We start from the raw sequence: 115,343 nt of genomic DNA on the forward strand, positions 1-115,343 counted from the left end.
ATCATGAGATGGGCTTTATTTTTTAGAAAAAAATTGGATTACTGCTCAGCCACATCGGCTTTTTCATTCCAAAAATCTGCTTTTTCTTCATCAGCGTCGATGCCTAAGCCATTGGCATAAATAAAGGCTAAGTCACGCATGGCCTGAACTTCACCTAATTTTGCAGATTGTTCAACCAGTTCAATGGATTTAGCGACATCTTTTTCCACCACATCGCCGCGACGGTAAAAATTGGCGAGTTCTAAAATTGCAGCAGGATGGTCATGTTTTGATGCTTGTTCTAACCAGCGGTGCGCATGTTCAAAATAGGTTTTAGATTCTTCAGGATCTTCTTCGAGCATATCTTTGGCATAGACTGCATATCCTTCACCCAGCCAATACATCGCTTCTACATGACCTAACTGAGCTGCTTTGAGTGCCCATTCTTCAGCAAGTTCAACATGCTCATCATTTTCACTTTGCATATAAATTTCAGCCAGTTCAAACTGAGCATCTTTATTGCCTGCCATAGCGCGGTTATATAAAGCAGGAGAGATTGAAAGTTCAGACATGTGTAATCCAAAAAAGCAGAATAGGCATAGCCTAATCGGTTGGCATGAAAAAAGCCAATCCGAAGATTGGCTTTCAATGTTTAGAGATCGTTGTCTAAAGAATTAAAATTTCAATAACACAGCTGACAATACAAATATGACAACTAATGCACCAATAATTTTCCAAAAATATTCAGCGATATAACTAATACATAGCCCGACAAATAAAGCCGCAATAGTCAGCGCGCCAAACCAATAACTGATGTTATTGCTCGGCGTTCCAAGAGAGAGGCAAATTATCAAGGCAATAATCAATAGCGCCCAGCCGACTAACGTGGCTAAGCGTGTTTGGCCCACACTTAACTCTTTGCTGTAAAACTGCTTTTGATGCTTAGACATGCTGCTTGCCAAGGCAAAAAAACCTAAGCTACTCAGTGCCCAAATCAGGAGAAAGAACATCATGCTTCTACCTCCTTTGTGCCACGTGCTTTTTTAACAGGCAGCCCTTTATGCTTTTTCACTTTGTAAAATGAATAGGCAAACAAGATAGCCAAAAGCCACATTGCAAGATCAAAGGATGCAATCATCCATTGGCCATTTGCCATGGTATTCCAAAGCGCTTGACCACCAGTCATGAAGTTTACAATCGGCAGTAAGGCAAAAATTGCTGTGGCAAAAGCTAAAAGTTCTAGCCACGCTTGGCGGTGCGTACGGAAAATCGCATAAACGAGCGTCAGTAGCCAAACAATAAAGAAACTACGAATTTCTAATTCTGAACGGTTTTCAAGCTGTGCTGGAATAAAACGGTTGGCATAGAAAAATGCTGCACAGGCAATCGGTAAACCAATAATCGCTGCAATATTGGTCACTTCAACCGTACGATAACCAAATGATTTAAAACCTTGCTTCTGCTGTTGCGGCGCACGTTTTACACACCACAGAATGAGACCTGTAGCGACCATCAAGGTGCCTACAATCCCTGAAATAAACAGCAGCCAACGTAGAGCTAAGTCTACCCCACGTGCTTCATGTAGCGTGGTCACTACATTGTAAATACCCATCGGTACAGAAGGGTGCTTTAACTTGGCACTTTCGTCAGTTAAGTCTTTGCCTGTTACGCCATCAAATTGTTTACTTGCATAGACATTTCGATATGCAACACTTTCACCATGTAAGGCGCGTAGCTCAATTTTAGCTTGGTCTGTATTCGGTGCAATGATGCTAACGGTACTAATAGGATTAGTTTTCCATTCAGCCTGAACCGCAGTCACGATTGGTGCTAAGTTGGTCAGCGGCGCAGCAACAACAGGTTGCTCTTCACGTTTAGAGCGACGATCTCCTCGACCTTCACCACGGCCCTCAGCACGATTTTCACCTGGGTTTTGCGCAGAATTGGCGCGGGCTTGCTGTGGGCGTTCGCCACGTTCTTCGCGTCCTTGAGCAGATTCACGTCCTTCAGGTTTATTTTCTTGAACCAAAGCACGATTTTGTTCTTGTAAAAATTGTCCCCGGTTTTCATAAATACGCTCAATCCCCCAAGGCATGATCGTAAATAACAGCAGCAACAGGCCACTAAAGGTAATCATGATGTGGAAGGGAAGCGCAAATACTGCGGTTGCATTATGTGCATCGAGCCAAGAACGTTGTCCTTTGCCTGAACGGAAGGTAAAGAAATCTTTAAAGATTTTTTTATGAGTAATTACACCACTAATGATGGCAACTAACATAAACAGTGTCGCTATCCCGACAAACCATCGCGTCCACATACGTGGCATACCATATAGTTCGAAATGGAAACGATAGAGAAAATTACCACCACGCGTATCGCGCGGCTCAAGCACTTCACCTGTAGCACTATCAATGTAGATTTGTTTACCGCCACGGCGTGCGCGAGGGTCTTCACCTTGTTCACGCACGGTAATTAAGGTAGCATTTTGACGCGTATTCGGCAGCAAAATATTCCAAGCACCTGCATTTGGATGATTTTGCTGTAAATAATTCAGTGCGACTTGAGTTTGTTGGACTTGTGAACTGGCTGGAACAGATTGATGCAGCTCAGGTGTCATCCAAACATTGATTTCATTTTTAAAGAAGCTTAGGGTCCCGGTCAGGAAAATTGCATACAGCAACCAACCTAAAATTAGGCTAGCCCATGTATGCAGCCAAGACATGGACTGGCGCGGTCCCTCTACTTTTGCATCAACACGCATTTTAGCTTCCCATCATCATGTAAATGGCATACAAACACAACGCAGGGATCACAATGCCTAAAGTTGCTTTGAGGGTTTTATTCACCATAAAGACCCAAATAAATGCACAGCTCCACAGGATAAATGCAATTAAAGTTGCACTCATGGCTGCACTTCCACGGTCTTCGCTAAATACATCTGCGATCACGATGGCCGATAGCATCGCGACAACATATCCGCCCACTAAAGCGAGGGCAAAGCGATAGAAAATCATCAAGCGATAGGTAAATAGAGAAGGAGTGTCTTTACGCGTTTTAGGCAGCGCAGATGTGAGGGGTGTCACAAGTGCCTCAGGTGGTGAGCTATTCATAAAATACTTAAGCGCTTGGAAATTGTATTAAAGTTAATCTAAATGATAACAATTATTATTAATAATTAGAATAATGTATTCACAAAATTATTGATTTTTCAGCATGCTGAGTGGAAATTGATTTAAAAAGAGGGGAATTAAAGGCGAAAAAATAGCGACCGAAGTCGCTATTTTAGAATGCAAGAATGCTTAATTGTCTACATTATTGCTCTTGTTGAATGCCTGCAACTAACCAGTCTTGATCAGAACCCGCAGGTTTAACAAAATGCCATACTTCAGCAAATGGCTGTGGCAGGCTATTTAAGTCTTCACTTACCGTACCTGTAAAACGCACACTTACAACGTATTGACCATTTTCGTTAGCAGAATCGACCACCATAGCATTTAAGTTAGAAAACTCAGCAACGTCTTCATCTTTATTCGCCATAATGTCGTTATACATAGACTGGTAAAGGTCAGGCGTTAAGTAACGCTGAATTTCAGAAATGTTGCTTGCAGTATTCATCGATTGAATGTGGTTAAAACGCTGACGTGCAACACGTAAGAATGTTGCTGGCTCTGTACCATCCGGCAATTGATTGCCGCTGTTGGTATAGGCAGCACCAAAAGGCGCGTTCGTTGCAGCAGCTGCACCAAATGGAGCATTTGAAGCTGCTGAATTACCGCCTACAGAATTACCAAAAATATTCGTATTGTCATTACCTGCACGAGGTGCGGCATTTTGCTGGCCAAACGGTGCATTGTTTGCACCGCTGTTTGGCGCATACGGATTGTTAGCGGCTAGTTTTTTTTTTGCGCCCATCTTACGGAAAATGAAGAAGGCAACAGCAGCGGCAAGTAAAATCCAGATCCAGCCTGGAATACCACCTTTCTCTTCCTGTTGTTGTGCTTGCGCTTCAGAAGCTGCTTGACCGTTATTGTCATCGGCCATCGCATTTGCAGCGACTGCACCAATAGCAGCACCAGCCACACCAGCAGCAACCATTCCGCCCACATTCGAGCCAGATTTTGCTGGAGCGCCAGCAGTTGCAGGCTGTTGAACAGGAGCAGATTGACGAGGTTGCTGATAAGACTGAGTTGGAGCAGCTTGACGGCTCATACCATGGCTTTTACCACCACCGGCACGTTTCGCTTCTGCAATCGGCGCTACCAAAAGGGCTGCTGTTAAAAGAGCAGTCATCAAACCACGCTGTCGAACTTCCATCAAATTTTCCTATATCTATATAAATTTAAAATAGCCATCTAGTTATGCCGCCATTTGTACTGAATTTCAATAGAACATCGGTAAAAAATTGAAAATTCATTCAAAATAAACCATTCAACGTGACTAAGACTCATCGGTAAGTGTAATTGCCTGACTCAACGCCTCATGTAAACGTGCGACAGAAATAATTTCTACACCTGAAATCGGTTTTTGCGGTGCATTCCCACGCGGTAAAATAATGGTTTTAAAACCATGCTTAATGGCTTCTTTGAGTCGTTCTTGTCCATTGGGTACAGGGCGGATTTCGCCTGAAAGGCCGACTTCACCAAATACTGCCAAATGCTGTGGCAGGGCTTTAGCTCTTAAGCTAGAGGCGCAGGCTAAAAGTACCGCAAGGTCAGAACCGGTTTCTGTGATTTTTAAACCACCCACGACATTGACATAGACATCTTGTCCTGCAGTTTGTACGCCACCATGACGGTGCATAACGGCTAAAAGCATGTTTAAACGGTTTTGTTCTAAACCTAAGGCCACGCGTCGAGGTTGTCCGTGCGCATCATCTACCAAAGCCTGAACTTCAACTAAAAGTGGACGTGTACCTTCACGGTTAATCATGACAATGGAACCCGGAATGGCTTCATCATAACGACTCAGGAAAATAGCGGATGGGTTTGATACCTCGCGCAGACCTTTATCGGTCATGCCAAATACACCAAGCTCGTTGACCGCACCAAAACGGTTTTTCACCGCACGAATCATACGGAAGCGCGAGTCAGACTGACCTTCAAAATACAAAACACAATCGACCATGTGCTCAAGCACGCGAGGGCCTGCCAAAGAACCTTCTTTCGTTACGTGACCGACAATAAACAGTGCAGTACCACTATTTTTGGCAAAGCGGGTCAGGAGTGCAGCCGATTCACGAATTTGGGAAACACCGCCCGGCGCAGACTGGAGTGTCTCGGTGTATAGGGTTTGGATCGAATCTAAAATGGCAACGGCAGGGCGTTCATGTGCCAAAACTTCACAAATACGCTCGACACAGGTTTCGGCCATGACTTTGAGTTGATCGGTCGGCAAATCTAGGCGCTGGGCACGTAGAGCCACTTGAGACAAAGATTCCTCACCAGTGACATATAAGGCAGAACTTTTACTCGCCGCCATATAGGTTGCGGTTTGTAGCAAAATAGTGGATTTACCAATGCCGGGGTCACCACCAATCAGCACAACTGAACCTGTGACCAGTCCACCACCCAGCACACGGTCAAATTCACCAATACCTGTTGCCATTCGAGTTTCATGCGAAACTGAAACTTGATTTAAGGTGGTCACAGCAGCAGCTTGACCTGCATAGCCACCGCCCATTTTCGGCTGTGCACGGTGTGTAACGGCGGGAGCAATACTTACTTCGACTAATGAATTCCATTCACCACATTCGGTACATTGACCGGCCCATTTGGGATGATCAGCACCACATTGTTCACATCGATAGACACTTTTTGCTTTCGCCATAATATTTACTGTGCACAAACTCAAATTGAGTCACAGCATAGCGGTGAATACATCGAAAAACCAAGTTTTTATCGCATGAAATGACTGATGAAGGTCAATTGATGTCGTTTTATTTTCAATAGCTGCACTTTTACATAGTAAGCACTTTATAATAGCGCATTATATTTTTTGAAATGGGTCACCACATGACTGAACTATTACGACATATCGATGCCATCGCACGTGAAAAAAATCGTGATGTGTTATTTGTGCATTTTGAAGAATATGATCATCAACATCCTGAAAAAAATACGGTGCGTAATGATGTTATGCACTGGTTTGACCTGCAAAATATCGACTATTTCCCTTGTATGGGGCTAGAAGGTGAGTCTTTGATCGATAGCTATACAGGTGATTTATACCTTGACGTGCCTTTTGATGAAAGCAGCCCTGCATATAAAACCCTCAGTGAATACCTTGAAGATGAACAAGGGAACATGAAAATTCAGGGGGTATTGTTCTTTTCTTTATCTTTGGAAATTGCCCTAGAAATCGAAGCTGATCTGATGGAAGCCAGTGCTGTAGATTCTGAATATGCTGAAAATGAGTTTGGTGACCAATTTGGTGAAGGCTTTATTGAAGATACTGAATCAGATCCAAAAGATGAAGTGGCCAATGAAAGCAAGACGAAAAACGACAAATTTGATGATGGTCAAATTGGCACGATTCAATAAGTAAATATCAATTTTCAGTCCGAATAAAAAAGCCACGTGAATTCACGTGGCTTTTTGTTTAGCAGGGGATTAGTACAACTCACCTGATTTACGACGTTCAATAAAATCTTTCGATTCTTTCACAATGATGCCTGAGAGCAATAACAGTGCAATACAGTTTGGTGCAGCCATCAAACCGTTAAAGGTATCGGCAAATAACCAAACGAGATCGAGTGTTACGACACAGCCGACAAAGACTGATGCGATGTAAATAATTCGATAAATCAGTACTGACTTTTCACCTAACAGGTAAGTACAGCATTTTTCACCATAATAGCTCCAACCCAGAATGGTTGAATAAGCGAAGAAAATAATACCGAAAGTCACGACCCAACCACCGAAGCCCGGAAGTAGTTTGTCAAAAACACTGATCGTTAATACGGCACCCGTTTGATCACCAAAGTTTTGTCCTGCCATGATGAAGCCCATCACCAGTACGATACCTGTAATTGAGCAAACAATGATGGTGTCTAAGAACGTACCTGTCATAGAGACAAGACCTTGACGTGCTGGGTGGTCAGTTTTTGCAGCCGCAGCGGCAATGGGTGCTGAGCCCATACCTGCTTCATTAGAGAATACACCACGTGCCACACCATAACGAATCGCAGCACCAATCGCACCACCCGCAGCAGCTTCGCCCGTAAATGCATAGCTAAAGATCATTTTTAGTGCAGGGATCACCAATTCAAGGTTGGTGAAAATAATGATTAAGCCACCCAATACATAACCTACCGCCATAATTGGAACAATAAATGAAGAGGCTTTAGAAATGGATTTGATGCCGCCTAAAATAACGAGTGCAGAGAATATGGTGATAACGATTGCAGTGGTGAGTGTGCTGATCCCTAAGCTGTTTTGCACAGCAAGCGCGACAGTATTGGACTGTACTGAGCTACCAATACCAAAGGATGCCAAAGTACCAAATAGGGCAAATAACACTGCCAACCATTTCCACTTAGGCCCAAGTCCACGTTCGATGTAATACATCGGACCACCGTTCATTTCGCCATTTTCATTTTTATGACGAAACTTTACAGCGAGTACACCTTCACCATATTTGGTTGCCATACCAAAGAGCGCGGTTATCCACATCCAAAACACTGCGCCCGGACCACCGAGCACACAAGCGGTGGCTACACCGGCAATATTACCTGTACCAATGGTGGCTGAAAGTGCGGTCATAAGTGAGGCGAAATGAGAAATATCGCCATCATGTTGATTTGCTTTAGGATGCTTGCCAAAGACTTGTTTGAATGCGAAAGGCAACATGCGAAATTGCCAGAAAAGTAGTCGGAAGGTGAGGAATACACCTGTTCCAACAATGAGGACCAACATGTATGGACCCCAGACCCATCCACTGAGTGTTTCCATGATATTTTGAATTTCTTGCATAGTATCTTCTTCTTATCGGCCCTGAGTGAGTGAATGCTACATTTTTGATATCTGTAGCAATTGATATGCCATTGTTAGAAACTTCCATGATTTTTGGCATAAATTTTTATCGTTGGTAAAATATTTTTTGCATAAAATTTAAGTTATTACAAGTAAATTGTTGTTTTATTGGTCGCTTTAAAATGTGAACTGGCGCTAAGATTTTTATATATAAGAAAAATAAATTAACTTTGTCACTTAATCCGAAAATATAGATGATGAAAAATAATTTTGTATTTTCTGAAATTTTTACGTTAATTTGTCGCAATTGGAACGCGAAGTTGAATTAAATAATGTCAAATGAAATTCATGGATCGCACGCTGATAGCGGCGATTTGAAACGAAGCTTGTCCAACCGACACCTGCAATTGATTGCGATTGGTGGTGCGATTGGTACAGGTTTATTTATGGGGTCAGGAAAGACCATCAGTTTAGCTGGTCCGTCCATCCTTATTATCTATATGATTATTGGTTTTATGGTTTTCCTCGTCATGCGTGCATTAGGCGAGTTATTACTATCAAATCTTGAATATAAATCTTTTATCGATTTTGCAACCGACTTAATCGGCCCGTGGGCAGGTTATTTTGTGGGTTGGACCTATTGGCTGTGCTGGATCACTATAGGGATTGCTGATTTATCGGCCATCATTTATTACCTGCAATTCTTTAATGGAGGTAACCCGTTCTCGCCCGAAGAAGGGGTGATGATCAGTGTTGCCGCCATTGTTTTTATCATGGGTTTAAACCTTGTTACGGTTAAACTTTTTGGTGAATTAGAGTTTTGGTTTGCACTGATTAAGATTATTGCAATCGTAGTGCTCATTGGTGTCGGTCTTTGGATGATCTTTACAGGTTTTACCTCATCGACAGGTGAAATCGCATCATTCACACATTTATGGTCACATGGTGGTCTATTCCCAACAGGAGTAACTGGCTTCTTGGCAGGTTTCCAGATCGCCATTTTTGCCTTTGTCGGCGTAGAACTCGTTGGTACTACGGCAGCAGAAACCAAAGATCCAGAACACAACTTGCCTAAAGCTGTGAACTCGATTCCGATTCGTATCATTATTTTCTATGTGCTTGCACTTGTGATTGTGATGTCCGTTACGCCATGGAATGCCATTGACCCAAGCATTTCACCATTCGTGAACTTGTTTAGCCAAGCTGGTATTGCTGCTGCTGCGATTATTATGAACTTGGTTGTGTTGTCATCAGTTATGTCATCGATGAATAGTGGTGTGTTCTCGACTTCACGTATGTTGTTTGGTTTATCTCGTGAAGAGCAAGGCCCAAAAGCGTTTGGCCGTCTAAACTCACGTGCAGTTCCGGCAAATGCGTTGTATTTCTCGGCAGTTTGTTTACTGTTGGGTGCGGCATTACAGTATTTCGTACCGAACACTGTTGAAGCCTTTACATTAGCAACTACACTTTCTACGATTTTATTTATCTGCGTATGGCTCATGATTATCTGGAGCTATATTGTTTACTATAAAACTCGTCCTGAGTTACATGCGAAGTCAACCTTTAAATTACCAGGTGGCTTATATACTTGCTGGCTTGTGATTATCTTCTTCATCGGCATGATTTATGTTTTGTCATTAGAAGCAGATACCATGAAAGCGCTCATGGTGAGCCCAATTTGGTTCATCATTTTGATTATTGGTTATTTCGGTTTTTATAAGAAAAAGCACCATTAATTTACATTTTTGAACGGATGTAAAAACATAAAAAGTTGCTCCTGAGGGGGCAGCTTTTTTATTTGAATATGGATTTAATTTACACTAATACACAGTATTCATTAGTGCTAATAGAAGTATAAAACAGCATTCAAATTGATAAGCTATTTCAGTGAAATCAATAGCCTGATCGGTATAGAAAAATACACAAATGTGGTTTGAAAACAGCACCATTAAATTTTGCTTAAATTTAGTGCAGAATGGCAAAAAGCTCACTTGGAATTACAGGGCTTTTCTTTTATCCGCGGGTTGATCACGTTATACTCGGAAAAATCTTTTCATTAGGTACGTTTATGTATCGTTTTATGAATTATAAAATTATTGTATTAGCAAGTGCTGTGCTGCTGACCGCTTGTGGTCAGTCTGGTGCATTGCATTTACCTTCAGATGCAAATGCAGATAAGCGCGCAAAATATCTGATTTATCCAGATACGCCGGCACAGCAAAAGCAGGAAAAACAAGCGGCTCCTGTTGCAACTGAATCGGAATTATCAAATTCTAACCCTACACCTTAATGCTTTTATAGAAAGGATACTTTCATGAGTTTCACCCGTACGAATGGGGTATTGCATGCAGAGCAATGTTCTTTACAACAGCTTGCACAGCAATATGGCACACCGCTTTATGTTTATTCAAAAGCTACTTTTGAAAAGCATTATTCAGATATGGATCGTGCATTTAGCTTTATCGACCATCAAATTTGTTTTGCGGTAAAGTCAAACTCTAATCTTGCGGTGTTAAACGTACTTGCCAAGCAGGGCGCTGGTTTTGATATCGTGACGGGTGGTGAACTCGCACGTGTATTAAAAGCCGGTGGTGAAGCTTCTAAAATTGTATTCTCAGGTTTGGGTAAAACAGAAGCCGATATCCAAAAAGCATTGGACGTGGGTATTGCATGTTTTAACGTTGAATCACATGCAGAGTTGGATCGAATCCAAAAAGTTGCTGCGGCAATGGGTAAGAAAGCACCGATTTCATTGCGTGTAAATCCAGATGTGGATGCCAAAACCCATCCTTATATCTCTACGGGTTTAAAAGAAAATAAATTCGGCATTCCTTCTGACAGCGTTTTTGACACCTATGCATATGCAGCGTCGTTGCCAAATCTTGAGATTATCGGGATTGATTGTCATATCGGTTCACAGTTGACTGAAACTCAGCCTTTTGTTGATGCACTTGATCGTGTCATTGTGATGATCAATCAACTGAAAGAGATGGGTATTCAGCTAAAACACATTGATATTGGTGGTGGTTTAGGTGTGACTTACAAAGACGAAGTTCCGCCTACCGTTGAAGAATATGCTCAGGCAATGCGTCCGGCTTTAGAAAAATTAGGCCTTAAGGTGTATATGGAACCGGGTCGTAGTATTTCTGCAAATGCAGGTGTGTTGTTAACTAAAGTTGATTTACTCAAACCGACCAATCATCGTAATTTTGCCATTATTGATGCTGCTATGAACGACTTAATCCGTCCTGCTTTATATGAAGCATGGATGGATATTCAGGAAGTAACACCTCGTACAGATACAGAAAAGAAAGACTGGGATGTTGTTGGTGCGATTTGCGAAACCGGCGATTTCCTAGGAAAGCAACGTCAGTTGGCGATTCAAGAAAATGACGTGCTTGCAGTATTGGGTGCGGGTGCTTATGGTTTTGTCATGAGCTCAAACTACAACAGCCGCGGACGTGCTGCTGAAGTGATGGTTGATGGTGATCAGTCTCATTTGATTCGGGAGCGTGAAACCATTGAATCATTATGGGAACGTGAACGTATATTGCCTTAAGGAGAAATTCGAGATGTTATTAGAATTTACCAAAATGCATGGCCTTGGCAATGACTTTATGGTGGTCGATCTAATTAGCCAACGGGCTTATTTAGATACAGTGACGATTCAGCGTTTGGCCGACCGTCATTTTGGTATTGGTTTTGATCAGCTTTTGATTGTAGAGCCACCTGATTTGCCTAATGTCGATTTTAAATATCGTATTTTTAATGCAGATGGTTCGGAAGTTGAACAATGTGGTAATGGCGTACGTTGTTTTGCACGCTTTGTGCATGAACGTAAGTTGACCAGCAAAACCAAAATCAAAGTACAAACCAAGTCAGGTATCGTAGAGCCTGAATTAGGTGCGAATGGTTGGGTGCGCGTTAATATGGGTTATCCACGCTTTTTGCCGCATGAAATTCCATTTATTGCGGAAGAGCCTGAAAACTTATACGACATTGCATTGGCGAATAATGAACAGCTCACCATTGATGTGGTGAGTATGGGTAATCCGCATGCAGTGACGATCGTTCCTGATGTCATTACCGCAGACGTTGCTAAAATTGGTCCACAAGTCGAATCGCATGAGCGTTTCCCACAGCGTGTAAATGCTGGTTTTATGCAAATTGTGGATGAGAAACATGCACGCTTACGTGTATTTGAACGTGGTGTCGGTGAAACGATGGCCTGTGGTACAGGTGCTTGTGCAGCGGCAGTATCAGGTATGCGTCGTGGCTTATTAGCCAATTCGGTCGAAATAGAGTTGGCAGGTGGTAAGCTGCAAATTGAGTGGCAAGAAGGTGGTGTGGTTTGGATGACCGGACCAACCGCAACAGTTTACGAAGGACGCTTAGATTTAAGTTACTTCCAAGGTTAAACTCCAAGCCCTGATTAATTCAGGGCTTTTTTTCATAAAATAAAAAGTGAATAAAAAATTATAATTCAATGGGATTGTAGTCAACATGGAACAAATAAACGAAGAAATAAAAGAAGAAATAAAAGAAGAAATCTTAGAGCAACTTTTTCATAAAGCTTTACATGAACCTGCGTATCGACCCGAATTTTTAGCTCAATTATTAGCGGCCAATGTGTATTGTGTGGGTACAACAGGGGGACGTGATTCACGTATTGCCGAAGCTTTGATCTTGGATGAAGGCGACAGCGTTCAATTGAAATCATGGGAAGATGAGACTTATGATTGCGCCATCCCGTTTTTTACGTCCTTGGAAAAAATGCGGTTGGCAATATCTGAAGAGGAGTCGTATATCCGGCTACCAACCAAGGCATTATTTGAAATGACCATTGGGGCAAGGCTTGTATTGAATCCACAATCACCTGATGCGACGAAGGACTTTGTACCAGAAGAAATTCAACATTTGCTGAACGGGCAGTATATTCAGCCCTCAGAAAACTATGAAGTTACGGAAGATACGGAAGTTTTAATTGGTCAGCCGGTGGAATATCCGCAGTTTATGATTGATCAATTAAGCATTTTTTTTGGTACAGAGCGTGTGGTAAAAGCTGCTTATTTGGCGCAAATACTGAATCAAGCTCGAGATGATTCACCAACTTTGCTGATCGGACTAGATTTAGAAGCAGGATTATCTGAACAACAAATTCAAGATTTGCACAGTAAAATTGGTCGTATCACACAGGACAGTTTAAAAGAGCAATGCCCAGTGGATTTAATCCATGTCAATACGCACAGTGTGGATGGTGTAGAAGGGTATTTGCTTAATGAAACGCAAGCTTTTTACCAACGTGTTGATGGTAAGCCTAAGGGGTTCTTTGCTAGACTCTTTTCATAAAACAGATATGTAAGATCGCTTTAGAGAGCGTACCACAACGCTAAAGCACATGTTGAAATGGGAGAAGACAGATGACGATGGATCAGAGTCAACTACTGGCTATGTGGTTGAAGGAACGTGAAATTCAAAATCAGTCTAAACATACCTTGCAAGCGTATGAGCGTGATGTCAGTGATTTTCTCCAATTTTGTATAATACGCAACTTGCCACTGCATGATGTTGAAAAGTCAGATCTGCGTGAATTTGTTGCTCATAAAGTGGAACAGTTTCAGCTCAGTCCAAGTAGTTTGCAGCGCATGTTATCTTCGATACGCCAATTTATGAAATGGGCAGAACAAGGAAATTATCTCAATTTTAATCCTGCAGATGATTTTCAGCTCAAACGCCAATCACGACCTTTACCTGGATTGGTCGATATTGAAACCATTAAACAAATCATGGAACAGCCTGAGCCGGAAAGTGAAACTCAACGGCAACTTTGGATACGTGATAAAGCGATTTTGGAGTTGCTCTATTCAAGTGGTTTACGTTTGGCAGAAGTGCAGGGCTTAACCATTCGAGATATTGATTTTAATCGCCAACTGTTACGTATTACGGGTAAAGGGAATAAAACGCGCATTGTACCTTTTGGTTCTAAAGCCAAAGAGGCTGTGATGCATTGGTTGCAATTATATCCTGCATGGCATGGTGATTTTGTCCCAGAAGCCCAAGTTTTTATCACTCAAAAAGGTAATCCACTGGGGGTAAGACAAATAGAAAATCGAGTTAAATTTCAAGCTCGACGTGCAGGTGTAAATGTCGATTTACATCCGCATTTATTACGACATTGCTTCGCTAGCCATATGTTGTCCAATAGCGGTGACTTGCGTGCTGTACAAGAAATGTTGGGTCATAGTAATTTAACCACTACACAAATTTATACCCATGTGGATTTTGATCGATTGGCACAAGTGTATGATCAGGCCCATCCAAGGGCACAGCATAAAGATTCGTAACAATTGCAAAAACGACTTTGGTACTCAGTGGTCTAAATTTTGCTTAAATTCACAGGCTGGATTTCACATTTTGCATCTTAAGGTGGTCTACTTCATGAAAATTAAATAAGGATGTGAAAAAATATTGGTAAAATTGACCGACATTTTGAACTATTGTCGCATTATAAAAATTCAAATTATCGGGTATAAAAATTGTCCATTATTGAATTGACGTAAGTGCTGAAGTGAAATTCGCCATTTACTAAATTGCTGTACCGTTAAAAATATATAGGCCATACCATGATTTCAGATATTCAAGAAAAATATGACCAGTTAAATGGTCAGCAAAAAGAAATTTTTGCAGGATACGGCTTACGCCAGATCAAACACTTTGTTGAAATCAGTTTGCCTGAAGTAGAAGCTGTATTGCCTGAAGGTGCGCAGCTACAAGGGATTAATGCCGATGGTAAAGTTCAGGCGTTTAATGCGGCGACGGGCCAATACTTTATTTGGATTTCGGATAAACAATGGCAGCTTACCAATAAAGCAACTGCTAAATTTGACAGTAAAGAAGATGCCCTCACCATTTGGCGTATTTTTGATTTGGCAAAGTATGAACTTATTGACCTAAGCCACATCCATCGTGACTTTTTGGAAAATCAGCCAGCCTAAACCATTGGTCAAATAAACAACTCATGGGCTATCTTCATTGGTTTTGGATGTTTAGCCCTTATGTCACCCGCACCATGACATGTTGTGATGCTTATGAGAAGAGCGTTAAAGTGTCTACCTCGTTTAGTTTTAAGCTTTCAAATGAACATTTGAGATAAGCTAGTGGACGTCTTTGCAAAACTTATGATGCTAAACAAAATCTCTAAATGCAAACCCATTTTGCTGTTCAGTAATTCAATTCGCTCAGTTTTGATAGCGAGAGCCTGTAAATCCAATCAGTTGTATTCTTGTTTAAGAAATTAAGCTCAAAGGCTCCTTAGATTGTGTTCGTTCATTTGCCGCAAATCATTATTTTTCTTTGCTTAAAATATAATGAAATACCGCATAGCTAGGTATTTGCATTCGAGGCTGTGAATAACTGCGTTACTACATTGTCATTATTGTAGTATCAGCCTCGTCGTTTTTAATGCTTGAGTTGCTCGTTGGCAGATCAATTGTTTGGTTACAAATCTTCTAACGGTAACTGGAAGCTTTGTTTGATGATTTGGCTAGGTAAATCAGTCTTTACACTAGTGATGCCATTTTTCTTGGTTAAGTGAGTAGACTGAAATTTGCGGTAACTTTCTAGGTCAGGCACCACTACTTTGAGCATTGCATCGCACTCACCCAAAATAATGTAGCACTCCATGACTTGAGGAAGTTCTTTCATCGCTTCGATAAAAGTATCGATGGTTTCAGCATCTTGCCCAGTCAACCAAATACGAGAGAATAAAATCAATTGAAAGCCAATCTTTTGTGGATCGACCACGGTGGTGTAATTCTGAATCACACCTGCTTCTTCGAGTAATTTGACCCGACGTAAACAAGAAGAAGGCGAGAGTCCAATTTCCTTGGCTAAGTCATTATTTTGCATGCGGCCATTATTTTGAAGTGCGCGAATGATATTTTTATCAATACGATCTAGTTTAACTAGAATTGACTTAGAAGATATCTTCATAAAATAGAATATAATTCTAAAAATAATATCTATTATAGAATATTTGATATCCTATTTTAAAGCGATTCAAACATACTAATTTCACTTTCAGGACATAGAAAGGGAAAATTGAAATGTCTGTATTTGCTTTGTTTGCCTTAACGGTAATTCCCCTTATTTTCACACCAGGACCCGATATGCTTTTTATCCTGTCACAAGTGATGGGTAAGGATGCAAAAGCAGGCATGATGGCAACAGTAGGTGTGTGTTCAGGTTACTTGGTTCACTCGATTTTGGTGGCATTGGGTATTGCTGCGATTATCGTGTCATTTCCACTACTCTTTGAAACAATCCGCTGGTTGGGGATTGCTTATCTTTTATATTTGGCAACGCATTTGCTGCGTTCAGTATTTAGCAGTAAAAAATTAAGTATTGAGAAAAAGTCAGCGTCCAACCCGATTAAAAAAGGCTTTTTTACGGCTTTACTGAACCCGAAAGGAATGTTGATATATTTTGCAATTTTGCCGCAATTTATCGATAAATCAGCGAATACCGTGAGTCAAGGTTTGATTTTGTCCTTCATTTTTATTGGGCTGATTTTTGTGGTGTATTGTAGTTTAAGTGTGGTCTTTGCACGTATTACACAAAAAACTGAAATCGATGAACGCAAACAAAAGTGGATCGATGGTACATCAAGCGGTTTATTGGCTCTTGCTGCGACATGGTTAATTGCCAATTAAAAACAGCAAATGTAAATAGAAATAATTGCCTTAACTAAAACCTTCGTGAAGGCGGAGGTTTTTTTATATGTGGTGAATATCGACACATATTAAGAATAAGAAAGAGAGAAAAACCCACCAATTAGCTTTGGAAAAGTGAAATTAGCGCTAAATTCATTATGCTTCTATCTTAAATGACAAGTTTAGATATGTTGCCGAATGTGTAGAGGGAAAGCTCTATTTCAGAAAGATTGATCGAAAATTGATATTAAATCAGATCTTTTGATGAGCTAAATCAAGTAAAAAAATAATAAAAATCAATGCTTAAAAAATAACTGAATAATGCGTTTTTTTAGATAACTGAACCATTCTTTAAAAAATGTGAACGATAAGTTCAAGGAAATTACGCTTTTTTACAGGTCTTTCGATAATTGTGACTTGACCGAAATGCCGTACACATTGCAAGATAGGGCACCTAAAAAATTTAAAGTGAAGAGTTAATATAACTTTTCTCAACATTTACATTTGCTAAAACAGCCGAGGATTACATGAAGGCTCTTGTTGCTGTAAAACGTGTGGTTGATGCCAACGTTAAAGTTCGCGTTAAGCCGGACAACAGTGGTGTTGACTTAACGAACGTTAAAATGTCAATTAACCCATTCTGTGAAATCGCAGTGGAAGAAGCGGTTCGTTTAAAAGAAAAAGGAACTGTTTCAGAAATCGTTGTTGTTTCTATTGGTCCTAAAGAAGCTCAAGAACAAATCCGTTCTTCTATGGCGCTTGGTGCAGACCGCGGTATCCTTGTTGAAGCTGACGACAGCCAGTTAGGTGCACTTGAAGTTGCAAAAATCCTAAAAGGTGTTGTAGACGCTGAACAACCTCAATTGATCCTTCTTGGTAAACAAGCAATTGATGACGACTCTAACCAAGTTGGTCAGATGCTTGGCGCGCTTTTAGGTGCTGGCCAAGGTACTTTCGCTTCAGAAGTTAAAGTTGAAGGCGACAAAGTACAAGTGACTCGTGAAATTGACGGTGGTTTACAAACTGTTGAACTTGCACTTCCTGCAATTATCACCACTGACTTGCGTTTGAATGAGCCACGTTATGCTGCTCTTCCAAACATCATGAAAGCGCGTAAAAAACCGCTTGATACTAAGTCACCTGCTGATTATGGCGTTTCACCTGCGACTAAGCTTAAAACTGTTAAAGTTGAAGCTCCTGCAGAACGTAAAGCGGGCGTACAAGTGAAGTCTGTAGACGAGCTTGTAGATAAATTGAAAAACGAAGCGAAAGTGATCTAATACAGAAGGATAAAAATCATGAGTATTTTAGTTATCGCTGAGCACGACAACAAAGCACTAAATGGTGCAACTCTTAACGTTGTTGCTGCAGCGCAAAAAATCGGTGGTGATATCACTGTATTAGTAGCTGGTTCAGGCGCTCAAGCAGTTGCAGACCAAGCAGCTAAAGTTGCGGGTGTAAGCAAAGTATTACTTGCTGACGACGCTGCTTATGCTAATCAATTGGCTGAAAACGTTGCTAAATTAGTTGCTTCTATCGGTGCGGGTTACACTCACATCCTTGCTGCTTCTACGACAACGGGCAAAAACGTACTTCCACGTGCTGCTGCGCTACTTGACGTAAGCATGATCACTGACATCATTGCTGTTGAAGGTCCTAAAACTTTCAAACGTCCAATCTATGCAGGCAACGCGATTGCAACTGTAGAGTCTGGCGAGTCTGTTGTAGTTGCGACTGTTCGTGGTACTGCATTTGATGCTGTTGCAAGCGAAGGCGGCTCTGCTGCAGTTGAAGCTGTTGCATCTACTGGTGATGCTGGTATTTCTAAGTTCGTTTCTGAAGAAATCGTGAAATCTGAACGTCCAGAATTAACAGCTGCGCGTATTGTTGTTTCAGGCGGTCGTGGTGTTGGTTCAGGTGAAAACTATCACACTGTTCTTGATCCATTAGCGGACAAGCTTGGTGCTGCGCAAGGCGCATCTCGTGCAGCAGTTGATGCTGGTTTCGTACCAAACGATATGCAAGTGGGTCAAACAGGTAAAATCGTTGCTCCTGACTTGTACATCGCTGTAGGTATCTCTGGTGCGATTCAGCACTTGGCAGGTATGAAAGAATCTAAAGTGATCGTTGCGATCAACAAGGATGAAGAAGCACCAATTAACTCAGTAGCTGATTACTGGTTAGTGGGTGATTTGAACACTGTAGTTCCAGAATTAGTATCTAAAATCTAATTTCTGAACGCAGTTCAAAACGCTCCTAAGCTTATGGTTTAGGGGCGTTTTTATTGTTTGAAGAATTAGTAGGTCTTCTTGGTTATGTTTAATCGATTAATTATACGTAAATGTAAATATATAAATTGCACTTAGATGTTTCATGCTTATGAGGGTAGTGGATTCTTAGTTTAGTAGTTCAAAATTCATATAGTGTTTCTTATTATTGGTATTAGACACTACTGTAGCGTAAGCTAAACGTATGTTGAAACTTAAATGGTAAGTAAGCAGGCGCAATCGCTTGGTAATAGGATGGAAATTAATAAATTATAAAAATACAAAGATTTAAAATAAAATAATAAAAATTTATCCTTCAAGTTTGAATCTTAAACTTAAAGCAAGCTTAAAGGATTGTGTATTTTGTGTTAACATTGCTTTTTTATTGAACTTGCCCTCTAGGCGGAGTCTCCCTTTGAAATTTGATTTTCAGTTACCAGTCAGTGTATTGGTGCTGATGATCTGCTGTTTACTTTTTCCTGTTTTACAAAGTATCTCTTTTCCTTTATTTGATGGAATGACTGTTACAGCAGTTGAATCGATCCAAGCATTGTTATTGCTGTTTTTTGCGATTTTTACTTTTTTCTATATTCGACCACTTGAAATGCAAGATGGAAAGAAACAATTTTGGTTGTGGGCTGTCGCATGGTGGTTGTTGCTATTTGGTCGTAGCATTAGCTGGGGGCGTGACTATTTCCCTGATGTGCCTAAACCGTATTTTCGTTTAATTTCGGTATTCATGATTGCACCAGTCGTCTTTATGCTGTTTTCGCCTTATTTGCGTCAAGAAATTGTACATAAACTAAAAACCTTGGCTTTGCCAATTTGGCCATTCGGCTTGGTGATATTGGGCTTATTTATTTCTGATGCAGTTGAGCATAGTCGAAGTCTCAGTTTTTTATTTTTGTACGATTTGGCTTATAAAGATTTCATCGAAGAAGTTTATGAATTTCCGCTTATTTTTGGTTTGTTTCTAACAGCATACCCATGGTTGCAGCATGATCATGTGCCTCAAGAATTAGAGGTCATGCAATATCATAAAGAGTGATTTTTATCACATTTATGCGCCTAAATTTGAAGCTTCGAAAAGATTTTTTTTGAACATTAAATAACCTCTATTCGTAGAGGTTTTTTTCACAGCAAATAAAATCAAAATGCTTAAAATAAATACAAAAAATCATGGTTCTAGTGCAAGATGATTGGCACAAAAATCAGGGTTTTTATGCTATACTGTCCGACTTGATTTTTGATATTGGTTCAGTATTTTTTGAACTAATTTTTACAGATTTACGATATATAAATGCGGGCAGAATTCTGCTTGTATAACAAGGAGTATGCATGAGCGTATCGGAAATTAGACCGATTGCCATTGAGGATGAACTGAAGAGCTCATATCTCGATTATGCAATGAGCGTGATTGTGTCACGTGCGTTGCCAGATGTCCGAGATGGTCTCAAACCTGTTCACCGTCGTGTGCTTTTTGCAATGCACGAATTGGGCAATGACTACAACAAAGCTTACAAAAAGTCTGCCCGTGTAGTCGGTGACGTCATCGGTAAATATCACCCACATGGTGACTCAGCTGTATACGAAACCATTGTTCGTATGGCTCAAGATTTCAGCTTACGCTATCAATTGGTTGATGGTCAGGGTAACTTCGGTTCTGTCGATGGTGACAGTGCAGCAGCAATGCGTTATACCGAAGTTCGTATGCGTAAATTGACCCACGAACTTTTAGCGGATCTTGAGAAAGATACCGTAGAGTGGGAAGACAACTACGACGGTTCTGAACGTATTCCACAAGTCATGCCAACACGTGTGCCTAACTTGTTGATTAACGGTGTAGCTGGTATTGCTGTAGGTATGGCAACCAATATGGCTCCGCATAACATGACAGAAGTCATTAATGCATGTCTTGCTTATGCCAACGATCCGCACATCAGCATTGAAGGGTTAATGGAACATATTTCTGGTCCAGACTTCCCTACAGGCGGTATCATTTACGGTAAATCAGGCATTGTCGATGCGTACCGTACTGGTAAAGGCCGTTTGCACATCCGTGGTAAATATCACATTGAAGAAGACCAAAAATCGGGCCGTAGCACGATTGTCTTCACTGAAATTCCTTATCAAGTTAACAAAGCAAAAACCATTGAACGTATTGCTGAGTTGGTCAAAGAGAAAAAACTTGAAGGTATTTCTGAACTTCGTGATGAATCAGATAAAGAAGGGATGCGTATTGCAATTGACTTGAAGCGTGGTGAAAACGCTGAAGTGATTGTAAATAACTTATTCCAAAATACCCAATTAGAAAATTCATTCAGCATTAACATGGTCTGCCTCGATAATGGTCAGCCGAAGTTAATGAACTTGAAAGATATTATCGCTGCGTTTATCCGTCACCGTCAGGAAGTGGTTACACGCCGTACCATGTTCGAATTGCGTAAAGCACGTGAACGTGGACATATCTTAGAAGGTTTGACGGTTGCTCTGGCAAATATCGATGCGATCATTGAAACCATCAAAACATCTGCAAATCCAAGCGAAGCGCGCGAACGTTTACAAGCGGGCGAGTGGGCAGGCGGAGGTGTTGTTGCCTTACTTGAAAAAGCGGGTGCGGTATCTGTCCGTCCAGATGAAATTGAAGGCGAAGATCCAGCACGTCCATTTGGTTTAACAGGTGATATTTATCGTCTGTCTCCAACCCAAGTGGGTGCGATCTTAGAACTTCGTTTACATCGTTTAACTGGTCTAGAACAAGACAAGTTACAAGCTGAATATACAGAAATTCTTGGTCAAATTGCTGAATACACGGCAATTTTGAACGATTTCAACTTATTGATGAACGTGATTAAAGAAGAATTGGCTTTAATCCTTCAACAATATGGCGATGCACGTCGTACCGATATCGTGGAATCACGTATCGACTTCTCTCGTGAAGATTTAATCCCTGAAGAGCAAATGGTACTAACTGTTTCTAAATCAGGCTATGCAAAAACTCAACCATTGTCAGACTACGCTGCACAGCGTCGTGGTGGACGTGGTAAGTCTGCAACTTCAATGAAAGAAGACGATTACATCCAACATTTGATCGTGACTTCAAACCACGCAACAGTGCTTTGCTTTACCAATGTGGGTAAAGTTTATCGTTTGAAAGTGTATGAAGTACCTCAAGCATCTCGTGGTGCGAAAGGTCGTCCGATGGTGAACTTATTGCCATTAGATGAAAACGAAACCATCACCGCTATTTTACCTGTGATTGATGCGCCGAAGAAATTTAAAGAACGCTTGGCTGACTTTAAAGCATTTGTAAAAGCCAATAGTGCACAGCTACAAACCAATGAAGTGATTAATAGTCATTTTGCTGGTTTAGAAGCTGCACTTGCTGAGACTGAAGACGGTGCAGATGACTTGTCTGATGCATTACGTGTTCAATTGAAACAGTTGGGCTTAGAGCTTTCTACCACTGATCTTGATGATGAAATCATCAATGACTTTGCACAGCAAGCAGAAGCCGTTCGTAAAAACTTCTACGTATTTATGGCAACAGAATACGGTACGATTAAACGTGTTGAGTTAGAACAATTCTCGAATGTTCGTTCTAACGGTCTACGTGCGATTGAACTCAATGGTGATGACACCTTAATTGGTGTTGCTATTACTGATGGCGAACAACAAATCATGTTGTTCTCAAACGAAGGTAAAGCCATTCGTTTTGCAGAAACTGACGTGCGTTCAATGGGCCGTTCTGCCAAAGGTGTCCGTGGTATGCGCGTGACCATTGGTGCGGCAGCTCAAGCTGAAGACGCTGAGGATGCGGATGTAGAATCTGATGATGAAGATACCTCTGATTCAGCTCTCATTAGCCGTATAGTGTCATTGGTGGTTGTTCCGGAAACTGGTGAGGTACTTTGTGCTTCAGCTAATGGTTATGGTAAACGTACACCAGTAGATGACTTCCCAACCAAGAAACGTGGCGGTAAAGGTGTTATTGCAATTAAAACATCTGAACGTAACGGTGAACTTGTTGGTGCGGTAGCGATTGATGCGTCTAAAGAGCTAATGTTAATTTCAGATGGCGGTACGTTGGTTCGTACACGTGCGTCTGAAGTGGCACAAACAGGTCGTAATGCTCAAGGTGTTCGTTTGATCCGTTTAGGTGAAAGCGAAATCTTAGTCGGTGTTGTGGCGATCGAAGCAGTTGAAGAAGACGAAACTTTTGAAGAAGTGGAAGCAATCGAAACTGAGCAACTTGTAGATGACTCAACGATTATTGATCAAAATGACAATGAATCAGATCTCAACGAGCCTGAAGAAGACTAATTGAAGATTGAGAAAAGAGGGCGCTACGGCGTCCTTTTTGATAGATGAATAGTATTAACAAAAATTTATATAAACAAGAATAGTGACTTAAATGTATTTCAAAAAATTAATTAGAACCAAAGGAATAGTCATTTGTTTTGCATTAATGGGATGTAGTGAGCCGACGTCTGTAGAGTTTAATGAAGGTATAAAAAAAGAATCATCTATTCCTTATAAGCTGACACCTTTGCAACTTAAACACATTGAGCAATTGTATGTTGCTATACGTGATAAAGATTTAGATCAAATCCAGAAAATAACAGATGAGAAGTTTTATCAAGCTTTGTTAGAAGATCCAACATTATTACCAGAAATATCTTCATATATTCCATATTTTGAAAAAGTTTTAGATTATAAAATGTTGGAATATAAAAGTATTAAAAATAGTGTGCATGGTGAACTAATTGAAGCAAACCTTAAGTATGAATACGAGCAGCAAACTGTATTTTACACCGTATTATTTAAACAAGATGATCCTTTGGCTAAAATTATCGGTAGTCATCTAAAGTTGGTACTTAAATAAACCCTTAGAATTTTCAGTGGTACTTTATTTAAATACATTAAAAGTGAAGCTCATTTACCTTGCGTAAGTGAACAGAGTTTAATTTAATGTACTGTCAACAAGTTGGAAAGAGAAAAGTTAAAGAGATATCTTAATTTTAATATCAACTTTGAAGTTTTATATATACTCAAAAGCTTAAATTAGGAATAAGTGTGGTTATGAAGGCAAATTTTTTGTTACTAGGTTGTGTCATAGCGTTGTCAGGTTGTGACCAAATTGGCCAAAAAGCATTAAATGCAATACCAGACCCAAGTGTTGAACAGACTGAAGTAGCCCAAGCTGCCTATGATCAATTACGTGAAGGCAATTTTGATAAGCTGTACACTTACTTTGAACCAGAACTCAAAGCGAAGTTTGAACAGAATGAAAAAGAGCTGCGTAAATTTGCACGAGGTATTCCGAAACAAGATTACTCACGTAAAAATATAGTGGCTAAGCACATTGAAAAATCGACTGAAAAGCCGTCTTTATATACAGTTACTTATGAGTACGGTTATACCAATAAAAACCTTGTACAGTATGATGTAAGTTTTGATAAACCCGCAGGAAGTAACAAAATTCGAGATTTTAATATTTCAGTTTTTGGCGAAAAAAATAAATAAAATTAGGTAAAAATAAAACAAAGCTGTAAAAAAGGACGCCTAAGCGTCTTTTTTATGTCATCAAATTAAGCGGCATCTTTTAGATGAGAGGCATAATTTTTTTGTTTTTCAGTATCAAATTGGCCTTCCCATTTACTGATCACCAGTACCGCAAGCGCGTTACCAATCACATTCAGTACAGTACGTGCCATATCTAAAATACGGTCAATACCTGCAATGAATGCCAGACCTTCAAGTGGAATACCGACACTACCGAGAGTCGCCAGCAAGACCACGAAAGAAACGCCAGGTACACCTGCAATCCCTTTAGAGGTAATCATCAAGGTCAGGACCAGAATCACTTGTTGGGTGATTGTCAGATCAATCCCGTAAAGCTGAGCAATAAAGATAGCCGCAATACTTTGATATAGGGTCGAACCATCGAGGTTAAATGAATAGCCAATTGGAATCACGAAACTGGTAATCGGTTTCGGAGCACCATAAGCTTCCATTTTTTCCATAATACGGGGGAGGACGGTTTCAGAACTTGCAGTTGAATACGCGAGAATCAATTCATCTTTTAAGATCTTGATAATGGCCCAAACACTGAAGCCACAAAATTTAGCAACTGCACCTAATACAATGAAAATAAAGAAGAAGATTGCACCATAAACTAAAACTGCGAGTTTAAGCAGTGGCACAAGAGAGCTGAAGCCGAAATTCGCAACAGTCGCTGCAATCAAGCCGAATACACCAATAGGGGCAAACATCATGATCATGTGCGTAACTTTAAACATCGTTTCAGAAACAGCGGTCAACACTTTAATTAAAGGTTGTTTTACTTCCTGATCAAGCGCACCTAAACCTACACCAAACATCACAGAGAAAAAGATGATTGGGAGCATTTGACCACTCGTCAAAGCTGCAAAAAAGTTAGATGGAATAAGTGAAAGTATTGTTTGAATCAAACCATGAGAATGTTCACTGACTTCATGTGTTGTTTCTTGATACTTTGAAATATCGACTTGCGTCAATGCAGACATATCAATGCCGGCACCAGGTTGGAATACGTTGGCTGCAACTAAACCGACTAAAATAGCAACGGTAGTAATGATTTCAAAATAAATAATTGTTTTGAAACCAAGTTTACCTAAGTTACTACCGTGACTTGTATTGGCAATACCTAAAATAAGCATCGACACAACAAGCGGAATAACGATCATCTTAATAAGGTTAATAAAAATTGAACCTAAAGGCGTCAAAAAGTTATTAACTAAAGCATCACGATATTCAGGAGAATAGTGTAGGAAAGCACCAACAAGTATACCTAGAATGAGAGCAATCACGATTTGCCAGGCAAGGCTCACCTTAATCTTTTTCATACATCAGCTCTTATGTCAGATTTGGGAGAAAAAAGCCCACAGTCATCCACGAACAAATGTTGCAGACAGACTGAGTCCGCCATGACAAAAAGTTCTGAATAATTTGGGAGATAAATACGACAATATTTTGCAGTTTTTATGAGAATACAGCTAACCATTTTGATCAAAACCAAACTGTTTGATCGATAAATTATCATTTTTAGTTGTATAAACGATTCGATTGTTAAATTTAATTTATAAAACGAATAAAATTGAGTTATTAATAAACACTTCACAAAATCTCTGATTTACCTAGAAAGATCGAAAAACTAAATGTGAGCCTGTATTTTTCATTTTTATATAGAAGTTTGCTTTATACTTGTGAGGCAGATAAATCAGTGAAAATTCTATAAATCACACAGATTATCCGAACTAAATTTTAACTTTATATATTTTAATAATAACCAGAGGGCTTGTACGGTGTTGAAAAAATTAGTCGTCATCATCACTTTAATCTTACCTATAACGGCTTGTGAAAAAATCGGCGATTTCTTGATTGCAAAATTCGAATCAAGCCTACCAAGTGAGACAAGCTCACAGCGTATCAAGTCAGAAAAATTATTCGCAGCACTACACCAACCCCATCAAGATAGCTTTTTGGCATTGGTTGAAGAAAATGTTCGTGATGCGATGCTGGCAGATCCGGAGCTGTTCTCGCGTATGAAAAAGCTGATTCCAGCAGGTCAACCTAGCGCTGAGGCGGAAGTGATTCAGCGAATGGCAAATACTCGGCTGGGAGAAGGGGAGACCACAACGATTGTGTATAAATATGATTATCCGCAAAAAGAACTGTATATGAGTGTGGTCTTTGCAGGTCATGATGGGACGATAAAGTGAAAGGATTCTGGCTTGAAAATGCTGCAGAAAAAGAATCAGATGATTTGGTTACTGAGATCACTTCAGATGCAGATGATTTTGATATTCAAGTGGATGAGGCATCGACTGTGACGCCAAATGTATACAGTTAATTGGCGACAGAAAGCATTAAAATTTGAGACATGCTAAGAAGCAAAGCGTTCGAGTCCATGATGAATAGGTTTGAACGCATTTTGCTTGAGACCAGACAAGTCTTACAGCACAAAAAGCTTTATCTTTTGGCAAACTTTAAACGCCAAACAGCAAGACATAAAAAAATCAGTCCAATACTTGTGAGGTAAAGCAGTTTTGGGATGACGATTACTGTAGGCACACCCATCTGATTGAGTTGAAGGAACAGTTGTATGCCTTGGGTTGATGGCAACACCTGAGCAAGTATTTGCATCCATTCAGGCATAGCTGCATGCGGCCATGCCGTTCCCGAAAGTAGAAATAGCGGAATAGAACTAAAAACGATGACATGTCCTGCACGTTCTGGCAGGTCAAGAAAGGTGGCTAAATAGAGCGTCATCGCAATAATACAACTGAGGAAGATGGGTACAGCAATGAACATGCTCCAAAAATTTCCACCTCGTGGATAATCATTCAGCCAAAAAGTAAAACCAAATAAATAGAAGCACCCTAAAGTCCCGATAGTCAAAATACACAAGAAGATGCCAGCCAATTGTGTATAGCTCGGACGCCAAGTGGTGTTTTGTCGATAGGTCGCAATCAGCATGCACAGACCCAATAAAATCGTCTGATGAATAATTAAGGGTGCAACCGCTGGGAAAATATAGCTACCATAGCCTGAAAGTGGATTAAATAATGGAATCTTATGGATAGATAAAGCCGGGCTAAAATCGGATATGCTCTGGAATTTTTCTGCATATTCGACGAGGGTATTTTCCATCGAACTGGCTAAACCTAAGCCAATTTTTTGTGTCTTCAGAAAATTTGCAGCACTGAGATATAAACCAATTCCACCGGTTTCACCACGGCGAATGCTATTTGAAAGATTACTTGGCAGCAGTAAAATTCCGTCAGCTTGCTGACTTCGAAGCATATTTTCAGCTTCAGCAAAATTACCAGTCACAGCTCGAATTTCTACATTGGGACTATTGGCTACGGCACCAATAATCGTATTGGTGAGTATGCTTTGTTCCTCATCCACCACAATGATAGGGAGCGATTCTGCATGTTCCGCTTGATAGGCAATAGGATAAAAAAAACTGTAAAGAAAAACAGAAAGCACTAAGGTGGTAAAAATCGAACTGTGCTTCACAATATCTTTAAAGCTTTGAATATAGTGTCTGAGCAAAGTTGATAGAAATGACACGATTACATTCATATGATTTGCTCCTTCAGTACTTTCCGTAAAAAGAAGCTGGCAAGAACCAAATAGAACAGACAGTAAATGATCAGGGTGACAAGCGGTGTGATTGAAATAGAGATTGGGCTACCAATGACCCATTGTTCTGTTTGTAATTTGGCATAAGGCGTATAGGGAATAATATTGGCCCAGAATTTTGTAAACATCGGCGCGTTATTCAGCGGCAATGTCACCCCTGCAAAACTCAGTGATGAGCCACCATACACAGCGATAAAACCAAAAGATTTGGTGAGATCACGTGTCGCCAAAACTACAGTAGAGCTGATAAAGGCATAGGCTGTATAAAAAAACAATTGCCCGAGCAAAATGAGCAATAATGAACCCTGAACAAACCAACCTCGAAACGCGATTAGCCACAACATCCACGCCCATGTCCAAGCGGTAAAAATGAAAACATAACTGAGATTTTTAGCGATTAAAGCTTGAAAGACAGAAGTCGGTTTCACCCATTGATTTACAGTGCCATATTTGATTTCTTGACCAACCGAAAATGCGACACAGCAACACAGTAGTAAATGTAGAATCGCAGGAATCATGTAGGGCTCTAAATAGAACTCGTAATTTAAACCCGGATTGTATAAGGGTGAAATTTTGACATTGGGCGTCGGTGCATCAAGGTAGGGAATGGTATTTTCTAAATACTGATGACCACTAAAATCGGCCATGGCTTGCAGTGTACTCAGTAACATGGCTGATGAAATACTATTGCCGACACTAAAATAGCTTTGGTTATAGGCAATGCTGATTTCTGCATCTTTTGCTTGAACCAGTCGTTGCTCTGCGCCAGCAGGAATATGAATATAGCCCCAAATTTGAGTCTGATTTAAAAGCTTTTCAGCATCGTCCATGCTCGGTGTAATGGTGGCTACTTTTAAAGTATGGTTGAGCTGCGCAAAATGAGTAATGTTACGGCTTAAACTGCTTTGATCTTGGTCTATGATCGCGATGGGTAAATGATCTGGTTTGCCTTGAGCAAACATATTAGTAAAGAGCAAAATCACAAGGGCAGGGGCAAGTGTGACCATAGACAAGTCCCATTTATGCTGCATCAAATAGCGAAACTCACGCAGAATGCCCCTAAACATTATTTACGCTCTTCAATTTTAAACAACACGCTCATACCCACTTTTAAGTCAGCAATCGGCTGAGCGGGTTTCAGTTGGACTTTAAAACTACGAATGTCATAGCCGCCCGTTTGCCGCGTGGTTTTAATCGTTGCAAATTCACCTTCGGCTTCTATGTGATCAATTTTAAACTCGGCAGATTTGTTTAGCGCCGGTATAAATCCTTGCATGGTCTTGAGTTGATACACTTGAGCATACTGGTCTTCACGTACATTTAAGCTAATCCATAAGCTATCATCTTGAATCAGGCTTACAACGGGCACACCCATTGCAACTAATTCTGAAACTTTGCCATAGGTTTTTGAAATAGTGCCATTGGACGGTGCAAATAACTTGGTTTCAGCCTCAAGTGCATTGGCTTCAGCCAACGCGGCTTGCGCAATCTTGACTTGGGCATCTGCCGAGCTTTGTTGTTGTGGTGTACTGCCACGTTTTGCACGCGCATATTGTTGATAAGACGCTTCTGTCATTTGTGCAGCAGACACTGCGGCAGCTTGCATTTCATCACGGCGTTGTCGTGAAATGACACCTTCTTTATAGAGGTTTTGACCACGTTGGTAGGTGGTTTGCGCCAATTGTTGCTGTGCTTTTAGACTTTGCCAATTGGCATATAAACTATCAATATTTTCTTGTTGAGAGCCACGTTCAGCTGTGGATTGCAGTGCTTGCGCAGATTGGAGTGCAGCTAAAGCCTGTTGTTTCTTTGCATCGACTTCGGGGCTGGTTAAACGAACCAGTGCTTGACCTGCTTGTACTTTTTCACCGTCATGCACATATATTTCTTCAATACGACTAGGTACTTTAGTACTAATGTGGATGGTTTCAGCCTCAACTCGACCTTGTAATTCAACCTGCTTGGGCTGATAACTTTTCCATAAGCCAAATGCAATCAATGCCAAAAGCAGAACTAAGACAATGCCAATCACGAGCTTGATCAAAGCAGATTTATTGCGACTTTGCACTGAGCTTTTTTTCGTCTCTGCATCAGTATTGGTATTCACTTTCTTTGGAGTATCCTCAGCAGTATTTGCTGTAGACGAAACGTTTGAACTCGAGACATTGGATTGGGATGTTTCAGCATTCGCAGAGGCATCTTCTTGGTGATCAGTTGGTTCCTGATTCATATTGTTTCCCCTCGGCTAAACTTAGCGAATATAGTCGGTGTGTGATTGATTGATATAGCTTTGGAACTGGTCAATGCTCCCGTGACTTTGTAGCAGTGTTGCGAGTGACATCACGTATTTATAAGCATTGAGCGCCATTTCACTTTGTAGCCCACTCAGTGCATTTTGTGCATCAATGACTTGTGTGGCTGTTCCCATATCTTCCTTAAATGAAAGTTGTTGGATTCTTAAATTTTCTTGTGCGGCTTTTAGATTTTGCTGTAACAACAGGTGACTTTGCTGAGCGCTGGTGACTTCATTAAACGAGCTATAAATCAGACTTTCAATTTCTTGTTTGGTACGTTCAGTCATTAACTCAGAAGCATAGCGTTGAAGTTCGGCAGCTTGTACGGATTTGTTTTTATCAATACCTGAAAATAAGTTGTAGCGAGCGGCAACACCAACGATCCAGTTTTGTTTATCGTCGAGACTATATTCGCCAAATGCAAAGACGTTGGGTTTTTTTGCTGCGCTTTGGGCTTTCACATTAGCACCAGCCAATTGACTGTCCAATTGCATTTTACGCACCAAACTAGACTTATCCTGATAACTTTTTAGTAAGGCGGTTATATTTTGATTGTGTTGCTGATTGATAAATAATGGCGTTGAAAGATCAGTAATTTGGCTGCTTTGCATTAAGTTGTTTAACTTAAATAAGCTAGAGCGGAGATTCGCTTCAGTATTTTGAAAAGTTCTGAGCGCATTATTCTTCGCCACTTCAAATTGCATACGCTGGCCTTTGCTAATGAAACCCTGTTGTTCCATTTTGAGTGCATTGGCATAGTGTTGTTGCATCGCATTTAAATTGAAGCGGCTGCTTTCGACTAATTTTTTTTGTAATTGAGCATTGAAGTAGGCTTGGATTAATTCAAAACGTTGCACATCTTGTTGTTGTTCACTGCTTATCGCGCTGCGTTTGGCTTGGATATTGGCAATTTCCTTGGCGCTAGACGTTAACCCACCGGTATACAGCGGCATCATTACGGAAACGGTAGGGCGGATCACTTGATCATCTAAGACCACTTGGGAAGAATCTGGAATTAATCCGACACCATCACGGATTGGCTGTTGCAGACTGTCTTTTAATGGGTCTGCCAAATCACTCGGTAAGCTTTCATCAATTTTATTATTAATGCCATTACTCAGCGTTTGTTCTAAGTTGTTTTTTAAGGCGCCGAGAGGAATATCGAGTTCATTATGAAAGGCATAGGCACGGACGTTTAAATCCACACGAGGTAAACCAAGGCCTTTAATGGCCTGAGCTTGAAGTTCGGCAGATTGTTGTAGCGCTTGGTTGGCCTGAGTACTATACGAACTAGTGAGTAGACTTTGTTCTGCTTGGCTATAACTGATACTTTGCGCAAGTACCGTGGGGCTAAAAAAGCCACTGAAACAACCAAGGCCAAGCAGTAAACCTGAACGAAATGTATGTTTAATTTTTATAGAATAATCTGTTCGAGGTAAAGGCATAAAAATACACTCACAGCTAGGATGGGTTCATTATAGTCATTGTGATGAAGTTGGGTAAATTCACTAAGTTGTTGTATTGTTTCATATACATATGTAAATAAATTTTATCTTTGTAGCGCACATCATTTTTCTCACATCAAGACCTTAAATTAGCATCAATTCAAGGGATAAAAAATATCAGTAAATCTAATAATTTGAATTAATAAGAATTAATTTTGATCTTTATTGAAATTTTGACTTTAAATGTCAGACAGCATTGGAATATTTTCAGCTTTAACTACTGCAAGCACGCGTCAGATATGGTTAAATGCCATCATTTTATTGTGTTTCACTTTGAAAGGAAAACTCATGCGCGCGTACAACTTCTGTGCTGGTCCTGCTGCATTACCCACTGCCGTTTTAGAAAAAGCTCAAGCTGAAATGCTTGACTGGCAAGGCAAAGGCCTTTCGATCATGGAAATGAGCCACCGTAGTAAAGACTATGTCGCTGTGGCAGAGAAAGCAGAAGCTGATCTTCGTAAGCTGATGAATATTCCAGACAACTATAAAGTGTTATTCCTTCAAGGTGGCGCATCACTTCAATTCTCTGCGATCCCATTAAACCTATTGGGTAAAAACAGCAAAGCAGACTATATCCACACTGGTATTTGGTCTGAAAAAGCGTTGAAAGAAGCACAGCGTTATGGCGACATTAATGTCGTTGAAGCGGGTACCACTATTGACGGTAAACTTGCGATTACTGATCAAAGCACTTGGAACTTATCTGATGATGCGGCTTATGTGCATTATGCAGATAATGAAACTATTGGCGGTCTTCAGTTTGCCAATATTCCTGAAACAGACAAACCATTGGTTGCCGATTTTTCATCGAGCATTTTATCTGCACCGTTAGATGTATCTAAGTTCGGTTTAATCTATGCAGGCGCTCAGAAAAATATAGGTCCTGCTGGTTTAACTTTGGTGATTATTCGTGATGATTTATTGGATCAAGCGAAAGCAGATATTCCAAGTATCTTGAAATATTCAGCTCAAGCGAAAAATGGTTCAATGGTGAATACACCATCAACTTATGCATGGTACTTATCTGGCCTCGTTTTTGAATGGTTACTTGAGCAGGGCGGTGTAGACGCAATTTATAAAGCGAATATGGCAAAAGCTGAATTGCTTTATGGTTATATCGATTCAAGCGATTTTTATGCAAATCCAATTGCAAAAGAATTCCGTTCAATCATGAACGTACCATTTACTTTGGCGAATCCAGATTTGGAAAAACAATTCTTGAAAGAAGCTGAAGAAAACCACTTGCTTAATTTAGCCGGTCACCGTTCAGTGGGTGGTATGCGTGCAAGTATTTATAATGCTGTTCCGCTAGAAGGTGTTCAAGCACTGGTTAACTTTATGGATGACTTTGCAAAACGCAACGCATAATTGTAAAGGCATAAAAAAACCGGCAAATGCCGGTTTTTTTATTGAATAGATTAAAAAATAAAAGTATGTAAAACGTATGCACAAATCAGCATACCTAACATAAAAAATAAGCAGGACATTGGCTCGATTTGATATCGAGATTCCATGTGATGGTCAACTTGCGATAAGTTTTCTTCTTGCACGACTTTCATAGATATTCTTTCCGATCTATTTATCGTTAATTACTATTTCTTAAACGCATTTTTAACATAATTATTTGATTAAATAAAGTACTATCTGCCGTAAACTTACTAAACTATTTAGTTTATTTAAAAATAAGCAACTGAATTGATAAATTTAGTTTCATAAATTTCCTATCTTATTCATTTATATTAGATTTTTATATTTTATCCTTTGTAGATGGATTTATTTAGCAGCATTATTTTGAATTTAATATTGTGGATAAGTTATTTTAATTTGAATTTAAAAATAGAATATATTGACTGGTTTATGGATAAGAAATATTCAATCATTTAAATATTCAGCGAATACACATGATTAGCGAGAAATAAAAAAACCGCACTGAGGCGGCTTTTTTTATGTGAAATTGGTTTTTTCAGTTTAAATTAGGCTGATTTTGCGTAAATATTGGCTTGTATCCACAGGTTGCCACGAATATATTGCCCAACATTGAAATCTTTATGCGCCGGATTTCTTGTTGCAACACGAACAATCACCGCTTCTTGGTTTTCTTCGTGGATTAAGGTCACATCATACAGCGTATAGTCTTGCTCTTTAAATTGCATGGCAGTTTTGCCAACAATATGCCCTTGGAACCATGCTTCGTCTTCTTGTCCGAGGTTTTCACCATATAGGTATGCAACCATTTTAGAAAAATCGACGGTGACTGGTGCTTTGTCATCTTCAGACTTTGGTTGCCACGCTTTAATTTGTTCGTGTAAGTCTGCAGGGGCAACACCGTTGTTTGCTGCCAATATATCGTTTAAAGCACGATGATGTTTAATCGATGCAGGATCATCAACAACAAGCTGTTCATGTTCTGCGACAGCTTCGAGTTCATAGGCCCAAGCATTGAGTTGCACACTGTAGGTTACATCTTTTTCATATTGGTCGTGATTGACGCTATATAAACTATCAAAAGCATACACACTGGTATTTGCGCCTAAGTCGAGGCAAAGCACAGCTTGCGTATTGGATTTACAGGTAATAATACGTTCAATGGTGGCTTTGGTTTTATATGGGCTATCAAAACTTGGAAATGCAGTTTTAACGGCTTTAGGTTTATTATTTTCTACAGCAATCACTTGGCAAAGTTGAATAGACGCTTGAGATGGACCTTGAATCAGCCATGTACTTTGATCCATATCAGATTCTTGTGCACATAAGCCCATCGGCATAATGGGTGCATCCAATGCCTGACCCAGCCAAACTGGTACATCCGTTGTCGGGTTGCCGGTGAGCAAATTCCAATGTTCAACATGACTACCAAAAGTTTGATCTTCAATAGTGATAATTTCAGGGCTATTTTGTTTTTTCATATGCACAATTGATATTGGGTTGGTTTCATAATTAATAAATCGAGGGTTATTTGAAATTTTCAAGTCACCGACGTCATATTTATCATGAAATCATGCATAAAAAATGTTTTCAGTAGGATTTAAATGTTAAAGCATTGGAAAATAGGCTCAACTTTGGCTCATTTTGCAGCTTTTCGATTCTCATGATTAGAGAAATGTAGATCCATTCAGCGGATGCAGATCCCCAAATTGTCATGTAGATTTGTTACTATGGGCCATGTTTAAAAGTGAATGGAAAATCAGTGCTGCCATTTAAATTATGGGTGGATGCAGATGCGTTACCACGCATTTTACGTGATGTAATTATTCGTGCTTCTGATCGTTACCAGTTAGAAGTCACTTTTGTCGCCAATCAAAATGTTGGGATAACGCCTTCGGTCCGAATTAACTCGATTCAAGTCATGAGTGGGGCAGATGCAGCGGATAAAGAAATTATTCAGCGCATGAAAGAGCACGACATCGTGATGACACAGGATATTCCACTTGCTGCTGAAGTGATTGAGCGGGGCGGTATAGCGATACATCCTCGGGGTGAGATTTATACCACAGCAAATGTCAAAGCACGTCTACACTTACGCGACTTTATGGATACTTTACGAGGCGCAGGTGTGCAAACCGGTGGTCCAGCCCCGATTTCAGAACGTGATAAGCGCGAATTTTCTAGTAGCTTAGATCAAACCATTCAAAAGCAAAAACGTAAAACGGCGCAGAAGTAAAAACCATGCCATCTAAAACAAATCTAGCGACGACCTATGCGTTGTTGGTGTTCATTTGGTCGACTACGCCACTTGCCATCGTTTGGAGTGTCAGTGATATCAATGCGTTTTGGGCACTGACATTACGCTTTTTTATCGCATTACCCTTGGCTGTCGCATTATTGTTTATTTTTAAACATAAACTTCCGATGGATAAAACCTCGCTGCACAGTTATTTGGCGGGGGCATTTAGTTTTATTGGTTCTCAGATTTTTACCTATATGGCAACGGCCTATCTCAGCTCAGGCATTATTGCCCTGATGTTTGGTTTGGCACCAATTATGACGGGTCTGATCGGTCGTTTCTTCTTTCATACCTATCTGCATCGCTTGCAATGGATGGGGATGTTGATTGCCGTCTGTGGTTTAGCCATTATTTGCTTAGGCGGCAGTGATCAGCACGTACAGCCTGTTGGCATCGTCTTAATGTTAATGAGCGTATTCGTCTACTGTATGTCGATTTTTTGGGTGAAAAAAGTCAATGCGCCATTGCAGCCCATGTCTCAAGCCACGGGTTCGATTCTTATCTCAGCACTATTTTCTGCTGCAATGCTACCGTTTATTTGGCAATATGCACCGACACAGATGCCTTCGACCAAAGCACTCATTGGCTTATTTTATGCAGTGATTATGGCTTCATTGATTGCAATGTTTTGTTATTTCAAACTGGTACAAAACATCAAGGCGACAACTTTGTCTTTAACAACGGTACTCACACCCATGCTTGCTATGCTCTTTGGTGCTTTACTGAATGATGAAAAATTATCATTGATGGTTTTACTTGGTGCTGTGATTCTATTATCAGGCTTGTTTGTTTATTTTTATAAAGATTTTCGGGCGAACAGAGAGCTCGCCCACAAATTAAAACATTGATTAAAAATCACTCTTTGTTTTGGGTCAGTGCGATACACTCTGCAAGTTTGACGCGGTCTTGAGGGAGCAGTGTGATAAAATAGGCACCCGTACGGTATAAGTTGCTTTCTTCTTCACGGCTATAAACCACTTGCGCAGTTGCCGCAATATGGAAGAAATTTTCAGGGTGGCTTAAGGTCACATGGATATAAGTACCTTCTTTAATCGCGCGTTCACTAAAAAAGCTCAAACCAGTCTCTGAAAAATTCACATGCTCAGGCACTGGTAACATGCTTTGTACAATTGCGTCGTATAAAGAACCCGTAATAAGGTTTAACTTTTGGTTAAATAAGGATAAGATTCGAGCAATTTGTTGATCTTTCTCAGCTAATTGTTCTAATTCGTAGTTGAGTGCATGATCAAATTGATCTAATTCAGCAAGTAGTAGAAAATAGCGCGGCAATACAAAATTAGGATCGTAAGGATCATTCAGTGCAACATCATCAGAGATAATCTGATAGTTGATGCGCAAAGCAGCATCGATACGCGACATTACACGGCGTTCAGTTTGAACGCTTTGATGCTGTAAATTTTCCATAATATATATTACCTCGGACTAGATGGTTATGTTTAAACCAATCTCGCTGTATATAGGGTTGAGATACACTCGCGCTCGGCGCAGTAACCACTTTATTTCTTTTATTGCTCTGGTATCCATGATCGGCCTCACGCTTGGTGTGGCAGTCCTTATTACAGTTTTATCTGTGATGAATGGTTTCGATCGTGAGCTGAAAACTCGTGTCTTAGGAATGATACCTCAAGCCACTGTTTCTTCAACACAAATTTTAACAAATTGGCCTGAACTTGCAAAAAAAATTGAGCAGCATGAGCATGTTCAAGGGGTCGCACCATTCACCCAATTACAGGGAATGTTGACGGCACAAGGTCAAGTGTCTGGCATTATGGTCAGTGGGATTGAACCGCAGTATGAAAAAAAGGTATCAATTATCCAAGACCATATGGTGGAAGGCAGTATCGATAACCTGAAAAAAGGTGAGTTTGGTATTGTCCTTGGCAAGCAAATGACAGATGCCTTGGGTTTAGGCTTGAATGACAGTGTGACCTTGGTGCTTCCTGAAGCAACACCTTCTCCGGCTGGGGTAGTTCCGCGTTTTAAACGATTTAAAATTGTGGGTATTTTCAGTATTGGTGCAGAAGTTGATTCGATGATGGGCTATGTAGCCCTGAACGATGCGTCGACTTTATTAAGACTGCCAGACGGTGCACAAGGCATCCGTATGAAGTTGGATGATATTTTTGCAGCACCACAAGTCTCTCAAGAAATTGTGCGTGATCTACCTGCAAACTTCTATGCTTCAGATTGGACTTATACACACGGCAACCTGTTCAGTGCGATTCAAATGGAAAAGGCAATGGTAAGTTTATTGCTGTTCCTGATTGTATTGGTTGCAGCATTTAATATCGTGTCTTCATTGGTGATGGTGGTCACTGATAAAAAATCCGATATTGCCATTTTGCGTACTCTAGGCGCTTCACCGGCTACAATCACGCGGATCTTCATGGTGCAAGGTACAGTGATTGGGGTGATTGGTACGGTGTCTGGGGCAATTTTAGGGATTATCGCTGCATCTAGTATTAGTAATTTTGTTGGTTGGTTGAATACAACACTGGGCTTAAATATGTTTGATGCTTACTTCATCAACTATTTACCGTCTTATTTAAGATGGCAAGATGTTGTGGTGATTGTGTCCTTATCATTGGGTCTTAGCTTTATCGCGACTATTTATCCGGCTTTACGTGCAGCTAAAGTTCAACCTGCAGAGGCTCTACGCTATGAGTAATTTAGTTTTAGATGCCCAAAACATTACCAAATCTTTTACTGATGGTAAGTCTACAGTCGATGTAATTCGCGGACTTTCATTACAAGTCAAAGCAGGTGAGTTTGTTTCAATTGTTGGTTCAAGTGGCTCTGGTAAAAGTACGTTGTTGCATGTATTGGGTGGCTTGGATCGTCCAACATCGGGTCAAGTGTTGATTAATGGTCAACGCTTTGACACTTTAGGTGAAGCAGAGCGTGGATATATCCGTAATGAGCATTTGGGTTTTGTGTACCAATTCCATCACTTGTTGCCTGAATTTACCGCGTTTGAAAATGTGGCGATGCCATTAATGTTACGTAAGTCGAGTAATTTCAAAGAAGTCAAGCAGCAAGCTGAATACCTGTTGGAACGCGTTGGACTTTCCCACCGCATGACGCACAAACCCGGTGAGCTTTCAGGCGGTGAACGTCAACGTGTGGCTTTGGCTCGTGCATTGGTAGCAAAACCTAAGTTGATGATGGCTGATGAGCCAACAGGGAACTTAGACCGCAAAACCGCGGTGAAGATTTTTGAGTTGCTATCTGAGTTGCGTAAAGAATTTAATATGGCCATGTTAATCGTGACCCATGATGAATATTTAGCTCAATCTGCTGATGCGATTTTGCATATGCAAGATGGTTTATGGGTAGATGACTAAGCGCTAAATTGATTTCGCAAAAATTAGTGGATTAAGATTGTTTGATTGAAGCTCACCGCGGTGGGCTTTATTATTGCCAGCACATAATAAAAATAATGATGACTTATGTTGCAAAGCTTTTGTATTGGCTGGATTTTAGGCATTTCTTTTATGGGGTTCAGGTTTTGGAATCCACATATTTCGACAGCTCAGTTGCTTTTTATTGTTCTGATTTGGCTAGGTTTACAGCTTTGTATTTCACCAAAACTAAAAAGTATTTTTTTGAAAATCTTACAGCTCAGTACAAATCTTTGCATGGGCGCAATTCTCGGCTTTAGTTTTGCCAATACTCAACTCGATCAGCGTTTGGCATTGGTTGAACATCAGAGCAGACAAGGCGAATTTATTGCGTATATTCCACAGATCAGCCAACTCAAAGACCAAGCAATTCAGCAAAAAATTGAAGTGCTCAATATGAATCAGCAGATTCAATATTTTATGGCATATTTACCCAATTCAATTTTGCAAAATAATGAACAGACGATTCAGTTGGTCCCTGGACAATACTATCGTATGTATGGTGAGTTACGACCTACCCAAAGCTATGTGACCGAAGGTGCATTTGACCAAGAAAGGTGGAGCATACAGCAAAATATACATGCCAGTTTAAAGGTGAAGTCGGTTGAATTGATACCACCTCAACATATGACTGCGATGGGTTATGGCCAGCAATATCAACGACATCAAGGTGTGTTACATCAGTTCAAAATAAAAGTCGAAAAGCAGCGTTTATATTTAAGAGCGTTTATATACCAACAACCGCTGCAGAATCATGGCTTGCTGTTAGCGCTGCTTACAGGTGATAAAAGTTTACTCACTGAAGGCACCAGTGAATTATTTCAACGCTTTGGGATGAGTCATTTATTGGCGATATCTGGTCCACATGTACTTGTTTTTGCCAGCATGCTTTGTTGGGCGATGCAGTTAGGTATTCGCAAATATTGTCCCAAAATTTATCTCAAGTGGCCTAAACAATATGTATTGGTCGTGCCCTTTATCTTCTGTGTCCTTCTATATTGTGCATTTACCGGTTTTGAAATACCGGCGCTGAGAACGCTGACGATCTGCCTTGTCGCCAGTAGCATGCTGTTGTTACGGCAAACCATTCAGCCTTTTCAACTGCTGGTTTTTAGTGCCGCTATTTTATTGCTAGTGGACCCCTTTAGTATTTTATCCGCAGCATTTTGGTTGTCTTATGGCGCATGCTTTATTTTACTGCGGATTTATCAAACCTTAAGGAAGCATTTACTGGCTCAAACGGACGCCAGTTTTTGGCAAAAGTTAAAGCATTCAATGTGGTTGATGGTGGAATCACAATGGAAAATCTTTGTCGCTTTATTTCCATTGATGGTGATTTTTTTCAAGCAAGTGACTTGGATTAGCCCACTAAGTAATTTATTTGCCATCCCGTGGTTAGGGACTGTGGTGGTTCCTTTAGATATCATCGGAGGGGCACTTTCTTATATTTCTACACCTTTGGCGCATTTGGTTTTTTTATTCAATGATCTGTGTTTGGAAATATTGCATGTGTTTCTCTATGGCTTAGATCGACTCTTTGCACCAAAAATGCACGATGTCGCATTGACGTCAACTCAAATCATACTGTTGATACTCGTTGTAGTAATCTTATTTTTACCTGAAGGTATCTTGCCAAAATATTGGGCGGTCATTGCCTTTTTTGCTCTGTTTATCCCATGGAGAAATTCAGCAAACTTTCAACTTTCAATTCTAGATGTGGGGCAAGGGCAGGCGATCTATATCCGTTCTGTAGATCATCATATGATGGTAGACTTCGCTGGAAACTATGATGAAAGTCAATTTAGTGTCGGGCAAAATATCATCCGGCCATTTTTGAGTGTGAATGGTGTCCATCGACTAGATCGGGTGTTATTGACTCATTTAGATCAAGACCATAGTGGTGGCTTTTTCTCATTGGAGCAACAGCTTGATATCGGGCAGCTTTCAAGCAATGAGCGAGTACAAACCACGAACCAAGCTCCACAGCGTTTATGTCAACGTGGTCAGCAGTGGAATTGGGATCAGCAAGTATATTTTGAAATACTCTCGCCAAAGCCTGAAGATCTGACAGATGCCAAATGGAATGCCAATGAACGTTCTTGTGTTCTATATGTCACGGTCAAAGGCGTCAATGGCCCACGACATTTTCTATTGATGGGGGATGCCGGTTGGGAGACGGAATATCAAATATTAAGTGATTATCCAGATCTAAAAGTCGATGTCTTGGTGCTTGGGCACCATGGTAGTCGGCACAGTTCATCCTATGCATTTTTAAACCATTTTAAGCCCAAGTTGGCGATTGCTTCCGCAGGGCGCTTTAATCGTTATGGACATCCTGCAAACATGACACAAACACGTCTCAAACAATTAGACATTACACTCTTGCAAACTGCACAAAGTGGAAGTATCCATTTCAAGCAAAATAAACAGCAAATTGAACTAATTGAAGAGCGGACAAAGTATAAATGGCTCGATCTATATCGCAGGCTATCTAAAGAATCCGAATAGAAAAACTACTTCAAGTATATTGCTTGAAATGTCATTCTGCCACATTTTTTATTGTTTGAAGTCTTTGATATTCCTCACGAATATCACGAATGCGTTGAGCGGCTTCTTCATCACTAATATTGTATAGATTTCTCAATTTTGGGTTGGCTTTAAAGCGTTTATAGCTCCAGTGATAATGCTCTGGATAACGATGAATTAAATCTTCCACTGCTTTAAAGATAACTATAGAGCCATCATCTGCATTGCCTTGATAGATATTCTCATCCATAGGTTCGATATGCATATCAAAACCATGATTATCGTTACGAATGGCATACAGTAAGAGCGCACGAGCTTTGGTTTTTTGAATTAATTTTGCACTTAAATTGCTGGTTTTTAGTGGAATACCAAAGTATGGAATCATTTCGCCGCCGGCATTGGGGGTATGGTCTGGCAAAATCACAGTCGTCCCACCTTGTTTTAAGGCTTTGAAAATCTGACGTACACCTGATTCATCCGTAGGAACCAATATTGCTTGCTCACGGCTTCGAGCAGCACGGACAAAATTGTTGGCAGATTCGCTTTTTACCGGCTTGTACATGATGGTCATTTGAGTGTACTGCGCAACCCATGCATTCATTATTTCCCAAGTACCAAAATGTGGTACTACGAGTACAACGCCTTTTTTTAGGGCGAGCGCTTCATGTAAATATTCAGCGCCATGTACGTGATGAATCCGTTGAATATTTTTTTCTGTACTTGCACCCCAAATATTAAAAAATTCAAAATAAGAACAAAGTTCGTTTCGAATCGCTTGTTTAGTGAGTTGAATGCGAGCTGACTCTGATAATTCAGGCAATGCAATTTTGAGATTGCGTTGAATCGTAGAGTAGGTTTTAGAGATTTTTAAAACATTGACTAACCCAGCCAAACCTTTTGCAATTAATCTTGAAATTTGAATAGGTTGACGGCTGATAAATTTTAACAGGTGATATGTGGTGTCCTGTGAATTTTGGTCGGTCATCTTATTTAAGTCTGAAAGAAATGAAAGAAAATTTAAAATAATTATAGGGGAAAATGAATTGATTAGACAGTTATAGCGATTAGCGTGTATATAATGACTACAAATTAACGATCAAATGGGTTTTTTTATGTCCGAATGGCCACCAAAACCTGAAGAAAAACAGCAAAGTTCTTCAAACAATATTCAGCAGCCAACTGGAAATGAATGGAAAATATTAGAAAAAGCCGTGCTTTCTTCCGTTGAAGAACAACGTAGAGCACGTAGATGGGGTATATTTTTTAAATTTTTAACCTTTGCTTATTTGCTATTTATTATCATTGCGATGGCAAAAAGTTGCAGCATGTCATCATCTGATCAAGCAGCGACAGCGGGTTCACATATTGCCGTGGTTGATATCATTGGGACCATTGCAGCGGACAAGCAAAGTGTAAACAGCGCAAATACCATCAAAGCTTTGAAAAAAGCTTATGAAAATAAACAAAGCAAAGCGGTTGTTCTAAATATTAATTCACCGGGTGGTTCACCTGTTCAGTCTGATGAAATTTGGCAAGAAATTCAGTACTTGAAAAAAGCCCATACCGATAAAAAACTGTATGCCATTATTGGTGATACAGGCGCTTCAGGTGCGTATTATATTGCGTCTGCGGCAGATGAAATTATTGTCAATCCTTCAAGTTTAGTGGGTTCGATTGGCGTGATCATGCGAATTATGGTGTTAGTGGTTTGATGCAAAAATTCGGTGTAGAAGATCGCACCATGACTTCGGGTGAGAACAAAGCCATTTTATCCATGACTCAACCTGTAGATGCGGCACAAAAAGCACATGTTCAAGGTGTACTTGATAATGTTCATGCGCATTTCATTAATGCAGTGAAGGAAGGTCGCGGTAAGAAATTAAAATCAAATGATCCAGCTATTTTCTCAGGTTTATTTTGGACGGGTGATCAGGCTGTGAAGCTAGGTATTGCTGACCGTACAGGTAGTTTAAATAGCCTGAAACGTGAATTGAAAACTGAAAAAGCCGTGAACTACACCATTGAAAATAGTCCGTTTGATTCTGTACTAGGTCGTATGGGAAGTTCATTTGGTCAAGGTTTGGCAAGCGCATTGTCACAACAGGTTCAATCTGAAAACAGCACGAAATTACAATGAAACCGTTAATTCATTTTGCGCACGCCAATGGCGTGCCATCACGGGTTTATCAAAAATTGTTTGATTTACTGAGTGATGAATATGATGTGATCTATGTGCCGTTACTTGGGCCAGATAAGCGTTACCCAATCGATAACCATTGGAAAAGCTTAACACAGCAAGTCATTGACAGTATTGTACGTCAGGCCAATGGTCGTAAGGTGATTGGATTAGGTCACTCATTAGGTTCGGTTTTAACATTTCAGGCTGCTTTACAACGCCCAGAATTGTTTGAACAAGTGTTAATGATTGATCCGCCTATGATCATGGGGAAAGAGTCTTTTGCTTTGCACATCGCAAAACTCCTCAAACTTAAAGTCCTCGATAAAATGTCCCCAGCAGGATTGTCGAAGCATCGTCGTGATCATTGGGACAGCCGTGAACAAGCAGCAGAGCTTTTAAGGCCGAAAGGTTTTTATAAAGATTTCGATCCAGACTGTTATCAAGCTTATATTGATCATGCCTTGATGGACGATAAACTGCGTGGTGGGGTGGAGTTGACGATTTCACGTGATGATGAAGTTCATATTTTTCGAACCAATCCTTCACTGTGGTGGTTACCTCATGCTCAACCGCAAGTACCTGTACAGCAGTTAATTGCAGAGCAGGGACCATTTTTAGCTCGGCACTTTCCACAAATGGTAGAGAAAAAATTTGCGATTCCATTTAAAGTTGCTGCGGGGAGTCATATGTTCCCCTTGGAACATCCTGTGGAAACTGTGGAATTGATCAAAGATTTACTTAAATTGTCTAAGCGTCATCATTGAACCTTAAAAACGACAACACATAAAAAAAGCACTCTATAGAGTGCTTTTTTTATGAATGAAACATTCTACTTTTGAGATTTATTTCGCATTTTCAAATTGTAAAACAACTTTGTTTTTGGCATCTAAAAATTTCAAATGATTTTTAGAGGCATCATAATGAGTAACTTGGCTCAATGCCTGCGAAAAATGTTGAGGAATATTTGTCGCAGTCAAACACTCTCTTTGTGTTGTAGCAAGGTTTGAAAATTGGATTTTTGTGTTTTGCACAGCGTAACCGCCCATGAATCGATTACAACCATCAGAACCACTTACACGAGTATCGTCGAAAGTGATGGTGGGTACGTTCGAATTGTTAGGGTCAGCTTCAAGCTTAACGCCTTGAATTTCACTCGCAACCCAATTTTTGTTTTGTAATTTATCTAAATTACGATCAGTAGCCGGATTTGATGTCGTAGCACAACCAATCATACCCAGTGTTATACATGCACAAGTCGCCAGTGTGATGGATTTTAACATGTGATTTTCTCCACTTTTTTTTGAAGGATGTAATATTTCTAGATTTATAAGGTTTACTAATTGCAATATAAGCTTATTATTTTAATGATGCTAAAAGCTTTAATTTAACTAAAAACTACATATTGATCATAAAGTTGAACATTCTGCAAAAATGGATTTTAGATTTTAGATTTTAGATTTTAGATTTTAGTAATAAATAGAGTTTTATTTGGCACTGAAAAACAAAACGCACCCTAAGATGCGTTGATTGTTAAATTATACAGTTGCTTAGAACTTACAGAATTGAACAGGTTGTTGCAAAGGCTCGCCACGATATAAAACACCGTTTTCAGTGTGTTGAATGGTGCCATTACAAATCCATTCTGCCACTTGAGGGTAAATCACATGCTCAAGCACGTGAACCCGATCTGCCAGACTTTCAGCATGATCATGCACATTGACTTTAAGCACGCCTTGAGCAAGCGCTTGACCAGCATCCAGTTCTGCAGTCACATAGTGAACTGTACAGCCATGGAAGACATCACCGGTGTTTAAAACACGTTGATGAGTATGCATTCCTTTATAATTTGGCAGCAGAGAAGGGTGGATGTTAATCATTTTTCCTTCCCATGCTTTGACAAATTTTGCGCTTAAAATGCGCATAAAGCCTGCCAAAATGACCAAATCAACATCCCAGTCGAGCAGTTGTTGATGCATCACATCATCAAAAGCTTCACGACTTGGATATTGCTTATGTTCAATGACTGCAGTTGCAATCTTTGCTTTTCTTGCACGTTGCAGTGCAAAAGCGTCAGGTCTATTGGAAATTACCCCAACGATTTGACCTGATAGATTGGCATCGATCAGGGCTTGCAGGTTAGATCCGCTGCCTGAAACAAGTACAGCAATTTTAATCATGAACGTTGCTTATGCGAAAACTACACGGATTTTTTCGTCAGCGCCTTCAACAGATTCAGCATTATCTGCAATGTGACCCATTGTAAATGCTTTTTCGCCAAGGCTATTGAGTAATTCAACAGTTTTGTCAGCATCGGCTGCATCAACCACGAGAACCATACCTACGCCACAGTTAAATGTGCGGTACATTTCAAATTGTTCAACACCACCTTCTTTTTGAAGTAGTTTGAATAATTCTGGCCATTCCCAAGATGCTTCATTGACTACCGCTTGAGCACCATTTGGCAGTACGCGAGGTAAGTTACCCGGTAAACCGCCGCCTGTGATGTGCGCCATAGCGTGTACATCCACTTCTTTCAATAACTGAAGAATTGGTTTTACATAAATACGTGTTGGTTCCATTGCTGTATCTGCAAGTGGACGACCATCAACGATTTGAGTAAGGTCAACGTTTTTCACATCTAAAATTTTACGAAGAAGTGAGTAACCGTTTGAGTGTGCGCCAGAAGATGCAACACCAACTAAAACGTCACCCGCTTTAACTTTAGAGCCATCAATAATTTTACTTTGCTCAACTACACCTACGCAGAAACCTGCAAGGTCATAGTCTTCGCCTTCATACATACCTGGCATTTCAGCAGTTTCACCGCCAACCAATGCACAACCTGCAAGTTCACAACCCGCACCGATACCAGTCACAACATTTGCTGCAACGTCAACGTTGAGGTGGCCAGTTGCATAGTAGTCAAGGAAGAACAGTGGTTCAGCACCACATACAAGAAGATCGTTTACGCACATTGCAACCAAGTCTTGACCGATTGTGTCATGACGGTTCAAATTCAATGCTAAACGTAATTTTGTACCAACACCATCTGTGCCAGATACGAGAACAGGTTCTTCATAACCTTTAGGAATTTTACAAAGAGCGCCGAAGCCGCCTAGGCCGCCCATTACTTCAGGACGTGCAGTACGTTTCGCGACAGATTTGATACGATCGACTAACGCGTCGCCCGCTTCAATGTCGACACCTGCATCTTTGTAGCTTAAACCAGTGTTTGGGGTAGAAGTTGAGTTGCTCATAATGAAGTCTCCGCATTCGCGCGGGGATTATAACCTGAATATGCAAAACTCTTATGCTATTTCGCACTAAAATGTTATCTTTATTAAAATATTTTCCTTTCTATAACGATTACATTGAAAAAAGGTGACTTTATATGGGTGATCGCACCTTGCGCCGAATATTTATTCTTGCTGGGATAGCATTGATCATATGGGTTTTATACTTATTAAAGCCTGTAGTTGTTCCTTTTATCGGCGCATTTCTAATTGCATATTTATTTAGCCCTTTAGTCGATAAATTACATAATATTGGCTTGCCGCGCTGGTTATCTATCAGTTTGGTCTTTATTGGAATTGGTGTCGCTATATTCCTTGCAATGTGGTTCCTCGTACCACTGGTATGGGAACAGTTGATGTATGCAAAAAACAATATTCCAAACAATATTCATTGGGTCAACTATACATTCCTGCCGTGGTTATCAGAGACATTTAATCTTGTACCGATGGAAATTGATACAGAGCAAATGTCAGCAGCGATCATGGAGTATATTCAAACCAACTATAGTGCAGACAGTATCCAAGCCATGTTGTTAAAAGTGGCACAATCGGGTCTGAATTTCATACAGATTGGTGGCACGATTGTCTTAATTCCAATCATAGCTTTCTATTTCTTATTAGATTGGGAGCGTATGTTAGAAAACATGCGTCGACTTATTCCACGTAAATATGAAAAAAGCACGCTCACAATCGTGGGCGAATGTCATGAAGTTTTAGGTGCATTTGTAAAAGGCCAATTCTTGGTAATGTTCTTATTGGGCGTTGTTTATGCGGTTGGACTCCAATTAGTCGGTATTGAGGTTGGTATCATCATTGGGATGATTGCGGGTCTAGCCAGTATTATTCCGTATTTGGGTTTTGCAGTAGGTATTATTTCGGCAATTGTGGCTTGCCTGTTCCAATTCGGTTTGGATTGGGTGCATTTGGCCTTAGTACTGGTGGTATTCATGGTAGGGCAGGCAATAGAAGGTTATATTTTACAGCCTTTCTTATTAGGCGACAAAATTGGTTTGTCTCCTGTGGCAGTGGTATTTGCAGTCCTTGCAGGCGCGCAATTGGCAGGACTCCTCGGAATGCTCATTGCACTACCCGTTGCAGCGATTATTGTGGTCTTATTACGTCATGCACGCGAAAATTACGAGAAAAGTAATTTATACCGAAATGATGTACTTGTCGTAAATGATGCTGCAAGTGGCACTTTAAACGTAGAAACCAATCAAGTTGCTGTCGATATTGAGCTCAAAAATCAGTCTGCAAATTCGCTGCAAGATCCTGAAATTTCGAGTAACATTGAAAGATCAGAACATAAAGATTGATAAGGCCAAAATATAGATATGCGTCAATTGCAGCTAGATATAGAACCACAACTCGATGCCCGAATTAGTGATTTTTCTGGGCCGAGTTGGGGGCATGTAATCGATGGTGTTCGTCAGTTACATGCTGGTTTAATGAATCGTTTCTATATCTATGGTGGAGCTGGCACAGGAAAAAGCCATTTACTGTCTGCAATATGTGACTCCTATTTAGAAATTGGCAAATCAGCAATTCAAGTTTCATTGCTTGAATTGCTAGATGCTCCCACTGAAGCGATTACTTCGCTCGATCGCTATGACTTAGTGGCTTTAGACGATATTGAAGCGATTAGCGGAGTTCCACATTGGCAAAAAGCTGTTTTTCACCTGATTAATTATAATAACGAAGAAGGTGGTCAATTGGTCTTTTCATCTCGGCTGGCGCCCATTGAACTCAAACTTGAACTGCCAGATTTACAGTCTCGATTAACTCAGGCTGTCAGTGTAAAAGTACCAAATGGTAGTTTATACGCAGACCGACAAGCACTCGTAAACTCTGTTTTGGCGCGACGTGGCATCCATATGGATCAACAAATTGTAGATTATTTGTTGGCACATGGGCCGCATCAGGCATCCATTTTACTTAGATCTTTAGAACAACTGATTCAGATGTTAAAAGGTGAAAAAGTCAAATTGAGTCATGCAAATTTAAGACAGATTTTTGCCCTAATTGATGAATATCGGTAAGCAATAAAAATTCTTGAGTAATTACTCAAGCTGTGACAAAGTACATAAAAATATTTTAATGTTGCAAGGATTGTGCAACTTAAGAATAAAAAGATAAAAAATATTTAAGGAGATGGATATGCTCAAACAGAGCATAGGTATTGGCATGCTTCTCATAGCAGGTCATGCATTTAGCGCAGAAATTATCGTTACAACCACTGAAGATGTTGTAAAGGATGACAAGGAATGTTCACTTCGTGAAGCCATAGAATATATCAATAATGGTATGCCAGAAGCCGGATATAATGGTTGCGGGGGTAAAGACGCCTATGCCTCAATTTCTCTGAAAAAAATGAAGTTTATAAACTCACTAAAAAAATTGATATTAAAGCAGAACTGAATCTGAAAACGGCTTATGACAGTAACGTCAATGAAGATGTCGTACTCGGTCTTAATAATGCCGTCATTGAAATGACGGGTAAGGATCAAATTTTTAATATTAATGATGGCGAAAAAGAACTACTTGCGATCAATTTTAAAGAAATTTCATTTAAAGGATGTAAGCAAGATCAATGTGCTGATAAAGGCGGCATCATTTTTAATAATGAAAAACTCACACTTGAAAATGTAAAGTTTGAAGATGGTTATGCACGACTTGGTGGTGCAATCTACAATGTTGGATTCTCAGAAGATGGCGCAGCTGTAGCAAGCCGTCTATATATACGAACCACGATTTTTCAAAACAACAAAGCGGTAGATGGTGGTGCAATTTACTCAGAAGCACCGGCTTATGAAATCTATACATCTTTGTTCAAAAATAATGAAAGCACTTCTGGTCGAGCGATTGTTTACAATCAAAATGGGCTCGCAGACATCAGCAAGTTGGTGTTCAGTAACCCTCAAAATATCATTGCCAATAGTACCTTTTTCAAAAACAAAGGTTTTGCTATCAACTTACGTGATGGCTTAGCACTCAACAATATTACTGTACTGAAAAACAGTGGTGGTATCGAACTAAATAGTACCTCTGAACATGCTTATTTAGCCAATAGTGTGGTGATTGGTAATGCACTCAGCGGTACAGCTCAAGATTGTAAAGTCGTGAATTCAGGAACAGACCAATCTGTTTTTTATAACAACTTAGTGGCTGCGAGTTGTCCTGTTGGACCTGCTGCAAATTTAAATGATGTGTGGTCTGGGACAAGTTTAATCGCGGGTGAAGATGAAGGTAGCTGTAAAACCTTAACAGAAGATCGTAATGCACTTTTCTGTCCATTTACCACAGCAAATAACGCATTTATTGGTTATTTACGTCCTCGTATTTTATTAGATTACGAAACGATTTTCTCAAGCCTGATATTAAATAAGGGGAAGACAACAGCCGATGGCAATGAGCATCATGTGTATTGTGAGTCTTCTGATCAGCGTGGAAAAAATCGTAATTTGGATGATGTCTGGTGTGATCGTGGTGCCATCGAAATTGTGGTTCCTGTGAGCATGCCTCGCTTAGGTAAAGACATACGTACAGGTGAAGTGGCGAAGTTTAATATCTTAGACGCTTTAGGTGACAGTGATTTAATTCCAAAAGAAGAATGTACAAAAGTGATGGGTATGGCAAATCCAACAGGTGAGCCATGGCAAGATGGTTGTCCAATAGTTGTACAAAGCACCGAATCAAAAGGTAAATTTACACTGAATTTGAATGGTGATTTTGAATACACGCCAAATGGAAATTGGCATGGCGCAGATATTTTTGAATTGCGTGTGGTGACGTCTTCAACCCGTTTTAATACTTCGGCAAAAAATTATTTAGCTGCAGAAGTGCGTATTTTCCAAGAACCAAACAATGAAATGGAAAGTAAAACCGTTAAAACATCAGGTGGTGCTCTAGGCTGGGCAGGTATTTTTGCACTACTTGGCTTAGTTGGATTTCGTCGCTTTAAAAAATAGTCTGGATAGAATTAAGGACAGCACATGAAAAATTATAAAAAAGGATTGCTGGCGGTCATGGTCCTTGCGGCTATGTCATCTATGGCAGCGACAAGTAACATCATCAAAGTTACGACCTTTGATGATGAAAATGGAGAAAATCTCAATCAATGTTCTTTACGTGAAGCAATTGAAACTGCGCGTAAAAACAAATCTTTTGGTGGATGTAATGTCGGCAATCCAAATAATGGGCAGACCGATTATATTCAACTTGAAGCAGGTGAATATCTTCTGACCAAAGGTGAGTTAGTTCCGCTCAATCAGATCGTGATTGAGGGGAAAAGTCGCTTTAACTATGATTCAAAAAATTTACTGACGCAGAAATTTCCTGCCTATGAGGATATTAGAACGACGATTAATGCCCAAGGCAAATCGCGTATTTTTAATACTTCACGCTCAGAAGCCAACTTTATCGTCAATAATGTACGCCTTACTGGCGGGATGGCAGAAGACCGTGGTGGTGCCTTGTATTTAGGGGGAGCATTTACCTTAAATAATGGTGCAATTGAAAACTCTCAAGCCAAAGTTGCTGGCGGTGCAATCTACTCCGTTGCGCATAATATGTCGAAAAAAACATTATTGGTGAGCAGTTTAGTTCAGGGCAACATCGCACCTAAAGGTAGTGTTGTCGCTATGGATTGTATCGGGAACTTGGGGGATACCCAGCCTGAAATTGTGTTCCAGCAAAGCAGTATTATTCAAAATGGTTCATCGACGAGCAATAGTGTGATGGACTTCTGTGGAAATGCCAAGGTTGAACTGACAGCAAATACGATTGCAAAAAACCAAGCAAATCCAAGTACGGGTAGTATTATCCGCGCCATTTCTCAGGGAACGGAACGTTTAAGTGCTTTTTCTAGCTTCGTTTTAACCAGTAATACAATAGTCGAGAACAATGCGGCTAGTACCTATTATTATGATAACAATGGTACAAAGGCTTGGTATTTCAATGTATTGGCCTACAATACTGGTGGAAAATCTTGTCGTTATCTGAATAATGCAGTACCTGATAATGGTCAAAAATTTGTGGCAAGTAATAATGCATTTGAACTGGCAGCCGCACAGTGTGATTTACCCGAAAGTGTGCTGAATAGTACGGAAAGCTTTCTGCAAAACCATGATGTAAGTAGCTATGCTATGGGGACTTTGTTAAGCGCCCTACAAACAAAATCTGCTTATAATTTGTATTTACCTTTGTATTATCCGAAAGCGATCGGCAGTGGTTTTGACTTAATCAATCTTGGCTTAGACGGCTGTAGTGATGCGGATCAACGGGGCATTTTGCGGATCACAGATGGTACTTTACAGTTATCACCTACGCAAAGAAACACATGTGATATTGGTTCGGTTGAGTTAATGAATTTAACCGCAGCAGATATGGCAGATATTACCAATGAGTCTTTAACAGCTCTGCAAGATAAGTATCAAAATACAATTGATGCTTTGAAAAAGGATATCGACGATCCAGATTATGCAGAATACAAAGTTGCCAATCAGGATGATTTAACAAAATACGAAGCGGTATTAAGTGCATTAAAAAATAACCTCAAATATCGTGCAGTTTATTTTGATCCATTCCCAGCATCATTACCTCAAGAAGAGTCTGTGAACGGAAGTGCTGAAACACGACAAATTGCCTTAAATGCTGACAACTATACCGTGACGACTTCACCAATCGGCATTGGTAGTGAAATTACAGTGTCTAGTACAGGCCAAGCAAGTATTGTGGGTAATCCACCACATGACCTACACTGTGATTGGGATGTGGGAATAAAACAAATCGTTATATATCGCACTAGTGGGGCAACAACAGCGCCTACCGAATACGGTTTTTGTAAATATACCTTAAAACAAAAGACAGGGAGTCAGGCGGAATCCTCTGGTGTGGTCCGTGTGGCATTTAAAAATATGACCCCAGTGGCCAAAGCTGCTCAATACACAATTAGTCCGTCAAATAATTTGTCTGTTACCGTCAATAATTTATTAGAAAATGCTAATGCTAATGATGATGGTGATGGTCCAGTTGCATCTATGCCAGCGGGCAAATCGGTATGGCATAAAAATGAAGAAGGCCAAATTATTCCAATTCGTTTTACGAAAATCCCAGCAGGTTTGAACTTTGAAGCTGAGTATAGTGGCAGCTGTCCAGCAAGTTATTTAAAGGAAACCTGCTACGGTGGCAAGATTACCTTCTCTGTAAAAAATGGCTTTAGTCAGTTTGACTATCCTGTTGAATATAGCGTTGTCGATAGTGATGGCATTGCCTCAAGTAATGCAATTCTGACCCTTAAGAATACCGCGAAAAACACCAACTCTTCTTCTAGCGGCGGTGGCTCTATGGGATTATTTGGGCTGTTGACACTGATTGGTTTAGGTATGTATCGTCAGCGTCGGTTGAGCAAGTAATACAATAAAAAAGCCTCGATAAGAGGCTTTTTTTTATGGCTTAACTAATGTAATTGATTTGATTTTCGCAACATGCTGCTGTTTTAGATTAGTGAACGACAGCGATAGGCTGTAAATATTTATTGATATACTCATCGCGAATAGCAGGTCTTTCATCAGGACTAGCTTTTTGCATACGTGTCGCGAGTTCTTTACGTTCTAAAGTACTCATTTTTTGCCAAGTTTCGCGCATACGTTGCTTTTCACTATCTGGAAGTTGAGTGAACCAATCCATGCGCTGTTGCAAGCTGACACGTTGATCTGCAGGAATCTCTTTGAGTGCCTGATACTTTTTAATTAAAGCCTGTTGTTCTGCTTCAGATAGCGAATCCCAAGTTTCATTGACTTGAGTATCTGCATCTTTTGAAAATATCCAAAAGCGATCAAAGCCAGCAAAACTGGTTTGCAAAAAACTAAAAGCACAGAATGCAATTGCTAATTTTTTAGCTGCCATGTGGAACTTTGTCCTCACCCAGAACCATCAACATTTCAAGATCTTCTACCATTTGAGGGGAGAGCTTAGGGGTTGAAATCACTTGATTTTGTGGTTTGTCATCCAGTACAGTCGCATTCGGTAAAATGACGAAACCTGCAATTGCTGCTGCAAGTGCAAAGCCAGACATTTTCCAGAAACCATAACGAGAAGTTTCGCGCTGATGAATATCTTCAAGCACGTTATTCATGACAGTTGCTTTGTCTTTATGGTGCTGTGCGAGTCCATCAAGTTTGGAAGTTACTTGCTTTAAGAAATCATCTTGTTTCATTCGGATGATCCTCCCATATGTGGATTCAAATGTGCCAAAGCGGTACGTAAACCTTGAATGGCACGGTGGTAATGTGTTTTCACACTGCCTTCAGAACAATTCATAATTTCTGCAGTTGTATGCGTATCAAAGCCTTCCCAAGCTCGCAACATAAATGCTTGTTGCTGGCGGACTGGAAGTTCTGCGATAGCATCTTGTATTTCCTCTGCAGTGACAGCCTGATCCAGAAAGTCGAAGGGGTTTGGTGTAGATTCATCTACCACATCCTGTATCTCGACATCGTCGTCATCTAGGCTGACTTTTCTAAATAAGGAAAACGGCTGCGAACGACGTGCTTCTTTTCGACGCCAGTCTTGCAGCTTGTTATTTAAAATGGTGTAAAACAGGGGATACCATTCCTCTGTGGACTTTTCAGCATAAGCTTTATGTAAGGAAATAAAGGCTTCTTGCACCAAGTCCATGGCAATGCCATGTTGACCGTGCGTTGCACTTTCCATCATTACTAAAGCACGCCCCGTCACTTCATTCATGAAGTTTTTCAGGCGAGACTCAGCTGTGCTTTTTAAAACACTGCTGTCTTGCGTCTCGGACTTTTTGGGTGCTAAATCCATAGAGATGGAAAATCCTGTCATCGGATACCCACCATTATTTCCATATTCATATACAAATAACGATGGAAATAACGGTTAGGTTGACAAAAAGAATTATTATTTTTTCTAGTGTAGTCTATTTTTTTCAGGCTTAAGCGCTAAATACAATAAAATAACGATTTTACTGACGCTGACGTACCATTTCAAAAAAACAGATCGAGCCAGCAATGGCTACGTTTAGTGATTCTTGACCACCCGGTTGAGGAATCGCAACGGCTTCGGCATGTTGTAATGCATACTCAGAAACACCTTGACCTTCATTGCCTAAAATCCACACACATTGTTTGCGTAAATTTTTGCTATATAGGTTTTCAGACTGATGTGAGCTTGTTGCATACACTGGAATTTTGAATTTCGTCAAAATATCTTCAAGGGCAATATTTTCAAAGGTATTTAATGAAAAATGTGCGCCCATACCTGCGCGTAATACACGCGGTGACCAGAGCGATGCAGAGCCTTTGGTACAAACAACTTGTTCAATACCTGCTGCGGCAGCAGAACGGAGTAGGGTGCCTACATTTCCTGGGTCTTGAATATTGTCTAAAATTAAGGTGTCTTCACTGAAGTTAAGCGCTTCACTTGAACTTGGTAAATCCACAATCGCTAAGCAAGCAATAGATGTTCCAAGTGTACTGATATCTTTATATAAAGATTCACTTAGAATGAACACAGCACCTTGATATTGTTCCGCAATGCGGTCGAAGTCGGCATGATTAATTGCTTGTTCAGTGGTGAAAATCGATTTGATTGGACGTTTTGAGTCTAACCATGACAACACCAAGTGTGTGCCTTCCAAAACAGTTTGACCTTGTTTTTTACGGTAGGCATTTTGTTCAATTAAGCCACGTAGGTGCTTAATTTTCGGGTTGTCTTTTGATTCGAGATAAATCAGAGCCATGGGGGAGATATCCACGAAAGTCAGCAAAAATACTGACTTTCGTTATAAGAAATTAATTATGGTATGACGTAACTAGGTCAACTTCGTTTTTAGAACCAATAATCACAGGAACACGTTGATGAAGTTCTGTTGGTTGGATGTCTAGAATGCGAACACGGCCTGTTGTAGACGCACCGCCAGCTTGTTCCATCAACATACTCATTGGGTTTGCTTCGTACATTAAACGTAGACGACCTGCTTTTTTCGGATCTTTGAAGTCGTATGGATACATGAAGATACCGCTACGGCAAAGAATACGATGAATATCACCCACCATACATGCGACCCAACGCATATTGAAGTCTTTTTCACGCGGGCCAGTTTTACCTGCAAGAAGTTCGTCGATATAACGTTTTACAGGTTCTTCCCAGTGACGTTGGTTCGATGCATTAATTGCATATTCTTTAGTGTCTGCTGCAACCGCAATCGCATCTTTAGTTAATAAGAATTCTTTGCTTTCTGGATCAAAAGTAAAGAAGACTACGCCAGCACCGACAGTTAGAGCCATCATTGTTGATGGGCCATACAGTACATAACCTGCAGCCGCTTGGTTAACTCCCGCTTGCATGAAATCTTCAGCTTGCGTTACGGCATTTTTTGCAGGAAGAATTGAGAAAATTGTGCCAACACACATGTTGATATCGATGTTGCTTGAACCATCTAATGGGTCGAACAAGACAAGATAATCACCATTTTCTTGAGCTGGCGTGAATTCATCTAATTCTTCAGATGCCAGACCGCCGACATGTGGATGAACTTTTAATGCATCGATGAGGTAATCATTTGAAATGACATCAAGTTTCTTTTGTTCTTCACCTTGAACGTTTTCGTGTTGCGCGCTACCCAATACACCAGCCAAAGCACCTTTTTGTAAAAGAAGGTCGATGTCTTTGCATGTATTACCAATTGTTTCAATAACTTGTGCTAATGCAGGAGTAAGATTACCACTTTGTTGTTGTAGAAATTGGGAAAGGGTGAGATTTGACATAACCGGAAAACTCCAAATATTAATTTATCAAAAATGATAAAAATGTGATTGTGCAACATTTTAGATGAGAACGATGGAAAAGAAAAATTAAACTAGACTATTTGTCGTGATTTTACCCTTGCAAGTCCTGAATAACATGCTATGTTGAATCTAATGTATAAATCGAAAGACAGGGAGCACAACAATGACCACACAAAAATTTGATGCGACTCCGACTGCAACTGAGGGATTGAATTTAGACGATATTTCTGCGGATACCGTAAAAGCTGCATGGAGCAGTTACGAAGCAAAAGCAGAGTATAAAAAGTTCAATAAACATGACCTCATTGAGTCGATGCAAACAGAAAAAGAAAATGCTGAACATCCAGAAGCAGAAGCGTAATGATTTGGATTGTTAAGCTAATTTTCTAGTTGTTAAAGCTAAGGATCTCGTTTTAAAAGTCGTTCATTTGCATTTTTAATTGGATATTTTCTTAAAGTTCTAAAGCCGCTAATCGAATTTATCCTGAGTTAAAGGGCTAAATTGAGTTAAAGCACAGAACGTTGCAACAGAACGATGAAAATGAAACGATATAAATTAAATGATACAGGTTAAATCAAAAAAGCACTCATTAATGAGTGCTTTTTTTTTAGCTCAGACTTATTCAAGTCTTATTTAAGTAGTGGAGGAACCGCTTCGTAGTTAATTTCTACACGGCGGTTTTCTTTCCATGCATTTTCATCATGACCCGCATTGATTGGCATTTCTTTACCATAGCTAACTGCTTCAAGCTGATTTGGACTTACACCCGTTGTAATCAGGAAGCTTTCAACAGCTTTGGCACGACGTTCACCAAGTGCCATGTTGTATTCACGAGTACCACGTTCATCGGTGTGACCTGTTAAAGCAACGCGTGAGTTTGCATTAGCAACAAGGAACTGTGCATGAGCTTGAAGGGTTTGTAAGTCTTCATTGCTTAGCTCTGTACTGTCGTAGTCAAAGTGTACTACGCGCTTCGCTAAAAATGCTTTATTCGCTTCAGTTACACCTTTAGATGATGCACCCGCTAGGTTTTGTGCATTAAGTGCTGCATCTTCACTTAAACCAGAAGTGTTTACAGTGGTTGAGCTATTTGGGTTTTGTCCTGCTTGTACGTCTGCTGCAGGTTTACGGCTGGCACAACCAGTCATTACTAGTGCTGTAGCTAAAACAGGTAGCGCAATCAGTTTTATCGCTTTCATATTGATCTCCATGACGGTTATTTATGATGTTTCATTAAAAAGTTATTGGTGAATAAATCATGCAGTGTTTATTTCGGTGCCCAAGCTGGTTCACGAACTTCACCTTGTTCACTTGGTAAGTTCATGCGGAAACGACCATCTAAAGACATGATCGAGAGCAAACCACGGTTTGCTTCACGTGTTGCATACACCACCATTTGACCATTTGGAGAGAAGCTTGGGGATTCATCTAAACTTGTTGGTGTTAAAATATTGGTTACACCAGAACCAATGTCTTGAACCGCAACTTTATAGTTACTACCGCTAGGACGATGCACCAAAGCTAATTTTTTACCGTCCGCACTTAGCGTACCACGCGCATTGAAAGCGCCACGGAAAGTTAAACGTTTTACACTTTCAGCACTTAAGTTGTAGGTATAAATTTGTGGAGAGCCACCACGGTCAGAGGTAAAAATAAATGATTTACCGTCAGGGGCATAACGTGCTTCTGTATCAATCGCTGTGTCATTGGTCATGCGTTTTAATTGGCGAGTCTGTAAATCCATTTGATAGATTTCAGGATTGCCATGCATAGATGCAGTGAACAACATGCTTTTACCATCGGGCGAGAAGCTTGGAGCACCATTTAAACCACGGAAACTTGCTACTTTTTCACGGTTACCACTTGCTAAGTCTTGGATGTAAATCGCAGGGCGCTTGGTTTCAAAAGAAACATAAGCTAGCTTTTTCGCATCAGGTGTCCACGCAGGGGACAGGATTGGATCACGTGAAGTCAAAATGGTGCGTGGCTGCTCCCCATCTGTGTCGGCAATTTGTAAGGTATAGCGTTGATCAGGTGTTGCTGCGTTACGTAATACATAGGCAATACGGCCGCTGAAGTCACCTGGAATGCCAGTTAAAGCTTGATAGATCGCATCACTGATCATATGCGCTGCTTGACGGTAACGTGAAGCAGGTACAGTGAGTAGTTCATTTAACAGGTATTGTTTTTTTTCAACATCATACAGTTGGTAGTGAATTTCATAAGAGCCATCTGCCGTTGTTTTTGATGTACCTGTCACGACATAGGGTACGCCCGCAGCTTTCCATGCTTCTGCATTAGGTGAATTTATTGTTGCAGTTGCAGGCAAGTTTTTAGAAGCACTGGTAAATTTACCTGAGCGGTTCAAGTCATTTTCAACCACTGGATAAATATTTGAGTCATTACTAAAAGGCACGATCGCAATTTTAGGTGCTTCTTCAGGAGCTTTAGTGATTTCGAGGTGAAGCTGCGCATGCGTTTGAGTCACTAAAACTGGGCTCAAAGCAGTGAATACGGCTAAGCAAAGAAGATGTTTACGCGTCATTTCCATCATTCGCTAACTACTCTAAAAATGTGAGTTATTGTCTGTATTAGGTTGTGTCACATAATGGCATGATTTTGGATTATTAAAAGCATGAAAATATGACTGAACTGTTATAACACTGTGAAAAATGCAGAGATTTTATTCGAGTTCACTGAAGTTTATCTTAAAATTGATGCAGACAACATCACATTTTGAATTGGAAATGATAATTCTATATAGTTGAAATTTAATTTTTGAATCAAATGTTTAGAAGAAATAAGTAGCTCTTGATTAGGCTGAGTTAGTAAAACTTATATATATGTCATTTTATGAAAAGTGTCGACCAAATAGAATTTGTTTCATTCAAAAAATCAGTGAATGAACCCATCTAATCAATAAATTTTCCCAAAGTTTGCCATATTCAGAAGAAATATAAAAAAATCCCCGCAATCAATGCAGGGATTTATCAAACTTAATTTGAAGATCTAAATGTAGAGGTAAAGCTTTGTGCTTCACGTCTAGCATCAGGGTCGCTTGGCATTGGGTACGGTGCTGCAGCAGAACCGCGGCTTCAATACTGGCTTTCATATCAGGGTCACTAGAGTTCACAATAACTGATCGGACTGAACCACTTTCTGATAATGTCACCCGAGCAGTTGCCGATTTACCCGCAGAGTCAAAAGGTGTATCCCATGCACGGCGGATTTTGTTTTCAAAATCACGTTTAGCAGTTGAGGCAATTTTCTTCGCTTCAGCCTTTTTCTGTGCGGCTTCTTCAGCTGCTTTTTTAGCTGATGAAGCTTTGGCTTCTTCGGCTGCACGTTCGCGTGCTTCGGCATCGGCTTTAGCCTTTGCATCTGCCTTGGCTTTTGCATCGGCATATGCTTTACGTTTTGCAGCTTCTGCATTGGCCTTGGCTTTCGCATCAGCATCTGCTTTACGTTTTGCAGCTTCCGCATTGGCCTTAGCTTTGGCATCAGCATCTGCTTTACGTTTTGCAGCTTCCGCATTGGCTTTAGCTTTTGCATCGGCATCTGCTTTACGTTTTGCAGCTTCTGCATTGGCTTTAGCTTTTGCATCGGCGTCTGCTTTACGTTTTGCAGCTTCTGCATTGGCCTTGGCTTTCGCATCAGCATCTGCTTTACGTTTTGCAGCTTCCGCATTGGCTTTAGCTTTCGCGTCTGCATCTGCTTTACGTTTTGCAGCATCCGCATTGGCCTTGGCTTTTGCATCTGCCTTGGCTTTTGCCGTTGCTGCAGCTTTGGCTTTGTCAGCTTCTGCTTTTCTTAAAGCATCGGCACGGATTTTTTCAGCCTTGGCTTTGGCATCAGCATCTGCTTTACGTTTTGCTGCTTCAGCATTGGCTTTCGCCGTAGCATCTGCTTTTGCCTTAGCCGCATCCGCTTTGGCTTCTTGTTGTGCTTTTAGTTTTGCAGCTTCAGCCGCTTTAGCTTGTTCTTGAGCACGCTTTGCATTGTCCGCAGCTTTTTGTTCAGCAAGCTGCTGTGCTTTTGCCGCAGCGAGTGCCTGTTGAGCAGCAACCTGTGGATCTGCCTTAGGTGGTTCTGCTGGTTTAGGTGGTGCAGCCGTTGGAATCTCGGGTGCTGGTTCAACGCTAGGTTCTGCTGTTTGCGTGATTTGTTCAGCTACATTTTCATGCGCGGTTTCATCAAACTCTGTGACTTCACGAGTTACAGGTTTCAAATCTTCCGGTTTTACCAAAACAGTGGTTATTTTTTTAGGGGGCTCAGGTGGTTTACTCATGCCAAGATAAAGTAAGCCAACCACAGCGACGATATGAACACCTAGTGTGAAACCAATCGCAACGGCTTTTTGTTTAAAAGGCGGCTTGTTGAAATCTTTCATAAATTATTTTAATGGCTCAGTCAGTAAACCTACTTGTGTTAAACCTGCATCTTGAAGGGCAGACATGAGTTTCATGACTTCACCATAAGGACGAGATTCACTGCCGTTAATCAGGACACTCATTTGCTTTTTCTGTTCGTTCGCTTCATTTTGTGAAGCCGTTAAAACAGATTTTAGTTCATCAAGTGTGAGTACATCATTCTGATGATTTTTATCTTCGAGTTTGATCGTTCCATCCGCCTCAAGTGTAACAATCGCAGGGCGATCTTCCGCTTGCATAGGCGTGCCATTTGCCTGTGGTAAATCGACTTTGACACCTGTGGTGATCATAGGTGCCGTGACCATGAAAATCACCAAAAGAACTAACATGACATCAATATAAGGTACGACGTTCATGTCACTTTTTAATGGTTTTTTGATGCGCTCAAAGCGTCCAGAACGTTGAATAGCCATTAGTCATTGTCCTGAGTTGAACCTACAGACTGGCGTTGTAATAACGCAACCATTTCTTCGGCAAAAAGCGCACGATCGTTATAAACTGCTTCACCTTTGGCTGTGAAATGGTTAAATGCAAGTACAGCAGGAATTGCCGCAAAAAGACCAATGGCCGTTGCAATCAATGCCTCTGCAATACCCGGAGCAACCGTAGCAAGGGTGACTTGGTCAACATCTGCTAAACCAATAAAGGCATTCATAATGCCCCAAACGGTACCGAATAAACCAACATAGGGTGCAACCGAGCCAATACTCGCAAGCGCGCCTAAACCATTTTCTAAATGTCCTTGGTCACGGCTTAAACCTACGCGAAGAATACGTTCTGTACCTTCAATTGATTGTTCGGCGCTGGCATTACGTTTTTTAAGTTTGAAAAACTCGCCTAACCCTTGATAGAAAACATCTTCAAGGCCAACACGTTTCGAGTTGAGCTGAGCATTGTTGTATAAAGTGTTGAGTTCGGCGCCAGACCAAAAGATTTTTTGGAAATGTTCATCATCGGCCTGCGCTTTTTTATAACTCATGTGTAACTTGGCAATCAGATACCAACTGAATAACGAAGCTAAGAGCAGCAGGAGCATTACCAGTTGTACGACAGGACTTGCTTGTAAGATGAGGTCTGAAACTTTGAGTGTTGATTCTAGTTGAGTTGCCATAGTTACTACATGTGCCAAATAATTTTTTTAATCTTGTTCCAATTCTTTCAGAATCAGTTCACGTATTTCATCAGGAAGGCGACGGGGTTTCATCTCTGCACTGATACATGCCAATTCTACCTCACCTGATGCCAGCATAATATCACCACGATAAATATTTTGTTGCAACACAAATGACGTAGCCTTACACGAAACTACACTTGCTGTAACAGTAATCAGGTCATCCATTAATATAGGACGTGAATATTTCACATTAATTTTATGAACGACAAAGTTGTAATCTTTTTGATGCCAATAATGGTCTACACCTGAAGCGCGCAGCCATTCTGTGCGGGTACGTTCCATAAAGCGAATATGATTTGCGTGGTAAACAATGCCACCTGCATCTGTATCTTCAATATATACACGAATGTTGAATTCGAATTTATTCGCCATGAGAGTGTTCCGTCTTTATAAAATCTGAAAAATATTGTTCTGCACTTCAGCATAGAATTAGAGCATTTAAAAATGGCGATAATTCAATGATTCGTCAAGTGCTTCAATGACGGGCAGTTTAGCACCGTGAGTCATCAGTCCAATGGCACAAGGTTTCAACTCACGTAAATCTTTAACTTTCGTAGTTGTCATTATTGGTTAAAAAAGAGACTACTTTTAATTTGTTTGTTCATCTAATTTAAATTTTGCATCGACAAAATCCTGTAGATGAGCTGCTAAATATCCCGCAATATGAAAGTGAGTTTCTTCCATTTTCTTTTTCTGTTGCTTTGGAAGTAATGCCTTTAAAGATTCATACATATACGTTAAGCAGCAAAAGCCAAGGCCAATAACTAACATAAGTAAAAGTTTATTAGCTAGATCTATCCAGAAAAACACATAAACGAGTATGACTAAAGCAAAGAATGAGAGGCTGAAATAAAATGTATTAATTTTTGCTGGCTTAAAGTTTTCCTTGACCAAAACTTGTACGTCGTCGTGATAGTACGTCCCAATAAAAATGAGGGCAGAAGTATAGTTGAAGCTCAGGTTTTTTATACGATATGCAGAAGGCGATTGTTTAATAGTTAAGATATTATCTTCACTTACTTCTATGGTTTCTTTGCTAAGAATGTTTTCACATTCGACAGTGATAAAATAATTGTATTCGGTGTGGAATAAGCTTTCAAAATCACTCATTTGTTTAGGGCTAAATGAACTGATGGGTTGTTCTCTGGGAATGTTTTCAATGGCACTGTCTAATGGAAGGTTTTGAATGTATTCGCTATTAATTTTGTTAATTATTCTATTCTCAAGATTTATCATTTTAGTTTGCTGTTTGTAGTGGATTGAATTTATTTAAAAATTTAAATAAACATTCAGGGAGAATTTAACTCCCTGAAGTCGTTCAGTGAATAATCGTCTATTTATCTTTCGGCTCTGGTGGTGTCATCCCAAACTGTAAATAAGCCATATTGGTGGCAATACGTCCACGTGCAGTACGCATGACATAACCTTGCTGAATGAGGTAAGGCTCGATCACATCTTCTAGCGTCCCTGAGTCTTCTGCCATAGCTGCAGCCAAAGCTTCAACACCTGCAGGGCCGCCGTCAAAACGCTCAAGTAGCATTGATAAATAACGACGGTCTAGCGTGTCTAAACCATCTTTATCGACATTTAGCATGTCCAAAGCACGTTGCGCCATTTCTTGGGTCACTTCGCCTGTACCTTTGACTTGGGCATAATCTCGAACACGGCGTAATAAACGGTTGGCAATACGTGGCGTACCACGTGCACGACGTGCAACTTCCAGTGCGCCATCTTCAGTAATCGGTACATCCATTAAGTTGGCTGAACGAGTCACAATATGAGTCAGATCTTTTACGGAATAGAACTCTAAACGTTGCACAATCCCGAAACGATCACGTAAAGGTGAGGTGAGTAGTCCCGCACGTGTGGTTGCTGCAACTAATGTAAATGCAGGTAAGTCGAGCTTGATAGAACGGGCAGCTGGTCCTTCACCAATCATGATATCCAACTGATAGTCTTCCATGGCTGGATATAAAATTTCTTCAATCACCGGTGAAAGACGATGAATTTCGTCAATAAACAGTACGTCACCTTCTTCAAGGTTAGTCAGCATGGCTGCCAAGTCGCCGGCACGCTCAAGGACGGGGCCTGATGTTGATTTTAAGTTGCCACCCATTTCACGGGCAATAATATTGGCTAGTGTGGTTTTACCTAAACCCGGAGGGCCAAAAATTAAGGTGTGATCCAGCGCTTCTTCACGGCCACGTGCAGCACCAATAAAGATTTCCATTTGTTCACGGACGACAGGCTGCCCGATGTAGTCATCGAGGGATGTTGGACGGATGGCACGGTCGAAGTGGTCTTCGGGTTTTTCTGAACCACTGATAAGACGGTCTTGCATAATTATTTAACTAATCTCTATATCGTTGTGGAAGAATCACAGCCTCAAAAAGCGATTGAACTTTAAATGTCATTGTATAGGCGATTCTCACTTTTGACTGGGCAAAAGTGACAAAACCCATTTGTTAAACTGATGCTACGTCCTTGTAGCACAGTTTAACGGCGACATCCTTGTCGCCTGCGTGATTCACATACTGTCTATAGCTCTAAAAGGCAAAGGATGTAGTGCTCATTAGAAACCAAAAATTATTTATTCATCGACTTTAATGCAGCACGGATAATGTCGCTGGCTTCAGTAAAGTCACCTTTGGCAGCATTCACTAATTTTTGTGCTTCAATTGGTTTGTAACCTAATGATTGTAAGGCCGCCTCAGCTTCGGCTACGGCAGAGTTGCCCGAAAATTGAATTTGTTCAACGGTTGAATTGGTTGGTGCAGTGCCTGAAGCCATGGCTTTAAAGCGATCACGTAACTCAATCATGAGGCGTTCAGCGGTCTTTTTGCCTACACCCGGAACTTTGACTAAAGTGTTTACATCTTCATGTTCAACCGTGTGAATCAGCATTTCAACACTTAATGTTGATAAAATGCCCAGTGCCATTTTAGGGCCTACGCCGTTGACTTTTAATAGTGTGCGAAAGATCAGTTTTTCTTGAGCATTGCTAAATCCATACAGCAGTTGTGCATCTTCACGAACAGCCAGATGTGTCCACAGGGTAATTTTTTGACCTTTCTGTAGTTGGCAAAATGTTGAAAGTGGGGTGTCAATTTCATAGCCCACACCATTTACATTGAGTAATACTGTTGGTGCTTCCAATGCCAGCACTTCGCCAATTAAGCATCCGATCATGTCATTTATTCACTTTATTTCAGTTTAGTCTGAGCTATTTGCTCAATTTCAATTTGTTGTGAGATTAGCGTGAAGGATAGTGAATTGCTAGCCTTCGATATTTTAATGGTTTAAAAGAAACCAACTTTATTCCCTTGTAACTCTTGCGCTAAATTATAGGCTTGATGATCTGAAAACTTAGAGATGATATCGAGTACTTGCATAATATTGTCATAATGCGACATACCAAAATGTGCTCCTGAACGATGTAAAATAGACATCAATCGTTGCTCTTTAAAGCTCAAAGTTTTATTTGGCGTGGTCAGTGGAATAAAGGCATCCAAAATATTTTGCAAACTTTGGTGTGCAATAATTTCCAAACCTGCTTTATGTGGATGTTCAAAGATTTTATCACGAGCCAGTTCTTTGGCACGGTTAATCCCGATTTCAATATCTTCACTGCAATATTGCAATAAACTGCCTTTTAGTTGGCCAGTCAAAATTTCATTATGATGACGTGCAAAAGCTGTAGTTACTTCTTCAACCAAACGCTTCATCACACGGCCACGCAAAGCGGCAATTTTCTGCTGCCATGTGGTATCGGTCATTGCAAGTTCGGCAGGAATACCATAATCACCAATCAGGTCAAGGAAAATTGGCTCAACTTCGTTATAACTCAACATATTGAGAATAATGCCATCTTCCAAATCAATCAGGGCATAACAAATATCATCTGCGGCTTCAAGCAAATAGGTCAACGGATGACGACAGTAGTGATATTCGCCCAGTTGAATTAAACCCAATTGTTCTGCAATTTGCTGCAAGATGTCTTTTTCGGCTTGGTAACAGCCAAACTTGGCACGCTGACTGGCAGGCGTATTTCCTTGTGATGCAATAGTTTTGGATAGCCATGGGTACTTTAAGTAAGCCCCTAAGGTTGCGTAAGTTAGGCGCATACCACCATCATTCGGATGATAATCAATTTTCGTCAGTAGGCGTAAACCTTGAGCATTACCTTCAAACTGACGCACATCGGCTTCTTCTTCAGGGCTTAAGTCCTGTAAAAAGTTGGTATGCGATGCGTCATCAAACCATTCTCGAATGGCATATTCGCCTGCATGGCCAAAAGGTGGATTACCAATATCGTGTGCCAAGCACGCAGCTTGAATAATTGCACCGACATCGGCAGGTGAAATCCACATCGGGAGTTCATCTTTAATTTTTTCAGCCGCCAGCATCCCTAATGAACGTCCAATACAAGACACTTCTAAAGAGTGAGTCAGGCGAGTATGAATACCATCGTGTTGGGTGAGGGGATGGACTTGGGTCTTGCGGTTTAATTGTCGAAAGCTTTGCGAAAAAATAATGCGGTCGTAGTCTTTGTGGAAGGGGCTACGTGCCTGTTCAGAGCTATGTTTATTACTACCAATACGAACTGTAGAAAGAAGTTCAAGCCAACGCATTTGAGTCATTTATCATTATTCAATTATTACTTGAATTGAATAATGCCAAACTTAGCAGAAAAGCACTAGTGTGGGACGACACAACTTGTCTTAAAAGATGTATGAGTGATTTGCCTTAATGAAATGCAAAACAAAACAGAAATTTAAAAATGGGCTGTTAGTATAGATGGGCAAATTTTACCTTTTATCCCATTTTTTAATTTTTAATGAGAATAATTTAAATGTATAGAAAACAATTTCTTCCTACGTTGACTGCACTAAGTTTGGGCGTGACATTTTTTTTGTCAGGTTGTACAAGTTTCAACACAGAAAAAAATATAACGAAAGTGCAGCCAAACCAAAATGTTGCTGCATCAGAAAATAGCATGATGCATCATTTAGAAACATTTGAAGAAATTGCGGAACAAAATGGTGGCAATCGTGCAGTAGGTACAGCAGGTGGATTGGCTTCTGCACAATATATTCTTGAACAAGCCAAGAAAGCAGGCTTGCACGCGCAAATGTTGCCATTTGAAAATCGAGAAAAGACCGTTGGGCAAAATATTGTGATTGAGATTGAAGGGCAATACAAAGATACCGCTGTGATAGTCGGCGCACACTATGATTCGGTGAAAATGGGGCCTGGGATTAATGATAATGCTTCAGGCGTTGCAGTATTGTTAGCATTATTACAAGACTATGCGAAGCAAAAGGTAAAACCTAAACACACACTATATCTTGCCTTTTGGGATTCGGAAGAGGTTGGTATTGCAGGTTCACAAGCTTTTGTGAAATCACTCAGTGAGAAACAGCCTCAAGGCATTCAAGCCTATATCAATGTTGATATGGTGGGAACAAAGAATCCGAATATCATGATTGCCGATGGTGACCATTCATCAATTGGAGAAATGGCGGCACAGTTTAAAGCCAATGGACTTGCACAAAGTGATTATCAGCCAATTTTAGACAGCATGAGTCAATTACCTAAGCACCCGCAGGATGCTGCATTAGAACAAAGTATGCGTCAATATTTTAAAACCAATAATATGCAGATTAAAGATGATGTAACGACTTTAACAGCAAGCGATACTTTGCCATTTTTAGGGAAAGTTCCCGTTACTTCACTAATTTTATTTAATGAGCAAATGAAAGGTGATGAACTCGAATTTGCACCGTGCTACCACAAGGCTTGCGATACGATTGATGGTGTAGATGTAAACTCACTGAACTTAGCCCTTAATGTAATTCAACATCTATTGTCAGATTTGAATAAATAAAATGTTTCAATTTCAAATGTGAATTGATTTTAGTCTTTATGAATTTCAGGTTTAAATCTCACACATTTAGACCTGAAATTAATTTTCAAATATGATTTGAACGCTTGATTAAAAAGTGAGTTGTTGTTGAAAAATAAAACATTTTTATAGTTTGAATATTATTCTTAGGATGAAATGAAAAAATCAGATAATTTTGTGTTAATCTGTGCGACTAAATTCAATTTTATTATTTAAAAATAAAAGCATTATTGCCTAAACTTCCCGATATAAGCACTACAATTTCACTTTCACATCTAGCTGATTTAACTAATACACAGTAGAATATGCGCTCTCTCAAGTCACATTGTGGCATGGTCTTTTCGATCATCCCGTGGAGCCAAAATCAGCATGTTTATCGTTGCCGGTGCACCTGCACATTCTTCATTTAAGAAAACTCAACTATTATCACGTTTAACGTCAATTAGTTCTGTTCAATCAATTGAAAGTCAATGGGTTTACCTTTTTGACCAAGCGCTCAACGAGCAACAACAGCAATCCGCTTTACAGCTTCTCAACGATGGTCAATCTTTTGAATTGCACCAAGCAGCAAGTGACGAAGTCCAAATTTTAGTGACGCCACGTGTTGGAACCATCTCTCCGTGGTCGTCTAAGGCAACAGACATTTTTGCCAACTGTAATACACCGGTTCATCGCCTTGAACGCGGTGTTTTGTTTACTTTGAAGGGTGTAAATGCTGTTTCTGATGAAGTAAAACTAGCATTACATGATCGCATGACAGAAAGCGTTTTCAATGCTATTGAAGATGCTGCGGCACTTTTCTCTGAAACTGAACCAAAGCCTTTAAACTCAATTGATATTTTGGGTCAAGGTAAAGAAGCGTTGGTAAAAGCTAACTCTGAATTTGGTTTTGCGCTTTCTGATGAAGAAATCGATTATTTAACCGATGCATTCACAAAAATGGGTCGCAACCCGCATGACATCGAATTGATGATGTTTGCTCAAGCGAACTCAGAGCATTGCCGTCACAAAATCTTCGGTTCAGAATGGACAATTGATGGTGAAGTTCAACCATTATCATTGTTCCAAATGATTAAAAACACCTATAAAGAATCACCTACAGATGTATTGTCGGCATATAAAGACAACGCTTCTGTAATTGTTGGTTTTGACACACAGCGTTTTTATCCAAAACTAGATGCTGAAACAGGTCACCACGTTTATAAATACAAGAGTCAAGCCGCTCACATCTTGATGAAAGTGGAAACACATAACCATCCGACAGCGATTGCACCATTTGCTGGTGCAGCAACAGGTTCGGGCGGTGAAATCCGTGACGAAGGCGCAACAGGTCGTGGTGGTAAGCCAAAAGCAGGTTTAACAGGTTTTACCGTATCTAACTTGAACATTCCGGGCTTTGAACAGCCATGGGAAGAAAACTACGGCAAACCATCTCGTATGGCATCTCCACTTCAAATTATGATTGAAGGCCCATTGGGTGGTGCAGCGTTTAACAATGAATTTGGTCGTCCTGCGTTAAATGGTTACTTCCGTACATTTGAACAAAATGTCAATGGCGACGTAAAAGGCTTCCATAAGCCAATTATGATTGCCGGCGGTTACGGTAACATCCGTCCTGACCACGTTGAAAAAGATGCGATCCAACCGGGCGATCTTTTAATCGTACTTGGTGGTCCTGCAATGTTGATCGGTCTAGGCGGTGGCGCAGCGTCTTCTGTAGATAGCGGTAAGTTAGGTGAAAATCTAGACTTCGCTTCTGTACAGCGTGAAAACCCAGAAATGGAACGCCGTTGCCAAGAAGTGATTGATGCCTGCTGGCGCATGGAAGACCATAACCCCATCGTGTCTGTACATGACGTGGGTGCGGGCGGTATCTCAAATGCCATGCCTGAACTTGTGAACGATCACGAGTTAGGTGCGATACTTGATCTGCGTAAAATTCCATCGCTTGAAAAAGGCATGTCTCCGATGGAGATCTGGTCGAATGAAGCGCAAGAACGCTATGTATTGGCAATCCGTCCAAGCTCATTAGAATTATTTGAATCATTATGTGCGCGTGAACGCTGCCCATTCGCCGTACTTGGTGAAGCAACTGAAGCGCGTCAATTGACAGTGAACGATCCATTGTTTGAAAACAAAGCTGTGGATATGCCAATGCAAGTGATGCTTGGCGGTACACCGCGTATGAGCCGTTCATACGAAACAATTGAACGTAAAGGCGATGACTTCACTGCTGAAACAGTAACAGATTTAAAAGATGCGATTTACCGCGTTCTTAAGAACCCAACAGTTGCATCTAAATCGTTCCTCATCACAATTGGTGACCGTTCGATTACAGGTATGGTTGCACGTGATCAGTTCGTCGGTAAGTGGCAAGTGCCTGTAGCGGATGCTGCAGTAACAACGACAAGCCTTGTCGGTTATACAGGTGAAGCAATGGCAATGGGTGAACGTCCGCCAGTTGCGTTGTTAAATCCTGCTGCTTCTGCACGTTTATCTGTAGCAGAATCAATTTCAAACATCATGTCTGCAAAAATCGACCAGATCAGCGATATTAAATTGTCTGCAAACTGGATGGCTGCTGCAGGTCAACAAGGTGAAGACCAAGCGCTATTCGAAGGTGTTAAAGCCATCGGTATGGAAATGTGTCCTGCTTTAGGTATCGCAATTCCAGTAGGTAAAGACTCATTGTCTATGCGTACAACGTGGAATGACGAAGGCGAAGACAAATCTGTGACTTCTCCAATGTCAGGCGTAATCACAGCATTTGCACCTGTGACGGATGTTCGCAAAACACTTACACCTGAACTTAAAAATATCGAGTCTGTACTGGTACGTATCGATCTTTCTAAAGGTCAATTCCGTCTTGGCGGTTCGATCCTTGCTCAGGTTTATAAAGCAATCGGTTCTGTAACACCTGACGTAGACAGCTTCGATGATTTCAAAGCATTCTTTGCATTGGTTCAAGATTGGAACAACCGTGGTCTAATCAAGGCTTACCATGACATCGGTGATGGCGGTCTATTGGCAACTGTTGCAGAAATGATGTTCGCTTCACGTCTAGGTGCAGCGCTTGAAGATCAATCTACTGCAAGCTTGTTTGCAGAAGAAATTGGCGCAGTGCTTCAAATCAGCAAAGCGGATTGGGCTGCATTAGAAGCTGAAGTTGCAGCGTCTAGCCTGAAAGATGCAATTGCGGTTGTAGGTACTGTAAATGATACAGATACTTTAACTGTGAATGGTTTGAGCTTAGAGCGTGCTGATTTACAGCAAGCATGGACAGAAGTGTCGCATCAAATCCAACGTCTGCGTGACAACGTAGAAACTGCGGATCAAGAATATGCGTTGATCGCTGACAAATCACATGCAGGTTTAATTGCAAAACCGACATTTGATTTGAACGAGCCGATCGAAGCGCCATACATCAATGAACGCCGTCCAAACATGGTGATTCTGCGTGAACAAGGTGTAAACGGTCATGTAGAAATGGCTGCTGCATTCGATAAAGTCGGCTTCAACACTGTAGACGTACACATGAGCGACTTGCTTGCTGGCCGTATCAGTCTTGATGACTTTGAAGGCTTAGTGGCATGTGGCGGTTTCTCTTACGGTGACGTATTGGGCGCAGGCGGCGGTTGGGCTAAATCTGTATTGTTCAATCCTAAACTTCGTGACCAATTTGAGAAATTCTTCAACCGTGATGAAACTTTCTCTCTAGGTATTTGTAACGGCTGTCAAATGTTGTCTCAGCTTGCACCATTAATTCCAGGTGCAGACGCTTGGCCTCGTTTCCACCGCAATACTTCAGAGATGTTTGAAGCTCGTGCTGTAAACGTACGCGTTGAAAAATCTAACTCTGTATTGTTAGAAGGTATGGAAGGTTCGATTCTTCCTATCGCTGTAGCACATGGTGAAGGTCGTGTGGTTACAAGCGCAGAAAACATTGCAGCATTGAATGCTGGCGATCAAGTGATCTTGCGTTATGTAGATAGTCAAGGCAACCCAACGCAGCATTACCCAATGAACCCGAACGGTTCACCAGAAGCGATTTCAGGTGTAACATCTAAAGACGGTCGTGCAACAATTATGATGCCGCACCCTGAACGTAACTTCCGTGCGATTCAGCATTCTTGGAAACCAGAAGATTGGGATCAAGACGGTGCTTGGTTACGTATGTTCCGTAATGCACGTAAATTTATTGGTTAATCTTAGATAGATGAATCATAGAAAAGAGCCGCCTTCGGGTGGCTTTTTTATGGTTAAAATTTACCAAAAGATATATTAATTATTGTGAATGCTTGTTTTTACACATATAATCGCTTTCGATTTTTAACCACCTGCGGGTGGTTTTTTGTTGGTTTTAAATTTTTATTTCTCCCACTGAACTTGGTTTAGATTTTGCTTTTATATTTGTGGAAACATGCTAGTGTGTATTTTATGCACAATAACTATGCAAGATTAAAGACAGCAAGATAAAAGAAAGATGGATAACTAAACGAGTTCAGTATCAACACTCATGATGAGGTGATGACATGATTAAAACAGCGGAATATTCGGCAGTTGATAAGTCTGCGCTGCGTAAAAAGGGCTGGAAGCTTTTTGGTGCAGTCGTGTGTTTGCAGTTGGTGTTTTTAGTTTTGGGTTATGCTTTACAGATGTAATATTTGAACAATTGAAACCGCCGTGAGGCGGTTTTTTATGTAAACTAATGCATAATTAAAAAACTGCAAAAATTAATAATGAGCTTTAAACAATTTGTATTATTAAAAGATATAAAAATATTTTTACTTTTAGGCTTTATGTTTCCGTCAACATTGTTAAGTGGGTGCTTTCCTATTTTAAAACGAAGCATCCGAAAATTAATATAACTGTTATCAATGATCAAAATGAAAAGTTGGACGATGCAGAAGTATTTTTAAATCTTACAACATGGCAAGGCAAGTCTTTTACTGAATCTACATTAAAAAAAACACAGGACGGAATTGCTACATTTTCTGCAGAGAAAAGTTTGCAATTTATTCATATATTTCCAGCAAAATATAGTTGGTCGATTTGCGTTTATAAAAATGGATATAGTCAAAATAGTTTTGTGCCAAAAAGTTCAAATAATCGAACACAAAATTTAGTATTGTTGTTAGATAAAGCTGAAATAGGTGTAGAAAAAAAACAACATTGTTGGAAAGAAAAATCCTAAAATATTGAATTAATAAAACCACCCGAAGGTGATTTTTTTGATTAAACAGCCAATTGAATCTGTTTTAACACCGCCTTCAACGTATTTTCATAATCAAACGCATCATTAGTGCTGTCTTGATAACGCCATGCCACATAACCATCTGGACGAACCAACACAGCACCTGACTCGTGAATTTCAGATTTAGCATTCCACGTACCGTACACATCACGGTATTCACGGGAACCAATTTGAATCACATCTAAATAAGGTAGATTCAACGATTCAGCAGCAGATTTCCAACCTTTTCCTGAAAGACCTGTCAGTAGGGTAAAGCGACCATGCCCTGTAATATCTAACGTTGATTGCTTATCGCCTTTGGCATCAATAATCCAAGTATGCGGAACTTTTGCCCCCGGACGTGTGGTTGCTTGTAAATACAGTTGTTGGTCTTTTTCAAATACTTCAGGTTCAGATTCAACCATCACTGCATTGGACGTATAACGTTGATTTAGCTCTACACCTTGCGCGTTAAACTCCAAGTTTTTAATTTCTAAAGCATGGAACAGTTTTTGACGGATTTCTGCAGCTTGTTCATCTTCTGCAAAAATACGTTGCATCATTTGAGCTTGAGTTGTGATGCCTTGGTCAAAACCAAATACCTCTTTGAGATGCTTATAGTCAAAGCGAGATTGATTGGCACGCGCCACGATTTGCTTGCCAACAGGCGCACGCTCTAATGTATAAGAATCAAGTAGAGTAGGAGCAGCCCAACCTTTAATGGCATATGCCAATTTCCAACCGAGGTTAAAAGCATCTTGCATACAGGTATTTGAACCTAAGCCACTTGATGGTGGATGACGATGTACCGCATCACCGCCGCAGAATACACGACCTTTCGAGTATTCAGTTGCCCATGTTTGGTTCACATACCAATAAGACAGTTTTTGAATTTCGACATTTTCAACTTCAGCGCCGACAAAGGCATTTAAACGCGCACGCACTTGCTGTTCGGTGACTTGCGGTTCGCCTTTGGAAATATCAAAGCCCCAACCCATAATCCATTCATTCCAAGGTGTAATAGCACGGAGTAAGCCCATACCCAGATCACCAAAGCTGGCTTCAGGGTTAACAATCCATTGCAAAATAGCAGGGCGGTGTTTCACGTATTGTGAAAGATCAGCTTTAAACGTGACATAGACTGTACCTGCACGAGCCATGATCCCTTCGAGGGGCAAATCAAGCTCTTCAAGCACTTTAGAACGCGCACCATCCATGCCAATTAAATATTTGGCACGTAAGCTAAATTCAGTTTGGGTAATGCGATTAAGGAATGTTGCTGTTACGCCATGTTCATCTTGGATATGCGATAAATATTCAGTATTAAAATTATAAATTGCACCACGTTCAGCCGCATTTTTTACTAACAAAGCTTCCATTTTCGGCTGAATGAGATCGACCAATGGACAAGGACTGCCTTTAATATAATCGCCATGACGTTCATCACCGGTTCCCCAAGCACTCATGCGGGCAATTTCTTCACCGACAAGACTGGTGGTAATGAGGCTTTCACCCATTTGTTCCCAAGGTGTGGCAATGTCGAGAACTTGTTCTTCGATACCTAAGTCACGTAACACTTCCATCGCACGTTGGTTGGTAATATGGGCACGCGGACTATTGGCTAACCAATTAAATTGGGTAAAAAGCTGAACCTGAATACCGTAATTTGCCAAGGCTAAACCTAAAGTAGAACCTGCAGGCCCTGTGCCAATAATCAGAACATCGGTATCGTATTGCTGTGTCATACAAAACTCCATGTGTATGTGAAGCGCAAACTTGGAATAGTCCGCAGTCTAGGCAAATGATTTTCCGAGTAGAATGGATATTCATATAAACTATAGATCTATTGGTATTTTGACTGCATGACACGGGTGATGTAGTGAGTGTGTGGAGTGAAGCGAATGGAATTACGACATTTACGTTATTTTGTGACGGTGGCGAAAGAACAGAGTTTCACTAAGGCAGCGGAAAAACTATTTACAGCACAACCATCGCTCAGTCAGCAAATTAAAGACTTAGAGCAGGAGGTTGGGGTGCAATTATTTGAACGTTCTGCCCGAAAAGTCTTACTGACCGATGAGGGGCAGGCTTTTCTGAAATATGCAGAGCAAGCACTAGAAAATGCCAAACAAGCTATAGCAGCAGCTCGCCACGTGGCGCAAGCCAAAAATAATCAAATACATATTGGCTTTTTAAATGTCGCAGAATTGAAAATTATGCCGAGTATTTTGGCGCAATTAAAACAACATATCCCTGATTTGAAAATTCATTTACATAGCTTGACGTGTACAGAGCAGATTCAAAAACTAAAAAATACTGAATTGGATATTAGTTTTACGCGATATCACTTAAGTCATGACGACTTTACCAATATTCAGGTTTTAAGTGAGCAGATCTATCTAGTCGGTGCAGCGCATCTGCATCCATCAGATCGAATCTTAAAACTTCAAGAATTAAAAAATCACACCATTATTATGTGTGAGCAAAATGCTTCTCCTGTGTTTTACGATACCTTAAATGCCTTGATTCCTTTTGATCAGCATCAACATGATCATATGCTGTGGGTAACAAATGTCATGCAGCATTTAAATTTGATTAATATGGGCATGGGCCTGAGTTTTGTGCCCGAATATTTACTCAAATTTTTAAATGATTCGGTCAAAGTCATTCAAACAGATGTGGAATTACCGAAACTAGGTTTATATGCAACCTATCCGAATGCATCGAATAATGTGGCATTGAAAATGATTTACAGTGCTTTAAATAATGTAACTGCACAATAGAGTCTGGAATAACCAATGTTAAAACTGATTTATTATGTACCTGAGTCTCACTTAGAGTCGACTAAACTGGCCGTATTTGAAGCAGGAGCAGGCGGTATAGGCAACTATGAACACTGCGCGTGGCAAGTTTTAGGGAAGGGGCAATTTAAACCTGTAAAAGGCGCAAATCCTTTTATAGGTGAGTTGGATCAGCTTGAATCTATCCCTGAATGGCGTGTGGAAACCATAGTGCCTGAAGATAAAGCGAGTGAGGTCGCAAGGGCTTTAAAAGTAAGTCATCCTTATGAAGAGCCAGCATTTGAGTTTATTCAAATAGTGGATATTCAATTTTAATGATGCTTTTAAATTTTTAAGTTATAGAAAAAAGTAGATACACGAAGGGTGACATGGATGTCACCCGTTAGACAGAGATTCAAGGATGAATCTTCTGTCTAACAAGGGATTTTGGTTACTTTGATCCTTCAAAGTAACGTAATACCTACGCGTTATAAACTAAAGTCACGTAGCTAATTGTGGTTGTGACTATTCTTTTGAAAGCAAATTATATTTTCTGAATAAACAGCTCACGATCAAAACGATACTGAGGGAAGAATACACCATCTTTAGCACGTTCACCTGCACCAATCACCATCACTGGGTATTGCTGTGCATTTAATCCTAAAATCTTCTTCACCAAAGGTTCATCAAAACCTTCCATCATACAACTGTCAAAACCATAGGCGCGTAAAGCCAAAACTAAGTTTTCACAAGCCAATGCTGTGGTTTTGCTCGCCCAAAGTTTTGCATCTGCTTCATTAAATGCTGTTACAGGCAATTGTTTATCCAATGTCCGTGCTACTTTGAAAGCTACTTTCTTAAAGTTACCTAAGGCGTTGAAGTAGCCTGTCTTATAGTTATAGGGAATGAACTTGTAATACTTCTGTACCGCTGCAGGTGCTTCAGGAAATGGAAATTCCGAAATATTCCGTTTTGCCATTTCATCTACACGGTCGGTACGCGCGACACAGACAATCAATTCAGCAGCAGTTTTTGCAGCTAGTTGCCCTAAGCAAGCTTTCACCAATTGTTTTTTCTTTGGAGGGTTCTGAACGACATAGAATGTCCACGGTTGTAAATTCGATGAATTCGGTGCAAGCAAGGCGAGGTCTAAGCATTCATCTAAAACGTCGTTTGGAATGGCCTTGTCGGTAAACTTACGTACAGAACGACGGCTTTGTACAACTTTTTTAAAATTCTCGATATCGATGCCTTCAGGCGCAGGCTCGTAGTAGCGTTTCTTTTCAGGTTTAGTTTCAGTTTGTGATACTGCAGTCATGTGGAAACATCCAGTTTTTTAATTTAGAAAATAGATTGGGGCTGAGATGAAAAAAACCACCCAAATATGAGTGGTTTTTTAGTTCCATTAAAACATTAATTGAACTGAGAGAAGTCAGGTTTGCGTTTTTGCATAAAGGCGGCAACAGCTTCCATCATTTCTGGAGAGCCTACTCGATCCATGAAAATTTCAGCTTCATGGTCAATCCATGCCACGATTTCATCTACATTATGTTTCATTAATGCTTTTGATTGAACCAAAGATGCTAGTGGAAGTGCAGATAACTGTGCTGCTTTTTTCGCAGCTGTCGCATAAGCATCTTCTTCAATGCTATTGACCAAATTTGCTGAAAGCGCTGTCGCACTATCAAACTTCTGAGCAGTTAACAGTAATTCCGCCGCTTTATGGTAGCCGGCTTGTTGAACCAATAGCTTGCTCGATGCACCTTCAGGCGATAGACCAAGGCTCACAAACGGAATTTGGAATAGGGCAGTATTGTCGCTGTAGACAAGATCGCAATGAAGCAGAATCGTAACACCAATCCCAATGGCAACACCGCGAACCGCAGCAATCAGCGGCTTAGAAAATTGAGCAGCAGATTTTAACAAAATAAAAGGTGCGCCTTCTGAAGCTGGAGCTTGTCCTTTTTGAGCAGCAGATTTCATAAAATCTTGCATGTCATTGCCCGCACTGAAGTCGGCATCTTGACCACGGAGTACTACTACACGCACTGAAGTATCTTGATCAGCTTCATCTAATGCTTTTGCAATCCACAGATATAATTCTGTATACAGCGCGTTCTTCGCCTGAGGTCGGTTAATGGCTAAGGTCAGTACGCCATTGTCCAAATTCGCATTCAAATGTTCATGGGGTTGTTGAATACAGCTCAGTGTCATCGTACTATCCTTGCGTAAAAGTTTCGTTTTGATTTTATGCTCGACATTATGTCGCATATTTCAGCCTGTGGCACAACTGCTCAGTTCATAAAAAGTTTGATTTGATATGAAATATACATTTGATTATTTGGTTTTCATTGGGCGTTTTCAGCCGTTCCATTTAGCGCATTTGCAAACCATTAAAATAGCCTTGCAACAGAGTCGATATATGCTTTTGGCGCTTGGTTCGGCGCAAAATGAACGTAATATCAAAAATCCATTTTTAGCGTCAGAACGTGAGCAGATGATCCTGTCGAATTTTTCAGAGCAAGATCAGAAGCGAATCAAGTTTGTACATGTGATTGATGTATATAACGATGAAAAATGGCAAAAGTTAGTCAAATCTTTAGTAAGTGACGTGGTTGAAACGAATGCAAAAGTCGGTTTGATTGGACATTTTAAAGATGATTCTTCTTATTATTTAAAATTCTTCCCCGAGTGGGAAATGGTTGAGCTGGATAGTCTAGAAGGGGCGATTTCTGCGACACCAGTACGTGAAGCGTATTTTCGTGGTGAAATTGAACGAGATGCCTTTCCTAAAGGTACCATTGATTTTTTGCAAAAATTTCAACAGACAGACATTTATAAACAACTTCAACACAAATTTATGACTCAGGATAAAACAAATCTGCTATAAAAAAACGCTAAATTTCTAGCACCACAATGGAGTAAAAAAATAAACATTGTAGTGCTTTTAGGCTGTATTTTATTCAGGAGAAAAACATGAATTTGCGTCAGGGAACGTTTGCAAAATATATGGGAGCCTTCGCTTTATGTTGCGTATTTCCCCTACATGCTGCTGAATGGACGCTAACGCCTAATAGTCAGGTCACTTTTGGTATTAAATCTGTGGGGCTGTCTATTGTAGAAGGCCGCTTTAATAAGGTTCAATCGAACCTAAAATTTGATCCTGAAATTCCGCATAAAGGTTCAGCGCATTTAGTGTTAGATGTGGATAGCATCAGTTTTAGTAACCCAAGCTTGAAAGGATTAATCTTGGGCAGTGAATATTTTGATGCCGCTGAATTTAAGCACGTGAAGTTTGTCAGTAAACAAATCGAACCCGTGGCTTATGCGAAATATATGATTCGAGGGGATCTCACCATTCGTGGCATCACTAAGCCTGTGATCTTCGATACCACACTCACCCCAAGCCCGCAAAATCCAAAAGTGTTGGATGTTCAATCTTTAGCAACCATTAAACGTAGTGATTTTGGTATGCGTAAAGCACTCGGTGGAGTAGGTGAGCAAGTATTAATACAACTCAAAGGCCAATGGCGGATTGAATAACCCTATTTTGCTGGCTTTAACACATATGATCTTTGGCGTGTTGTAGCATAACAGCAGTTATTTTCTGTAATTGAATTGATTGTTGGTTCCAATGATGCCAATACAAGGCTAAATCAATACTGAGTTCTGTTGAAAGCTCTATCAATTTTCCCGCTGCTAATAAGTCTTTGCTTTGATAGTCGGGTAACCATCCATAGCCCAAGCCCATCGTAATGGCATCAAAAAATGCAGTTGAAGAGGGAATGAAATGATGCGGATATTGTGAAGGATTGAGCCCGAAATTCTTCTGAATCGATTGCGTATGCAGGTCATCCTTCTCATTAAAAATCAGTGCAGGCGCAGCCCTTAAGGCATTTCGCGTCACGCCTTGACTGAACCATCTTTGGATAAAATCAGGAGTTGCTACAAATCGATAATGCATTTCACCCAGATATTCTGCAATGCAGCCCTTCATGGCTTCTGATTCTGTTGTGACACAGGCATTGACCAGTCCTGCTTCTAATAAATGATGTGTTTGTGACTGATCATCGACCTGAAAATGAATCACGATTTTTTCTTCAATTAAGAGATCTTTGAGTAGAGGAAGCAACCATGTCGCAAGTGAGTCAGCATTGGTTGCAATATTGACTTGATAAAACGCATTCGCGGTTTGTCCTGTTAGATTTTGCAGAAAATTATGTTCTAATAATTTGCTGTGTTGTAAATAATGCAATAAAGATTGGCCCGCAAGTGTTGGGCGGCAGGGCCGTTCACGTACAATGAGCACATGACCTAATTTCTTTTCTAAAGTTTGCAGCCTGAGCGTGACCGCAGATGCCGTAATATTTAAACGTAGTGCAGCTTGTTCAAAGCTTCCTGTTTCAGCAACTGCAAGAAATGCTTCACTATGTTTGCTTTGTAACATGAGTCACCTATGAGCATTAGAGATTCCATAAACTAAGAAAAACTTAGTTATAATGATATTTATTTATAAATACTTATTTTTAACAATAAGCTTCGATAATAGCAACATTCATTTAATGCTTTGAAAGTGTAGTTAAAAAATGTTGCACAGTTATATGCAAGGGCTCGCAATTGGATTTAGCCTAATTATCGCGATTGGTGCGCAAAATGCGTTTATTCTTAAGCAAGGGTTAAAAAAGCAGTATGTCTTTTGGCTCTGCGCTATTTGTGCTGCTTCTGATTCGATACTCATCTTATTGGGTGTACTCGGATTCTCCCAATTGGTTGAAAGTTATCCGGAAATTGTGAGTGTTGCGAAATATTTGGGCGCAACCTTTTTAGCAGTTTATGGAGCACAACATTTTCTGCAAGCCTTTAAAACTTCGAGCAGTTTAGCGCCCAGTGAAAAGAATGAAACCAAATTATTGAAACTGGTACTGATCTGCTTGGCTTTAACGTGGTTGAATCCACATGTGTATCTCGATACGGTTGTGCTGATTGGATCTATTTCCACGAAGTTTGACTCGACCGCAGTCTATTTTGCGACTGGGGCAATCACAGCCTCATGGGTATTTTTCTTTGTCCTCGGATTTGGTGCGCGCTATTTATTACCGCTCTTCCAAAGTGCAAAGGCATGGAAAGTTTTAGACTTTATTATTGGCGTTGTGATGTGGGGAATTGCAATTTCATTATTGCTCTAGTTAGAAGCTTCTTATTAAGTTTGAGCCCATTCCTAAAGGAGCGGGCTCAAATCATTACTTTTATGCTGCTTGTAATGCTTTTAAATCTTCTAAGACTTGTTCTGCATGGCCTGCGGCTTTAACTTTACGATATTCTTTTACCAGCTTGCCATGATGGAAAATAAAGGTTGAACGTTCGATGCCCATGACCTTTTTGCCATACATATTTTTTTCTTTAATTACATCAAAATGCTGACATAGCACTTCTTCTTTATCACTGATTAAATCAATGCTTAGATTTTGCTTTTCAGTGAAGTTTTGATGGGCTTTAACCGAGTCACGAGAAATGCCGTAGATTGGTGTATTAAGCGCATCAAACTGATCTTTTAAGCATGAAAACCCAATGGCTTGCGTCGTACATCCCGGTGTTGAATCTTTAGGGTAGAAGTAAACAATCAGCCAGTCATTGTTGAGTTCTGCAAGGTTAACTTCACCTGAGGTGGTTGGGAAGGTTTGATTTGGTAAGCTAATTTCAGTCATGAAGATTTCCTTTTTCGTGTCTTATCCCTAAACGGGCTTAAACAAAGTATGTGAAATATGACCATCATACAGAATTTACTTTGAACTTAAAGCAATAAAAAAGCCTGCAATTGCAGGCTTTTTTGAGACGAAAAATTATTTTTTCGCTTGAGCAGATTTCATTGCTTCTTCAGTTAAAGTTTTTAATTTACCTGTTAACTGAGGACCGAAACATGCTTGAAGGTCTTTATTTTGTTTTTGAACAAAAGCGAGTGTTGCAGGGCTTTTCTTCTGGTTGATTGTGCTTTGGATTTCCCATTTTTGAGCATTGGTTAAACGACCATCTGCTTCAACAGCACAAGTACAGTATTTGCTAACTTCAGCGGCAGTTAGTTTTTTACCTTTGCCAGTTTCTTCTTTACAAACATTAATTAACGAAGATTTTACGTTAGTGCTCTTATATGCTTGTTGAAGCTTGTCGTTGTCAGCGTGTGCAACTGAAGCAAACAACGCAGCTGCAGAGAAAGCAGCAGAAAGAATAATGTTTGATTTTAAATTTTTCATAAACCCTACCTTGTTATTTCGGTATGTAACGTGTCGGATCTTCAACACCTGCGTCAACGAAACCTTGTTTACGAAGACGGCAGCTATCGCATTTACCGCAAGCACGACCTTGGTCATCTGCTTGATAGCAAGACACCGTTTGACTGTAGTCTACGCCATGTTCTATACCTAAGCGAATGATATTTGCTTTGGATAAATGTAACAGAGGTGTTTCAAATTTAAGTGGTTTTCCTTCAACGCCAACCTTTGTTGCAAGGCGAGCCATGTTGGCAAATGCTTCGATAAACTCTGGACGACAGTCTGGATAGCCTGAGTAATCAACTGCATTAATACCAATGACAATCGCTTCTGCACCAAAAACTTCCGCCGCAGCTAAAGCATATGACAAGAAAATCGTGTTACGCGCTGGTACATAAGTTACAGGAATACCGGCTTGTTCATGATCAGGAACTTCAATGCTATGGTCAGTTAACGCAGAGCCACCTAAGTTACCTAAATCGATATTAATGACACGATGTTCTACACCAGCCTGCTTAGTTAACTCACGAGCAGCATCTAGTTCTGTCGTAGAACGTTGACCATACATAAAACTCAAGGCGATACATTCATAACGCGCTTGAGCCCAAGCTAAACAAGTGGTTGAGTCTAAGCCGCCAGACAATAAAACTATGGCACGAGGGCGCATATGCATTACTCCAAATAATTCTTTAAAACTTAACGACCAGTTTCATCGTTCCAAAGCAACTTATGTAATTGCAATTGGAAGCGAACAGGGAGATGGTCTTCTAAAATCCATTGTGCTAAATCACGTGCAAGCTGAGGCAAACGAGCAGCACCTTTTTCAACGGCAAAGGCCGGAGAGAACCAAATGGTGCTGACTTTTTCGTTTAGCTTATAGCGCTCAACTTGCTGTTTTGACCATTCATAGTCTTCACGATTACAAATCACAAATTTGATCTGATCATGTGGCGTTAAATGGTCGAAGTTGCTAAGCAAGTTTCGTGCAACTTCACCCGATGTCGGGGTTTTTAAATCCATAACCTTTGAAACACGTGGGTCAACTTTAGACACATCTAAAGCACCACTGGTTTCTAAAGAGACTTCGCAGCCTAAATCGGCCAGACGAGTCATGAGGGGAAGGGCGTTCGGTTGAGCAAGCGGCTCACCACCCGTCACGCAAATATAAGGAGTTTTAAAATCTAAAGTGGTTTGAATAATTTCTTCTAATGATTGGCGTTCACCGCCTTCAAACGAATAGGTTGTATCACAATAAGTGCAACGTAAAGGACAGCCTGTTAAGCGGATAAAGACCGTAGGCAAACCTGCGGTATTGGCTTCACCTTGCAATGAATAAAAAATCTCCGTAATACGTAAACCCGCAGACGGATCAGAAACAGGAATAGCGGAAGATCGAAGGGTACTCATAACAAAATTAACCAGATATAAAAAAACAAAAAATCTCTACGATCATTGCTAACCGTAGAGACGAGGAGCGATAGAGGCTCCACGGAACACGAATGCTCCGCTGAAATAAAGACTTAGTCTTCGCGTAATAAGTCGTTCAAGCTTGTTTTCGCACGAGTTTTCGCGTCAACTTTTTTCACGATTACTGCAGCGTAGAGGCTGTATTTACCGCATTTAGACGGCAAGCTACCAGAAACCACAACAGAACCAGCAGGAACACGGCCGTAATGGATTTCGCCAGTTTCACGGTCATAAATCTTAGTTGATTGACCAATGAATACGCCCATTGAAATCACAGAACCTTCTTCTACGATCACACCTTCAACGATTTCAGAACGCGCGCCGATAAAGCAGTTGTCTTCAATGATTGTTGGGTTTGCTTGAAGTGGTTCAAGAACGCCACCAATACCAACGCCACCAGATAAGTGAACGTTTTTACCAATTTGAGCACATGAACCAACAGTTGCCCATGTATCAACCATTGTACCTTCGTCAACATATGCACCAATATTGACATATGAAGGCATCAATACAACATTTTTTGCTTGGAAAGAACCTTTACGTGCTACAGCAGGTGGTACTACACGTACACCAGCAGCTTTAAATTGTTCTTCAGTCCAGTCAGAGAACTTAGTATCTACTTTGTCATAGAAGCGTAAGTCACAAGCTTCCATTGGTTTGTTGTCGTTCAATTTGAATGAAAGCAAAACGGCTTTTTTCACCCATTGATGAACAATCCATTCACCATCAATTTTTTCAGCAACACGTAATGTACCGTTATCTAGGCCAGCGATCACTTCTTCTACTGCTGCACGTACTTCAGCAGGACAGTCAGCTGCAGTGAAATTAGCACGGTCTTCAAACGCTTGTTCAATGATTGTTGAAAGCTGAGACATGTTCTTCCATCCAGAAAAAAATTTTCCAAGATTTTACACTATATCGAGTTAAAAATAGATGGTAAATCGGCCTAGGATCGGAATTAATTATTAAGCAAGCACTAAAACCAAGAAATTAAGAGTGATGAATTTAGTATTTTCATAAGGTTTGTATAAAAAATACGCAAAATATACAGAATTGTTCCTTAACATCATTATTATATTTAAAAAAATGAAACAAAAACTCTTTATTAATCAATATTGAAATCTAAATGTATCAAAAGTTAACAAAAAATCAGTAAATTTGCATAAATGTTGAGCTGTGTTTCCTTTTAACATGTGCCATATAACAAGTCTGTAAAATCTGAATAACAGTTTATTTTGAGGAGAAACACATGAAATCATTACGTTTATTAACAGTAGCTGCTCTACTTACTGCTGCAGGTACTGCAATGGCAGATACCTCTGTAGTTCATGATGGCTATGCATTTGATCAAAACCAACTTATCCCAACTGGCGCTCGTCTAGAAGTGGGTACGACTGGTTATGGTGGTGCGTTACTTTGGACTGCGAACCCATACGTCGGCCTTGCATTAGGTTATAACGGTGGTGATATTTCGTGGACAGATGATGTTTCTATTGATGGTACAAAGTACGATCTAGATATGGAAAATAGCACTGCGTATTTGAATGCTGAGATTCGTCCTTGGGGAGCAAGTGCAAATCCATGGGCACAAGGTTTATACGTTGCAGCAGGGGTGGGTTATATTGATAACGAATATGATCTAACTAAACGTTCTAAAGATGGCACAATTAAAATCAATGGTACAAATTATTCGTATAACGGATCTGTTAACGGAAACATGTCTTACGAAAATGATATTGCACCGTATGTAGGTTTGGGTTTTGCGCCTAAATTAAATAAAAACTGGGGTGTCTTTGGTGAAGTGGGTGCTTACTACACAGGTAATCCAGCAGTTGACTTAGATAAATCTGGTACATTTGTTAATGCTGCTGGTGGTAATGCATCTGCAGATTTACGAGCAGAAGAGCAAAAAATCCGTGAAGATGATAAATATCAATGGCTTCCAGTAGGTAAAGTAGGTGTGAGCTACCATTGGTAAGTTCTTACTGAAATAAAAAAACGAGCTTCGGCTCGTTTTTTTTGTTTTTAGAAAGCGTTTAAAATGTGTGACCAAATTTCAGACCATAGATCATGGCATCATTGTCTGAGACACTTGCAAGACCTGAAATATGCGATGTTTCAGTATTCGATGGTTTTGAGAGTTTCATATAATACAGGCCAGTCGCTAGAAAATTGTTCGGGTTAAATTTATGCATCATACCTAAACCTAAACCTCGATAGCCATCACTTGGGTTTAAGGTAGACGCCGCATTTCCTGTCCCGTTGTCCCAAATAAACTCTGCAGCAGCGAGCCAACTCGGATTCAATTGATGTGCAATCCCTAACTTTCTTGACCATTGATCTTTCTGATATTCCACCAATTGGATATCAGCTAAATCATGGTATTGTGGATCGAGTGCTGCGTACTGAAGCACGGCATTAAACTGCGGTGGCTGAATGTTGAAATCTTTCCAATTAATCCACCGAACTGTGCCATATACAACATTGTGTGGGCTAATGGCTGTTTGAAAATCAAAATTGACGCTTGGTGGCGTTTGAATTGAGGTATGGGTGTCAAGTACTAATTGAAAAGGACCATTTGAATATAAAGTTGATTCAGAGGTCTTATTTTCATGTTTGATTTTTGAACGATAGGTTAGGCTAGTTTTAATAGCATATTCAGGGATTTGATAACTGAATCCGAGCAGCCAACCAAGCGCTTCATCTTGTTTAAAATCGGCATGGTAGCCATTGAGAGCAGCATATTGTTGCCCAGAAATTTTTAAATCACCCTTAAATGTTTGTAGGCTTAAACCGCTATAAATATTCCAATTTTTATTGGGTTGATAGCCTACCAGCCCAGTTAGGTTATGCGTTCTAAAGTTAATATCGGCGCTTTCAATATCGATATTTGAGCCATCTGGTAAGCGTGGACTATATTGAAAACTGATATCGGTATGAAAGGGTTGTTCATAAATCACCCCCGCAGAAATATTTTCATGCGGTTGAATTTTAAGTGCAAATTTCCCAGAAAATTGTTGATGGGCGAGATTCCCTGTAGAAAAATCAGTGATGCCCAATTCACTAATTAAACCTTGGTTTTGAACTTTGCCGCCCACTTGAGCATCGACATAAGCCAAACTGACTTCAGTATAATTTCCGGGTTCAAGAAAGGCCGAGATCGATTGATCTGAGTTTTCTATCCCTGCTGCATACATGATTTGTATGGGGCAGATGATACCGACTGCCACTGCGACGAATTGATTTTTCATAAAGTCCTGGCTTATGGGTCGGAAGTGATGAAGTTTTAATTTTTATTGTGTTGAACGTATTTTAATCACAATTAAAAATAAAGCCAAGAAAACTTAGATAAAATATGAATTTACCAATAAAAAGAGGACAGCATGTGTCCTCTTTAATTCGTCAATTGGGATATCAGTCTTCTGGGTAAGCGACTTTTTTCAACGCTTTGATGTCAGCATCTGGTGAGCATAAAGAAATAAACTCATAGCCATAACCGCGTAGCAAATGTCCTTTGCGAACAGCAATCCAAGTGGTATTGACCCCGAAAATATCGGTTGGAATTTGTTTTAAACGGTAGTCACGTTCTGGGTCATATGCCACATCGTTGACAATACCCACTCCCATATTAAGTTCAACATAGGTTTTAATAACGTCTGCATCAAGTGCGGACATCACGATATCAACATCAAAGCCTGAATCTTCAAAGGCTTTATCAATTTTTGAACGACCTGTAAAACCACCGTGATAGGTAATAATTGGATAGTTCGATAAATCTTCAATGGTGATATTTGATTTTTGGGTCAGTGGGTGCTCTTTAGGCGTGATGATGCTGTGTTGCCAGTTGTAGTAAGGCACGCTTGCCAGGTTATCTTCATTGGTTAATGATTCGGTTGCGATCCCGATATCCGCTTCGCCTTGAAGGAGCATTTCTGTAATTTCAACAGGGCTTGCTTGTTGCAAAATTAGATGAACTTTTGGAAATTCTTTTTTAAATTGGTTCACAATCGGCGGCAAGACATAACGTGCTTGCGTATGTGTGGTCGCAATCGTCAATGTCCCTTCATCTACTTTGTTGAAGTCATCTGCTAGACGTTTAATATTGTCTGCATCTACAAGCATGCGTTCAACGATACCCAATAATGACTGGCCTGGTTCGGTTAAACCGAGTAAACGTTTACCTTTACGGATGAACAGCTGTACACCAAGTTCATCTTCTAGATCTTTGATGTGTTTACTCACGCCTGACTGCGAAGTGTAAAGTGCAGCAGATGCTTCTGTTAAATTAAAATTCTGACGTACGGTTTCTCGAATAATTCTTAATTGTTGGAAATTCATAATTTTATTTTACCTTAAAAGCAAGTGGGGCTTGTGACGGCCCCAACTTTTTGTTTTATGCAACTTGGTTTTCAAATAAATGCAAGTTTGTTGCACTTAACCATACCGTTTGATTTGGGCGGAATTGATGCGCTTTCGCTTCATCTGCCGTTAATGAAATTTCAATAAGATTGCCTTGACGGTCATGCAGTTCAGCAATGACTTTACCTGCAATCCAAAGCTCACGTACAAAAGTCGCTTGGATGGCATTTTCTTGCGGCTGTGCATGAATACGCAGTTCATCAGGGCGAGCGAAGGCAATGACATTTCCTTGCGGCGCATTGGCGTTTTGTGGCAACAAAATTCGGTCTTCACCAATTTGAATGAGGCCATTGCTATTTTGACCTTCAAAACGGTTGGCTTGACCTAAAAAGTCAAATACAAACGGTGTTGCAGGTTTTTCATAAACTTCACGCGGCGAGCCTATCTGTTCTACGTTGCCTTTATTCATCACAATGATTTGATCGGCCACTTCAAGCGCTTCTTCTTGGTCATGGGTCACGAAAATAGAGGTGATGTGGAGTTCGTCATGCAAGGTACGTAACCAGCGGCGTAATTCTTTACGAACTTTGGCATCCAATGCACCAAAAGGTTCATCCAGTAATAACACACGCGGTTCAACCGCTAAAGCACGTGCTAGTGCAATACGTTGACGTTGACCACCTGAAAGTTGAGCAGGGTAACGGTCAGCCAAGAAACCAAGCTGAACAAGATCAAGCAAACGAGTAACCCGCTTTTTGATCTCGGCTTCAGATGGGCGTGTTGCACGTGGGCGTACACGTAAACCAAAAGCAATGTTGTCAAATACGGTCATATGACGGAACAGTGCATAATGTTGGAATACAAAACCAACTTCACGTTCACGGACATGAACTTTAGTGGCATCTTCACCTTCTAGAATGACTTGACCGCTATCGGCAGATTCAAGTCCTGCAATGATACGGAGCAGGGTGGTTTTGCCACAGCCTGATGGGCCAAGCAACGCAACGAGCTGGCCATCAGGGAAATCTAAAGAGATATTTTTAAGTGCATGGAATGCACCAAAGTGTTTTTCAATATTTTTTACTTGAATACTCATGAGGTCATTCCTTAAGAAACTTGTGAATCTTCTTTACGCTTGTCTTGTCGTTCCTGACGTAGTTCAACCCATGTTTTTAAAATCAGGGTCACAATCGCCAAGAGCGCTAATAGTGAAGACACAGCAAAAGCAGCACTAAAGGTATATTCGTTATAAAGGATTTCTACGTGTAGCGGTAAGGTGTTGGTTTCGCCACGAATGTGACCTGAAACTACAGAAACAGCACCAAACTCACCCATTGCACGTGCATTACATAGAATCACGCCGTAGATTAAGCCCCATTTGATATTTGGAAGTGTCACTTTCCAGAAAGTCTGCCAGCCTGAAGCACCCAATACGATAGCTGCTTCTTCTTCCTCTGTCCCTTGAGCTTCCATTAATGGAATCAACTCACGTGCCACAAAAGGAACGGTAATAAACACAGTAGCAAGGACAATGGCTGGAACGGCATATAAAATTTTGATGTCGTTATCCATCAGCCAGCCGCCTAACCAACCTTGAGTACCAAAAATCAATACCAACATTAAGCCAGCAATAACTGGAGAGACTGAAAATGGCATATCAATAATCGTGGTTAAAATAGATTTACCACGGAAATTAAACTTGGCAACAGACCATGCCGCAGCTACACCAAAGACGACGTTCAACGGTACGGCAATCACAGCTGTCAGTAGCGTAAGTTTTACTGCTGATAATGTATCTGGATGTACCAGTGCTTGGAAGTAAACGCCAACACCTTGTTTAAAGGCTTCAACGAAAACCAAAACCAATGGCAGAATCAGGCAGCTTAAGAAGAAAATTAAAGCAATGATGATCAGGGTATAACGAACCCATGTCGGTTCACGCGTTGCATCACGCGACTGTAATTTTTCCGCAAGCGCATTACTGTTCGTATTCATCGTGCAGTTCTCCCTGTACGGCGACTTGCCCATGCTTGAACCAAGTTAATTAAGAATAAAATGGCAAAAGAAATCACCAGCATCACAACAGCAATCGTGGTCGCACCTGCATAATCATATTCTTCAAGGCGAGAGATAATCATCAATGGGGCAATTTCAGTCTTGAAGGGTTGGTTACCTGCGATAAAAATCACCGATCCATATTCACCCACACCACGAGCAAAGGCCAAAGCAAAACCTGTTAACAGCGCAGGAAATAGAATAGGTAAGATCACTTTGGTCACAATCTGAAAGCGATTTGCACCCAGTGCAGAAGCTGCTTCTTCAAGTTCAGTTTCTAGGTCGCTCAGTACAGGCTGTACAGTACGAACCACAAAAGGAATACCAATAAAGATGAGAGCCAAGGTAATACCGATCGGGGTATATGCGACTTTAATGCCAATGGGTTCAAGGTACTGACCGATCCAACCAGTCGGTGCATATAACGAAGTTAATGCAATACCAGCAACGGCAGTTGGCAATGCAAAAGGTAAATCAACCAATGCATCGACAATACGTTTACCCGGGAAGGTATAACGAACCAAGCACCATGCTAAGAGTAAACCAAAAACCACATTAACTAACGCAGCAATAATGGCGGCACTAAAACTCAGTTGTAACGATTTTAAAATACGTTCTGAGCTTAAAATCTCCCATAGTCCATCCCAACCGATACCTAAAGACTTAATAAATACGGCTGAAAGGGGAATGAGCACAATTAAGGATAAATACGCTAGGGTAAAGCCTAGAGAAAGACCAAATCCTGGCAGCACTCGGGATCGCTGCGACATGATGACTCCTCAAAATGAGAAAAGCTGACTTAAAAGGTCAGCAAAATTGAATAAATGATTTTGCGACAAGCTTAATGCTCAGTACTTAAAAAGCAAATTGAAATAAATACTTGTTTTCATCAGTAAAGCTGATATGTTTCATGTGGTTTTCTGAAATTAAGTAATTGAAAATTTCAGGAAATGGTCCAAAACCTGATGCAACATTAATGTGACCCACAGCGCCCATATTTACAGGGTAGAGCTTCCAAGCATCAGCAAGTTGTTTTGCATCGTCAAATGCTAGCCAAGGATCATTTTCACTAATCAACATCGTTGTCGGCACACGAATACTTAGCTGATGAAAAAATGCTTTGTAATCCGTTGTACTGTCGCGTGCAAAGCCGTTTTCTCCAAAGCGTGCTGGATTGGCTGGCGCAACCAAAACTAAATTTTTGATTTTTTTATTCAGTTCAGGATGCAAGGCCAATGCTGCTACCGTTGTTAAACAACCAAAGCTATGCGCCACAATTTGAATTTCACCCTGTAAAGGTCGTACGGTTTTAACGAATTGTTTAATCCAGTCTTTTAGTACAGGATGATTCCAGTTTTTTTGCTGAACACGAGAGCTAGACATGAGCTGACGTTGTAACCAAGATTGCCAATGTACGTGTTCACTACCGCCTACACCCGGGACAATTACTGTATGTGTCATGTCAAGTTCTCCTGATTCAGTCAATGAATGGTCTTATTTTCCATTGTTGGCTTTGACGATTTGGTCAAACACGCCGCCATTTTCAAAGTGTGCTTTTTGGACTTTATCCCAACCACCAAATTCTTTATCAATGGTTACGAGTTTAAGTGGCTTAAAGACTGATGCGTATTGTGCAAGCGTTGTAGCGTTACGTGGACGGTAAAAGTTCTGAGCTGCGATTTGCTGACCACGTGGTGAATAAAGGAAGTTTAAATAGCCTTTGGCTAAATAAAGATTGCCTTTTTTCTCCGCATTCTTTTCTAGAACAGCAACAGGTGGCTCAGCTAAAATTGAAAGTGAAGGGGTCACAATTTCAAACTTACCCGGTTGTTCACGAATCGCTAAATGTGCTTCATTTTCCCAAGCCAGTAATACATCACCAATGCCACGTTCAGCAAAGGTCGTAGTCGAACCACGTGCGCCTGAATCGAGTACTTTGGTGTTTTTATAAATCTTACGGACAAATTCTTGAGCCGTTGTATCATTACCACCCGCTTGATGTTTTGCCCAAGCCCATGCTGCTAAATAGTTCCAACGCGCACCGCCTGAGGTTTTCGGGTTTGGGGTGATAATACCTACGCCTGGTTTAACCAGATCGCCCCAATCTTTAATCGCTTTTGGGTTGCCTTTACGGACTAAGAACACAATAGTTGAGGTATATGGCGTTGAGTTTTGTGGAAGTTTCTTCTGCCAATCTGCAGGTAAAAGTTTGGCTTTTTCTGCAATCACATCAATATCCGCTGCAAGTGCTAAAGTCACCACATCGGCATCTAAGCCATCAATGACTGCACGTGCTTGTTTACCTGAACCACCGTGAGATTGTTTAAAATTAATTTTTTGACCTGTACGGCTTTCCCAATATTTGCTGAAGTCTTTATTCACACTTTCATAGAGTTCACGCGTTGGGTCGTAAGATACGTTTAAAAAGTCTTTTGCAGCTGCGCCAAAAGAAACTGTCGAGATGACGGCAGCAAGAACACCCAATTTTAATTTTGCGGAAATACTCATGTGAACCTCAATAATTTTTACTTTATCTGTAACATGGGTGAAGAATAGCGCCAATCTTTATGCATAAAAAATAATTAAAAACGAATTTTATATGAATAAAAAAGATAAAAGGCATGTCTATGAAAAAAAAGCATCGACCTTATACGAAAGGAAGATGCTTTTCAGTATTTAAAGCATTATTTTGAATTATTGATCTTCACGATTTGGTCAAAGACGCCAGCATTTTCAAAATGTTTTTTCTGCACTTTGCTCCAACCACCAAACTCTTTATCAATCGTGACGAGTTTTAAAGGTTTAAAAACATTTTTATATTTTGCTAAAACTGCCGCATTACGTGGACGATAATAGTTCTGTGCGGCAATAGTTTGACCTGCAGGTGAGTACAGATAATTTAAGTACGCTTTGGCTAAATTTTCATTGCCATCTTTCTTGGCATTTTTTTCTACAATCGCAACTGGTGGCTCGGCCAAGATAGAAAGTGAAGGGGTCACAATCTCAAACTTACCCGGCTGTTCACGAACTGCCAAATGTGCTTCATTTTCCCAAGCCAATAACACGTCACCAATACCACGTTCAGCGAATGTAGTTGTTGCACCACGAGCACCTGAGTCGAGGACTTTGGTTTGCTTATAGATTTGGCGGACAAATTCTTGGGCTTTTGCATCATTACCACCTGCTTGATGTTTTGCCCAAGCCCACGCTGCTAGATAGTTCCAGCGCGCACCACCCGATGTTTTTGGGTTCGGGGTAATAATGTCGACACCCGGTTTAATTAAATCGCCCCAGTCTTTAATGCCTTTCGGGTTGCCTTTATGCACTAAGAACACAATGGTCGATGTATATGGCGTTGAGTTTTGCGGGAATTTTTTTTGCCAGTCTTTTGCAACTAAACCACGTGCAGCAATTTCATCTATATCAGCAGCCAAAGCCAAAGTGACGACATCTGCATCTAGACCATCAATAACTGCACGAGCCTGTTTGCCTGAGCCACCATGAGATTGTTTAAAGTTAATGTCTTGGCCTGTGGTTTTTTTCCAGTAAACACTAAAGTCTTTATTGAAGTTGTCATACAATTCACGGGTTGGATCATATGACACATTTAAGAAATCTTTGGCAGATGCACTAAATGCTGTGGCAGAAATGAATGCAGCCAAAACCCCAAGTTTTAATTTCGATAGATTCATGTTGTCCTCAATTTTTATACATGTTTTGTTGGATGAGGCAAGAATATCTGTAGTTTTAATGCAGAAAAAATAATTAAAAAAGAATTTAATATGAACAAAAAAGAAATATATGCTGAGCGATTATTTTTTAAAATAAAGTGATGTAATTGGGATGACGACGTATGCAGTGTTTTAAAAATGCGCAGCAAATAGAACAAGTTGATTTACTTGATCGAGCCTTTCACTATGGCGATGGCTGTTTTAGCACGGCACGTATTCGCCAAGGACAAATAGAACTTTTAGCTTTGCATATTGCACGATTAAAACTGAGCAATGAGCGATTAAAGCTAAATGCAGATTTAAGCCTTATTGAAGACACTCTAAAATTGTTACGTAAACAAGATGTCGTCAATGGCACTTTAAAAATTGTGTTGAGTCGTGGTATTGGTCAGCGTGGCTATAGTTTACCTGAGCACCCAGCAGATGTTTGGGTGTTTTATTACCCTAAAACCGTTGCAGATTTTAAGTATGAAACTGTCAAAAGTGGTGTATTACATCAAGCCATTGGGTTAACCATGCCAAGTTTGGTGGGCTTGAAGTCCTTAAATCGATTAGAACAAGTCATGCTCAAAGCAGAGTTGGATCAAACCCCATGGGGCGAAGCTTTGGTGACGGATGTGCAAGGTACAGTTGTTGAAGGTGTGAGCAGTAATTGTTTTATTCGCACAAATGAAGGATGGATTACGCCTGAACTTCGTTATAATGGCGTGCATGGTGTCATGCGTGCAGAAATTTTAAAACGGATGCAGCAGCTTCAGATTCCATGTACTCAACGTCACGTCAATATGGATGAAATTACGCATTTTCAGAGTGTTTTTTTCTGTAATGCCTTAAGTCCCATGAAAATTGCATCAACTCTGAATGGAGTTGAGTTAGATGTTCAAGCTTGTATTGAACTTTTCCGAACACTTCAATTAAGTCAGATTCGTTAATATGTCCACCGTGTCTAAAAAAACAAATAAGAAAAAATCTGCCAAAGCAGGTTTTCCATTTAAAGCATGTTTGGTTGTGCTACTTGGTATCGTTGTACTTGTGGCGATCTTACTGTGGTCGAGTTTGTTTAAAGCCTATCCTGTGGAAGGCAAAAAGCAAATGTTGGCGATTGGAGCAGGGGATACCTATTCAGGATTTATTGACAGACTAGCCAAAGAGAAACAAGTTCATTTTCCTATTATTTTGAAGTTGTACCAAAAGTTCATGATCAATGACACCTTAAAAGCAGGTGTGTATGAAATCCATGAAGGCATGAGTGTGCGAGAAGTTATGGAGTTGATTTCTAATTCTGAAAATGCGCAAATGAATCGAATTTTAGTGATCGAAGGGACGACATTTAAGCAACTGATAGATGCTTTAAAAAATGACCCTTTGGTGACGCATGACATCAGTCATTTACCGTATGCAGAAATCTTAAAAGAGCTCGGCATTCCGTATTCACACCCTGAAGGATTATTTGCACCGAATACGTATTTCTTTGCAAAAGGCGAGTCTGATCGAAAAATTTTGAAGGATTTATATAACCGACAAATCAAAGCCTTAGATCAGGCTTGGAACAATCGAGCTCAAAATTTACCGTATAAAGATAAATATGAAGCCTTGATCATGGCATCGATTATTGAAAAAGAAACCAGTATTGATAGTGAGCTTGAACAAGTGTCTGGTGTATTTGTGCGTCGTCTCAAACAAGGGATGCGTTTGCAAACAGATCCAACTGTGATTTATGGCATGGGCGATAAATACCAAGGCAATATCACTCGCCAAGATTTACGTACACCTACAGCATATAATACTTATACGATCAATGGCTTACCGCCTACACCGATTGCTTTGCCGAGTCAAAAAGCTATTGAAGCTGCAATGCATCCTGATTCATCTAACAATATATATTTTGTTGCAACAGGAAATGGCGGCCATAAATTTAGCAGTAATTTGCAAGACCATAACCGCGCGGTACAAGAATATTTATCTGTAATTCGTGCGAAAAACTAAGGAGTGAGCATGTTTATTAGCTTTGAAGGCACGGAAGGTGTGGGTAAAACTACACTCATTCGTAAATTACATGATCATTTCCAAAATTTGGGTAAAAATGTCGTACTTACACGTGAGCCGGGTGGTACACCTATGGCTGAACAAATTCGTGCATTACTTCTGGCCGTCAATCATGATGAAGCAATGAGTGATGATACAGAGTTGTTACTTATGTATGCTGCACGCGCACAGCATTTGGCGCGCGTGATTTTACCTGCATTGGCAGAAGGTAAAATCGTTTTATGTGATCGTTTTGCCGATTCGAGTTTTGCTTATCAATGTGCAGGACGTGGTTTAGATCGTGACAAGCTCAATGTCTTAAATGCAAGTTTTGTTGCGCGTATACCGGATATTACTTTTTGGCTTGATGCACCGATTGAAACAGGAATGTTAAGAGCAAGAGAGCGTGGTGCTTTAGACCGTTTTGAACAAGAGAAAGCAACTTTCTTTGAGAAAGTAAGATCAGGTTTTGCTGAGATTCATCATACGCACCCTGAACGAATGAAACGCCTTGACGCAACCCAAACACCTGAGCATGTTTTCCAACAGGCATTATCGCATCTACAGCAGATCTAAAATGCCATAGTATTTGTTAGGCAATTGATTTAAAAATCATTCATAGCATAAGTTATGGATGATTTTTTTATGCCGCATCGAAAGCAGGCGATTATTGATTTTTTACAACGTGAATTTGCCCCAAGTTTAAAAAATTGTACGATTCAAGAGGTTGGACAGCAAACCGCGACCTTAATTTGGCATGTCACCGAACAAGATCTAAGACCAGGTAATACGATTTCTGGCCCAACCATGATGACTTTGGCTGACTTTGCGCTATATGTAGCTATATTGGGGGAGATCGGGATTGTAGGGCTGGCGGTCACGACCAATATGAATATTAATTTTTTAAGAAAACCAGAAGCCAATAAAGACTTAATAGGCGAGTGTCGATTGTTAAAAGTGGGCAAAAGTATAATTTATGGTGAAGTGTTGGTGTATTCAGCAGGTGTGGATGAGCCTGTGGCACATATTACTGGTAGCTATTCGATTCCTCCGCAGCGACACTGAACTGAAAATATACAGTTGATCCATTAGATTGGATTAAAATGCAGCAGTCTGTCTAAATAAATTGTGCATTGGTTGGTGAATTTTCTGCGTAGTGTATTTTTATTTGCATAATTTCAAAAACTTAGTAGGAATCAATCAGCTCACAAATGCTGTTTTAAATCTATAATTGAATCACAGATTTGATTGGTTAAATACATGACTGCTACTGCACATGAAGTTGTTCGGCTCTTTCAGGAGCATGCATATCCTTTGTCAGAAAAATTGACAGAAATGCTGAATGAGCATTACTCACATCAAACAGAACGACGTGGCTGTGGATATACTCAAGCCACACGTGTATTAGCTGAATATATTAATTTGCCGCGTGCATCACATGAATTTCAAGATCTCAAACTCTTTGATCAATATGACACGCATGGTTTACGCAAAATTTTAGATCAAAGTCGTGCTTATCATTTAGATTTGTCAGGTTGGCGTCATCTAGATTTAAATCAAAATTTAAATCAAAATATTCAGCAATTGAAACAATTTACAGACTTTTACGAGGTTTTACAGAAAGAATTACATCTTCAAAAAAGTTTGCGTCAAATTCAGCAACATGCAAATTTGGAAGAAAGTAAGCTTATTTGTACCTTGATTGAAGATCTGATTTTGCCAAAATCGTCAACTGAAAACCAAATCGTTGAAGTACAAGCACTGGCTAATAAGCCAAAAGTTGGCTCTTGTCCAATGGCTGAAAATTTCTTTTTAAAAATTGCACATCGACGTGTATTTCGTAGCGGTGAAATTAATATTTTTGTAGATGAATACGGTCAGCCCTTATTTATGGAAAAATTAAATATGGGGGATAACCATTCTTGTATCAGCTTGAAACCTGTACTCATGAATGGTGTCCGTATTCCAGCCGGTTCACTTTTTTCCGTCGATTATGATGCAGAACAATTAGTTGAAAAACGGGGGAATCGTGAATTTAAAGGTTTTGTGATTCCTTATCAGGCCATTTCTGGGTGGTGGTTTTTACGCTTAACGACTTTGGCTGTGTCGCCACAAAATCGAAAACGTGCATTCAGTACACATTTTCAGCAGCAAGTGGATAATGGTCTGTATAGTCCAGGTACGACTGAGCTTCAGCAATTAATAAATGTGGCGATAGCGCAACTTTGAGTATTTCCATCATGTTAGATGTATGCTTTTCGCCAAAATATTTTGCTCATACCCATACCAATAGTATGGAAAAATTATTGGCAGTTGGAACAGCTTTAGAACAATGGCAGAACATCCGAATACACGAACCTGAGTGTATTGACGCTGAAATTTTAAGCCAAGTGCATGATCCTGCTTATGTGGACGCATTTATGACAGGGCAGCCCACTAAGCTTGCGACCTTTTCAGGTTTTAAGCCTTGGAATACTCAGCTTCGAGATGCAGTGCTGAGAATCAATGCAGGGCAGTTGATGGCAGCAGAAATGGCTTTGCAAAAAGGCATTGCAGCAAATGTTGCACAGGGTTTTCATCATGCAGTGTATGAATATGGCGGATCATTTTGTACCTTCAATGGTTTGGCTTTTGTGGCACAGCAGAATCCGAATAAAAAAATCTTTGTACTCGATTGCGATCAACATGGGGGGAATGGTACAGCTGAGTTTACTAGACGCTTAGAGAACCTTTTTAACTTTAGTATTTATGGGCTACGTTTTGGTTGTCCTACTTATGAACGTTCTTTAACTCGGCATGTGCATAAAGATCGTGGAAATTTTGCACAATATACCTTGGCTATACATGAGGGAATACAGCATGCCAAAGCATGGGGTGCAGATTTAATCATTTATCAAGCAGGAATGGATTGTCATCAAGCTGACCCATTTGGCTCATCATGGTTTAGTACCGCTTTGATACAGAAACGCGAAGAAATGGTCTTTAAATTGGCTAAACGTGCAGATATTCCGCTGATGTTTGTATTGGCTGGGGGCTATCAAAATATGAATGATCTTGTAAATCTGCACTTAGAAACTTTCAAAGCGGCATTACATATTTATGGGTAGTAAAATCAAAAAAAAGCCGACTTCATGTGCGGCTTTTTTTGATTTAAAAGTTTTAAGAGACTAACTCAGTATTAACTACAGGGCAATCAACCGTGAAATCGGGTGGACTTAACACCGTTTTACGTAGTTCGTCTGCTTGTTCAGGATAGTCTAAAGTGAAATGCAGACCACGAGACTCTTTACGTTCCATTGCACAGCGCACAATCATTTCTGATACCAATACTAAGTTACGGAGTTCAATCAGATTTTTACTGACTTGGTAATCTTGGTAATACTCGGTGATTTCACGCTTAAGCATTTCAATGCGGTGTAGGGCACGTTGGAGGCGCTTGGTTGTTCTGACAATACCGACGTAGTTCCACATGGTTTGGCGAAGTTCATCCCAATTCTGCAAAATCACCACGTCTTCATCAGGGTTGGTCACTTGCGAGTCATCCCATTCTGGGACATGAGGCGCCTGATAAGTTCCTTGATGCTGTGCTGTGATATGTGCTGAAGCACTCATACCATAGACAAAACATTCCAGTAAGGAGTTACTCGCCATACGGTTTGCACCATGTAGGCCGGTATAAGAGGTTTCCCCAATGGCATATAGGCCTGGAATATCGGTCTGACTGTTTTCATCAACCACAACGCCACCACAGGTGTAGTGTGCTGCAGGAACCACTGGGATCATTTCTTTGGTAATATCAATACCGAGTTCCATTAAGCGTGCATACAATGTTGGGAAATGTTCTTTGACAAATTCTGCAGGTTTATGGGTGATATCAAGCCAAACATGACGGATTCCTAGACGTTTGATTTCATAATCAATAGCGCGCGCTACGATATCGCGTGGTGCTAATTCGGCACGCTCATCAAAGCGCAGCATAAAGCGTTCACCATCTGGAAGACGTAAATAGGCACCTTCGCCACGCATCGCTTCGGTAATTAAGAAAGAGCGAGCTTGAGGATGATATAAACAGGTTGGATGGAATTGGTTAAACTCCATATTGGCAACACGGCAGCCTGCACGATACGCCATGGCGATACCATCACCCGTCGCAATGTCGGGATTTGATGTATATAAATATGCCTTCATGGCACCACCACAGGCAAGGGCAGTGAAGGGTGCTAAAAAGGTATGTACTTTTTCGGTTTTTTCATCTAAAGCATACAGACCGAGAGCACGGTTTTCAGCTTCAGGATTTAATTTTTGTGCCGTGATTAAATCGATTCCAATAAAATTTTCAAAAATATGAATATTGGTTTTTTCTTGCGCACGTTCAACCAATGTTGTGGAAATAGCACGACCTGTGGCATCTGCTGCATGGATAATCCGCCGGTGAGAGTGACCACCTTCACGTGTCAGATGTAACTGTTCTTGTTCGTCTAAAGTAAATTGCACACCCTGATTTAGTAGAAAATCGACAGAAGATTTACCACCTTCAACGGTTTGTTTTACCGCCGCCATTTCACATAAATGCGCACCGGCAATCATGGTGTCATTGATATGCTGTTCAATAGAATCTGTTTTATCGAGGACGGCAGCAACACCACCTTGGGCATAATATGTGCTGGCATCCGTCAGCGTCGATTTAGCTAAAACAGCAATATTAAAATGATCTGGTAGCGATAGGGCTAAACTTAGGCCTGCACCGCCACTTCCCACAATAATTACATCAAATTGATGTATCGTGTTTAAATTAGACATGTCCATCAGCTAATTTTAAAAATGTCCGATCATCACAACTGTTTTTGCCTAAAAACGCAATGACTATAAATTAACTAAATAATGAAAAATATTCATAGATCTGTAATATTTAAGGAATGTTTAAGATTGTATATCATAAATAATCATCAAACATTTTATTACGAAGCTTAGACTTGCATTGTGATAAAAACTAACGTATTTCAAATGATAAGCACAATTGAGTGAATGCTAACAATGAATAAATCGTATTTACAAAAGGGACTCTATGCAGCTGTGTTTACGGTTGCTAGCGTGCAGACTCAGGCAGCGGGTCCTGTTGATTTTTCCAATTTGGTTGAACAAGTCAGCCCAGCTGTCGTAAGCGTGAATGTGGTTAAAAAGCTTAGTCAAGAAGAGCTTTTGCAGCAACAAGTCCCAGAAATATTACGACGCTTTTTCGGTAATCAGGTGGTTATTCCGCAGCAAAAAATGCCGCAAGAAAAGACCGGTTATGGAAGCGCATTCTTTATTAGTAAAGATGGTTATTTATTGACCAATCATCATGTGGTAGAAGATGCCTCGAAAGTCACCATTGTACTGAATGACCGCCGTGAAATTGATGCCACAGTTGTGGGTAGTGATGAGCGGACTGACGTGGCTTTGTTAAAGGTCAAAGGTTCAAATTTTCCTGAGCTACGCACAGGCAATGTTGACCGTTTACGTGTAGGTGAGCCAGTGTTGGCCATTGGTTCACCATTTGGCTTTGACTATTCAGCTTCGGCAGGAATCGTTAGTGCTAAAATGCGTAATATGATGGGAGAAACCTCGGTTCCATTCATTCAAACCGACGTGGCATTGAACCCGGGTAATTCTGGTGGTCCATTATTTAATCAGTCTGGTGAAGTGGTCGGGGTAAATTCTCGTATCTTTAGTGGTACAGGCGGTTATATGGGGTTATCGTTCTCGATTCCCATTGATGTTGCAATGGATGTTGCAGACCAATTAAAGAAAAACGGCAAGGTAACACGTGCTTATTTAGGCGTCATGCTACAAGATATCGATCGTAATCTTGCAGAGTCTTATAACCTTTCAAAACCAGAAGGTTCTTTGATTACTCAAGTTGCACCAAATTCACCTGCTGCAAAAGCTGGCTTTAAAGTGGGTGATGTCATTTTGAAATTTAATGGCACACCAATTTCACGTACAGGCGAACTGCTGAATTATCTTAATCGTACAGGTCCAAATCAAAGTATTCAGCTTGAAGTGCTGCGTGATGATAAACGCCAAAATATTTCAGCAACCTTGATCACAGCACCAGATGATACGCCTGCAAAAGCTGAAACGACATCTGTGAAAAAAGGTCCTGTGATTGGGGTGTCAATTCGCAACTTAAACGCAGATGAATTAAAACAACTGAGTCTAAAAGGCGGTGTCTTGATTCAAGATGTGCGAGCTGGTGGTATAGCTTCACAAGCGAGAATTCAGCCGGGGGATGTTGTCACCCAAGTTAATAATAAAGTCGTAAACAATGCTGAAGATTTTGTGAAAGTTATTTCTGAGTTGAAAAATGGTAGCATTGCACGTGTTTCTTTGATTCGTCAGGGACAGCGTGCGATTGTGGGCATGCGTATTCAGTAATGAGTTACTAAATGAAAACCACTCCAAGCGAGTGGTTTTTTAACTTTAGCGTTTTTGCAATTCACCCTTAGATAAAAATGGGTAGACTGTGGGCCACAATTTAAAATTTGCAGGACGCTATGAGCGATATCTTTGATTTAAAAATTACAGTTCAAGCTGAACATATCGACACATTAAATCATGTGAATAACGTGGTGTACGTCAGTTGGATGCAAGATGTCGCGACAGCACATATTGAAGCTTTGGGTTTAGGCTTAAAAGAATATATTGAATTGAAGCATGCCATGGTCGCTGTTGAGCATCATGTGCAATATCGTAAAGCAGCGCTCGAAGGTGAGGAGATTATTTTACGAACTTGGCTAAATGATATCAATGCATTGTATTCGTTTCGGCAGTACGTATTTTACCGCCCTAAAGACAAAGCGATATTATTTACTGGCAATACACAGTGGGCATGCATTGAAATTGCTACAGGCCGTCCAAAGCGCATGTCGCCAACATTTACCCAAGCTTATCGACCCATCGCAGATAGCATAAATCCGCTTGATTTTAGTGCTTATGATCTCTGAGTTTTAATTGAAACCTCATATTAATGCGAAGACTAGTTAAGTTGTACACGCAGGAAAAGTGGTTAGCATAAAAGCAATGCATTATTTTCGATACTTTGAAAAATCCATCTGCTATAATCCTCGGCAATTTCTATTAGGCTTTTGCTATGCATAAAGAATTGCATGCATAGCGCTTTTATTTTTCCAAGGTAGCCCATGGCGCAAGCTAAAAAATCTGTTGATATAAAAAACATTCGTAACTTCTCGATCATTGCGCATATCGACCATGGTAAGTCGACGCTTGCCGACCGATTTATTCAAACTTGTGGTGGCCTGCAAGATCGTGAAATGCAGGCACAGGTTCTAGATTCTATGGAATTAGAACGTGAGCGTGGTATCACGATTAAAGCTACGTCTGTGACTTTGTATTACACTCATCCTAACGGTGAAGAATACCAGCTTAACTTTATTGACACACCTGGGCACGTTGACTTTTCTTATGAAGTTTCACGTTCACTTGCTGCATGTGAAGGCGCATTATTGGTGGTCGATGCTGCACAAGGTGTAGAAGCCCAGTCTGTTGCTAACTGCTATACAGCAATTGAACAAGGCTTAGAAGTCCTACCTGTTTTAAATAAAATCGATTTGCCGCAAGCAGAGCCAGAGCGTGTTATTCAAGAAATTGAAGACATTATTGGTATCGAAGCGACTGAAGCACCTACATGTTCAGCTAAAACCGGTCTAGGCATTGAAGGGGTGCTTGAAACACTAGTCAATGTCATTCCTGCACCCGAAGGCGATCGTAATGCACCATTACAAGCCTTAATTGTTGACTCTTGGTTCGACAACTATTTGGGCGTGGTTTCTTTAGTTCGTATTAAAGAAGGTCGTGTGCGTAAAGGCGATAAAATGTTGATGAAATCAACTGGTCAAACGCACATCATCACCTCAGTAGGTATTTTTAATCCTAAACATACAGAAACTGACATGCTCGAAGCAGGTGAAGTTGGTTTCGTGATCGCGGGTATTAAAGATATTTTTGGTGCTCCAGTTGGTGATACGATTACCTTGGCAACTACACCAGAAGTTGAAAGCTTACCGGGTTTCAAAAAAGTGAAACCACAGGTCTATGCAGGTTTATTCCCAATCGATTCAAGTGAATTTGAACCGTTCCGTGAGGCGCTGCACAAACTGCAAATTAATGACTCAGCGTTGTTCTTTGAGCCTGAAAGTTCAGATGCACTTGGTTTTGGCTTCCGTTGTGGCTTCTTGGGTATGCTGCACATGGAAATTGTACAAGAACGTTTAGAACGTGAGTATGATCTGGACCTGATTTCTTCAGCACCAACCGTAATTTATGAAGCGGTGATGAAAAATGGTCAAACCATTTATATCGACAGTCCTTCTAAAATGCCTGATGGTTCAACAGTTGAAGACTTACGTGAGCCAATTGCTGAATGTCACATTTTAGTACCGCAAGAATACTTGGGTAATGTGATGACTTTATGTGTTGAACGTCGCGGCGTTCAAAAGAATATGAAGTTTATGGCGAACCAAGTGGCCATTACGTTTGAAATCCCAATGGCTGAAGTAGTTATGGATTTCTTTGATAAATTGAAATCATGTTCACGCGGTTTTGCATCGTTAGATTATAACTTTGTGCGTTTTGAGAGTTCATCTCTAGTTAAGGTGGATGTGTTAATCAACGGTGAAAAGGTTGATGCCTTGGCCATGATTTGCCACCGACAAGATGCTCGCCATCGTGGTATTGCACTTGTGGAAAAAATGAAAGATTTAATTCCACGTCAAATGTTCGATGTGGCTATTCAAGCAGCGATTGGTGCACAAATCATTGCACGTTCAACTGTAAAAGCGATGCGTAAAAACGTTTTGGCTAAATGTTATGGTGGTGACGTGTCGCGTAAGAAGAAACTTCTTGCGAAACAAAAAGAAGGTAAGAAACGTATGAAACAAGTGGGCAGCGTCGAAATCCCACAAGAAGCGTTCCTTGCTGTATTGAAAGTAGAAAGATAATAAATAGAGGTTTATGAGCTCATGGATTTTGACTTTAATTTGATCCTTGTTCCTGCCACAGTCATTTTTTTCTTAATTTGGCTGTTGGATAAGTTTGTCTGGAAGCAACGGCAGACCAAAGGTAAAGGGAATGAAAATGTCGTTATCGCATGGGCTTATGATTTCTGGCCGATTCTAGCGATAGTTTTGGTGATGCGTTCATTCTTATATGAGCCATTTAATATTCCATCTGACTCTATGGTTCCAACCTTAGAAACAGGTGATTTTATTGTGGTGAATAAATATCAGTATGGCGTACGTTTACCTATCGTCAATAAAAAAATTCTTGATGTCGGTGAACCTGAGCGTGGTGATGTCATTGTATTCCGTTATCCACCACAACCAACCATCAGCTATATTAAACGAGTGGTCGGTTTACCAGGTGATCATATTATTTACGATCATGGTCAACTGAGTGTGAATGGTCAAAAGGTGGCAAAAGTTCCTGTAGAATTTAGCCGTGAAAAAGATCAACTTGATACACCTACATCGATTTATCATAAAGAAACCATGGGTAAGCATACGTTTACCATGCGTGAGCTTGAAGGCGTCAATGTTGCGCGCCAAGCACCATTTATCAACTATGTTGAAAATGGTAAATATTCAACAGAAAATGGTTTATATTGGGAAGTTAAGGTTCCTGAAGGTCACTATTTCGCGATGGGGGATAATCGCGATCAAAGTGCGGACAGTCGTTTTTGGGGCTTTGTGCCTGAAGAAAACCTCACTGGACGTGCTTTTTACAAGTGGATGCATAAGGAACCTGGTTTAAAACTGCCTTCATTTAGTCGTAATGGCAGTATTGATTAGTCTTACATCAGGAAAATAAAATGAGACATCAACGGGGAACGTCTTATATTGCAATTTTAATTGCTGTGATTGGTTTTGCTTTTTTAGCTAAAGCTTTAATTGCGGTTTGGGGACCGTATGTTGACGATCGTCTCGTCAACAATGAAATTGAAGAATTGATGAAGAGCAGTCCTAAAAATATTGCTCCGAGTAAGTTTGAGTCACAAATGTCACAGCGTTTAGATATGAATGGTGTACGTGATTTAAATTTTAAAGATATTGCTCAAGTCACTAATGTAGATGGTCTACAAGTGAAAACAGATTATGAAATAAGAAAACCTTTCTTATTGAATATTGATATTGTGTTGAAGTTCGAGAAAAGTTTTGATCAAAGCTCAGTCCAAGCTAAATGAAGCTCGTTTAGCAAGTCGTATCGGTTATCAGTTTAAACAACCTGAATTGTTACAACTGGCCTTGACCCACCGATCGGTGAGCCATAAATACAATTATGAACGCCTAGAATATCTGGGCGATTCATTATTGGGTATGATAATTGCCAATTATCTGTACCATGCCTACCCGCATGAAAATGAAGGGCGTCTAACGCGTATGCGTGCGACACTGGTTCGTCAGGAAGCGCTAGGAAAAATTGCCAATGACTTAAAACTCAGTCAAGAATTAATCTTGAGTACAGGTGAGTTGAAATCTGGCGGTCATCATCGTGAGTCTATACTTGCGGATACTGTTGAATCGATCATTGGTGCAATCTATGTCGATTGTCAGGATTTAAAAATTCTGGAACCGATTGTTCTTAAATGGTATGTGCCATATTTAGATCATATTGAACCAACTGATCAACTGAAAGATCCTAAATCACGTTTGCAAGAGTATTTACAAGCACGTAAAAAACCTCTCCCGGTTTACGAGGTTGTAGATATTCAGGGTGATGCTCCGAACCAACATTTTAAAGTTGAATGTACAGTTGAAGGGCTCCCTGTTAAATACGGTGAAGGTTCAAGCCGTCGCTTTGCTGAACAGGCAGTAGCGGCAGAAATCTTAGAAATTTTGGAGAAAAAGTCTTAATGACTACTCATTCTGATCACGTAGATGCTGATCACGAGTCGCAAGGCGACAGTAACGATTTAATTAGTCAGTTTTTTAGTGCACAAGGCACTGAAATTCCTGCCGATTTTAAAAGTGGGTTTGTGGCGATTGTTGGTCGTCCAAACGTGGGTAAATCAACGTTGATGAACCATATTTTGGGTCAAAAACTTTCCATTACCTCTCGTAAACCACAAACGACGCGTCATAAAATTGTGGGTATTGACTCACGTGAAAAGTCTCAAGCGGTATTTGTTGATACGCCTGGGATGCACAAAAAAGAAGTTCGTGCCATCAATAAAATGATGAACCGTGCGGCGCATTCTGCACTTCGTGATGTGAACTTGGTCTTGTTTGTGATTGATGCAGACAAATGGACACAGAATGATGATTTAGTGTTAGAGAAGCTAAAAAATGCCGATATGCCAGTGATTCTTGTGATCAATAAAATTGATACACTAGAGAATAAAAACCATGCATTACCATTGATACAAGAGCGTGCAAAATTAATGAATTTTGCAGAAATTGTTCCTGTATCAGCATTACGTGGTGCAAATTTAGATCATTTGCGCAGCACGATTGAAAAATATTTGCCGTTCCAACCACCACTGTATTCACTTGAGCAATTGACTGATCGTTCAGAGCGTTTCCTTGCGTCTGAAATTATCCGTGAAAAAATCATGCGTCAATTGGGTGAAGAGCTGCCTTATGATTTAACGGTTCAAATTGAGTCGTTTAAAACAGAAGAAGCAACGGTAAATCCAAAAACAGGTCGTCCTAAAGCGGCGTGTACCTATATTGATGCGACGATTTTTGTCGATCGCTCTGGTCAGAAAGCTATTGTGATTGGTGAGAAAGGTGCCAAACTGAAAAAAATCGGTATGGATGCACGTGTAGATATGGAAAAAATGTTCGAGCAAAAGATCATGTTGACGCTTTGGGTGAAAGTCAAAGGCGGTTGGTCTGATGATGAGCGTGCATTGAAAAGCTTAGGTTATAGCGATATCTAATCGTTAAATAACAAACTTTGAGGGAAGAGTAATGATGAAAGTATTGGCCGTAGTTGCATGTGTTTTGTTTCTACAAGGATGTATTCATAAAATCGTTACTGTTCCTGTCAAAGTGGCTTATAAAACCACAAAAGGCGTGGTTAAAGGTACTGCTGCAGTTGTGGGTGCAGTCATTCCAGATGAGGATGAAGATGAAGACGACAAGAAAAAGAAAGACAAGGATTAATATTTCAAATCATGCGTAATGAGATACTGCATGGTTATTTAATTCACCATCGTAAATATCGTGAAAAAAGTCATATTGTGCACTTGTTTACTCAGGAGCATGGTCGAATTGATGGTATTCTCAGGCAAACGCCACCTCCCCAGTATCAACCAATTTGCTTGCAAGCATCTGGTAAGTCCGAACTTAAAAACTTTAGTAAACTCGAAATTGTAAATCAACCCATTTTCTTTTTTGGGGATGCTTTTTTTTCAGGATTTTATCTAAATGAAGTCTTATTGAGGCTATGTCCGTTAGAGGTTGAGATGCCTGAGACATTTGCTCAATATGCACACACCTTGGAACAACTTCAATGCATGTCTGTCCAGGCCAACCCTGATCTATTCTTACGGCAAATCCTTAGACAATTTGAGCATGTGCTGCTTGAAGAGTTGGGTTTTGCGTTGGATTTTTCAACTGATGCAAATCAACAGCAAATTCAGCCTCATGAAAATTATCAATTTTATTTAAACGAAGGTTTTCAACCTGTCATTAAAGCCTCACGCGCAACATTGTCAGGTCAACATATTTTAAGTATGTGTGATTATGAAAAAGGTGGGGAATTTAATCCTGAACAGTTACAATTACTGTCTAAGTTGTACCGACAAATGATTACTTCCTTGCTTGGCGATCGTCCATTAAAAAGTCGTCAATTGTGGATACAGAATTCTCAAACTCAACGTCATTAGGAAAGAATTATGGCAGCTTTGCTTGGTGTAAATATTGACCATGTGGCAACACTACGAAATGCACGTGGGACAACTTATCCAGATCCTGTGAATGCCGCAATTATTTGTGAGCAAGCGGGGGCGGAAGGGATTACGCTGCATTTACGTGAAGATCGTCGCCATATTAAAGATGATGATGTACGTCGTATGCGTTCTGTATTAAAAACCCATATGAACCTTGAAATGGCAGTGACCAATGAAATGGTTGAATTTGCCAAAGAGATTCAGCCGCATCATGTATGCTTTGTTCCTGAAAAGCGTGAAGAAGTCACGACTGAAGGTGGTCTAGATGTGGTTGGGCATTTTGAAGATGTAAAAAACGCGACTCAAGCACTCGCGGCGATTGGTTGCGAAGTTTCATTATTTATTGATGCTGACTTTGCTCAAATTGATGCAGCGATTGCCTGTGGTGCGCCTACGATTGAGTTGCATACAGGTGCATATGCAGATGCTGAAACACCTGAAGCGCAGAAAGCAGAGCTGGAACGTATTATTCGAGGTGCTGAATATGCGGCATCTAAAGGATTGATTGTGAATGCTGGTCATGGCTTAAATATTGACAATGTCACTCCGATTGCGCGCATTGCTCAAATTCATGAATTGAATATTGGTCACTCGATTATTGCTGATGCTGTATTTATTGGATTGGCACAGTCTGTAAAACAAATGAAAGCTGCGATTAAATCTGCACGTTAATTTTTAAGTAAAGTATATGTCAAATATTGATTATGACGCCCTAATGAAGCCAGTCATTGGCTTCTTGGGGTGTGAAACACCAAAAGCATGGCTAGATGAAGCTTTAAATAATTTGGATATCCTGATGCAGGATCATGCCAATTGTGAAAAGAAAGCAGCAAGTACAGCAATGAATTTGATGTTTCGTTATAGTTTTTTCTCGGATTTACAAATCAAACTGGCACAGCTAGTACGTGAAGAAATGCTGCACTATGAGCAAGTGCTGGAACTGATGGTAAAACGTGGTCAGGAATGGACTGCAATCAGTGCTGGACGGTATGCAGGTGGCCTACGCAAAGAAGTGCGGACTTATGAGCCAGAAGCGTTAATTGATATCTTGGTGATTGGCGCATTTGTTGAAGCACGGTCATGTGAGCGTTTCTATGCGCTTGCACCACATGTGGATGAAGAGTTGGGGCGTTACTACCGCTATTTGCTAAAGTCTGAATCACGCCATTATGAGGACTATTTAGCATTGGCCATGGATGTGGCGACGACCAATAAGCTAAAGAACCCGAAAGAAGATATTCAGATGCGTATTGAGCATATTCGTGAAGTTGAAAAAAATTTGATTAGCAGCCCAGATGATTTATTCCGCTTTCATAGTGGTGTGCCAGTCAAAGCCGCTTGATAAAATAATCCTCCAGAATGGGGGATTTTTTATGCACTTAAAATAAATGATAATAAGAATTATTTACAACATGCTTGAGTGAATCTAAAATGAAACGATCTCTATGAATCAAACAATTTAAGCTCACTTATTTAATATGAAATTACAATTCACTTTACTCTGTATCGCTTTGTGTGTGGTTGGTCAGGCTCAAGCGCATTATCCTTATGTGGCGCCATTAAACTATCAAACATTTAATAATCATAGTGCCATTCTTTCTGGTTTTTATGACAATCCGTTTGTTTCTGAAATAGCCATTAAAAACTTTAATTTCCATGTACATACACCATCAGGTGATAAGCTGCATTTAACAGATGCCGATTGGGTAAAAACGCAAACGGTCAGCAGTTATAGTTTAGAAAATAAGCAGGATGGCACGTATCGTATTCGTGGTGAAAAACAGGGAAGTACAGCGCGTTTTGCTTATGATCAAAAGCAGTGGAAAGCGTTAATCAATGGTGTACGTGATCCTCAAAAAACTGCGAATGCAAATGTCATTTATACAGCCGAGTTGACTAAAAAGTCGCAAATCAAAAGTATTCAAACCCAAGAAATCATCGAAACTTTTATATCGCGCCGTGTAACGTCTACAAATGTAGTGAATCATTTGCATGATAGTTTTGATGTGCAATTTAGAACCCATCCGAATGCCATTATGCAAAATGAGTCAGTACAACTGAAAGTGCTAGATCAGAAAAAAGCGGTTGCGGGTTTGCAGATTGAAATTTTGCAGCAAACAACGGATTACAGCCGTGAGGGAAAAGTTTATAAAACGCTTAAAACTGATCAAGAAGGAAACTTGAATTTTAGCCTATCAGATCGTGGTCAGTATTTACTGAAAATTGACTATCAGCAGCCTTTTGAAATGAAGGGAGACGCATTAAAACGATATAAATATACTTTGAGCTTTAATGTAATCTAAGGGTAGTTAAATGAGAAAAAGCTCTGCGATTTGCAGAGCTTTTTTATGAAAATGATTTAGCTATCTTTAGGTTCAAGATAAAACATCGATAAACCTATCAATAAAATTAAACTGGTTTGAGTGAAAAAGTGTTTATTAAAACCACCATAATATTGCTGCGAATAGCCTGCAATCAGTAAATAACCCGTTAAATAGAGCAATCGATAATATCGGCTCTCAAAACAATAACAGATACTTGCAAAACATAAAATCAGGCAACCAATGACCATATAGTGGATATCCCAAATGATGGTGTTGATTACAAATAAAAGTGCTGCAAGTGCGCCGATAGATAAATTACGCAGGCTTTCAAACCCTTGAAAAATGTGCATCAAAGCTAAAATGAAGAGTGGTAATAGAGCAAGTGCATATTTTATTTTCATACTGTTTTGCGTCATGAGCATAAAATTTTGCTGTTTCTCAACAATGGGGCTAGTACTGATGCTTAGCCTAAGCCATTGAAGGGTTAAGTGTTCAGGGGTGTTGGCTTTAACTAAAAATTTGAGAGTGGCTTGTGGTGGGATAATATAATTTTCTTGGAATTCATGGCCATAAAACATCCAGGATTTATTGGTCTCCAATGTGCGATATTGCGTATTTTTTTGAGTTGAGATGTTAAAAAGTTGTCCACTTGCATTTAACCCAGCTTTCATACATGGCGTTTCTTTCTCGTTAACAATGCATAACGGAAGTACTGAAATTTCAAGATCTTTTCGTGTTTGTTGCTGACCTGCAAAATCAATATGAACATACAGTTGATCAGATTGGTTTTGCAGTGTAATCGGTGTGCTCGCCCAATATTGTCCTTCTGTCATCTCGTTCAATACAGATTCAGATATTTCCGGAATAGTATTGTGATTTTGAATCTGCTGAGGTGGAATCAACCATTGTAGGCTGCTGTCAAGAAGGGTGTTGGTTTCACTATTATATAAATTGGGTGGCGTTTTGAAATGTTGCTCAATTTCACTTTCGGGTGTGCAGCTCACCAAATAAATTGCAAATGGGCTGATAAAAATTAAAAGAAAAATGAATGCAGTGAGGTAGTGTCTTAAGGCAGTTTTATTTGATTCAGCATCAACTTGAATGAACATTTTTTTATTTTAATGACAATGACTTATAGATTATATATAAATCATAGGCATTAAAAAAGCCCATTTAAATAAATGGGCTTTAGAATTTGGCTCTCCAACCTGGGCTCGAACCAGGGACCTGCGGATTAACAGTCCGTCGCTCTACCGACTGAGCTATTGGAGAATCTGAATGCGATTATAAGCAGATTTTGAAGAGGGTCAAGCTAAAAATACCAATATGAGGAGAAATGCGTGATAGATGTTTTTTATTTGAACAAAAAGAAGGATTTTTCAGAAAAAATGAATCTTAGGCTTGCAAAGAAAAAATTCAATTGATAGTCTGAATGCAACAACAGAGCGTTTAAACATATGTTTAAACAGTGTGGATTTAAACCCAACTTGCCAGCACTAAAATGGCTAAACAGGAGAAAGCGAATGAATACGCTGACTATTTCTCAGATTTTTTCAAACTTTTCTTTTTATCAAGAAAACTATCTTTCCATTATTAGTAACCAAGAGCGATATCAAACACCTGTCGAAGGTGCGTACGTTGACGTTTGGCCTTTGGGTAAACGTGACTTGGCATTGGGAGATCTATTGCAACTGTGGTTTAGTGAAAAATGGTTGATCAACGCGCCATGTCATTTACGTTTTGAACATCAAGATGATGGTCGTCGTGTGCCTTTGCAACGCAAGCAAGATTTGTATTTATACCAATTGGCAGGTAATGCGTTATCAGGCTCAAATCGTTCTAAAGTATGGTCTATTTCAGAACAACGGGAACTTCGTGTTGAGTTAGATAGTGCTTTAAAATATTACTGCTTTCAAAAGGGCAGTAATCGCATTGATCTAAGCGAAGGCCAATTAATTCGCGCCTTACATTCAGCAATTTAAGTTTGAATCATCATCTGCTCGCATTGAATTGCGAGCAGAAAAATAAAAATATTAAGGACGTATAATCATGCATGTCGCTGTTGCATGAGCATATATCTTTCCATTGTTATCCATAATTCTGCCTTCTGAAATTGCTAAATTTTTGCTGATATTAATTAAATGGCCTATTGCGGTTAAATCTTGATTTTTAGGGATAGGTCGACACATTTTTATATTGAGATCAATGGTGCCATAGCCTATACCAGCTTCTAATGCCGAGTGTACGACACACCCTGTAACTGTATCTAAGACTGTTGCTGCAAAGCCACCATGCACACCACCAAGGGGATTTAAATGGCGCTGATCGGCTTTTACAACAAACTCTACATTACCTTGCTCAATCTTTTTGGGTTGCATTGGAATAATTTCACTAATGCTTGCAGGTGGAATTTGGCCTTGCATCATTGCCTTTAAAATTTCTAGTCCAGTCATTTCTTTGATGTTCATTGGTATATCTCTGGATAGGTTAGTTTTGTGGTTGTTTTGGGTTCTAAAAAGGAACTTATTTAAATAACATAGCTGAAAACGTAAAAAGAATGCAAACCAAAGATTTGAATATGAAGGTTAGTTTTAGGTTTTATCGTTTGGTTTTTTAATATTTAAGTTGATTTGAAGGAAGTCAAATGGGCTGGATGAGCTTTGTTATTTAGTTTGAACCGCGAAAAAAATTGATCAAAAGCGTGTAGAAGTGAAGCGTATTAATTTATTTTTTTGATGAGTATAAAAAAACCCGCGATATTCGCGGGTTTTTTAAATCTAGCTTTTTAAAAGCAGATTATTTTTCAGCAGCAATTGAAGCAATCGCAGCATCTACGCCTTCGATTGAGTCAGCAGCTTTCTTGATACGTGCAAGCGCATCTACAAGAACTTCGTCTGCAGTTGCATAAGAAATACGCATGTAACCGCCAAGACCGAATGCATCTCCAGGAACTACTGCAACACCAGTTTCTTCCAATAACCATGCAGAGAATTCTGTGCAAGATTTTAAACCTTTTGCACGAATCAATGGACGGATGTTTGCGTATGCATAGAATGCACCATCAGCAGGAAGGCAAGTGATACCGTTGATGTCGTTCAAGCCTTTCACAACTAGGTCGTGACGGCGTTTGAATGCTTCAATCATTGGCTCAAGAACGTCTTGAGGGCCATTCAATGCAGCTTCAGCAGCAACTTGTGAAATAGAAGTTGGGTTTGAAGTTGATTGAGATTGGATTTTTTTCATCGCACCAATAAGTTTAGCAGGGCCCGCTGCGTAGCCAATACGCCAGCCAGTCATTGCATAAGCTTTAGATACACCGTTCAGAACGATTACGCGATCGTAAAGGTCTGGTGCAACTGTTGCGATGTTGTAGAATTCGTCGTCCCAACGGATTGGTTCGTACATATCATCAGAAGCAACTAAAACTTCTGGGTATTTACGTAGTACGTCAGCTAAAGCAAGCAATTCTTCTTTAGTGTAGATCATACCTGTTGGGTTAGAAGGGCTGTTTAGAACCACTAAACGAGTTTTGTCAGTGATTGCAGCTTCTAATTGAGCAGGCGTAATTTTGAAACGTTGGTCTTCACCACATTTCACGATTACAGGAGTACCTTCAGCAATGATCACCATGTCTGGGTAGCTTACCCAGTAAGGAGCAGGGATAATTACTTCGTCACCTTTGTTTAACAAAGCAAGTGCCAAGTTAAAGAAAGATTGTTTACCACCACAAGAAACCAAGATTTGGTTTGCAGCGTAATCAAGGTTAT

113 protein-coding genes, 1 tRNA gene and 3 pseudogenes (1 of these 117 only partly in view) are annotated in these 115,343 nt (G+C 40.2%); 60 read left to right on the forward strand and 57 right to left on the reverse strand.

Annotated features, from left to right (window positions below; translation table 11 throughout):
* Positions 1-38: 38 nt before the first annotated feature.
* The 6 genes from AVJ20_RS01705 to radA form a co-directional block, all read right to left on the reverse strand.
* Positions 39-551: a tetratricopeptide repeat protein gene (locus AVJ20_RS01705; protein WP_078192082.1), complete on the reverse strand. Its 513-nt coding sequence runs from the start codon at positions 549-551 to the stop codon at positions 39-41.
* A 102-nt stretch (positions 552-653) separates the two neighbouring features.
* Positions 654-992, reverse strand: a complete 339-nt coding sequence (locus AVJ20_RS01710; RefSeq protein WP_111883910.1) for a DUF3325 domain-containing protein — start codon at positions 990-992, stop codon at positions 654-656.
* The gene (locus tag AVJ20_RS01715) at positions 989-2,740 is read right to left on the reverse strand and encodes a PepSY-associated TM helix domain-containing protein (protein ID WP_111883911.1); all 1,752 of its coding nucleotides are present in this window, start codon (positions 2,738-2,740) and stop codon (positions 989-991) included. Before AVJ20_RS01715 ends, AVJ20_RS01710 begins: the two co-directional genes overlap by 4 nt.
* A 1-nt stretch (position 2,741) precedes the next feature.
* Positions 2,742-3,089 (reverse strand): hypothetical protein, encoded by a 348-nt coding sequence (locus AVJ20_RS01720; RefSeq protein WP_111883912.1) that lies wholly within the window; start codon positions 3,087-3,089, stop codon positions 2,742-2,744.
* Positions 3,090-3,291: 202 nt separating this feature from the next.
* The gene (locus tag AVJ20_RS01725) at positions 3,292-4,293 is read right to left on the reverse strand and encodes a Tim44 domain-containing protein (RefSeq protein ID WP_078192078.1); all 1,002 of its coding nucleotides are present in this window, start codon (positions 4,291-4,293) and stop codon (positions 3,292-3,294) included.
* 123 nt (positions 4,294-4,416) lie between these two features.
* On the reverse strand, positions 4,417-5,805 hold the full coding sequence (radA, locus tag AVJ20_RS01730) for a DNA repair protein RadA (RefSeq protein WP_111883913.1): 1,389 nt from the start codon (positions 5,803-5,805) through the stop codon (positions 4,417-4,419).
* 185 nt (positions 5,806-5,990) lie between these two features.
* Between radA and AVJ20_RS01735 the strand changes: the two are divergent.
* Positions 5,991-6,347 (forward strand): annotated as a pseudogene (locus AVJ20_RS01735) (hypothetical protein); the annotation flags it as partial.
* Between the two features lie 240 nt (positions 6,348-6,587).
* Here AVJ20_RS01735 and AVJ20_RS01740 read toward each other — a convergent pair.
* On the reverse strand, positions 6,588-7,949 hold the full coding sequence (locus AVJ20_RS01740) for an alanine/glycine:cation symporter family protein (protein WP_111883914.1): 1,362 nt from the start codon (positions 7,947-7,949) through the stop codon (positions 6,588-6,590).
* A gap of 332 nt (positions 7,950-8,281) precedes the next feature.
* On the opposite strand from AVJ20_RS01740, the gene AVJ20_RS01745 reads away from it, so the two are divergent.
* The 7 genes from AVJ20_RS01745 to AVJ20_RS01775 all read left to right on the forward strand — a co-directional run bounded on the left by AVJ20_RS01745 (position 8,282) and on the right by AVJ20_RS01775 (position 14,944).
* Positions 8,282-9,685, forward strand: a complete 1,404-nt coding sequence (locus AVJ20_RS01745) for an amino acid permease (RefSeq protein ID WP_078192075.1) — start codon at positions 8,282-8,284, stop codon at positions 9,683-9,685.
* A gap of 344 nt (positions 9,686-10,029) precedes the next feature.
* Positions 10,030-10,239 (forward strand): LPS translocon maturation chaperone LptM, encoded by a 210-nt coding sequence (gene lptM, locus AVJ20_RS01750; protein WP_416240530.1) that lies wholly within the window; start codon positions 10,030-10,032, stop codon positions 10,237-10,239.
* A gap of 24 nt (positions 10,240-10,263) precedes the next feature.
* The gene (gene lysA, locus AVJ20_RS01755; protein ID WP_111883916.1) at positions 10,264-11,508 is read left to right on the forward strand and encodes a diaminopimelate decarboxylase; all 1,245 of its coding nucleotides are present in this window, start codon (positions 10,264-10,266) and stop codon (positions 11,506-11,508) included.
* A 13-nt stretch (positions 11,509-11,521) separates the two neighbouring features.
* Positions 11,522-12,367, forward strand: coding sequence for a diaminopimelate epimerase (gene dapF / locus AVJ20_RS01760; protein ID WP_111883917.1), 846 nt, complete (start codon positions 11,522-11,524; stop codon positions 12,365-12,367).
* 85 nt (positions 12,368-12,452) lie between these two features.
* Positions 12,453-13,298 (forward strand): enhanced serine sensitivity protein SseB C-terminal domain-containing protein, encoded by an 846-nt coding sequence (locus tag AVJ20_RS01765; protein WP_111883918.1) that lies wholly within the window; start codon positions 12,453-12,455, stop codon positions 13,296-13,298.
* Between the two features lie 71 nt (positions 13,299-13,369).
* Positions 13,370-14,293: a tyrosine recombinase XerC gene (locus AVJ20_RS01770; RefSeq protein WP_111883919.1), complete on the forward strand. Its 924-nt coding sequence runs from the start codon at positions 13,370-13,372 to the stop codon at positions 14,291-14,293.
* A 279-nt stretch (positions 14,294-14,572) separates the two neighbouring features.
* On the forward strand, positions 14,573-14,944 hold the full coding sequence (locus AVJ20_RS01775; RefSeq protein ID WP_111883920.1) for a hypothetical protein: 372 nt from the start codon (positions 14,573-14,575) through the stop codon (positions 14,942-14,944).
* Positions 14,945-15,446: 502 nt separating this feature from the next.
* Here AVJ20_RS01775 and AVJ20_RS01780 read toward each other — a convergent pair.
* A complete protein-coding gene (locus AVJ20_RS01780) occupies positions 15,447-15,941 on the reverse strand; it encodes an Lrp/AsnC family transcriptional regulator (protein WP_111883921.1) in 495 nt (164 codons plus the stop codon).
* A gap of 113 nt (positions 15,942-16,054) precedes the next feature.
* On the opposite strand from AVJ20_RS01780, the gene AVJ20_RS01785 reads away from it, so the two are divergent.
* From AVJ20_RS01785 to AVJ20_RS01815, 7 genes are all read left to right on the forward strand, one after another.
* A complete protein-coding gene (locus tag AVJ20_RS01785) occupies positions 16,055-16,660 on the forward strand; it encodes a LysE family translocator (RefSeq protein ID WP_111883922.1) in 606 nt (201 codons plus the stop codon).
* A 527-nt stretch (positions 16,661-17,187) separates the two neighbouring features.
* Positions 17,188-17,940, forward strand: coding sequence for an electron transfer flavoprotein subunit beta/FixA family protein (locus AVJ20_RS01790; RefSeq protein ID WP_078192067.1), 753 nt, complete (start codon positions 17,188-17,190; stop codon positions 17,938-17,940).
* An 18-nt stretch (positions 17,941-17,958) separates the two neighbouring features.
* A complete protein-coding gene (locus AVJ20_RS01795) occupies positions 17,959-18,891 on the forward strand; it encodes an FAD-binding protein (protein WP_111883923.1) in 933 nt (310 codons plus the stop codon).
* Positions 18,892-19,342: 451 nt separating this feature from the next.
* Positions 19,343-19,975 (forward strand): hypothetical protein, encoded by a 633-nt coding sequence (locus tag AVJ20_RS01800; protein ID WP_111883924.1) that lies wholly within the window; start codon positions 19,343-19,345, stop codon positions 19,973-19,975.
* A gap of 290 nt (positions 19,976-20,265) precedes the next feature.
* Positions 20,266-23,250 (forward strand): DNA gyrase subunit A, encoded by a 2,985-nt coding sequence (gyrA, locus tag AVJ20_RS01805; RefSeq protein WP_111883925.1) that lies wholly within the window; start codon positions 20,266-20,268, stop codon positions 23,248-23,250.
* Positions 23,251-23,341: 91 nt separating this feature from the next.
* Positions 23,342-23,812 (forward strand): hypothetical protein, encoded by a 471-nt coding sequence (locus tag AVJ20_RS01810; protein ID WP_162689711.1) that lies wholly within the window; start codon positions 23,342-23,344, stop codon positions 23,810-23,812.
* Between the two features lie 197 nt (positions 23,813-24,009).
* Positions 24,010-24,453 carry a DUF3887 domain-containing protein gene (locus AVJ20_RS01815; RefSeq protein WP_111883927.1) on the forward strand — a complete coding sequence of 148 codons (444 nt, stop codon included), beginning with the start codon at positions 24,010-24,012 and terminating at the stop codon, positions 24,451-24,453.
* A gap of 65 nt (positions 24,454-24,518) precedes the next feature.
* On the opposite strand, the gene gltP is transcribed toward AVJ20_RS01815, so the two are convergent.
* Positions 24,519-25,814, reverse strand: a complete 1,296-nt coding sequence (gene gltP, locus AVJ20_RS01820) for a glutamate/aspartate:proton symporter GltP (RefSeq protein ID WP_111883928.1) — start codon at positions 25,812-25,814, stop codon at positions 24,519-24,521.
* A gap of 462 nt (positions 25,815-26,276) precedes the next feature.
* Between gltP and AVJ20_RS01825 the strand changes: the two genes are divergently transcribed.
* Together AVJ20_RS01825 and AVJ20_RS18845 are read left to right on the forward strand one after the other, a co-directional pair.
* Positions 26,277-26,690, forward strand: coding sequence for a hypothetical protein (locus tag AVJ20_RS01825; protein ID WP_162689712.1), 414 nt, complete (start codon positions 26,277-26,279; stop codon positions 26,688-26,690).
* Positions 26,687-26,821: a hypothetical protein gene (locus AVJ20_RS18845; RefSeq protein ID WP_265735967.1), complete on the forward strand. Its 135-nt coding sequence runs from the start codon at positions 26,687-26,689 to the stop codon at positions 26,819-26,821. The genes AVJ20_RS01825 and AVJ20_RS18845 overlap by 4 nt, the downstream gene beginning before the upstream one ends.
* Positions 26,822-26,940: 119 nt before the next feature.
* On the opposite strand, the gene AVJ20_RS01830 is transcribed toward AVJ20_RS18845, so the two are convergent.
* From AVJ20_RS01830 to AVJ20_RS01845, 4 genes are read right to left on the reverse strand one after another with little or no spacing between them, the layout of a single operon-like run.
* Positions 26,941-28,059: an ABC transporter permease gene (locus AVJ20_RS01830; protein WP_111883930.1), complete on the reverse strand. Its 1,119-nt coding sequence runs from the start codon at positions 28,057-28,059 to the stop codon at positions 26,941-26,943.
* Entirely contained in the window at positions 28,056-29,186 is a 1,131-nt protein-coding gene (locus AVJ20_RS01835) for an ABC transporter permease (RefSeq protein WP_111883931.1), read from the reverse strand. The genes AVJ20_RS01830 and AVJ20_RS01835 overlap by 4 nt, the downstream gene beginning before the upstream one ends.
* Positions 29,186-30,349 (reverse strand): HlyD family secretion protein, encoded by a 1,164-nt coding sequence (locus tag AVJ20_RS01840; RefSeq protein WP_111883932.1) that lies wholly within the window; start codon positions 30,347-30,349, stop codon positions 29,186-29,188. Before AVJ20_RS01840 ends, AVJ20_RS01835 begins: the two co-directional genes overlap by 1 nt.
* A gap of 21 nt (positions 30,350-30,370) precedes the next feature.
* Entirely contained in the window at positions 30,371-31,858 is a 1,488-nt protein-coding gene (locus AVJ20_RS01845; RefSeq protein WP_111883933.1) for a TolC family protein, read from the reverse strand.
* Between the two features lie 348 nt (positions 31,859-32,206).
* Between AVJ20_RS01845 and serC the strand changes: the two genes are divergently transcribed.
* The gene (gene serC, locus AVJ20_RS01850) at positions 32,207-33,286 is read left to right on the forward strand and encodes a 3-phosphoserine/phosphohydroxythreonine transaminase (RefSeq protein ID WP_111884024.1); all 1,080 of its coding nucleotides are present in this window, start codon (positions 32,207-32,209) and stop codon (positions 33,284-33,286) included.
* Between the two features lie 605 nt (positions 33,287-33,891).
* Here the strand turns inward: serC and AVJ20_RS01855 are convergent.
* Complete coding sequence (locus tag AVJ20_RS01855) at positions 33,892-34,824, reverse strand: hypothetical protein (protein WP_111883934.1); 933 nt, start codon at positions 34,822-34,824, stop codon at positions 33,892-33,894.
* A gap of 266 nt (positions 34,825-35,090) precedes the next feature.
* Between AVJ20_RS01855 and AVJ20_RS01860 the strand changes: the two genes are divergently transcribed.
* Together AVJ20_RS01860 and AVJ20_RS01865 are read left to right on the forward strand one after the other, a co-directional pair.
* Positions 35,091-35,579, forward strand: coding sequence for a YaiI/YqxD family protein (locus tag AVJ20_RS01860; RefSeq protein WP_372491130.1), 489 nt, complete (start codon positions 35,091-35,093; stop codon positions 35,577-35,579).
* Positions 35,580-35,584: 5 nt separating this feature from the next.
* Positions 35,585-36,490: a DMT family transporter gene (locus AVJ20_RS01865; protein WP_111883935.1), complete on the forward strand. Its 906-nt coding sequence runs from the start codon at positions 35,585-35,587 to the stop codon at positions 36,488-36,490.
* A 7-nt stretch (positions 36,491-36,497) separates the two neighbouring features.
* Here AVJ20_RS01865 and AVJ20_RS01870 read toward each other — a convergent pair whose 3' ends face one another.
* On the reverse strand, positions 36,498-37,067 hold the full coding sequence (locus tag AVJ20_RS01870; protein WP_078192054.1) for a PilZ domain-containing protein: 570 nt from the start codon (positions 37,065-37,067) through the stop codon (positions 36,498-36,500).
* 28 nt (positions 37,068-37,095) lie between these two features.
* Here AVJ20_RS01870 and AVJ20_RS01875 point away from each other — a divergent pair, with 28 nt between their 5' ends.
* The 3 genes from AVJ20_RS01875 (at position 37,096) to AVJ20_RS01885 (ending at position 41,572) form a co-directional block, all read left to right on the forward strand.
* Positions 37,096-38,331 (forward strand): lipoprotein-releasing ABC transporter permease subunit, encoded by a 1,236-nt coding sequence (locus tag AVJ20_RS01875; RefSeq protein WP_111883936.1) that lies wholly within the window; start codon positions 37,096-37,098, stop codon positions 38,329-38,331.
* Positions 38,324-39,007: a lipoprotein-releasing ABC transporter ATP-binding protein LolD gene (gene lolD / locus AVJ20_RS01880; protein ID WP_111883937.1), complete on the forward strand. Its 684-nt coding sequence runs from the start codon at positions 38,324-38,326 to the stop codon at positions 39,005-39,007. The genes AVJ20_RS01875 and lolD overlap by 8 nt, the downstream gene beginning before the upstream one ends.
* Before the next feature lie 105 nt (positions 39,008-39,112).
* Positions 39,113-41,572 (forward strand): DNA internalization-related competence protein ComEC/Rec2, encoded by a 2,460-nt coding sequence (locus tag AVJ20_RS01885; protein ID WP_111883938.1) that lies wholly within the window; start codon positions 39,113-39,115, stop codon positions 41,570-41,572.
* Positions 41,573-41,603: 31 nt separating this feature from the next.
* Here AVJ20_RS01885 and AVJ20_RS01890 read toward each other — a convergent pair whose 3' ends face one another.
* Positions 41,604-42,575, reverse strand: a complete 972-nt coding sequence (locus AVJ20_RS01890) for a lysophospholipid acyltransferase family protein (RefSeq protein WP_111883939.1) — start codon at positions 42,573-42,575, stop codon at positions 41,604-41,606.
* Between the two features lie 127 nt (positions 42,576-42,702).
* On the opposite strand from AVJ20_RS01890, the pseudogene sppA reads away from it, so the two are divergent.
* Both sppA and AVJ20_RS01900 read left to right on the forward strand, forming a co-directional pair.
* Positions 42,703-43,727: pseudogene (gene sppA, locus AVJ20_RS01895) on the forward strand (signal peptide peptidase SppA).
* Complete coding sequence (locus AVJ20_RS01900; protein WP_111883940.1) at positions 43,724-44,533, forward strand: alpha/beta hydrolase; 810 nt, start codon at positions 43,724-43,726, stop codon at positions 44,531-44,533. The pseudogene sppA and the gene AVJ20_RS01900 overlap by 4 nt, the downstream one beginning before the upstream one ends.
* A 78-nt stretch (positions 44,534-44,611) precedes the next feature.
* Here AVJ20_RS01900 and AVJ20_RS01905 read toward each other — a convergent pair whose 3' ends face one another.
* From AVJ20_RS01905 to purM, 3 genes are all read right to left on the reverse strand, one after another.
* On the reverse strand, positions 44,612-45,049 hold the full coding sequence (locus AVJ20_RS01905; RefSeq protein ID WP_111883941.1) for an META domain-containing protein: 438 nt from the start codon (positions 45,047-45,049) through the stop codon (positions 44,612-44,614).
* Between the two features lie 267 nt (positions 45,050-45,316).
* Complete coding sequence (gene purN, locus AVJ20_RS01910; protein WP_111883942.1) at positions 45,317-45,946, reverse strand: phosphoribosylglycinamide formyltransferase; 630 nt, start codon at positions 45,944-45,946, stop codon at positions 45,317-45,319.
* Positions 45,947-45,955: 9 nt separating this feature from the next.
* On the reverse strand, positions 45,956-47,026 hold the full coding sequence (purM, locus tag AVJ20_RS01915; RefSeq protein WP_078190382.1) for a phosphoribosylformylglycinamidine cyclo-ligase: 1,071 nt from the start codon (positions 47,024-47,026) through the stop codon (positions 45,956-45,958).
* Between the two features lie 134 nt (positions 47,027-47,160).
* On the opposite strand from purM, the gene cxpE reads away from it, so the two are divergent.
* The 5 genes from cxpE (at position 47,161) to AVJ20_RS01935 (ending at position 53,475) form a co-directional block, all read left to right on the forward strand.
* Positions 47,161-48,378, forward strand: a complete 1,218-nt coding sequence (gene cxpE, locus AVJ20_RS01920) for a chloramphenicol efflux transporter CxpE (protein WP_111883943.1) — start codon at positions 47,161-47,163, stop codon at positions 48,376-48,378.
* Positions 48,379-48,396: 18 nt separating this feature from the next.
* Entirely contained in the window at positions 48,397-49,101 is a 705-nt protein-coding gene (gene hda, locus AVJ20_RS01925; protein ID WP_078190380.1) for a DnaA regulatory inactivator Hda, read from the forward strand.
* Between the two features lie 118 nt (positions 49,102-49,219).
* Entirely contained in the window at positions 49,220-49,480 is a 261-nt protein-coding gene (locus AVJ20_RS18580) for a CSLREA domain-containing protein (RefSeq protein ID WP_228157140.1), read from the forward strand.
* Positions 49,481-49,482: 2 nt separating this feature from the next.
* Positions 49,483-51,030 carry a rhombotarget A gene (rbtA, locus tag AVJ20_RS01930; RefSeq protein ID WP_265735968.1) on the forward strand — a complete coding sequence of 516 codons (1,548 nt, stop codon included), beginning with the start codon at positions 49,483-49,485 and terminating at the stop codon, positions 51,028-51,030.
* Between the two features lie 24 nt (positions 51,031-51,054).
* On the forward strand, positions 51,055-53,475 hold the full coding sequence (locus tag AVJ20_RS01935) for a CSLREA domain-containing protein (RefSeq protein WP_111883944.1): 2,421 nt from the start codon (positions 51,055-51,057) through the stop codon (positions 53,473-53,475).
* Between the two features lie 88 nt (positions 53,476-53,563).
* Here AVJ20_RS01935 and AVJ20_RS01940 read toward each other — a convergent pair whose 3' ends face one another.
* From AVJ20_RS01940 to AVJ20_RS01960, 5 genes are all read right to left on the reverse strand, one after another.
* Positions 53,564-53,968: a DUF3106 domain-containing protein gene (locus tag AVJ20_RS01940; RefSeq protein WP_078190378.1), complete on the reverse strand. Its 405-nt coding sequence runs from the start codon at positions 53,966-53,968 to the stop codon at positions 53,564-53,566.
* Positions 53,958-54,278 carry a hypothetical protein gene (locus AVJ20_RS01945; protein ID WP_078190377.1) on the reverse strand — a complete coding sequence of 107 codons (321 nt, stop codon included), beginning with the start codon at positions 54,276-54,278 and terminating at the stop codon, positions 53,958-53,960. Before AVJ20_RS01945 ends, AVJ20_RS01940 begins: the two co-directional genes overlap by 11 nt.
* Complete coding sequence (locus tag AVJ20_RS01950; RefSeq protein WP_111883945.1) at positions 54,275-54,889, reverse strand: RNA polymerase sigma factor; 615 nt, start codon at positions 54,887-54,889, stop codon at positions 54,275-54,277. Before AVJ20_RS01950 ends, AVJ20_RS01945 begins: the two co-directional genes overlap by 4 nt.
* Positions 54,890-55,049: 160 nt before the next feature.
* On the reverse strand, positions 55,050-55,826 hold the full coding sequence (locus AVJ20_RS01955) for a TrmH family RNA methyltransferase (RefSeq protein WP_078192042.1): 777 nt from the start codon (positions 55,824-55,826) through the stop codon (positions 55,050-55,052).
* 52 nt (positions 55,827-55,878) lie between these two features.
* Positions 55,879-56,853 carry a class 1 fructose-bisphosphatase gene (locus tag AVJ20_RS01960; protein ID WP_078192041.1) on the reverse strand — a complete coding sequence of 325 codons (975 nt, stop codon included), beginning with the start codon at positions 56,851-56,853 and terminating at the stop codon, positions 55,879-55,881.
* Between the two features lie 184 nt (positions 56,854-57,037).
* Between AVJ20_RS01960 and AVJ20_RS01965 the strand changes: the two genes are divergently transcribed.
* Complete coding sequence (locus tag AVJ20_RS01965) at positions 57,038-57,235, forward strand: NF038105 family protein (protein ID WP_078190373.1); 198 nt, start codon at positions 57,038-57,040, stop codon at positions 57,233-57,235.
* A gap of 269 nt (positions 57,236-57,504) precedes the next feature.
* On the opposite strand, the gene pal is transcribed toward AVJ20_RS01965, so the two are convergent.
* From pal to AVJ20_RS02015, 11 genes and pseudogenes are all read right to left on the reverse strand, one after another.
* The gene (gene pal, locus AVJ20_RS01970) at positions 57,505-58,074 is read right to left on the reverse strand and encodes a peptidoglycan-associated lipoprotein Pal (protein ID WP_111883946.1); all 570 of its coding nucleotides are present in this window, start codon (positions 58,072-58,074) and stop codon (positions 57,505-57,507) included.
* Between the two features lie 68 nt (positions 58,075-58,142).
* Complete coding sequence (gene tolB / locus AVJ20_RS01975) at positions 58,143-59,426, reverse strand: Tol-Pal system beta propeller repeat protein TolB (protein WP_171319182.1); 1,284 nt, start codon at positions 59,424-59,426, stop codon at positions 58,143-58,145.
* A 445-nt stretch (positions 59,427-59,871) separates the two neighbouring features.
* Positions 59,872-61,265 (reverse strand): annotated as a pseudogene (gene tolA, locus AVJ20_RS01980) (cell envelope integrity protein TolA).
* Between the two features lie 3 nt (positions 61,266-61,268).
* A complete protein-coding gene (gene tolR, locus AVJ20_RS01985; RefSeq protein WP_078190369.1) occupies positions 61,269-61,718 on the reverse strand; it encodes a protein TolR in 450 nt (149 codons plus the stop codon).
* Positions 61,718-62,416, reverse strand: coding sequence for a protein TolQ (gene tolQ, locus AVJ20_RS01990; RefSeq protein WP_078192037.1), 699 nt, complete (start codon positions 62,414-62,416; stop codon positions 61,718-61,720). The genes tolR and tolQ overlap by 1 nt, the downstream gene beginning before the upstream one ends.
* Before the next feature lie 27 nt (positions 62,417-62,443).
* Positions 62,444-62,851 (reverse strand): tol-pal system-associated acyl-CoA thioesterase, encoded by a 408-nt coding sequence (gene ybgC, locus AVJ20_RS01995; protein ID WP_078190367.1) that lies wholly within the window; start codon positions 62,849-62,851, stop codon positions 62,444-62,446.
* Between the two features lie 66 nt (positions 62,852-62,917).
* Positions 62,918-63,043, reverse strand: a complete 126-nt coding sequence (locus AVJ20_RS18850; protein ID WP_257223222.1) for a hypothetical protein — start codon at positions 63,041-63,043, stop codon at positions 62,918-62,920.
* A gap of 24 nt (positions 63,044-63,067) precedes the next feature.
* On the reverse strand, positions 63,068-63,715 hold the full coding sequence (locus AVJ20_RS02000; RefSeq protein WP_111883948.1) for a hypothetical protein: 648 nt from the start codon (positions 63,713-63,715) through the stop codon (positions 63,068-63,070).
* A gap of 97 nt (positions 63,716-63,812) precedes the next feature.
* Positions 63,813-64,820 (reverse strand): Holliday junction branch migration DNA helicase RuvB, encoded by a 1,008-nt coding sequence (ruvB, locus tag AVJ20_RS02005; RefSeq protein WP_111883949.1) that lies wholly within the window; start codon positions 64,818-64,820, stop codon positions 63,813-63,815.
* A gap of 245 nt (positions 64,821-65,065) precedes the next feature.
* Positions 65,066-65,668, reverse strand: coding sequence for a Holliday junction branch migration protein RuvA (ruvA, locus tag AVJ20_RS02010; protein ID WP_111883950.1), 603 nt, complete (start codon positions 65,666-65,668; stop codon positions 65,066-65,068).
* A 110-nt stretch (positions 65,669-65,778) separates the two neighbouring features.
* On the reverse strand, positions 65,779-67,119 hold the full coding sequence (locus tag AVJ20_RS02015) for a deoxyguanosinetriphosphate triphosphohydrolase (RefSeq protein ID WP_111883951.1): 1,341 nt from the start codon (positions 67,117-67,119) through the stop codon (positions 65,779-65,781).
* 212 nt (positions 67,120-67,331) lie between these two features.
* On the opposite strand from AVJ20_RS02015, the gene AVJ20_RS02020 reads away from it, so the two are divergent.
* From AVJ20_RS02020 to AVJ20_RS02030, 4 genes are all read left to right on the forward strand, one after another.
* Positions 67,332-68,366 (forward strand): M20/M25/M40 family metallo-hydrolase, encoded by a 1,035-nt coding sequence (locus AVJ20_RS02020; protein WP_416240531.1) that lies wholly within the window; start codon positions 67,332-67,334, stop codon positions 68,364-68,366.
* Between the two features lie 387 nt (positions 68,367-68,753).
* The gene (gene purL / locus AVJ20_RS02025; protein WP_111883952.1) at positions 68,754-72,590 is read left to right on the forward strand and encodes a phosphoribosylformylglycinamidine synthase; all 3,837 of its coding nucleotides are present in this window, start codon (positions 68,754-68,756) and stop codon (positions 72,588-72,590) included.
* A gap of 326 nt (positions 72,591-72,916) precedes the next feature.
* A complete protein-coding gene (locus tag AVJ20_RS18855) occupies positions 72,917-73,045 on the forward strand; it encodes a KGW motif small protein (protein WP_257223017.1) in 129 nt (42 codons plus the stop codon).
* Positions 73,046-73,209: 164 nt separating this feature from the next.
* Positions 73,210-73,578 carry a hypothetical protein gene (locus AVJ20_RS02030; RefSeq protein WP_111883953.1) on the forward strand — a complete coding sequence of 123 codons (369 nt, stop codon included), beginning with the start codon at positions 73,210-73,212 and terminating at the stop codon, positions 73,576-73,578.
* A 41-nt stretch (positions 73,579-73,619) separates the two neighbouring features.
* Here AVJ20_RS02030 and AVJ20_RS02035 read toward each other — a convergent pair whose 3' ends face one another.
* Positions 73,620-75,362: an FAD-dependent monooxygenase gene (locus AVJ20_RS02035; protein ID WP_111883954.1), complete on the reverse strand. Its 1,743-nt coding sequence runs from the start codon at positions 75,360-75,362 to the stop codon at positions 73,620-73,622.
* Positions 75,363-75,518: 156 nt separating this feature from the next.
* On the opposite strand from AVJ20_RS02035, the gene AVJ20_RS02040 reads away from it, so the two are divergent.
* Entirely contained in the window at positions 75,519-76,400 is an 882-nt protein-coding gene (locus AVJ20_RS02040; RefSeq protein ID WP_111883955.1) for a LysR family transcriptional regulator, read from the forward strand.
* Between the two features lie 15 nt (positions 76,401-76,415).
* Entirely contained in the window at positions 76,416-76,733 is a 318-nt protein-coding gene (locus tag AVJ20_RS02045) for an NGG1p interacting factor NIF3 (RefSeq protein WP_111883956.1), read from the forward strand.
* Between the two features lie 208 nt (positions 76,734-76,941).
* Here the strand turns inward: AVJ20_RS02045 and AVJ20_RS02050 are convergent, their stop codons facing one another.
* Together AVJ20_RS02050 and AVJ20_RS02055 are read right to left on the reverse strand one after the other, a co-directional pair.
* Positions 76,942-77,715: a nitroreductase family protein gene (locus AVJ20_RS02050; RefSeq protein ID WP_111883957.1), complete on the reverse strand. Its 774-nt coding sequence runs from the start codon at positions 77,713-77,715 to the stop codon at positions 76,942-76,944.
* Between the two features lie 95 nt (positions 77,716-77,810).
* Positions 77,811-78,611 (reverse strand): enoyl-CoA hydratase-related protein, encoded by an 801-nt coding sequence (locus AVJ20_RS02055; RefSeq protein ID WP_078192396.1) that lies wholly within the window; start codon positions 78,609-78,611, stop codon positions 77,811-77,813.
* Positions 78,612-78,717: 106 nt separating this feature from the next.
* Between AVJ20_RS02055 and AVJ20_RS02060 the strand changes: the two genes are divergently transcribed.
* Together AVJ20_RS02060 and AVJ20_RS02065 are read left to right on the forward strand one after the other, a co-directional pair.
* Positions 78,718-79,287, forward strand: a complete 570-nt coding sequence (locus AVJ20_RS02060) for a nicotinate-nicotinamide nucleotide adenylyltransferase (RefSeq protein WP_111883958.1) — start codon at positions 78,718-78,720, stop codon at positions 79,285-79,287.
* Positions 79,288-79,373: 86 nt separating this feature from the next.
* Positions 79,374-79,940: a YceI family protein gene (locus AVJ20_RS02065; RefSeq protein WP_111883959.1), complete on the forward strand. Its 567-nt coding sequence runs from the start codon at positions 79,374-79,376 to the stop codon at positions 79,938-79,940.
* Between the two features lie 16 nt (positions 79,941-79,956).
* Here AVJ20_RS02065 and AVJ20_RS02070 read toward each other — a convergent pair whose 3' ends face one another.
* Positions 79,957-80,844 carry a LysR family transcriptional regulator ArgP gene (locus tag AVJ20_RS02070; protein WP_111883960.1) on the reverse strand — a complete coding sequence of 296 codons (888 nt, stop codon included), beginning with the start codon at positions 80,842-80,844 and terminating at the stop codon, positions 79,957-79,959.
* Between the two features lie 139 nt (positions 80,845-80,983).
* Here AVJ20_RS02070 and AVJ20_RS02075 point away from each other — a divergent pair, with 139 nt between their 5' ends.
* The gene (locus tag AVJ20_RS02075) at positions 80,984-81,583 is read left to right on the forward strand and encodes a LysE/ArgO family amino acid transporter (RefSeq protein WP_111883961.1); all 600 of its coding nucleotides are present in this window, start codon (positions 80,984-80,986) and stop codon (positions 81,581-81,583) included.
* 60 nt (positions 81,584-81,643) lie between these two features.
* Here the strand turns inward: AVJ20_RS02075 and AVJ20_RS02080 are convergent, their stop codons facing one another.
* From AVJ20_RS02080 to dapD, 5 genes are all read right to left on the reverse strand, one after another.
* Positions 81,644-82,102, reverse strand: coding sequence for a peroxiredoxin (locus tag AVJ20_RS02080; RefSeq protein ID WP_111883962.1), 459 nt, complete (start codon positions 82,100-82,102; stop codon positions 81,644-81,646).
* A 135-nt stretch (positions 82,103-82,237) separates the two neighbouring features.
* Entirely contained in the window at positions 82,238-82,645 is a 408-nt protein-coding gene (locus AVJ20_RS02085; protein ID WP_078190350.1) for a hypothetical protein, read from the reverse strand.
* A 13-nt stretch (positions 82,646-82,658) separates the two neighbouring features.
* Entirely contained in the window at positions 82,659-83,330 is a 672-nt protein-coding gene (queC, locus tag AVJ20_RS02090) for a 7-cyano-7-deazaguanine synthase QueC (RefSeq protein WP_078190349.1), read from the reverse strand.
* A gap of 29 nt (positions 83,331-83,359) precedes the next feature.
* Complete coding sequence (gene queE, locus AVJ20_RS02095) at positions 83,360-84,070, reverse strand: 7-carboxy-7-deazaguanine synthase QueE (protein WP_078190348.1); 711 nt, start codon at positions 84,068-84,070, stop codon at positions 83,360-83,362.
* A 113-nt stretch (positions 84,071-84,183) separates the two neighbouring features.
* Positions 84,184-85,005: a 2,3,4,5-tetrahydropyridine-2,6-dicarboxylate N-succinyltransferase gene (gene dapD / locus AVJ20_RS02100; RefSeq protein WP_111883963.1), complete on the reverse strand. Its 822-nt coding sequence runs from the start codon at positions 85,003-85,005 to the stop codon at positions 84,184-84,186.
* Between the two features lie 374 nt (positions 85,006-85,379).
* Here dapD and carO point away from each other — a divergent pair, with 374 nt between their 5' ends.
* Positions 85,380-86,108, forward strand: coding sequence for an ornithine uptake porin CarO (gene carO / locus AVJ20_RS02105; RefSeq protein WP_111883964.1), 729 nt, complete (start codon positions 85,380-85,382; stop codon positions 86,106-86,108).
* A 58-nt stretch (positions 86,109-86,166) separates the two neighbouring features.
* On the opposite strand, the gene AVJ20_RS02110 is transcribed toward carO, so the two are convergent.
* From AVJ20_RS02110 to AVJ20_RS02145, 8 genes are all read right to left on the reverse strand, one after another.
* Entirely contained in the window at positions 86,167-87,381 is a 1,215-nt protein-coding gene (locus AVJ20_RS02110; protein ID WP_228157141.1) for an outer membrane protein transport protein, read from the reverse strand.
* Positions 87,382-87,544: 163 nt separating this feature from the next.
* On the reverse strand, positions 87,545-88,468 hold the full coding sequence (locus AVJ20_RS02115; RefSeq protein ID WP_078190345.1) for a CysB family HTH-type transcriptional regulator: 924 nt from the start codon (positions 88,466-88,468) through the stop codon (positions 87,545-87,547).
* A 55-nt stretch (positions 88,469-88,523) separates the two neighbouring features.
* Entirely contained in the window at positions 88,524-89,585 is a 1,062-nt protein-coding gene (locus AVJ20_RS02120) for a sulfate/molybdate ABC transporter ATP-binding protein (protein ID WP_111883965.1), read from the reverse strand.
* A gap of 11 nt (positions 89,586-89,596) precedes the next feature.
* Complete coding sequence (cysW, locus tag AVJ20_RS02125; RefSeq protein ID WP_078192018.1) at positions 89,597-90,484, reverse strand: sulfate ABC transporter permease subunit CysW; 888 nt, start codon at positions 90,482-90,484, stop codon at positions 89,597-89,599.
* On the reverse strand, positions 90,481-91,314 hold the full coding sequence (gene cysT / locus AVJ20_RS02130) for a sulfate ABC transporter permease subunit CysT (protein WP_078190342.1): 834 nt from the start codon (positions 91,312-91,314) through the stop codon (positions 90,481-90,483). The genes cysW and cysT overlap by 4 nt, the downstream gene beginning before the upstream one ends.
* A gap of 85 nt (positions 91,315-91,399) precedes the next feature.
* Positions 91,400-92,005, reverse strand: coding sequence for an alpha/beta hydrolase (locus AVJ20_RS02135; protein WP_111883966.1), 606 nt, complete (start codon positions 92,003-92,005; stop codon positions 91,400-91,402).
* Positions 92,006-92,038: 33 nt separating this feature from the next.
* Positions 92,039-93,052: a sulfate ABC transporter substrate-binding protein gene (locus tag AVJ20_RS02140; protein WP_111883967.1), complete on the reverse strand. Its 1,014-nt coding sequence runs from the start codon at positions 93,050-93,052 to the stop codon at positions 92,039-92,041.
* A gap of 176 nt (positions 93,053-93,228) precedes the next feature.
* Positions 93,229-94,236, reverse strand: coding sequence for a sulfate ABC transporter substrate-binding protein (locus tag AVJ20_RS02145; RefSeq protein WP_111883968.1), 1,008 nt, complete (start codon positions 94,234-94,236; stop codon positions 93,229-93,231).
* 161 nt (positions 94,237-94,397) lie between these two features.
* On the opposite strand from AVJ20_RS02145, the gene pabC reads away from it, so the two are divergent.
* The 6 genes from pabC to AVJ20_RS02175 all read left to right on the forward strand — a co-directional run bounded on the left by pabC (position 94,398) and on the right by AVJ20_RS02175 (position 99,407).
* Positions 94,398-95,207 (forward strand): aminodeoxychorismate lyase, encoded by an 810-nt coding sequence (gene pabC, locus AVJ20_RS02150; protein ID WP_111883969.1) that lies wholly within the window; start codon positions 94,398-94,400, stop codon positions 95,205-95,207.
* Position 95,208: 1 nt separating this feature from the next.
* Entirely contained in the window at positions 95,209-96,261 is a 1,053-nt protein-coding gene (gene mltG / locus AVJ20_RS02155) for an endolytic transglycosylase MltG (protein ID WP_111883970.1), read from the forward strand.
* A gap of 9 nt (positions 96,262-96,270) precedes the next feature.
* The gene (tmk, locus tag AVJ20_RS02160) at positions 96,271-96,876 is read left to right on the forward strand and encodes a dTMP kinase (RefSeq protein ID WP_111883971.1); all 606 of its coding nucleotides are present in this window, start codon (positions 96,271-96,273) and stop codon (positions 96,874-96,876) included.
* 69 nt (positions 96,877-96,945) lie between these two features.
* Positions 96,946-97,365: a PaaI family thioesterase gene (locus AVJ20_RS02165; RefSeq protein ID WP_111884027.1), complete on the forward strand. Its 420-nt coding sequence runs from the start codon at positions 96,946-96,948 to the stop codon at positions 97,363-97,365.
* Between the two features lie 195 nt (positions 97,366-97,560).
* Positions 97,561-98,529 (forward strand): hypothetical protein, encoded by a 969-nt coding sequence (locus AVJ20_RS02170; RefSeq protein WP_111883972.1) that lies wholly within the window; start codon positions 97,561-97,563, stop codon positions 98,527-98,529.
* Positions 98,530-98,540: 11 nt separating this feature from the next.
* Positions 98,541-99,407 carry a histone deacetylase gene (locus tag AVJ20_RS02175; protein ID WP_111883973.1) on the forward strand — a complete coding sequence of 289 codons (867 nt, stop codon included), beginning with the start codon at positions 98,541-98,543 and terminating at the stop codon, positions 99,405-99,407.
* Between the two features lie 52 nt (positions 99,408-99,459).
* Here the strand turns inward: AVJ20_RS02175 and nadB are convergent, their stop codons facing one another.
* Positions 99,460-101,106, reverse strand: a complete 1,647-nt coding sequence (gene nadB / locus AVJ20_RS02180) for an L-aspartate oxidase (RefSeq protein WP_111883974.1) — start codon at positions 101,104-101,106, stop codon at positions 99,460-99,462.
* Positions 101,107-101,334: 228 nt separating this feature from the next.
* Between nadB and AVJ20_RS02185 the strand changes: the two genes are divergently transcribed.
* From AVJ20_RS02185 to AVJ20_RS02240, 12 genes are all read left to right on the forward strand, one after another.
* Positions 101,335-102,717 carry a Do family serine endopeptidase gene (locus tag AVJ20_RS02185; protein ID WP_111883975.1) on the forward strand — a complete coding sequence of 461 codons (1,383 nt, stop codon included), beginning with the start codon at positions 101,335-101,337 and terminating at the stop codon, positions 102,715-102,717.
* A 119-nt stretch (positions 102,718-102,836) separates the two neighbouring features.
* A complete protein-coding gene (locus AVJ20_RS02190) occupies positions 102,837-103,286 on the forward strand; it encodes an acyl-CoA thioesterase (protein ID WP_111883976.1) in 450 nt (149 codons plus the stop codon).
* Positions 103,287-103,481: 195 nt separating this feature from the next.
* The gene (lepA, locus tag AVJ20_RS02195) at positions 103,482-105,299 is read left to right on the forward strand and encodes a translation elongation factor 4 (RefSeq protein ID WP_111883977.1); all 1,818 of its coding nucleotides are present in this window, start codon (positions 103,482-103,484) and stop codon (positions 105,297-105,299) included.
* Positions 105,300-105,320: 21 nt separating this feature from the next.
* On the forward strand, positions 105,321-106,148 hold the full coding sequence (gene lepB, locus AVJ20_RS02200) for a signal peptidase I (protein ID WP_111883978.1): 828 nt from the start codon (positions 105,321-105,323) through the stop codon (positions 106,146-106,148).
* 20 nt (positions 106,149-106,168) lie between these two features.
* Entirely contained in the window at positions 106,169-106,540 is a 372-nt protein-coding gene (locus AVJ20_RS02205; protein WP_078192003.1) for a DUF4845 domain-containing protein, read from the forward strand.
* Entirely contained in the window at positions 106,512-107,210 is a 699-nt protein-coding gene (gene rnc, locus AVJ20_RS02210; RefSeq protein WP_111883979.1) for a ribonuclease III, read from the forward strand. Before AVJ20_RS02205 ends, rnc begins: the two co-directional genes overlap by 29 nt.
* Positions 107,210-108,238, forward strand: a complete 1,029-nt coding sequence (gene era / locus AVJ20_RS02215) for a GTPase Era (RefSeq protein ID WP_067765139.1) — start codon at positions 107,210-107,212, stop codon at positions 108,236-108,238. The genes rnc and era overlap by 1 nt, the downstream gene beginning before the upstream one ends.
* A 31-nt stretch (positions 108,239-108,269) precedes the next feature.
* On the forward strand, positions 108,270-108,464 hold the full coding sequence (locus tag AVJ20_RS02220; RefSeq protein ID WP_111883980.1) for an NF038104 family lipoprotein: 195 nt from the start codon (positions 108,270-108,272) through the stop codon (positions 108,462-108,464).
* 8 nt (positions 108,465-108,472) lie between these two features.
* Complete coding sequence (gene recO / locus AVJ20_RS02225; RefSeq protein WP_213066168.1) at positions 108,473-109,189, forward strand: DNA repair protein RecO; 717 nt, start codon at positions 108,473-108,475, stop codon at positions 109,187-109,189.
* Positions 109,190-109,198: 9 nt separating this feature from the next.
* The gene (gene pdxJ / locus AVJ20_RS02230; protein ID WP_111883982.1) at positions 109,199-109,924 is read left to right on the forward strand and encodes a pyridoxine 5'-phosphate synthase; all 726 of its coding nucleotides are present in this window, start codon (positions 109,199-109,201) and stop codon (positions 109,922-109,924) included.
* Positions 109,925-109,940: 16 nt separating this feature from the next.
* Complete coding sequence (locus AVJ20_RS02235) at positions 109,941-110,594, forward strand: tRNA-(ms[2]io[6]A)-hydroxylase (RefSeq protein WP_111883983.1); 654 nt, start codon at positions 109,941-109,943, stop codon at positions 110,592-110,594.
* A gap of 136 nt (positions 110,595-110,730) precedes the next feature.
* Positions 110,731-111,555 (forward strand): DUF4198 domain-containing protein, encoded by an 825-nt coding sequence (locus AVJ20_RS02240; RefSeq protein ID WP_111883984.1) that lies wholly within the window; start codon positions 110,731-110,733, stop codon positions 111,553-111,555.
* 56 nt (positions 111,556-111,611) lie between these two features.
* On the opposite strand, the gene AVJ20_RS02245 is transcribed toward AVJ20_RS02240, so the two are convergent.
* Positions 111,612-112,685 (reverse strand): hypothetical protein, encoded by a 1,074-nt coding sequence (locus AVJ20_RS02245; RefSeq protein ID WP_111883985.1) that lies wholly within the window; start codon positions 112,683-112,685, stop codon positions 111,612-111,614.
* 87 nt (positions 112,686-112,772) lie between these two features.
* Positions 112,773-112,848, reverse strand: a tRNA-Asn gene (locus AVJ20_RS02250).
* Between the two features lie 251 nt (positions 112,849-113,099).
* Here AVJ20_RS02250 and AVJ20_RS02255 point away from each other — a divergent pair.
* Positions 113,100-113,558, forward strand: coding sequence for a hypothetical protein (locus AVJ20_RS02255; RefSeq protein ID WP_111883986.1), 459 nt, complete (start codon positions 113,100-113,102; stop codon positions 113,556-113,558).
* Between the two features lie 51 nt (positions 113,559-113,609).
* On the opposite strand, the gene AVJ20_RS02260 is transcribed toward AVJ20_RS02255, so the two are convergent.
* A complete protein-coding gene (locus AVJ20_RS02260; RefSeq protein ID WP_111883987.1) occupies positions 113,610-114,044 on the reverse strand; it encodes a PaaI family thioesterase in 435 nt (144 codons plus the stop codon).
* A 328-nt stretch (positions 114,045-114,372) separates the two neighbouring features.
* Positions 114,373-115,343: the 3' portion of a pyridoxal phosphate-dependent aminotransferase gene (locus AVJ20_RS02265; RefSeq protein WP_111883988.1), read on the reverse strand. The gene runs 256 nt beyond the window's last position; only the last 971 of its 1,227 coding nucleotides appear in the window; its start codon lies off the right edge, out of view; it ends in the stop codon at positions 114,373-114,375.

The organism is Acinetobacter sp. CFCC 11171, assembly GCF_003268405.1.
Classification (GTDB): domain Bacteria; phylum Pseudomonadota; class Gammaproteobacteria; order Pseudomonadales; family Moraxellaceae; genus Acinetobacter; species Acinetobacter amyesii.

Coding starts and splice junctions, on each gene's coding strand:
- gltP (WP_111883928.1), bottom strand. CDS start 25,814: ATGAAAAAGATTAAGGTGAGCCTTGCCTGGCAAATCGTGATTGCTCTC.
- serC (WP_111884024.1), top strand. CDS start 32,207: ATGCGCGCGTACAACTTCTGTGCTGGTCCTGCTGCATTACCCACTGCC.
- AVJ20_RS01775 (WP_111883920.1), top strand. CDS start 14,573: ATGATTTCAGATATTCAAGAAAAATATGACCAGTTAAATGGTCAGCAA.
- AVJ20_RS02120 (WP_111883965.1), bottom strand. CDS start 89,585: ATGAGTATTCAAGTAAAAAATATTGAAAAACACTTTGGTGCATTCCAT.
- AVJ20_RS02185 (WP_111883975.1), top strand. CDS start 101,335: ATGAATAAATCGTATTTACAAAAGGGACTCTATGCAGCTGTGTTTACG.
- AVJ20_RS01935 (WP_111883944.1), top strand. CDS start 51,055: ATGAAAAATTATAAAAAAGGATTGCTGGCGGTCATGGTCCTTGCGGCT.
- lolD (WP_111883937.1), top strand. CDS start 38,324: ATGAGTAATTTAGTTTTAGATGCCCAAAACATTACCAAATCTTTTACT.
- AVJ20_RS02115 (WP_078190345.1), bottom strand. CDS start 88,468: ATGAATTTCCAACAATTAAGAATTATTCGAGAAACCGTACGTCAGAAT.
- AVJ20_RS02060 (WP_111883958.1), top strand. CDS start 78,718: ATGAAATATACATTTGATTATTTGGTTTTCATTGGGCGTTTTCAGCCG.
- AVJ20_RS02045 (WP_111883956.1), top strand. CDS start 76,416: ATGTTAAAACTGATTTATTATGTACCTGAGTCTCACTTAGAGTCGACT.
- AVJ20_RS01770 (WP_111883919.1), top strand. CDS start 13,370: ATGACGATGGATCAGAGTCAACTACTGGCTATGTGGTTGAAGGAACGT.
- AVJ20_RS01865 (WP_111883935.1), top strand. CDS start 35,585: ATGCCATCTAAAACAAATCTAGCGACGACCTATGCGTTGTTGGTGTTC.
- AVJ20_RS01900 (WP_111883940.1), top strand. CDS start 43,724: ATGAAACCGTTAATTCATTTTGCGCACGCCAATGGCGTGCCATCACGG.
- AVJ20_RS01740 (WP_111883914.1), bottom strand. CDS start 7,949: ATGCAAGAAATTCAAAATATCATGGAAACACTCAGTGGATGGGTCTGG.
- AVJ20_RS02040 (WP_111883955.1), top strand. CDS start 75,519: ATGGAATTACGACATTTACGTTATTTTGTGACGGTGGCGAAAGAACAG.
- AVJ20_RS02000 (WP_111883948.1), bottom strand. CDS start 63,715: ATGATAAATCTTGAGAATAGAATAATTAACAAAATTAATAGCGAATAC.
- AVJ20_RS02235 (WP_111883983.1), top strand. CDS start 109,941: ATGTCAAATATTGATTATGACGCCCTAATGAAGCCAGTCATTGGCTTC.
- AVJ20_RS02080 (WP_111883962.1), bottom strand. CDS start 82,102: ATGACTGAAATTAGCTTACCAAATCAAACCTTCCCAACCACCTCAGGT.
- pdxJ (WP_111883982.1), top strand. CDS start 109,199: ATGGCAGCTTTGCTTGGTGTAAATATTGACCATGTGGCAACACTACGA.
- AVJ20_RS01780 (WP_111883921.1), bottom strand. CDS start 15,941: ATGAAGATATCTTCTAAGTCAATTCTAGTTAAACTAGATCGTATTGAT.
- AVJ20_RS01890 (WP_111883939.1), bottom strand. CDS start 42,575: ATGACCGACCAAAATTCACAGGACACCACATATCACCTGTTAAAATTT.
- AVJ20_RS02205 (WP_078192003.1), top strand. CDS start 106,169: ATGAGACATCAACGGGGAACGTCTTATATTGCAATTTTAATTGCTGTG.
- AVJ20_RS01725 (WP_078192078.1), bottom strand. CDS start 4,293: ATGGAAGTTCGACAGCGTGGTTTGATGACTGCTCTTTTAACAGCAGCC.
- ruvA (WP_111883950.1), bottom strand. CDS start 65,668: ATGATCGGATGCTTAATTGGCGAAGTGCTGGCATTGGAAGCACCAACA.
- AVJ20_RS02170 (WP_111883972.1), top strand. CDS start 97,561: ATGACTGCTACTGCACATGAAGTTGTTCGGCTCTTTCAGGAGCATGCA.
- dapD (WP_111883963.1), bottom strand. CDS start 85,005: ATGTCTCAGCTTTCAACAATCATTGAACAAGCGTTTGAAGACCGTGCT.
- AVJ20_RS01950 (WP_111883945.1), bottom strand. CDS start 54,889: ATGGATTTAGCACCCAAAAAGTCCGAGACGCAAGACAGCAGTGTTTTA.
- AVJ20_RS01790 (WP_078192067.1), top strand. CDS start 17,188: ATGAAGGCTCTTGTTGCTGTAAAACGTGTGGTTGATGCCAACGTTAAA.
- AVJ20_RS02245 (WP_111883985.1), bottom strand. CDS start 112,685: ATGTTCATTCAAGTTGATGCTGAATCAAATAAAACTGCCTTAAGACAC.
- tolQ (WP_078192037.1), bottom strand. CDS start 62,416: ATGGCAACTCAACTAGAATCAACACTCAAAGTTTCAGACCTCATCTTA.
- AVJ20_RS01885 (WP_111883938.1), top strand. CDS start 39,113: ATGTTGCAAAGCTTTTGTATTGGCTGGATTTTAGGCATTTCTTTTATG.
- carO (WP_111883964.1), top strand. CDS start 85,380: ATGAAATCATTACGTTTATTAACAGTAGCTGCTCTACTTACTGCTGCA.
- pabC (WP_111883969.1), top strand. CDS start 94,398: ATGCAGTGTTTTAAAAATGCGCAGCAAATAGAACAAGTTGATTTACTT.
- AVJ20_RS01960 (WP_078192041.1), bottom strand. CDS start 56,853: ATGTCAAATCTCACCCTTTCCCAATTTCTACAACAACAAAGTGGTAAT.
- AVJ20_RS01830 (WP_111883930.1), bottom strand. CDS start 28,059: ATGAATGTAATCGTGTCATTTCTATCAACTTTGCTCAGACACTATATT.
- purN (WP_111883942.1), bottom strand. CDS start 45,946: ATGATTAAAATTGCTGTACTTGTTTCAGGCAGCGGATCTAACCTGCAA.
- ybgC (WP_078190367.1), bottom strand. CDS start 62,851: ATGGCGAATAAATTCGAATTCAACATTCGTGTATATATTGAAGATACA.
- lepB (WP_111883978.1), top strand. CDS start 105,321: ATGGATTTTGACTTTAATTTGATCCTTGTTCCTGCCACAGTCATTTTT.
- queE (WP_078190348.1), bottom strand. CDS start 84,070: ATGAGTACCCTTCGATCTTCCGCTATTCCTGTTTCTGATCCGTCTGCG.
- cysW (WP_078192018.1), bottom strand. CDS start 90,484: ATGAATACGAACAGTAATGCGCTTGCGGAAAAATTACAGTCGCGTGAT.
- purM (WP_078190382.1), bottom strand. CDS start 47,026: ATGAGCAACTCAACTTCTACCCCAAACACTGGTTTAAGCTACAAAGAT.
- AVJ20_RS01855 (WP_111883934.1), bottom strand. CDS start 34,824: ATGAAAAAACAAAATAGCCCTGAAATTATCACTATTGAAGATCAAACT.
- AVJ20_RS01765 (WP_111883918.1), top strand. CDS start 12,453: ATGGAACAAATAAACGAAGAAATAAAAGAAGAAATAAAAGAAGAAATC.
- tolR (WP_078190369.1), bottom strand. CDS start 61,718: ATGGCTATTCAACGTTCTGGACGCTTTGAGCGCATCAAAAAACCATTA.
- AVJ20_RS01905 (WP_111883941.1), bottom strand. CDS start 45,049: ATGTTAAAATCCATCACACTGGCGACTTGTGCATGTATAACACTGGGT.
- AVJ20_RS02110 (WP_228157141.1), bottom strand. CDS start 87,381: ATGAAAAATCAATTCGTCGCAGTGGCAGTCGGTATCATCTGCCCCATA.
- purL (WP_111883952.1), top strand. CDS start 68,754: ATGTTTATCGTTGCCGGTGCACCTGCACATTCTTCATTTAAGAAAACT.
- pal (WP_111883946.1), bottom strand. CDS start 58,074: ATGAAAGCGATAAAACTGATTGCGCTACCTGTTTTAGCTACAGCACTA.
- tmk (WP_111883971.1), top strand. CDS start 96,271: ATGTTTATTAGCTTTGAAGGCACGGAAGGTGTGGGTAAAACTACACTC.
- queC (WP_078190349.1), bottom strand. CDS start 83,330: ATGCGCCCTCGTGCCATAGTTTTATTGTCTGGCGGCTTAGACTCAACC.
- AVJ20_RS18580 (WP_228157140.1), top strand. CDS start 49,220: ATGCTCAAACAGAGCATAGGTATTGGCATGCTTCTCATAGCAGGTCAT.
- AVJ20_RS01795 (WP_111883923.1), top strand. CDS start 17,959: ATGAGTATTTTAGTTATCGCTGAGCACGACAACAAAGCACTAAATGGT.
- AVJ20_RS02260 (WP_111883987.1), bottom strand. CDS start 114,044: ATGAACATCAAAGAAATGACTGGACTAGAAATTTTAAAGGCAATGATG.
- AVJ20_RS01720 (WP_111883912.1), bottom strand. CDS start 3,089: ATGAATAGCTCACCACCTGAGGCACTTGTGACACCCCTCACATCTGCG.
- hda (WP_078190380.1), top strand. CDS start 48,397: ATGCGTCAATTGCAGCTAGATATAGAACCACAACTCGATGCCCGAATT.
- AVJ20_RS01940 (WP_078190378.1), bottom strand. CDS start 53,968: ATGGCAGCTAAAAAATTAGCAATTGCATTCTGTGCTTTTAGTTTTTTG.
- AVJ20_RS02050 (WP_111883957.1), bottom strand. CDS start 77,715: ATGACTGCAGTATCACAAACTGAAACTAAACCTGAAAAGAAACGCTAC.
- AVJ20_RS02220 (WP_111883980.1), top strand. CDS start 108,270: ATGATGAAAGTATTGGCCGTAGTTGCATGTGTTTTGTTTCTACAAGGA.
- AVJ20_RS01875 (WP_111883936.1), top strand. CDS start 37,096: ATGTTTAAACCAATCTCGCTGTATATAGGGTTGAGATACACTCGCGCT.
- lysA (WP_111883916.1), top strand. CDS start 10,264: ATGAGTTTCACCCGTACGAATGGGGTATTGCATGCAGAGCAATGTTCT.
- AVJ20_RS01715 (WP_111883911.1), bottom strand. CDS start 2,740: ATGCGTGTTGATGCAAAAGTAGAGGGACCGCGCCAGTCCATGTCTTGG.
- AVJ20_RS02145 (WP_111883968.1), bottom strand. CDS start 94,236: ATGAATCTATCGAAATTAAAACTTGGGGTTTTGGCTGCATTCATTTCT.
- AVJ20_RS01745 (WP_078192075.1), top strand. CDS start 8,282: ATGTCAAATGAAATTCATGGATCGCACGCTGATAGCGGCGATTTGAAA.
- AVJ20_RS01955 (WP_078192042.1), bottom strand. CDS start 55,826: ATGGCTCTGATTTATCTCGAATCAAAAGACAACCCGAAAATTAAGCAC.
- AVJ20_RS01810 (WP_162689711.1), top strand. CDS start 23,342: ATGTATTTCAAAAAATTAATTAGAACCAAAGGAATAGTCATTTGTTTT.
- AVJ20_RS01840 (WP_111883932.1), bottom strand. CDS start 30,349: ATGAATCAGGAACCAACTGATCACCAAGAAGATGCCTCTGCGAATGCT.
- AVJ20_RS01945 (WP_078190377.1), bottom strand. CDS start 54,278: ATGAAACAAGATGATTTCTTAAAGCAAGTAACTTCCAAACTTGATGGA.
- tolB (WP_171319182.1), bottom strand. CDS start 59,426: ATGGAAATGACGCGTAAACATCTTCTTTGCTTAGCCGTATTCACTGCT.
- AVJ20_RS02065 (WP_111883959.1), top strand. CDS start 79,374: ATGAATTTGCGTCAGGGAACGTTTGCAAAATATATGGGAGCCTTCGCT.
- AVJ20_RS01835 (WP_111883931.1), bottom strand. CDS start 29,186: ATGTTTAGGGGCATTCTGCGTGAGTTTCGCTATTTGATGCAGCATAAA.
- AVJ20_RS02190 (WP_111883976.1), top strand. CDS start 102,837: ATGAGCGATATCTTTGATTTAAAAATTACAGTTCAAGCTGAACATATC.
- AVJ20_RS01710 (WP_111883910.1), bottom strand. CDS start 992: ATGATGTTCTTTCTCCTGATTTGGGCACTGAGTAGCTTAGGTTTTTTT.
- AVJ20_RS01870 (WP_078192054.1), bottom strand. CDS start 37,067: ATGGAAAATTTACAGCATCAAAGCGTTCAAACTGAACGCCGTGTAATG.
- AVJ20_RS02015 (WP_111883951.1), bottom strand. CDS start 67,119: ATGACTCAAATGCGTTGGCTTGAACTTCTTTCTACAGTTCGTATTGGT.
- AVJ20_RS02085 (WP_078190350.1), bottom strand. CDS start 82,645: ATGAAAAATTTAAAATCAAACATTATTCTTTCTGCTGCTTTCTCTGCA.
- AVJ20_RS01815 (WP_111883927.1), top strand. CDS start 24,010: ATGAAGGCAAATTTTTTGTTACTAGGTTGTGTCATAGCGTTGTCAGGT.
- lptM (WP_416240530.1), top strand. CDS start 10,030: ATGAATTATAAAATTATTGTATTAGCAAGTGCTGTGCTGCTGACCGCT.
- AVJ20_RS18850 (WP_257223222.1), bottom strand. CDS start 63,043: ATGACAACTACGAAAGTTAAAGATTTACGTGAGTTGAAACCTTGTGCC.
- AVJ20_RS02175 (WP_111883973.1), top strand. CDS start 98,541: ATGTTAGATGTATGCTTTTCGCCAAAATATTTTGCTCATACCCATACC.
- AVJ20_RS02255 (WP_111883986.1), top strand. CDS start 113,100: ATGAATACGCTGACTATTTCTCAGATTTTTTCAAACTTTTCTTTTTAT.
- AVJ20_RS02075 (WP_111883961.1), top strand. CDS start 80,984: ATGTTGCACAGTTATATGCAAGGGCTCGCAATTGGATTTAGCCTAATT.
- dapF (WP_111883917.1), top strand. CDS start 11,522: ATGTTATTAGAATTTACCAAAATGCATGGCCTTGGCAATGACTTTATG.
- AVJ20_RS18855 (WP_257223017.1), top strand. CDS start 72,917: ATGATTAAAACAGCGGAATATTCGGCAGTTGATAAGTCTGCGCTGCGT.
- cxpE (WP_111883943.1), top strand. CDS start 47,161: ATGGGTGATCGCACCTTGCGCCGAATATTTATTCTTGCTGGGATAGCA.
- AVJ20_RS02135 (WP_111883966.1), bottom strand. CDS start 92,005: ATGACACATACAGTAATTGTCCCGGGTGTAGGCGGTAGTGAACACGTA.
- AVJ20_RS02055 (WP_078192396.1), bottom strand. CDS start 78,611: ATGACACTGAGCTGTATTCAACAACCCCATGAACATTTGAATGCGAAT.
- nadB (WP_111883974.1), bottom strand. CDS start 101,106: ATGGACATGTCTAATTTAAACACGATACATCAATTTGATGTAATTATT.
- cysT (WP_078190342.1), bottom strand. CDS start 91,314: ATGTCGCAGCGATCCCGAGTGCTGCCAGGATTTGGTCTTTCTCTAGGC.
- AVJ20_RS02020 (WP_416240531.1), top strand. CDS start 67,332: ATGTATAGAAAACAATTTCTTCCTACGTTGACTGCACTAAGTTTGGGC.
- AVJ20_RS02070 (WP_111883960.1), bottom strand. CDS start 80,844: ATGTTACAAAGCAAACATAGTGAAGCATTTCTTGCAGTTGCTGAAACA.
- radA (WP_111883913.1), bottom strand. CDS start 5,805: ATGGCGAAAGCAAAAAGTGTCTATCGATGTGAACAATGTGGTGCTGAT.
- AVJ20_RS01705 (WP_078192082.1), bottom strand. CDS start 551: ATGTCTGAACTTTCAATCTCTCCTGCTTTATATAACCGCGCTATGGCA.
- mltG (WP_111883970.1), top strand. CDS start 95,209: ATGTCCACCGTGTCTAAAAAAACAAATAAGAAAAAATCTGCCAAAGCA.
- ruvB (WP_111883949.1), bottom strand. CDS start 64,820: ATGCAAGACCGTCTTATCAGTGGTTCAGAAAAACCCGAAGACCACTTC.
- gyrA (WP_111883925.1), top strand. CDS start 20,266: ATGAGCGTATCGGAAATTAGACCGATTGCCATTGAGGATGAACTGAAG.
- era (WP_067765139.1), top strand. CDS start 107,210: ATGACTACTCATTCTGATCACGTAGATGCTGATCACGAGTCGCAAGGC.
- AVJ20_RS02035 (WP_111883954.1), bottom strand. CDS start 75,362: ATGACACAGCAATACGATACCGATGTTCTGATTATTGGCACAGGGCCT.
- AVJ20_RS01965 (WP_078190373.1), top strand. CDS start 57,038: ATGACCACACAAAAATTTGATGCGACTCCGACTGCAACTGAGGGATTG.
- lepA (WP_111883977.1), top strand. CDS start 103,482: ATGGCGCAAGCTAAAAAATCTGTTGATATAAAAAACATTCGTAACTTC.
- AVJ20_RS01785 (WP_111883922.1), top strand. CDS start 16,055: ATGTCTGTATTTGCTTTGTTTGCCTTAACGGTAATTCCCCTTATTTTC.
- AVJ20_RS02165 (WP_111884027.1), top strand. CDS start 96,946: ATGCCGCATCGAAAGCAGGCGATTATTGATTTTTTACAACGTGAATTT.
- AVJ20_RS02240 (WP_111883984.1), top strand. CDS start 110,731: ATGAAATTACAATTCACTTTACTCTGTATCGCTTTGTGTGTGGTTGGT.
- AVJ20_RS02140 (WP_111883967.1), bottom strand. CDS start 93,052: ATGAGTATTTCCGCAAAATTAAAATTGGGTGTTCTTGCTGCCGTCATC.
- AVJ20_RS01845 (WP_111883933.1), bottom strand. CDS start 31,858: ATGCCTTTACCTCGAACAGATTATTCTATAAAAATTAAACATACATTT.